This window comes from Enterococcus faecalis (assembly GCF_029024925.1).
Classification (GTDB): domain Bacteria; phylum Bacillota; class Bacilli; order Lactobacillales; family Enterococcaceae; genus Enterococcus; species Enterococcus faecalis.
Map to the genome: position 1 here is coordinate 1,822,745 of NZ_CP118962.1, position 115,343 is coordinate 1,938,087.

The window sequence follows — 115,343 nt, forward strand, 5'->3', positions numbered from 1 at the left end:
TTTTCATTTGTCATTTCTCCTTTTTCTAATGTGATGTTTTTTTGATTAATTGATTACTAATGGCTTGACTAATAAATACCATAATTAAAATAATTAACGTGGCCATAAATGTCACATCGGTTTGAAACCGATTGTAGCCTCGAGTAATCGCTAAGTTGCCCAGACCACCGGCTCCAATCGCTCCTGCCATGGCTGTTAATCCAATCAAATTAATAATTGTCACCGCTGAAACACGAATAATACTTGGTAACCCTTCAATTAGATAAACCCGAAAAATAATCCCTAAGGGACTCGTCCCCATGGCTTCTGCCGCTTCGATAACGCCAGGATCCACTTCTAATAACGCATTTTCAATTTGGCGCGCGAAGAACGGGATTACGCCAATAACTAATGGGACTAACGCTGCGGTTGTACCAATTGTCGTTCCTGCCAAAATTCGTGTTAATGGTTGAATCAGTGCGAGCATAATGATGAAAGGAATAGAGCGGCAAACATTAATAATTTTTTCTAAGACACTATACAGGGGTGGATTTTTCAAAACACCACTGGGGCCAGTACTGACAAGCACGACACCCAACAAGACTCCTAACACACCAGCAATCAAGGCTGTCCAAAAAACCATGTATAATGTTTCCCATGTACTTTGAAGAAACTCTTGTTTTAATTGGACAACATTCGGAAAATATTTCTCAAATAATTGATACATTCTCAGTTCACTCCTTTTTTAAATCACCTGTAAATTCTGCTTTTTCTTCGTTTGCTGATAGGTTTTCAAAACATTGGTTCGCACGCCTTGTTTCGCTAAATAAGCAAGGGCTTGTTGACGCTGGGCCTCATCACCAGAAAGCACCACAATTAAATGGCCAATAGGAACGTTTTGAACAATTTCGACATTGCCATAAAGGATATTTGTATATACCTGATATTGGCTATACAATTGTGCAATTAATGGCTCGTTCGTTTGATCTCCCACATAAGAAAATTCAATTAATTCTTGATTTTTATCTAAATCAGCTAATTTAGGATGTTCAAGAATCGTGGTTAATGCTTGGTCAATATGAGTTGCTGTCCGAATAAAATCTTTGGTTAAAGGTTGTTGGGGTTGACTAAAAATCGAAACAATATCGTTTGATTCGACAACGCAGCCATTTTCCATCACCGCGACTTTATTACAAATTTCTTTAACCACTTGCATTTCATGGGTGATTAAGACAATCGTCAAGTTCAGTTCTTGATTTAACTTTTTTAACAAAGCTAAAATCTGTCCTGTTGTTTTTGGATCTAACGCACTCGTCGCTTCATCACAAAGTAAAATTTCAGGATCATTTGCTAAAGCGCGGGCAATCGCAACCCGCTGTTTTTGCCCTCCTGATAGTTGACTGGGGTAAGCGTCCCGTTTTTCACTTAGTCCAACTAGCTCTAATAAATGGCTGATTTTTTGACGCCGCTCAGTTTTACTTAGCCCAGAATATTTTAATGAAAAATCGATATTACTAAATATGGTCCGCTCTTTCATCAAATTAAAATGTTGAAAAATCATTCCAATCTTTTTTCGTTGTTGTCGTAATTCCTTTTTAGAAAAAGTTAAAATATTTTCTTTGTTAATAATAACTGTGCCCGCTGTTGGTCGTTGCAATAAATTAATTACCCGTACTAGCGTACTTTTTCCAGCACCGGAATAACCAACAATTCCATAGATATCCCCTTTATCAATTGTCAAAGACACATCTTGGACAGCCTGAATTTCTTGTTTTTTTTGTTGAAATGTCACACTGATATTTTTTAGTTCAATCATTCTTTATCCCCCTTCATTCTTACCAACCTGCATTTTTTCACAAAAAAGAAAAAAGCATCCTCAACGACACAACTCGAGTTGTATCGTTGAGGACGCTTTTTTGCGTGTTACCACCTCATGTTCAGAATTTGCTCACACAAATTCCCTTTTCAAGTACGGAACAACATGTTCGATACCCTAGCTCGATAACGGGAGCACCCGTCGCCGCCTTGTGTTTAACACTCGGAGCGCTTGCTCAATAGCCATTTTCCAAAACGTCTTTGTCACCTATTCTCAGCTACCTAGGCTCTCTGTTAGACAAATCAAGTCTTGTACTTACTATATCACTGCTTTTTTATTTCTATTCATTCTAAACTGATTTTCGTTTATTTTCAAAATCAAACAGACTAGAGTTCCTACCCCTTCAAGCATCGAGTAATCGCAGATAATAGCTGCTCTCTCTCTTTGCATCAGTCGTAGTGCCCAACAGGATTTGACTGTGGCGAGAATCGTAGGAACACTTTCGTGCAAATGACACAACTTACCCTTCGGTCACCTTGTACTGTTCATCACTTACAAAGGCCATACTGCGTCGAGTAACCGCAGACAGCATCTACTTTGTCGCTTCGCGCCAGTCGTAGTGCTCAACAGGATTTGACTGTGACGAGAATCACAGCCTTGGCGAGAATCGTAGGAACACTTTCGTGCAAATGACACAACCTGCCCTCCGGTCATCTTGTACTGTTCATCACTTACAAAGGCCATACTGCGTCGAGTAATCGCAGACAGCATCTACTCTGTCGCTTCGCGCCAGTCGTAGTGATTCACAGCAAAAAGCCCTTCACTAGCGTTTTGCTAGTAAAGGGCGAATGATTCGCGGTACCACCTTTTTTCGAAATATAACTGATTCTTTATATCTCATCTCTTATCCAAGTCTTTATTAACTTGGTGCACATGGTAACGGGTGCTTAGCCGAAATTGCTTACTTATCAGCAATTTATTCTCAGAGGCCATCTTCAACTTTTCTGAACCTTGTCCCTTTTCACCAATCAGGACTCTCTTTTGAAGGTCATCAAAATTTACTCTTCTCTTCAACGAATGAATAGTTATCTGTGATGTTGATTTACACTTTACTAGAGAAAAAAGAGATTGTCAACAGTTTTTCTCAGAAAAAAAATCATTTTTCTTTTTTTACGAAAGAGCAATTGACAAACTTTCGTCTATACGTTATTCTATTTCTTGTGCACGAGATTTGTACGATTTTTCAAAAGGAACTTTGACGATTACTCGTCGCAGTGTAGCCTTTGAAAATGAACTCTATGGGTTTCACTTTGTTGCAATCCTCGAGTTAGTTTAGCCTTTGAAAGTGCCGCCTTAGCTCAGTTGGTAGAGCACCACCATGGTAAGGTGGGGGTCGCCGGTTCAAGCCCGGCAGGTGGCTTTTTGGTAAAATCCCAACTCTTTAATAAAGAGTTGGGATTTTTTTGTTTTGCCTACCCTTAGTGTTCTGTCAAGATGAGAAAATAACAAAAGCAATTTCTTCATTCCACTCGTTATGGTATATTTTAATTGTTAAATAATTATTGGAGTGGAGTACAATGATGAAACAATTACCTACAGAATCAAAAAAATTTGATTTAAAGAATTGGTGTATTGAAAATAAAGCCTATCTTCTATTGATCATTTTAATTTATCAAGTGGCAGTTTTATCCATCGGCATTATCAATTTCCCTTACTTAGATGATAATGCTCGCCAAGTCGCTGGAATGACAGATTTTGGTACGACTTACGCACGTTGGGGCAGTGAATTTCTCTCATGGTTTGTTCAAGGAAGTCGTCATTTGACAGATCTGGGCTTGACCACACCGATTCTAACAGGTCTTATCTTATCTCTCACAAGCATACTGGCTATTTATATCATCAATGACCAAAAAATTAGCTGGGGTTCCTCTTTAGTAGCTACTTTAATTGGCCTCAATCCTTGGTTCCTTCAATGTCTTAGTTTCAGGTTTGATAGTCCCTATATGGCATTGAGTATTTTTTGTTCGTTTCTTCCTTTTTATTGGTGGCAGCGTAATTCTTTTACGTTTTTCTTGGTTTCTGTTTTTTCACTGTTTGTTATGTTTAATACTTACCAAGCCTCGTCAGGAATTTATATAGTTATCGTCTTATTCCTTACTTTCAAGCAGTTACTTGCTGGAGAAAATTTCATTGCTCTTTGTAAAAAAGTCGCACTTGCTGCTATCGCTTATCTACTTTCTATAGTCAGCTACCTTATCGAGTTAAAATTTGTACCTTCCGCAACAAACAACATTGGAGGCAGTCAGGCCTTACCAAGTTTGCACGATATTCCCAGTGTGGCTTATCAAAATAGTTACCATTATTTTTCAGAGCTATTGAACCAGAGTAATCGTTTATGGCTCTTATTACTGCTCCTACTGCTTGTTTTATTTTTTATTAGTCATCTATCAAATAGTAAAATCAACTTGGGCTTAAGTTTCCTTTATTGTATCTTGTATTTAGGACTTGCTTCTCTCTTAAGTTTTGGTATTTTTATTGTCTATTCAAGAAATATCGCTGGTGATGCGCCTCGCTATATTTACGGATTTGCTGTTTTTGTTACAATCAGCATGTTAAGTTTATTTAACAATCGACAAGTGAAAGCAATTTATCTAACTTCGTTACTTGTGGCCAGCTTGTTATCTTATTATATTTTATCGTTTGTTTTGGTGTATTCTTCCACATTAAACTATCAAAAAGAAGCATTCAATCGCCAAGCAGCTATTTTAACAGATGATTTAAAAAATGTTGTAACAAACGAACGAAAAAAAGTTTATTTAAATACGTTTTTCAAAAATTCAACTGTTTATGCTAATACAAGTCGAAACTACCCAATTCTTTCAAAAATTGTGCCACCAAATGACGGTCTATACTTCCCTAATTATGTTTGGTTCAATACTTCATCGAATTTAGGAGTAGAGATGGCACCACTGACCGATACGGATATGTCTAAAAATCAAAAAGTAGTAAGTAATCACTTTTATGACATTTATACAAACAACAAAGAAATATTTGTATTTATGAAATAATTTGTTCCATCCAAAAACACTTCTTTTGCAATAAACGTGACTGTATGGTTTGATTAAGATGGATTAAGTATTCTTTTCGGGTACATTTATTACTTCCTGAAACTTGTTTATTTCCCATTTTTCTTATAAAGTAACAAAATTTTTGAGAAAAAACAGCTCGTTTTCTATGTTATGATAGAGAAGTGAAAATCACCAGAAAGGTTGTTGCGGACTATGAGAACTCATCAGAAAAAATTATTTTTATTTTCAATGATTTTATGGTTAGTTGAATTTTTAATTACACGGATTTCTGATTCTTTTCCAGGAGCAACGCCATTGTTCGTTGTGATTTGCTTGATTCAAGGAATCCTTTTTACTTATTTCTGTCTTGCTTTTTTCTATTATCCGCAATAATCAGTCAAGAAAAGCAATTAGAGCAGATTCAGCAAATTTCTGAAACCGAAAAAATGGCACGTCCTCGTTTTTAGGACGTGCCATTTTTTAAAGCATTATTTGTGTAAAAGCCGTTCGTATCGCCTGTTGAACTTTTTGAACAGCAGCGATTTGATGGCTTTTTGCTTCAGTCAATTCTTTTTCAATATATTCAGGATAGTAGGTTGCCAAATAACCCAAGACCCAGATAGTTGGATCTGAAATAACCGTCTCTGCTAATGGATACAAATAGGCAAGATGCAACCGAATTTCTTCTTCCAAATGCTGCAACATAATTGGATCATCATTTTCTAAACGATTCCTAAGTTCAGTACAAATTTCGGAATAGATCGGCGTATTTAACGGTCCAGTTTTTCCTTCTAGTAAGACTGTCTGAGGCTGATTGTCATACCAAAGAAAAGTCAGTGGTTCTGAAAATTGCAACAGTGCTAATTCTTCAATGAACCATTCCCGAGCAAAATAACTAAGTGCTTGGTTCATAACTAAATCTTTTGCGACTTCCACAAATACTGGTTTAGGCAAATATAAACTGGTTTTAATGTTCGCTAATTGTTGATAAACGGGCAATTGATCGCTTACTAACAAGTTCCTTTTAATTGCTTGAATTTGCTGCGTTTCTAATTGTTGATACGCCTCTTCCACTTGCATTAATTGCTGTTCTAACGTTTTTTGTTGTGCTAGCGTTATTTTTTTAGTTTGAAGTAATTGCTTCAATAAAATATACCCTTCAATAAAGCGACGACTTTGACTATAAATTTGCATATAAATTGCCGCTGTTTCAAGGTTCTCAAAATAAGACTCTTGGAACGCTTCTGCCAATGCTAGTGCTTCGTCAGCTTCACCCATTTCCAACAATAATTGGACAATTTTTTGGTTTACTGGCGGCGTTTGTTGTAGCTGATAGGCTTGTTGAAAATTTTCTAAAGCGGCGATCTGATTATGTTCTACAAGTGCTTCTTCTCCTTGTGCAATAAAACGTTCATAGTTTTTTGGAAATTCATGAATGGTACTCATATCTAACCTCCTTTATTTCTTATTTAAAGCAGATGAGCCTGGGACAAAAATCACTTTGGATTTTTGCTCCAGGCTCAAAACCTGATAACCGGCGGGAACAGAACCAACACTACGCGTTGCTCGGAGCTAAACGGTTCTGTCCCGACCTCGATTTTAACTATTCAAACGGACTTTTTTAGTAAAGATTACGAATAATAATTGCCGTTTCTAGGTCGCCCTCAGCGTTCATCTTCTCCGCCTTTTCCTCTAAACTATACCCAGCAAAACTTTCGTTTGTTAAAACATCTGCTACTGTGAATTTAGCAACTTTTTCAATACTGACTGCATCTGGTGCTACTTCTTGCACGCTATCCCAGCCTGTATCAATAAAGACCTTTGTATCTTCTGTAATCGCTTCGTTTGCTTCTAACGCCTGCATAATTTCTTTTAACTGTGCATACGTCATAACCTCAACTTGATTTTCCATTTAAACGCCTCACTTTGCCATTCCTTTTTAAGGATTGGGTTTTAATTTTAGACTTTTTCTTTAATTGTTTTTAATGCGTGATATAAGGCATATTTCATTGGTTTGGCTTTCCATTGGAAATTGCCCATTAATTCTTCGACATGACCGCCAAAGGATTGTTTGAATTTAAGAACCCCATCACTTCCATCAAAGACACCGTCAACGCCATAAAAATTATATTTGGGAATGTTATTTTCTACTGTGTAAGTTAACATTTTATGTTGAATTAAATACGGTGCATAGTATTGTTTATATTTTTCATACGTACCACTAAACAAGTAAACAACTTCTTGTGGATGAACAATGAATAAGGCACCTGCTAAAATTTCAGGTTCATCTGATGTTTTCATTTCTTTAGCCTCGTCAATCCGTTTGCGCACGGTACGAACTTCATCTTCAAATTCACGTTTCTGGTTATTTTTTTTACGGCTTTTAGGATTGGCAATTAACGCTTCATTGACTTCGTTGAGCGTCTCTTGTAATTTGCGTAATTTCTCATGAAGATTTTCTAAATAAGTAGCAAAGTTTAGTTCCGCCACCATAAATTTCGCTCGTTCGCCAAACTCTTCATAAACAGCTTGGTAATAAGCTAAATCCTTATCTTCAAAATTACGCCGTGCACTTGTTTCTTCCGTTAATTTCTTAAAGAGAGGTAACTCTTCGTAACGAAGTTCTCGGGTTGTTACGCCATATTCCCATGTTTTCTTGATGTCATATTTAGCATCTTTTCCATAAGATTTCCAAAGCTCTTCTTCTGTTAATCCAGCCATATCTTTGACAAACAGCCAACGTGGCGCGCCATCAAAATTGTGCACATCAAATCCTTGGTGTTCAAAACCAATTGATGTGAAATAGTCAAATGTTTCTTGATTGACCTTTTCAACTTCACCGCCATTAAAATCACGTAAACAAATTTGTTTATTTGGAGTAAAGGTTAAATAAAGGCCATCATTTTTTTTCACATATTTTTTTAAGCCTGTGAAAAAGGCTTCTACACATTTTTTATCTGTATAATCCATCAAAATTCCGCCGTCAATGTCGAAAGCATAACCAATTTTGACTTTTTTCTTGCTTAGGATACACGCAGCAATTAGTTGCCCTTCTCGTTTGACGCCAACGTATTCACAATGCCAGCCACGTCGTTCCAATAAATGTTTCATTTCGGGTGTTTCTAAAAAGTTACCTGCAGGATGTGTCATTGCAAAGGTAGTAAATTCTTGTTCAGTTAATGTACTAAACTGATCCATATCAAACAACTCACAATCTTTTTTTGTTAAATAAATTAGCACTTTTCAGCTTAACCTACTTTTTGCTTTCTTTCAAACAAAGTTACCTCACTGGCTAATTCTTATTTTTCGGTTCTTATTAATTATATCTAATTTTGCTAAAATGCAAACAGTTTTCAACGGAAAAAAAGAATTTCTTTGGAATCTTTCATTTTTGACTGAATATCTTTCTTTTATAAAAAATATCTGAGACAAAAATCTAAAGTGATTTTTGTCTCAGATATTAAAACTCATGAAAACCCGTTGAACATCTTTCTCTCAGGTTCTTGATTTACTCAACAGTTACACTTTTGGCTAAGTTCCTTGGTTTATCAACATCGTAGCCTCTTTGTAAGGTTGCATAGTACGCTAATAATTGACCTGGAACAATGCTAACTAAGGCAGAAAGTAACGGATGAACATCCGGAATAATCAGTTGGTCCTGTGGTTTTGCCAAGGATTCCAAGGCAATCACAATATTTCTTGCTCCACGACTTTCGACTTCCTTTAAATTGCCTCTTGTATGGGCTGCGACTTTGGCATCTGTCACAATCCCAATCACAGGTGTTCCTTCTTCAATTAAGGCAATCGTTCCATGCTTCAATTCTCCTGCCGCAAAGCCTTCTGCTTGAATGTAGGAAATTTCTTTCAACTTCAAGGCCGCTTCCATCGACACATAATAGTCGACTCCTCGCCCGATATAGAAGGCATTTCGAGTATACGTCAGATAATCTTCCACCAAGGCTTTCATTTGTTGTTTTTCATCAATCAAGGTTTCCATGACAGCTGCTACCACGCTCAATTCGTGAGCCACATCAAATGAGACGGCCGCTAATGTTTGGCGTTCTTCACCAATTGCTTTTGCTAAAATAGCTAAGACAGCGATTTGAGCAGTATAAGCTTTGGTGGAAGCAACAGCAATTTCTGGTCCTGCGTGTAATAACAAGGTATCGTCCGCTTCACGTGATAATGTTGAGCCAGCAACATTTGTTAATGTAAGTGATGGATGCCCTAATTCATTAACCTGTACAAGTACTTGGCGGCTATCTGCCGTTTCACCACTTTGACTTAAGAAAATGAAGAACGGTTTTTCAGATAAAATAGGCATGTTGTAGCCAAATTCGCTTGATAAATGAACTTCCACAGGAATACTGGCAATCGTTTCAATTAAAGATTTTCCGACCCAACCTGCATTATAACTTGTCCCACAAGCAATAATGTAAATTCGGTCACATTGATTAATTTTTTCAAGTAACGCCTCATCTAAAGTCACTTTTTCACCTTGAGTATACGCTTGAACAATTTTGCGCATCACTGCAGGTTGTTCATCAATTTCTTTGAGCATATAAAACGGATATGTTCCTTTTTCAATGTCATTTAAATCTAATTGCGCTTCAAAAGGTTCTCGGTTGATTACTTGTCCTTCTGGCGTTTCGATTACTACTTTGTCCGCTGTAACAGTTACAATTTCACCATCAACAATCTCAACAAATTGATTGGTTTCTTTAATCATCGCCATCGCGTCACTACAAATAACATTAAAGCCTTCACCTAGACCGATAAGTAACGGGCTTTTATTTTTCGCTACGTAGATAGTATTGGGGTCCATTTTATCCATTAATGCAAAAGCGTATGAACCTTTAATTTCGGCTAAAGCCGCTTTAAAAGCATCTTTTGTTGAAAAACCATTTTCAGCAAAATGAGCAATTAATTGAACGACGATTTCAGTATCTGTATCACCAATTAAGTGAGCACCACTTAAAAATTGTTCTTTTAATTCTTCAAAGTTTTCAATGACACCATTATGCACTAATGCAAAGCGTTGATCGCTTGAAACATGGGGATGTGCATTGGCGACAGTTGGTTCGCCATGAGTGGCCCAACGAGTATGACCAATACCAACTGTTCCATCAATTTCTGGCGTTAATTTTGCTGCTAAATCGGCAATGCCTCCAACTGCCTTAACTACATGGGGCTGTTGGCTTTGATCATTCACACAAATCCCAGCAGAATCATAACCTCTATATTCCAATTTTGTTAATCCTTGAATCAAACTTTCCGTGACATTTTCTTTTCCAATCATTCCGACAATTCCACACATAATGCTAATTCCTACTTTCCAATTGAAATTCTGTATTTACTAGGTCCTGTTTAACTAGCAAATCCCATTATATGTTTCTACCTGCGTGATAACCGCTTTGTTCTAACTTCACAATTAGTTTTTCTTTGTTATCTGTAGAGTGCAGTCCCTAGAGCCACCCGCCGAATCTTCGATAAGCTCTCTCCTCGTCACCTGAACGTTCAGGTCTGGCGCTATCCGATATTGGTCTATATACCTCCTTTGTAAATATATTCCGTAGAAACATAAATAATCATACAATTAAAAGTAGGTACTTGTCAACAAAAATCTAAAAACCAAAAATTGGTCTAGTTCTTTAAAGTTGTAAAAAAAGAATCTAGTACACTCATAGTAAGAGAAAGTACTAGATTCTTAATAATAAAAAAATATCCGTTCTATTTATAGAACCTTATCAATTTGTTATTTATTGGAATGGATTATAAAACCGGCCACCATTCACATGGAACAACCAGAAACTGATTCCTAATAAGCATAAGGCAAGTATCATTACCGAAAAATCACGCAGATGAAAAGGTTGTTGCGCATACCACGTTCTATTTTTCTTTTGACCAAAACGCCTTAATTCCATAGCGGTACTCACAGTTTCAATTCGATCTAAACTAGATAGAATTAAGGGTAAAACGATTTGTGCTACGCCTTTGATTCGTTGGCCTAACCGTCCCTTTTTAGACATCTCATAGCCTCGCGCTTGTTGTGCTAAAGAAATATTAAAAAAATCTTCTTGGATATCGGGAATATAACGAATAGCCAGCGCTACTGCATAACTAATCCGATAACTCACACCAATTCGATTCAAGCTGGAGGCAAATTCACTAGGATTTGTTGTTAATAAAAAGATTAATGCCAACGGAATCGTACAGAAATATTTTAAAACTAAATTAAATTCATAAAATAATTCTTCTTGTGTCAAAGTAAACCGTCCGATTCCTTCCCAAATCACGGTACGTGATTGATATAAATCAACCCCATATTCAGGTGCAAAAAGGTAAACCGTTAAGATATTTAACAAAGAAAAAATAGCAATAAATTTAATAACAAAAGATATTTGATGCCATTTAATATTTGATAATTTTAACAAAACAAGCGAAACCACAGACATTCCTAACAGATAACGAGTATCATACGTGGTCATACAAGCCACAGAGACAACGATTAAAAAGACTAATTTGCTTGTGCCGTTTAAGCGATGAATCCAGGTTGAATCAGGATGATAGCCTAACATTTGTCGTTCACTCATCCAAAACGCACCTCACGATCGTAAGCAACAAATTTTTCCGTAAATAGCAAGGGATTTTCCAAGCCTAACGCTTTAGCAAAGGTAAACAAGCTCGTTTCTTTTAAAGAAGCCGCTTGAATTAATTTTTCATCTGTTAAAACAGCAACTGGAGTCGCATCTGCTAGTAAACGTCCATCACAAACTACTAACGCACGTGTTGTATATTCCAACATTAAATGCATATCGTGAGTGATCATTAAAATAGTCACACCTAAGCGGTTCAATTCTTCTAAAAATGTCATCATTTCTGTATAATGTTTAAAATCTTGCCCAGCTGTTGGTTCATCTAAAATTAATAATTCAGGTTCTAAAACTAAGATCGATGCAATAGTTACCCGTTTTTTCTGCCCAAAACTCAATGCGGAAATCGGCCAGTTCCGGAAGGGATACAGCCCACAAATATGTAAAATATTCGTCACACGTTCCTCAATTTCTGCTTGTGGCACATCTCGTAAAACTAATCCTAAAGCTACTTCTTCAAAAATCATTTTTTTAGAAATCATTTGATTGGGATTTTGCATCACATAACCAATTTTATCTGCACGTTCTTTGATTGAATAATTGGAAAAATCCTGTCCTTCCCATAAAATCTTGCCCGATTGAGGCGTGATGAACCCGCAAATTATTTTAGAAAGTGTAGACTTCCCGGCACCATTTTTTCCTACAATGCTAATCATTTCTCCATGATGAATAGTTACTGAGAAGTCATCTAACACTTTTTCACCGTGACGATCATATTGATAGGACACTTGTTCCAAACGTAATAGTTCAGCTCCTTTGACCGCACTAACTGAACTAGGTTGGACAGACCACTGTGTCATTTTGGGCAAAACCGTTTCGCCTGATACTTCGGCTAATTTGTCTAAATGACTAACTTGTGTTAAATCAATCCCAGCATATTTCATGGCTGTAACGTACAAAGGTTCACGAATCCCTTGCTGGGTCAACGTATCTTGACGTAACAATTCATCTGGCGTTGTATCAGAAATAATTGCGCCCTCATTCATGACAATAATTCGATCAACTGATTCGCAAAGAACGTCCTCTAAGCGATGTTCTATTATTAAAACAGTTGCTTTTGTTTCTTGTTGAATGGTGTCAATCAAAGTCATTGTTTCTTGTCCCGCTCGTGGGTCAAGATTAGCCAAAGGTTCATCAAAAAGTAAAATTTTTGATTGGTTAATTAGAACGCCCGCCATAGATACACGTTGTTTTTGACCACCTGACAAATCTTGTGGACGGTGTTGCAATAACTGATTCAGCTCAACAATCTCGGACCATTTGTGGACCGCTTTTTTCATTTCTGCTTGTTCAACTGCATCGTTTTCTAAAGCAAAAGCAATATCCTCAGCAACCGTTAAACCGATAAACTGCCCATCGGTATCTTGCAAAACAGTTCCTACATCAAAAGACAAATCAAATAGACTTGTTTCTTGGATATTTTTACCAGCAACCGTAGCTGTTCCTTGAATCTCACCTTCATAAATATTGGGAATTAACCCGTTGATACATTGCGCCAATGTTGATTTACCACTACCACTAGGCCCAACGATTAAAACCTTTTCTCCTTCATAGATGGTTAATTGAATCCCCTTTAATGTTGGTTCAGATTGGCTATGATATTGAAAGGAAAAATTATTAAAAGTAATGATTGGTTTTTTCATTCGGCCTCACCTCAGTTTCTCCATAAAAGAAAGGGTCTGAGCATTAGCAAAGTAATTACTAGGGCAGACCCTTAACCATTTAAATTATTTCGACAGTTTCTTAATCTTTTGATAAACTGCCTTTCTTTGTTCTTGTTGATGCATAAGCTTTCATCAACAATGTTCCAATAATCCCCACAGCGACAATATTTGAAACAGTCGCGAATACGCCTTGTGTAAATACTTTACTTGCGGGTTCACTATAAATCAAAATATCCAAACTAGGCGCGATTAAGCCCCAAACGACGATATTGCCAAAGGCTTGGAAAATATTGAAACGCACCATGTCATTTGTTGTAAATTCACCATGTTGAAGATCCATTTTACGACCAGCGAAGCCAAAAATAATACCAATAATTCCTGAACAAATAATCCAGCTCCACCAAGCGCTACCATACGTGGTAAAATCTTTTAACGTGTGACCGATCAAACCAATTAGCCCTCCAGCTACTGGTCCAAAAACAACTGACATTAAAGCAAGAAATGGATACGACGTTTCTAAGTTCGTATTAGGAATCCCAGTTGGAATTACAACGAATCGACCTAAAATAACAAAAACTGCAGAGCCAATTCCAATTGCTACAATTGTCTTGACGGACATTTTTTCTTTCATTTCGCTCCTCCATTCTATAACTCCATTGATTTACAGCCGCTCCCTTCTTGATTTTATCAAATAAAAAAAGAAGATACGCGGTGCATCTTACTTCTAAAATAGTACCCTTTTAACCGCTCTATGTCAATGATAGACGGAGCTTATTAGCTATTTTCTTTTTTTGATTTCCAACAAAGAAACCAGACACTTAACGCAAGCTAGCATTAAGTGTCTGGTTTCTAATTGGTTCTTATTCAACGCCGATTTCTGCACGTACTACTTCGGCAATTTTATCAACGTAATAATCAACTTTTTCTTGTGTCGGCGCTTCAGCCATCACACGTAACAATGGTTCTGTTCCAGAAGGACGAACTAAAATACGACCTTCGCCATTCATTTCTGCTTCTGCTTGTTCGACAACTGCTTTGATTGCTGGAACTTCCATTGCACCATTTTTATCTGTGACACGAATATTGACTAATTTTTGTGGATAAATCGTCACTTCATCCGCTAATTCAGATAATTTTTTTCCCGTTTGCTTCATAACATTCAACAATTGAATCCCTGAAAGCATACCATCACCTGTTGTGTTGTAATCTAAAAAGATCATGTGACCAGATTGTTCGCCACCAAAATTGTAATCATTTTTACGCATTTCTTCTACAACATAACGATCACCCACTTGCGTTACCACATCTTTTAAGCCAATTTCTTCTACAGCTTTATGGAAACCTAGATTACTCATCACTGTTGTAACGATTGTATCTTTTTTCAAACGTTTTTTCTCAGCTAAATATTTAGCACAAATATACATGATTTTATCACCATCGATAATTCGTCCTAATTCATCGACTGCAATAATTCTATCACCGTCGCCATCGAAAGCCAAACCAGCATCCGCGCCTTTTTCAACAACCATTTCTGCTAAAGCTTCAGGATGAGTGGAACCCACACCATCATTGATATTCAAGCCATTAGGACTTGTTCCCATTGTATAGAAATCTGTCTCTAAATCTGCGAAGACACGATTGACTGCTGTTGCGGTTGCTCCGTTGGCAGCATCTAAACAAACAGTCATATCCGCTAAATCGCCAGGAATACTTTGAACTAAAAATTGCGAATATTTTAGTAAGCCTTCTGGAAATTCATCTAACGAGCCTAAGCCTTCTGCAGAAGGTCTTGGTAAGGTGTCTTCTTCTGCATCTAACAATGCTTCAATTTCTGCTTCCTGATCGTCTACTAATTTGAAGCCATCTGCCCCAAAAAACTTAATCCCATTGTCTTCCGCAGGATTATGTGAAGCTGAAATCATTACGCCAGCGGATGCTTTTTGTAAACGAGTAAGATATGCTACACCAGGTGTTGAAATCACCCCTAATTGGAAAACTTCAATTCCGACTGATAATAATCCAGCAATCAATGCTTGTTCCAACATCTCACCTGAAATACGTGTATCGCGGCCTACTAGAACACGAGGTTTTCTTGAACTATCTTCATGTTGACTCAACACATAACCACCGTAACGTCCTAATTTAAAAGCTAATTCAGGTGTTAACTCCTTATTTGCAATTCCTCTTACACCATCTGTTCCAAAATATTTACCCATTTTGATTCTCCTTAGTCACTTGATTCTCTGTATTTTCAGTTGAACCAGCAGTTGTACTTTCTACTGTTGATCCCTCACTTGTTGTTTCAGAAGTATTTGATTCTACTTGACTGGATGTACTTGGTTGTACTGCTTGGCTACCTGAGCCAACCGTTGTTGAACTTGCAGGTTCCCCTGAAGTTTCATTTGTATTTGATGACTGTTGTTGATTGTACACGGGGCTCAAAGAAACGTCAACCTCATCTGGTGTAACTACGTATTCTCCATTAACGGGAATAGTCACTGATTGTTTTGTTTCTTTGCGAATATCAGAAATATCTACCGGTACCTCAATTGATTCTAGCGTATCTAAAATTGATTGCGGGCCACTGACCCTAACTTGGTACGTTGATAAACTATAATTGTAATGAGCGATCCCAGCTGGTGGCGTACCTGTCATACTAACATTCAGTGGTACATCTTTTGTTGGCGCAGTTAAGCCTACTGTTACTTTGACTTGTGGTGCTGGATTTTCGATACTTAGGACTTGACCTTTGGCATCTAGCGCTTGGACATTTACCGTTTGTTTAATCGTATCAATTGTTTGTTTGGCACTTGAGACTGGCGCAATCACTTTGTCAATTGCTTTCGCTGTTTCTTCTCCAGTTGTTACTTCTACAGTTTTTGGATCTACAGAAATATTTTTTACTTTGTAGCCTTCTTTTTCAATGTTATCAGAAAGTTGTGCTTCTACATCGAATTTTTTTGTTACTCTCTTTTCAATCGTTACAGTCACTGTTTTCGGTTCAATTTCAGCTGTAACAGCTGAACTTAGTCCCCGAACTGTCAAAGGCACTTCCGAAGTCCCTAATGGCAATTTGGTTAAGTCTGCGACCACTTGGAAATTTCGTGTGTCAGCATTTGATTCCATATTTAATTGAATGCGGTTCGCACTACGTAAATGAACATTTACACTCTCTTCAAATCCAGAGACATAATATTTGTCTTTATCGTATTGGACTTGGACCGGAATATTATTCAGTGTTTCACTATACGTTTGGCTTGAACCTGAATTGGAGGGATTATTGCCTGTTGCATTGGCATTAAAAAATAACAACAATGCAAACAGCAATGAAAGCAAACCATTAAACCAGCTTTTTTGGGAGGCTTTTCTCATTTGCGTTTAACCCCCTTTGTTACATCATCGATAAAATGCTGCAAAGCACTTTTTTTATCTTCCGATGATTCCGAAATTAACTCCTTACGCAAAATTGTTAAATACTCTTCTTGCGTTAGACCAGGAATTAATTCATTGTTCAACGTCAAACTAACGTCACCAGTTTCTTCAGAAACAACAATCGTAATGGCATCACTGACTTCACTGATACCGACTGCGGCTCTATGGCGCGTTCCAAATTCTTTTGGAATTAAATTGCTTTCTGATAGCGGTAAATACGCACTAGCAACAGCAATTTTTTCATTTTTGATAATCACTGCACCATCATGTAGTGGTGTATTTGGAATGAAAATATTAATCAGTAATTCACCAGTAATATCGGCATCCAAATCAATACCTGTCTCAATGTATTCATCTAAACCAGTATTGCGTTCAATGGTTATCAAAGCACCAATTTTCCGTTTTGACATGTACTGAATGGCTTTGTCAAAGGCCTGAATAATACGCTCATCTTCTTGTTGCGCACCTTTATTCGGGCGGAAAAACGAACTTCTCCCTAGATGTTCCAGCCCTCTTCGCACTTCTGGTTGAAAAATAACAACCGCGGCGATTACACCATACATGATGACTTGATTCATTAACCAAGATAATGTATGTAGACCAATTATCTCACTTAGAATGCGGATAATGATAAAAACAGCGACACCTTTTAATAGTTGGACTGCTTTTGTTCCACGAACAAGCATGATTAATTTGTAAACGAGGTACCATACGACTAGGATATCTATGATATTGATAACAAAATCCTTAGATAAGAAATCCGTTGAGATGACTTGCTGCCAATAATTCAAATCTAATAATTGATTCAATTGAAACGACATCATACCCCTCACTTCTCTCTCAAGATTTCCTAACAAGTATACCACATTATTTTCTTTCATCACAGAACGCAAGCGGAAACATCAAAAAAATTTAGGAACTTTTTCAAATAACTTGAAATTTTTCATCAAAAAATCGCATTTCTAACTAAAAAACGTGTCCAAGCAAAAAGCTCAGACACGTTTTTTTGATTTCTATTTAATCTTGCTCACGTTGTTTTCTCTTGGCTGCTCGTTCTGCGCGGCGGGCAGCCCTTCTTGCTTCCGCTTCCGGATCAACTACGCGTTCTTTTTTCACTCGTGGCTTCTCGTTCTCTAGCGCAGTTATTTCTGGTTCACTTTGTTTTTCTAGTTTTGCTCGAATTTTTTCTTCTTGACCAGCTAAACGAGCATAATTATAGAACCGTCTCTTAGCATCATTAATTGTTTTATTAAATAACAATTCCGCTGTATCTGGTTGACTAGATTCTAAGGATGCAAAGCGAACTTGTTGGCGCATAAACTCTTTCATTAATGAAAAATCTGGTTTTTTGAAATCCAATGTCATTGGTTCTTTGCCCTTTTCTCGCAATAATGGATTATAGCGATATAAAGACCAGTAACCTGAATGAACCGCGTCTTTCGCTTCTTTCAACGTTTGACTCATCCCACCTGCTAAACCATGTGTAATACATGGTGTATAAGCAATAATAATCGATGGTCCAGGGAATTTTTCTGCTTCTTCAAAAGCTTTAATCGTCTGCATTTGGTTTGCACCTGAGGCAATTTGAGCGACATAGACATTTTCATAAGTCATTGCCATCATCCCTAAATCTTTTTTAGAGGCATACTTCCCACTGGCAGCAAATTTCGCAATCGCTGATGCAGGAGTTGCTTTGGAAGTTTGGCCACCTGTATTGGAATAGACTTCATTATCTAAAACTAACATATTTACATCCGCGCCACTAGCTAACACGTGGTCAATACCGCCGTAGCCAATATCGTAAGCCCAGCCGTCCCCACCAATCATCCACTGACTTGGTTTGACAAAAAGATCTTGATCGTCATAAATTGCTTCCAATAAAGGTTGATTCGTTTTTTCTTCAAGCAAAGCTGCACGTAATTTAGCTGCACGTTGTTGCGTACCTTCACTTTCGGACAGATGTGCTATCCAATCTTCCATCAATAAACGTAAAGAATCACTGGCTACAGAAAAAGCTTTGGTCATTTTACTAGCTAAACGTTCGCGACGCGCTTGCGTTGCTAACAACATGCCGTAACCAAACTCGGCATTATCCTCTAAAAGAGAATTTGACCAAGCTGGACCTTGTCCTTGTTCATTAGTAGTGTAAGGTGTCACACCCGCTGCAGCACCCCAAATCGATGAGCAACCTGTTGCATTAGCAATCAGCATTCGGTCACCAAACATTTGCGTCAATAATTTAACATAAGGCGTTTCGCCGCAACCAGAACAAGCACCAGAAAACTCTAATAAAGGTTTATTAAATTGCGAACCTAAAACAGTATTCGGTTTTGCTGGGTTTTCCTTTTGACGTAACGTCATAGCAAACGCCCAATTCATAGCCTGCTCTTTTTCTTCTTCATAAGGTTTCATTACTAAAGCTTTGCCTTTAGCTGGACAGGCTTCAACACAAAGTCCACAGCCAGTACAATCTTTGACTGAGACTTGGATACGATATTTCAAGCCGTCGGCACCACGTAGATCACGCACAATGAATCCTTCTGGAGCTTCAGTCATTTCTTCTTCATCGGCTAAGAATGGTCTTATCGCCGCATGGGGACATACAAAGGCACACTCATTACACATGGTACACCGATCGCTAATCCATTCAGGTACTTCTAATGCCACCCCACGTTTTTCAACTGCCGCAGTTCCCAAAGGCATCCGCCCATCTGTCATCCCATTTTTCGCTAGTGTCGCAACAGATAACGCATTGCCTTCTTGACGATTAATCGGTTCAACAATTTCATGAACAAAATCACTAACATTTTCTGAACGTTTTCGCGGTTGAACTTCAAGCGTTTTCCACTCTGCTGGAACAGGTACCTGATGCAACAATTCAACGGTCTTATCGATTGCTTGAATATTTTTTTCGACAACTTTCATGGACTTATGACCATAACTTTTCAGTGCTTCTTCTTTTAAAATTGGCAACACTTGCTCAAAAGGCATAATTTCCGCTAATTTGAAGAAAGCTGTTTCCATCGCGGTATTAATTCGCCCGCCTAGTCCGACTTCACTAGCTAATTTTACTGCATTGATTGTATAAAACTGAATCTCATTTTCAGCTAGATACCGTTTTAATTGATTGGGTAAAAATCGTGCTAGTTGTTCATCATTCCAAATGGTATTTAAGAGGAAAGTACCGCCCTTTTTTAACCCTTTTACTAAATCATAGGTATGCAAATAAGCGGCTGTATGACAAGCCACAAAATCAGAATGTTCAATGAGGTACGTTGAACGAATAGGCGTCTCGCCAAAACGTAAATGAGAAACGGTCAACCCGCCTGATTTTTTTGAATCATAATAGAAAAATCCTTGTGCATACTTGTCTGTATGATCACCGATAATCTTAATTGCTGACTTGTTCGCCCCTACTGTCCCATCAGAACCAAAGCCCCAAAATTTAGCTTGATAGGTTTTCGGATTCGTCAAATCAAGTGGTTTGCCAACTTCTAATGAAGTATAAGTTAAATCATCATCAATCCCAATTGTAAAACGCTTCTTCATGGCAGAACGTTCTTTCATTAATTCATCAAAAACCGCAACAATTTGATTTGGCAGCACATCTTTAGAACCTAAACCATAGCGCCCACCAATAATTGTTGGGCGAATGTCCGCTTCATACATCGCACTTTGGACATCCAATAATAACGGTTCGCCACCAGCACCGGGCTCTTTCGTCCGATCCAAGACAGCAATTGCTTTAACTGATTGTGGTATTTTTTCAAGAAATGTTTCAACTGGAAATGGCCGATAAAGATGGACATTAAGAAAACCAACTTTTCTTCCTTGTTCTTGTAAATAATCAACCGTCTGTTCAATTGTTTGTGCAACTGAACCCATTGTGACAATCACTTCTTCTGCATCTTCTGCGCCATAATACGTCACCAAATCATAATTGGTTCCCCGTAACCGGTTAATTTCTGTCATATATTTTTGAACAATACCAGGTAATTTTTCATAATAAGGATTTATTGTTTCTCGTTGTTGAAAGTGAATATCTGGATTTTGGTTCATTCCACTAACGGAAGGGTGATTCGGGTTCATGCTCCGACGACGAAATTCGGCTAATTTCTCTTGGTTTACTAAGGGTGCTAATTCTTCATAGTCAAGAACTGCCACTTTTTGAATTTCATGACTTGTTCTAAAGCCATCAAAAAAGTTCATAAATGGAACACTCGCTTCAATCGAAGCCAAGTGAGCCACTGGTGCCAAATCCATCACTTCTTGCACACTGCTTTCTGACAACATAGCAAAGCCTGTTTGGCGTGCGGCCATTACGTCTCCTTGATCACCAAAAATATTTAAAGCATTCGTGGTTATAGCTCGGCTCGCCACATGAAAAACAGATGGTAATAGTTCTCCAGCTATTTTGTACATATTAGGAATCATTAAAAGTAACCCTTGTGAAGCCGTATAGGTCGTGGTAAGCGCGCCTGTTTTTAAAGAGCCATGGACCACGCCGGCAGCACCAGCTTCCGATTGCATTTCGACTACTTTCACAGGTTGACCAAAGATATTTTTCTTACCTTCGGCCGACCACTGATCAACAAGTTCAGCCATCGTTGAACTTGGTGTTATTGGATAAATGGCTGCTAATTCTGTAAAAGCATAGGAAATATAAGCTGCTGCAGCATTCCCATCCATTGTTTTCATTTTCCGCATGTTTTTCTCATCCTTTATATCTAAAAAATAGAATAGTTGCACGCATATTCTTGTTTATTATAGCGGAATTTCACAAATTATGAAAGATTTTGTCAATTTTTTTGCTTAAAAATAAAAGAGAAATTGAGAAAAACCCCTTTTCTCCCCTATAAACAAACTATTTCACTGAATTAAAATTACTTTATTTTGTGAAATAAAAATTATCTATTCATTCACAAACTAAAGAACGAAAGAGGAAGATAAGCGTTTCGACTTATCTTCCTCTTTCTAAACATTAAGATTATTAAAAGTAACGGCTTTTAGTACAACTCCAAATATTGTTCTCTTTCCCATTCAGAAACGGTTTGACGGAAGGCTGCCCATTCCATTCGTTTCGCTTCTACAAAATTGGCAAAAATATGACGACCTAATGCATCAATCATTACTTGATCTTTACGTAATTCTTTGATGGCATTGTGTAAGGTTGATGGCAAATCTTCAATTTGTGCATGTTGACGTTCTTCCTCATTCATCACATAAATATTACGATCAACTGCTGGCGGTGGCGTAAGTTCATTACGAATACCATCCAAACCTGCTTGTAATAAGACTGCCATTGTTAAATACGGATTCGCTGAAGGATCGACAGAACGTAATTCTAAACGAGTCGATAAACCACGAGATTCAGGAACTCGAATGAGTGGTGAACGATTTCTGCCGCTCCAAGCTACATAAACAGGTGCTTCATAACCTGGTACCAAGCGTTTATAAGAGTTCACTGTTGGGTTACATACCGCAGTATAGGCACGGGCATGTTTTAATAAACCACCTAAGAAATGATACGCAGTTTGGCTTAAGCCCATCTCTCCTGACTCGTCATAAAAAACATTACCTTCTTCATTAAATAATGACATATTGCAGTGCATGCCAGAACCATTAATTCCAAATAAAGGTTTTGGCATGAATGTTGCATGCAAACCATGTTTGCGTGCAATAGTTTTCACAACTAACTTAAACGTTTGAATATTGTCACAAGCATCAACTACATCAGCATATTTAAAGTCAATTTCATGTTGACCAGGTGCTACTTCATGATGCGAAGCTTCCACTTCAAAGCCTAAACTTTCTAACTCTAAAACAATATCACGGCGACAATTTTCACCTAAATCGGTTGGCGCAAAATCAAAATAGCCACCTTTATCATTCAAGTCAGTGGTAATTTCACCATTCTCATCTAATTTAAATAGGAAAAATTCTGGTTCTGGTCCTAAGTTAAACGAAGTAAAGCCTAATTCTTTCATATCTGCTAAGGCACGTTTTAAATTACCGCGGGGATCTCCGGCAAAAGGGGTACCATCAGGATTGTAAATATCACAAATTAAGCGCGCAACTTTTCCATGGTCGCTTTCCCACGGAAAAATTATCCATGTAGATAGATCAGGGTATAAATACATGTCACTTTCTTCGATACGAACGAATCCTTCAATGGATGACCCATCAAACATCATTTTATTATCTAATACTTTATCTAGCTGACTCACAGGAACTTCAACATTTTTAATTGTTCCCATAATGTCGGTAAACATTAGTCGTAAAAAACGTACGTTTTCTTCTTCTGCAATATGTTTAATCTCTTCTGCCGTTTTGGCTTTTCTTGTCATCGGTCTGATCCCCATCCTTCATTTTTATTGGCTGCTGAAACGTTAAAGCCTTGGTACATTCGATTGGAACGGATTTTGCTGAGTAAGTCCTCCTTGCGAAAGAATTTCGTCGTATAAAATCTGACGAACATCTGCATCGGTTAATGGACGAGTTGCCTCGGCGGTGTTTTTTTGTTCCTCTAATTTCATTTCATACACACGCTTAATCCCTGCCATGTTCAATCCATCAGATAAATAATCTTTAATTTCTAACAAAACATCAATATCATTTAAAGAATACATGCGTCGGTTGCCCTCACTACGTTCTGGATGAATCAATCCCTGTTCTTCATAGTAGCGAATTTGTCGAGCGGTCAAATCCGTTAGTTTCATAACTGTACCAATTGGAAAAACTGACATGGAACGGCGTAACTCTTTTTCTCTCATCTCCATCCTCCTCTCTTAGTTATTTCTTAGAATAACAATAGAATGACAAATTGTCAAGAACTTATGTTAGATTTTCTAACATAAAACAAAAAACCTGATAAATATGGACTTTCCCATCTTTTCACGGCTGATTTTCTCCTACTAATCAAAAAAATAGAAATGATTTGTTTTTACAAATCATTTCTAATCAACTTACCATTTTTTATTCTTTTTCGGATTCAGCCAACCATTTAGACTCTTTTTTCGCAAATCCTTTCACGATATACCGATTTTCATTTTCAGCATATTCTTCTGAAACCATTAGTGTCATCCGGCGAAGTTCACTTAATAGTTGTCCGTCAGTTGGGCTAATTTCTAATTGATAAGGCTCGAGTAATTCCATCATTTGGGCACGGATAGCTTGAACCAGTCGTTCTTTATCTTCAGAAATTTTAGTTGAGATCAATACATTGGGAAATAAGGTTGGGACAAATTCTTTGCTGTCCACTTGATCTCTTTTATTATAAACCGTCAAGCATGGAATATTTTCCAACGCTAATTCTTTAATCAATGTTTGAACTGTGCGTTCATGTTGTAAACGATCTGGCGCACTTGCATCCACCACATGGAGCAGTAAATCCATCGTCCGACTTTCTTCCAATGTCGACTGAAAGGCTTCAATCAGTTGTGTTGGTAAATCTTGAATGAAGCCAACCGTATCGGTCAGAGTAACTTCCATGCCTTGAGGCAATTGCCATTTTTTAGTTAAAGGATCTAACGTTGCAAACAATTGATCCTCTGAATAAGTTCCTGCTGTTGTCAACATGTTGAGAATGGTTGATTTGCCAGCATTGGTATAACCAATCAAGCCAATTTGAAATAGTTCTGAATTTTGTCTTTTCTGGCGGCTTCGTTCACGATGAGCAGTGACTTCTTTTAACTCACGACGGATGCCTAAGATTTTATTCCGAATGTGTCGGCGGTCCGACTCTAATTTCGTTTCACCAGGCCCGCGCGTCCCAATACCTCCTCCAAGTCGGGACAACTGTTTTCCTTGCCCAGCCAAGCGAGGCAATAAATAATCCAATTGTGCTAATTCAACTTGTAACTTTCCTTCTTTGGAGCGCGCACGCAAAGCAAAGATATCCAAAATTAATTGTACACGATCAATTACTCGCACAGCTAACGCTTCAGATAACAGTTGATTTTGACGCGGTGTGAGCTCATGATTAAAAATCACAAGATCCGCTTCATAGGCATCTGTTAATTGAATTAATTCTTCCAATTTCCCCTTACCAATTACGGTTTGTCGATCGACTTGTGGTCGTTTTTGTGTTAAAACAAACACCACTTCTCCATTAGCGGTTTCCGTTAAATTCGCCAGTTCTTCCATTGATGCAGAAAATGTCTGATAATTTTTTTCCGTCTCAACTCCTACTAGAATCACTTTTTCATGAGTGGTCATCGCCTACTCACTCTCCTTCTGTTGTAGCCATTCCGCTACTTCTTTTTCCAACTTGGGCAAATCTGTTGGCTGCTGAACCAAATCCCACCAATGCGCAGCCATTCGATTTCTAAACCAAGTCAATTGACGTTTGGCATATCGCCGCGATTGCTGTTTGACTGTTTCAACCGCCATCTCTAATGATTGTTCACCGGAAAAATACGGGAAAAATTCTTTATAGCCAATACCTTGAGCTGCTTGTGCATGTGGTTGCTGAAACATCTGTTTTGCTTCTTCCAACAGTCCTTCTGTCATCATTTGATCCACCCGCTGATTAATACGCTCATACAATAAAGCGCGATCTGTTTCCAAACCTAATAAATAATAATCATAGAGACGAGCTGGTTTTTCCTTCGGAGTCAAAATACTATAACCGGTTTTATCAAAGACCTCTAACGCACGAATGACTTTTTTGCGATTATTAAAATGGATACTGTCAGCCGCTAGAGGATCCTTTTGTTGTAATAACTGCCATAAGGCTTGATTCCCTTTTTCTTCCGCAAATAAATTGTACGTTTCTCTAATTTCAGGCGAGTCATCTATCTCACGACTTCCTAGTTGAAAATCATAAAGGAGTGATTGAATATACAAACCTGTTCCTCCAACGATAATTGGTAGTTTCCCTTTTTCAGTAATTTCTTTGATTTTTTGACGACCCTCTTTCTGAAAATCAGCAGCAGAATATGTTTCGCTGACTTCACGGCAATCAATTAAATGGTGAGGAATCTCTTCTTTTTCTGTTTCTGTGACTTTAGCGGTGCCAATGTCTAACGAGCGATAAACTTGCATGGAGTCACCGCTAATAATTTCACCATTAAATTTTTTTGCTAAAGCAATACTTAATGCTGTTTTCCCCACCGCAGTGGGTCCTACAATAACTAATACTTTCTCCAATTATGTTTCTCCTTCTTCTTGCCAATTTTGACGAGCAAATTTTGCTTCTTCAGGAAAATCCGTATGAACACCCGCCAATTTTAGCTGAAAACAATTTTCCATTTCTTCCATCCGATTAACAGTCCACGGCCGCAGCGGTTTGCCAATTGTGATAAGTTCTTTTTCATGAGCCAACATCCAAGACATTTTTGGATGTAAACTATCGACAAGCGCGAATGCCGGTCCTGCTTGACTTAAATCCTCTGCAGATTCATAAATAAAGGCAATTTCTGTCTTAGGATCAGCTTTTTTTAATTTAACTAAACTTGGAAAATAAAAACTGGAATATAAATAACGAAACGGCCAGTTTTTTTGATTCATTTGTTGGACGACTTTTTTCTCAATTCCTTCATAATGGATAATATCCGTTTTAAGTTCAATATTCAAAAAACCATTGAATTGTTCTTCTACAAGACAATTTAAAACATCTTCCAATGTTGGAACACATTGAACAGAAGGATTTTTCTGAAACCAGCTTCCAGCGTCTAGTTGTTTTAATTCGTTTAATGTTAACTGTTGGATTTCACCATGACCATCTGTCGTACGATCCACCGTTTCATCATGCATAACGATTAAATAACCATCTTTAGATAGGTGAACGTCTAATTCAATTCCTTCAGCACCAATACGAACAGCCTCTCTGAAAGCAATACACGTATTTTCAGGATGGGTGCCTTTACTTCCTCGATGTGCAATAATATCTGTCATGCTCTCACTCCAATCTTGTTTATTGTACCATTGGAGTGAGGTGGGTTCAAATATAGGAAAAACGAAAAGAAAGAGTAGGACATCAATCAAAGCGACTGATGTCCTACTCTCTAAGTCTTATAAACAATTTAGTCTCAAATCCGTCTTTTTATTCTCTTAATCTTTTAATTCATAATTAACGTATTTATCTAAACCAGATTGAATACTATATTTCGGTTTATAACCAATGGCACGTAATTTAGATATATCCGCTAAGGAATCTTTGATGTCCCCAGCTCGTGCTTCTTTGTATTCAACTGGCAAAGTGACTTTCATAATATCATTTAAAGAAGAAATTAACTCATTTAAATCGGTTGCTTTCCCTGTTCCGACATTATACACTTCCCCAAGTGATTGGTCAGAATGAGCGACAAGATTCAACGCTTGAACCACGTCCTCAACAAAGACAAAATCACGGGATTGTTTTCCATCGCCAAAGATATTGAATGTCACTTCTTGATTGGCTAATAAGCGTTTGTAAGAGTCCATCACAATCGAAATAACGCCAGAATAAGGCGAATTAGGATTTTGGTTTGGCCCATAAACGTTAAAGAAGCGAACAGCGCTTGTTGGAACATCATATAAATGACAATAGTTTAAAACATATTTTTCAGAAGCAAATTTATCCACTGCATAAGGCGTTAATGGACGAATTACTGATTCTTCCTGTTTTGGTAAAGTTGGCTCATCACCATAAACCGCTGCAGAAGAAGCAAACACCAAACGTTTTAAATCTTTCTGGTATTTCCGAATTAATTCCAGTAATTGTAACACACTCTCAAAATTCACTTGGTGTGTTTCCACTGGACGTGCTACTGAGTCTGCTACACTAGCAATCGCGGCTAAGTGAAAAATGTAATCGAACTGATACTCTCGCAGTACTTTTTCCATTAATTGTTGATCAGTCACGCTACCTTCAATGAACGTGATATTTTCAGATACATTTAAATTTTCAGTTTGGCCCATTGATAAATCATCAATGACCACAACTTGATTGTCTTTACTATAATAATTTGCTAAGGTTGAGCCGATAAAGCCGGCACCGCCTGTGATTAGGAATGATTCCACTTTTGTCCCTACTTTCTAAAATGATTAATTTATTGTATTTTATCATATTTTTAACCATAAAACATCGTTCCTTAACGAATAACAATTATTAATATATTACGAAAAAATCTCTTAGAGAATTGATATTCTTTCTTCATTAAGTTATGATTGCAACTGAATAAAGTTTTTATTTATCTTAGTAGAACCATTTTAATAAGGAGAACAGAACATTATGCAAAAAAAATCACGTTTAGAATATTCTATTATTAATTCTAGCATCTCAACAATAATATTTATTTTGACCATAGGAATTCAGTTTATTTCTAGAACGATATTCATTCGCTTTTTAGGAATTGAATACTTAGGACTAAACGGCTTATTTACAAATATACTTAGTATGTTGTCATTAGCCGAATTAGGTGTTGGAACCTCAATCATTTTCTCATTATACAAACCATTGCAACAAGAGGATACTGCAACAATTAAAGCTTTAATGCATCTATATAAAAAAATATACAATATAATCGGTATAGCAATAGGTATCATAGGTTGTTTACTCATTCCTTTTTTACCTGTGATAGTCGGTAAAGATGTAGGTATCCCGAATATTCAGCTTTTATATTTATTATTTTTAGCCAACTCCGTTTTCAGCTATTTCTTTACTTATAACCGCTCATTGCTTAATGCAGATCAGCTTGGATACCTCAATGTGATTAACACGTTTGCTTATTTAGTTGTCGCTACAGTTATTCAGGTGTTCGTATTATACACAACGGGCAATTACGCACTTTATTTACTTATTCAAATTATTTGTACAGTAATTTCAAACATTGATATTTCTCTGCGAGTAAAAAAAAGATACAAACACGTATTTCAATATCAAGAAATAAAAAAATTGGATAGAGAAACTATTAAGATTTTAAAACAAAATACCATTGGAAATCTTTCTAATAAAATTGGTTCTGTCGTTGTTTTGAGTACAGATAATATCTTAATTTCCATATTTGTTAATTTAGCTGCAGTAGGACGTTACTCCAACTATGTGTTAATTGTAAATAGTATTAAAGGTATTTTCAACCAGTTTACTAATTCTATAACAGCCAGCATTGGAAGCGTAGCCGTCTCAGATGACAGAGAAAATGGTCGTGAAATATTTTTTAGACACTATTTTATAAATTTTATTCTGATTTATTTTGCAACGATTGTTATGTTCTTATCTATACAACCATTCATATCTTGGTGGGTAGGCTCTTCTTACCAACTAGATAATTTCATTTTCACTTTAATCATCTTAAACTTTGTTATTGGCGTTTTTAGAAATTCTGCGCAAGTATTCATAGCTGCATATGGTTTAGCTTGGATTCAAAGATGGAAATCTGTTGTGGAGTCCATTTTAAACATCGTATTTTCTTTAATTTTCTTATTAATTTTCGATATGGGTATCGCTGGAGTTATTTTAGCCACTATCTTATCTTCTCTAACCTCAGTTTCTTGGTATGAACCTTATGTAGTCTTAAAATATGGTATTCATGATAGATTTGGCAAGTATTTGTTTGTCACTTTAAAGTATTGCATAGCCTTAGGATTAGGTATTCTAGCTACTTATCCATTATTTAGTTTGATATCTGCTACAACTCTTTTAAGTATTATATTGAGATCTTTAGCTGGAATTGTTATTGGAGCAATAGTCTTCGTTATTTTATTTTATCGCACAGCTGAATTTAAATTTGTAATAAGTATTTTTAACAGCCTTATCACTAAGCTCAAAAAAAGGCATTAATACGTTTTATTTATTATATGATGAAAAAAAGCTTTTTATTAAATGTTAGTAAATAAATATTGTAGAATCGTATCAAGAGGTCGGGACAGAAGTGTTTAACTGCGAGAAATAAGAAGGAATTTTCGAAAATTGTTCTTTAATTTTTGGAGAATTTCGGCTTATTTCCGAAAGAGTTGCTTCTGCTCCCGCTCTTTATCAATTTTTAAGCCTGGGACAAAAATCACTTTGGATTTTTGTCCCAGGCTCATTTTTACAACTCATCAACCCTTATTAACAAAGAGCAAAAAAACACCCCTATATTCGTTTGTGTTACAGGAGTGTCTTTTTATTTTAAATAATTTCTTAGATTTTAAACATGATAATAATGTGTACAAAATTCAATAGATTTTTGCTAAATTATCCTCTTTCTGAATCTTCTTCATCCTTGTCTAAACTAAAAGTTTTATCTATTAATAAGCTTTGAATGGCAAGCATACTTTTGCCGCGTTCAATACTTGTTAATTCTGGATCCGAAACTAATATTAAAAATTTTTCTTTATCTCTATACGTCCATAAAAAACGATTATTATCAAAAAAATCAATTTGTTTAATCATTTTTTCTTCCGCTGAATCGATAAAATTAGGTTCGTATAAAAAATTTACAGATGAATCTTTATCTAAATCATTATAATTTTTATTTAATGAATTGGATACTTTTTTATTCCACCAATCTAAAATCGATAAATTAGCCTTATTCCAAGACTCTGGGTCTTCAAATAAATAAACTCCTTCTTTTATTGAAGTCCCATCCATTCTTGTTCCTACATTAAAAACTACAGAACTAGTTAAACCAGATAGCTCTGCAACGTTGTTCTCATTATAGTCTAAAAATTTTATATCATATTTATTAAAATAACTAATGATATCACTTGTTCTTATAACTTCAAAATCGTTTTGGACAGCTTCTACTTCAGAAGAATCAATTTTAGTTGTCCCCACAGCAATACGATTCTTTTCATCCTTAATTCCTAAATAAAAATCTGTATCTTTAATGGAATCCATTTGGTATCGAATATGAAAATTCTGATCTTTATCGACTTTAACTTTGCCTGCTTTCCTGTTTATGTTAGCTTCTAAAGTACCTGGTTCACCATTCAAAAATTGTCCTTTGATCTCTACAACACCGTTGCCATCTGCTACAAATTCCTTTTGAGTGAAATGAATAATTGGATATTTTGCTTTACTACATCCACTCAATAAAATACTTACTGTAATAACTGTTAGAATTGTCCCAATTGTTTTTTTCATTTACGACTTACCTTCCTTAACCTCTCCAACTTAGCAAGTAAAAATGAACTGCCAAAACATATAATCATTGGTGCAATAAATGTTGGTTTCATAATAAATTGTAACCAGCTAGTAGCATCACTACGTGGAATAAACAAAATATTAGAAATACAAATCAATGCAATCGTAGATAAAAGTAAATTGTTTCTTTTAAAACTTACTACAAGAAAAATCAAAATAATTCCTAATAAAATACTAGCTATAAAAACCCCTATATATCCGTAATCTGCAAATATTTCTAACAGATAAGAAGAACCATTTCCATTTCCAGCTAAATACTCATCTTTACGATAAACATATGCCAAATTATGTGCCAAACTATTACTAATCATGCCTTTTTCCGGACTATTAGTGCTAGGCAATCCGATACCATTGAATAGCTTTTGACCAATAAATCCATACTTAAAAGAATCAATAAAACTTCCAAATGTATAATTTTTTACATCAATAAATGGTAGTTTGTCCAAAAAATCATGCCCAAATATAATTGTATCAAAAGAGGTTCCTTGTTTGAAGAAAAAATCAACAATTAATGAAAAAAATCCGTTTGTTTCAATTGAAGAATTTGCTCTAATATAGTTAAAAGCCCCCATCAATACAATCATTAAAGGTGTCGCTAGAATAATTACAATTTTTTCAAATTTACTTATCCATTTTTGAGAATCTTGTAAATAGTCTCTAATAATAAAATAAAGTAACGCAAAGATAATTTTTAAAATTAACGGGCCTCGCTGTCCCATTAAAAAAGTTGGAAAAGAGCTTATCACATAACTTCCTAATACCACGTAACTAATGCCTTTTTTGGGCATACAAGCTAAATAAATGCACACAACATAAGGCATCATTAAACCTAATACTTGCACATATGTTGGCAAGTTCGAAGAAAAAGATGCATAGAACTCTTCATATGACGTACTACGTACAAATATTAGTTTTTCCATATCACCATAAACACTTACAATCAATGTTATGAAATAAAAGACTAAACTAAATTTCATTAAATATATTCGATAAGTAGGATACTTTTGTTTTTCCAGCTTAGAATCAAAATCTTTAAGTCCAAACCTTTGAAATAACATCGCACCTATTAAGATGCCAATTAAAGTTAGATACAGAACATTCATCGCAAAATTTGATCCTGAATACCCCCAATGCCACCAAATTCTATTACGAAAGAAACTAATAAATGGACGACTTAATAAGAAGACAAAAATAGTAATATTAAAAAAGAAAAAAACTGATTTTTGTCCGAAATTTTTAAATGAATAAACCAAATTGCCTGTCCAAAAAAACATTACACCAAATAGTTGCCAATTGTACAACATCTTAGCTTTACCATAGAAAAAAAGAATAATCGATACAATTATACAGATGGTTTGAGTAATTGTATATATATCCAGTTTAAGCTTTTTTTTCATAATATTCTCCTAACAACTTTTTAAATTTTAACTATTCTTTTTATTATTTGCTTCTTGTAATTTAGGGAAACAAGAATACGCACACTTACTAAATTGTAGAGCACACATGGCTATCTTTCTAGCCTTAGTAAAATATTTATTTTTCATAATGAACAGAAAATTCTTCCTCAAAAAAGAAATAACCTCTTTTTGAATTATTTTTTCTTCTTCCGTTAACTGACTAGTAACCATTTTATCTAAAACAATAAAATTTGCCCAACATACACGTGTATGAACAACATTAGATAATTCAGGATACCGGTCTAAGATATATTTTTCATTTTCTTTCCAAACATTGATTGTATCTAAATCTTTCTTAGAAAAAAGATTGGTTGAAATACTATTGGCACGGTGAAAATAATAATATTTTTGTTGCGTATCAATAACAATTTTCTCTGTATGCTCTAGAATAGATAAAATAACTGCACCGTCTTCTGTAATCATGCCTACAGGGTATCGGATATCTTCAAAAATTTCTTTTTTATATAACTTATTCACGGCATGAACAGATACAACTTTAGCTTCTAAAATCATTTTCATTGCTGCTACTTTATCTAGTACTATATATTGCTGTTGTTTTTCTACAGGCTCTTTCCCCTCATAGACATCATAAATACCACATATTGATAAATCGGCATCTTCTTTTACGATATTTGTATATAATAATTCATACATATCATCTGCAATGTAATCATCACTGTCTATGAAACCTAAATACTCACCTGTCGCTATTTCAATTCCAGCATTACGAGCATCGCTCAGTCCTCCATTTTCTTTATGGATAACTTTTACCCGTTCATCTTGTTTAGCAAACTGATCACACATTGCTCCAGAACTGTCTGGAGAGCCATCGTCTACAAGAATCAATTCAAAGTCAGTAAATGTTTGAGCTAAAATAGAGCGTACACATTTTTCTAAATATTTTTCTACATTGTATACAGGAACAATAATACTAATTTTGGGCATATCAATTTCCGCTACTTTCTAAAATTTTAATTGTATGTTTTAATGGTTCTTCCATACTGTCGTACAATGGACGCCAACCTAATGCGTAGATTTTTTGATTGTCTAGTAGTGCTTTTGTTGCTTTAGAAAATCCTTGTTTTTCTTGGGCGGTGGCTTCTCCATGAATCACTTTTGTTCCAGCCACATTGGCTAATGTTTCCGCAAAAGTACGTAACGTAATATCGCAATGTTCGTTTGAAACATTGTAAGCTTCCCCTTTTTGCCCTTTAACTAATAAAAACAGAAGAGCAGATACAATATCTGCAACATATGCATAAGAATATAGTTGGGTCCCTGCACTTTTTAACACAATGTTTTCTTTATGGACTGCATTCATAATAAATTGAGAAGAAGCTTTACTATCCGAAAGTAACATCGTAGGCCCGAAAGTACGACTAATTCTTGGAATAACAACATCAATACCATATTTCTGAATATAGGCTTGACATAATGATTCACTTGCTCGTTTTCCTTCTGGATAACCGGCCCGTAGCGTGTTACAGTCAATATAGCCGCAATAGTCTTCCGTAAATTTATCAAGATCTCCACGATTTTCTCCATAGATTTCAACAGTTGATAAAAATAACACTTTTTCACTATTCGCTTTGACCGCATAATCTAAAATATGCTGCGTACCAGCAATATTGGTCATAATCGTTCCAATTGGATCACTGGCATATGATTTAGGATGTGTATTACTAGCACAATGCAACACATAGTCACAAGCTTCTGCTACCTGAATTTCTTCTATGACATCTCCGATAACTATATGGAATAACGGATCTTCTAGATAACTAGTAAATCGCTCTTCTAAACGCGACAATGTTCGTCCCATCGCCCAGATCGAAATATTCGCATTTCTCGTTTTATTTTGGTACATAAGCACATCAATTAAAAAGGTCCCAATCATGCCTGAAGCACCAGTTATAAAAACAGATTTATTAGTTACTTTCGTCCAATCTGGTGTCTTCTCTAAAACTCGTTCAACGTCTGATAAATAATTATCGTCTGTAAATAACATGGTATCCCTCCACTACTCTTCTTTCATTTTCAAGAAGCCTTTAAATAACTGTAAGTCATCTTGTGTAGTTAACTTAATGTTTTTATCTGAGCCTAAAGCAAAATACAATGTTTCGCCTAAATCCACCATCATAGTATTCGTGTATGACGATTCAGAAATACCAATATTCTCACGGAATGCTTTTTCGTAAGCCCAAGTTAATTTTTCAAATTTATAGGCTTGTGGTGTTGACACGCGACGTAATGTTTCACGATTAATATATTGTCGAGTTGTTTCCTCAGTTTCTTTTACAAAAATTTGTTCATTATATGGCAACGAAGTCACTGCATTACCGTATTCTTGACACTTAACAATTACATCAGATAAAACTAATTCATCAACTAATGGACGAATTCCGTCATGGATAACAATAGTATCTTCTGGGTTTGAATGTTCTTTTAAGAAATTAACCCCATTATTAATTGATTCTTGACCAGAATTTCCTCCTGGAATAATCCATTGTAATTTGTCAATATGGTACTCTTTTGCATAGGCATCTAGTGTTTGTTCCCAACCTTTTTTACACACAACTAAGATTCGATCAATGAGTGGATGCTTTTGAAAAGATTCCAATGTGTAGATAATTATCGGTTTTTCCTCTACCATAATAAATTGTTTAGGAATCTCCTGCCCCATTCGTTTGCCGACCCCACCGGCAATAATTAAAGCTGTAATCATTTGATACAAAATCCTTTCTCTAACTAGTCAACCACTAGTTTTATTTCAATTTTGTTTAACTTATATATTCATCAACACAGCCAAAACTGCATTCAATCTTTTATATTTTCTCATAACTAACAGTAAGTTTCAATAATTTATCGTAGACCTTAATCGAACTGTAAATATTTTTGTTCGTTATTTTAATACAAAAATTACGGACAAACGATAAAAACTCTATACTTTTTGATTTACAAAAAACATCTCAAAACTCTGTAGAATTCAAATAGTAGAACTCAAGCCGTATTTAGAAGTGAGTAAAAATAGGCTTAAATGCCATTTGTCACGGATACAAGTATTTCAGAAAATACTATTTTTTATTCAAATACGTTAAATAGACCATAACCATATGTTTGATAAAAAAATAATTTCATAATAAGAATCACTTAATAAAAAATGAAGAAGCCAGAGGGTTTTCTCCTCTGACTTTTACGATGTTCACTATTTTTATTTACCAATACTATTTGACAAAGAACCTCGATAGATTGTTTGTTCGTTACCTTTATAAACTTATTCTATATTTTAAAGGCGCGGCTATCCAACCAACCGATTGTTTGTCCATTTATTTGAAATTGATAAGCCGTAACACCTGTTGATAGTTTAGCGGATTGAATGATCTGCACATTTTGATTTGCATATAGAGAGCCTAAACCTATTTTTTCTCCATCTTCTGCTGTATTATTTGGTTTTGTATATAATCCATGCTTCGATGAAACTGCTACATCGCCTATTTTGGCTCCACGACTCATTTTACTATACGTGGCTTTATCTAGTGTAGCTGTGAATGCTCGTTTGTCCATCCAGCCTGCATCTTTTCCACCTACTGTAAAATGGAGTAACTCTGTCCGGCTTGTTTTGGCATATCCTATGATATGAACGCTTTGGTTCGCATATTTATCTCCCATACCGATATTAACGATTCCAGGAGCTGTATTCATAATCCCATTAAACACGCCATGTTTTCCTGATTCAGCTGCTGGTTTTACTTTTGCCATGTAATCATAGCTTTTTTCATCTAGCAGCTCATCATACACATTGCTGAAGGCACGGCTGTCCAACCAGCCAATTGTTTGTCCATTTATTTGAAATTGATAAGCCGTAACACCTGTTGATAGTTTAGCGGATTGAATAATCTGCACGTTTTGATTCGCATATAGAGAGCCTAAACCTATTTTTTCTCCATCTTCTGCTGTATTATTTGGTTTTGTATATAATCCATGCTTCGATGAAGCTACTGCATCGCCTATTTTGGCTTTGCGACTCGTTTTACTATACGTGGCTTTATCTAATGTAGCTGTAAATGCTCGTTTGTCCATCCAGCCTGCATCTTTTCCACCTACTGTAAAATGGAGTAACTCTGTCCGGCTTGTTTTGGCATATCCTATGATATGAACACTTTGGTTCGCATATTTATCTCCCATACCGATATTAACGATCCCAGGAGCTGTATTCATAATTCCATTAAACACACCATGTTTTCCTGATTCAGCTGTTGGTTTTACTTTTGCCATGTAATCATAGCTTTTTTCATCTAGCAGCTCATCATACACATTGCTGAAGGCACGGCTGTCCAACCAGCCAATTGTTTGTCCATTTATTTGAAATTGATAAGCCGTAACACCTGTTGATAGTTTAGCGGATTGAATAATCTGCACGTTTTGATTCGCATATAGAGAGCCTAAACCTATTTTTTCTCCATCTTCTGCTGTATTATTTGGTTTTGTATATAATCCATGCTTCGATGAAACTGCTACATCGCCTATTTTGGCTCCACGACTCATTTTACTATACGTGGCTTTATCTAGTGTAGCTGTGAATGCTCGTTTGTCCATCCAGCCTGCATCTTTTCCACCTACTGTAAAATGGAGTAACTCTGTCCGGCTTGTTTTGGCATATCCTATGATATGAACGCTTTGGTTCGCATATTTATCTCCCATACCGATATTAACGATTCCAGGAGCTGTATTCATAATCCCATTAAACACGCCGTGTTTTCCTGATTCAGCTGCTGGTTTTACCCTTGCCGTGTAATCATATTGTTTTTCATCTAAAATTACATCATACTGTTTTCCACCACTAGATGTAAATCGTCCAGTGTAATCAGCATTAATATCAAACACACCTACGCCGATATCAACACCTGGAATCGTTAATAAAGAAGACCATTGCCATGCCGCATAACCTTCATTTTTGTGCCATAACTGATCTGCAGTCGGTTCAAAAGGATACTGAGCAATCCAAATATTTTCAGTCCCTAGTTGTGTAGGCGATAAAACTCCTTCTGTAAACCAGGCTGCCATTGAATAATGTAATACATTCGTAAAGCCTCTTGCTTTTAATTGATTGGCAAAAGCAATTGAATTAGCTGTCAATTGTCCATTATTCATGCTACCTTCTTCTGCATCATTAATCATTAAAGTGTCTTTTGATAATCCAGTATTAATTGCTGTATCGGCAAAGTAGTTTGCTTCTTTTATTGCCTGATCTTTTGTTGTAAAGTGACTATAGTGATAGGCGGATACTTTTATTCCCACTGCATTTGCATTTTGAACTTGTGCAAATCTTTCTGGATTTTGATAAGTTGTCGCTTCGGTCATTTTAACGACCACTCCGCCTATCCCATAACTTTTCATAGTTTGATAATTTGCTACACTTAAACTACCATTCCAAGAAGATACATCGATAAAGTTTTTAGGCGGACGATTTGCCTCTGTTATGCTAATAGGATCACCGTAGGCATATGCGGCTCTTTTTCTTCTCGTTCCTTTCATTCCTGATCCCATAGGTTTGTTCATATCCTCTGTTATTACGATTTCGTCTTCATCTTTCTTATTAGCTTCTGAAGAACTAGTCGTTTCCGAAGTTTCTTCAGCATCTGTTGATTGCCTAGTGTCTGTAGCACCACTCGTGTCCAAACTATTTTTTGTTTCCGAAGGAACTGATGATAAGGTGCTAGAAGAACTTTCTGTCGAAGTTTCCTCACTAGATGACGTAGAGTTTAGTGTTTCTGCTGTATCCGCAGAAATTACTTCTTCTGCACTTTCACTACTTGATGCATCGATTGCATACACTATTGATGAACTAGGAACCAATGTTGTCAGCATTAGCATTGTAATAACAGATATTTTATTTATTCTCTTCATTATTTATTTAACCCTTCTTTTTACGTATTCTTTACAATTAATCCTCATTTAATTATAGTATGTAAATTTTACTTGAAACCAACAATTTTTTACTTTTCAAATTGAAATTTCTCAAAACTGATTAGAATGAGCACTAGTTTCAAATAATTTTCTAATAAATTTTAGCTTACGTCAAGAAAATCTTGCTAACTTTTTTTTACTATTTTATTTCTAAACTTTATCTTTTTATTACATTGATTGTGTTATTTATTTTTTTACAACAAAATGCTGAACGCTATTTATAGATAACGTTCAGCATTAGTATAAATAATTGAAGTTTTTAAATATATTCTGTATACGATTTTTTAGTATCAACAATTAGCGCTTCATGATGAGGTTGACGATCTTCCTCTGGTGGCAATTGCATATAATCTCCAAAAACTTGTGTCAAATAGCGATTGTATCCCACTGGTATTGGCATTTTTGTATCTTCAAATGGAACAAAAATAGCAGATTTAAAATCTTCTAAATGATAAATATTGCCCATGTAGCGTGGTCCGACACATAATTCAGTGACATAAGGAGTTGAACCAAAGGAATACTTGGTCATTCTTTTTTCAGCGAAGCGCCAAATATGATAGCGAATTTTGCTTGAAGAAAAAATCCCTAATAAAACCTTGCTTCCTGTAGCCATCAGACCACCATGTTTTTCTGGAACAACTTGCGAACAAAATAACGCATAAATCAGTGCCCAAAACTTTTGAATTTTTCTTCGCAATTTCCCTTCTGGCGCACCATCTAATGGAAAAATATCAATTGGTAAACCATGAGGGATATCTAAATCCTCTTGATAGGGTTTAATAAAAGTAGTGGCAGTATCCCTAATAGTTATAAATGAATTATGATCATTATATGTTTTAGAAGCAACTAATAATGGATATCTATTTATGTCTGCTTTCTGCGGCCATAGCTTTTTTAATTTTTCATAGTCTGGTCGTGGCATAAAAAAATCCAAATCATCATCCCACGGAATAAATCCTTGACTGCGTACAGCACCAATACAACCACCGCCACAGAAATAACATAATAAATTATTTTCTTGACAAAATTGAACAAAATATTTGGACATAGTTAATGTTACAGCTTGTATTTCTTTTAAATCTGTCTGGGTCATCTCTTGCATAATTTTACCTCAATCTTAATCATTATCTTTCCTTAAAAACTTCTCATAAAATTTACCTCGTAAATTATTCGGCATCAAACTTACGACAACATGTGCACTGGAACTCACAAAAAAATCTTTAAAACTACCAAGTCCTGCTTGATAGATTGCTTTGCGTCCTTTTAGTCCTGACTTAAAATACTGCCAACCACCACGCCGTGCGTACATATCACTGCCTGTTCGAGCATAGACTAAATGTTCAGAAAGGTTCTGAGCTTCCTTTCCTTTTTTCAATAACCGCACCCACAAATAATAATCTTCAAATCCTGACATTGGCAGATAGTTACCGACCTCTAAAATGTCTGACTTCTTATACATGACAGTCATATGATTAAACGGGTTTCTTCTTTTGGAAAATTCACGAATATCCTCATTAGAACTGGGAAGGTTACGATAACCCAAAACATTTTCTATGTTCCCTTCAAATTCGATAATGTTAGAACCAGCAATGACCAAGTTAGGATTTTTTTGAAATAATTGCCACTGCTTTTCAATCCGATCCGTCTTCATAATATCATCTGCATCCATTCGTGCAATCAGTTCATTACGACAAACTTTAACCCCTTCTGCCAACGCTTTACCTAAACCAACATTTTTTTCTAGAGGTAAAACATGAAGCACTTCTGGATACGTTTCTTTATATTTATCTACAATGACTGTCATTTCTTCAGTTACAGGACCATCTTCTACTAATACTATTTCATCGACTTTTACAGTTTGATTAAAAATACTGTCTAAACATGCAATAACATATTCAGGACGCTCTTTTATATAAATGGAAAGTAAGACACTTACTGGTACCTTTTCCATTTCTTCACCCCTATTTCTTTTTTCATCCACGCTTGTATATTTTTACATAGAATACCTAATTTTTCAAGCTTTGTTAGAAGTCTCTCTTTTTTTTCAAAAAAAGAGGAGCTACTGCTCCTCTTAACGGTAAATTCTAATAGCATTCTCTTTACAATAATCCATCGTCAATTCTTCACGTTCTTCAGACTCATCCAATCCTCTTGATGATACTTTATCAAAGAGAATTTTGATGGTTTGAAGCAGAATTTTCATATCCAACAGTAATGAATAATTCTTGATGTACAGTAAATCAAAGTTCAATTTACTATTGTAGTCAGAAGCATACTTCCCATAAACTTGGGCATAGCCAGTAATCCCCGCACGTACATTGTGACGTAAATAGTAATTCGGGTTTTCCTGATTAAATTGATCAACAAAGAATGGTCGTTCAGGACGTGGTCCGACAATGGACATATCCCCGCGAATAACATTGATTAGTTGTGGCAACTCATCAATACGTAAAGCGCGCAAGTATTTACCAACTGTAGTGACGCGACTGTCGTTACTTGTAGATAAGACTGGACCTGATTTTGCTTCCGCTGTTGCCGACATCGTTCTAAATTTTAAAATCGAGAACTCACGTTGATCTAATGTAATCCGAGTTTGTTTGTAAATCACTGGTCCCGGTGAGGTTGCTTTGACTAAAATTGCTGCAATAAGCATTAAGGGGGAGGTAATCACAAATAGGCAAACAGAGACTAAAATATCGAATAAACGTTTAATAAAATTCTCTTCTGGTTGAATTTCAAAATTTGAGACTTCGATAATACTTTCATCTTCAAAGTTCATCATGTTTGGTTTTAACATAATTAGATTTTCAAAACTTGTATCTAAAAAGATTTTTTTCTTGTGTTTGACAATTAATTGATACAATTTTACTTTTTCGTTCTCATCAACATTACTTGAAATATAAACAATATCGATTTCATCGATAATTTTTTTTAAGTTTTCATAGTAATTACTGACAACAACACTCGTTACTTTATGCTTGTTATTTTTATCAGACATAAAGTTTTGAATTGACCGCATGACTTGATTTTCTTTACCTAGTAAAACAACTTTTCGCTCATTGCTGACCTTTAAGTAAAGATAATAAACAAGAATTCGCCAAAAACTTAGAACAATAATTCCGATTATAAAAGAATATCCTAAAACAGAACGCGGGAACGTAAACCAACGTCCGGCAAATGTCACAATCATAATCGTTAAAGTCATTAAAATTTGACCAATCACCGTGACAAAAATGATGTCACTAATTTTGCGATTATAAAAAATATACGCACCTAACAACAAATTCAAAAAGATAAAAAAGATTGAAATATAAATTGCAGATTTTTCATAAGCCACAAAGTTAAATGATGGTATTGCTCGGCCAAATTTCATTATAAATCCTAAGATGATTGATAAATTATAGAGCAAAACGTCTGCTAAAATAATTACAATCCGTCTTGCATTACTCCATTCACTTTTTGATGTCATTAAAAACTTCCTCTCTTCACTTCCAGTAATTACATTATTTGTAATAACATGCAACCCCTATATTACCATAATGTCAGCGGACAAGAAAGTTCTATAGGATGAAAATTATCTGCGATGTCTTTGGACACGACTTAATTCTTCAGGTTGGTCCCAGCCCTCTTCGTCAACAGGTGCTATCGGGCGCTCTTCATTGCTAACAGGACTTGTTTGTTTCACTCGTTTTCTTCTTTTAGGTGTCGTTGGTCTTTCATGTCTTCCTCGTTTTTTCTCTGGCCGGAAGTAGAAGGCTAGCCCAAGGAAACTATAAACAATCGGCATCCAATGAGGCGCTAATAAAATATCTTCCATAAATGAATGAATCCAGATTAAAAGGAAGCCTAAAAGTAAACTAACTTGCAAACGATCCAATGTTTTTTTGCGGAAACCAATCAATAAAATCATACTGACTAAAAAACCAAATAAAATCAGATAGCCAATGACACCAAAATTACTTAACGTAAATAGAAAAGCATTATGTGTCCCCAGCGGTTTCCATGAGGCCACAAAAGGCTCCATACCGACTTTAATATGTTGAGGATCAGATAACCATTTAGCAAAAAACTCATGCCAAATTCGTTCTCTTCCTGTAAATAAATCCACAGTATCCGATTCCGCACATAAGTAAAATAACAATGGTCCCAATGCAGCTACTCCGACAAAACCAAACAGCCAAACTTTCGAACGTTGCAAGAAACGTTTTGGTAAAAGATTATCCACCAGAATAAAACCAACTAAAATGGCAAAAGAGGTTTTTGATTGACTGACCCATGTACCTAAAACACCACCAATGTATACAGGTAAAAGCAGCAGGTTAAAAACCTTATTTCTATATGCTTTGATCAAACTACTGGCCATCATTGTTGAAAACATCAATGTTGCACCAATCGTATTGGTATTAATCCAAATACTTTCTAGTTTATTTGATTCTTTAAAAATTTCGTCTGCTGGAATCAACTGTGGCAACTCCACGGACATCCGATACAAAGTCGCACTCAAAGCAACTAAAGAGACAATTAATAAAAGCGTTTGATCCATACGGTCAAAGACACAAACTTTAAAACAAAGGACCAACAAAATAATTAAAGGAATCATTGTATCTGTTTGCATCGTGCTATGACGGATTGATTCCGTAAAGTGAAACAAGAGCCAGGTGGCTAGCGCCAACGCTACGGTCAGCCAGTCAATAAATTTTAATTTCGTACAATTTAATAGCAGTACAAGTATTACTGCTATTAATAATAAAATTGAACTATTGGCATACATATATTTTGTGACTGGCGCATCAATTCCTACGACCCACATCGTATACGAGCCGATCATTGTAACTAATAAAATAAGTCGACCGATTCTATTCAATACTTTTCCCATATTCAAACCTCATTCCATGAATGAATCACTAGTCGTTTATTCGATAAATATATGCCCCGTTCTGATCAGGTCCATATAATTTTTCAAAATGAATCGTTGGTGTGTCTAACGGTTCTAATGGTTTATAAACGACCGCATATTTAATCCCATATTCTTTTAATTTTTCTGGAGATAAACGAGCAATAATCGCATCTTTTTGCATCAACTCTAAAACAGGGGTCTGATTTCCTACTTCAACATTGATGTGCGCATAGCGATTATAAATAAATGTGTCTTTTCCTTTTGGATCTAATGGTTTCCAAGCCTCTAAGTCAGGTGTAAAAGCAACACCGTTAAATGTATGCACACCTAACATTGGCAAATAGCCATACATCAAGCGTTCGCCCACCCACAATTGGTTGGGGTCTTTTTTGTTAATTTCTTCCACTTCTACCGCTAATTTTTTTCCATAGACAGCAGAAACGCCTCGAGAAATTGGATTAACAAAGGCACCAGAAACCATAATGATTCCTAATAAGACAAGGACAAATAACGTGCGCCAACGTTTAAATAAAGCAACAATTAAAACGGTAGCGACAACTAAGACACCAATGATGTCCATTCGTGTAACGTATAACCGTAAATTGCCCGTATATAAAACAAAGAAATACAGAACAACATTTAATCCTAGCGCCCCTAACCAGGCCATCATTGGAATTTTTGCTTGGCGATTCCATAAATAATCGATGAACCATAAACTCAACAACACAGCGGCAAACCCGAAGGATAACATCGCCCGTTGTTCTGGCACATAAGACCACAATGTCAACTTAGCAAAAATTGTTGGAAATTGCACGCTCATCCAAACTAAGTTAAATAAACAATACACGAATAAGACAAAACCGTAAATGTTTTCTTTGATTTTTTTATAAAAAATAAATGGTGAGAGCGGCAAAATAACAAAAAATAATTGATAAAAACTACTGATTTCCGAATTATTTGAATATGGAACATCTTGAAACGGCATTTTCCAATTTGTTAAAAATAACAAAATATCGCGTTTAGGCATATCGCCACCTAAACTTACCCGTTTTCCTGGATAAGCGGTATCCATTACTGCTTTTAAGGAATCCAATGAGCCATATAGCGATCCGCCAACAATAATCGCCGTCATCAAGAGTGCCCCACCTATCAGGACCCCATCCCACTTATCCAACTTAATTTTTTTACGAAATTCTAAAAAGAATAAAATTAAAAATAATAAAATCAAATAACCAAGTGGTACTTGTAGCGCAGGATAAATAACTAAAACAAATCCTGAGGCCATAATAACAGCCGTTATCGCACAAATGACACGACGTCGAACACTACTATGATAATAGAAATAATTATAAATTCCCACTAAAAAACCTAAGCCAAAAAATACTAAATCTCCAACTGGCGAGACAAACCACCATTGAAGGGCCGAAGAAAACGGAATCCAAACACTTGCTAACAAAGCTAAATATTTATTCCGCCGTGTGACGATCAAACCAATTTCAAAAGAGAATAAAATCAAACCAATTAATTTAAGATTCCAATACCAAGATAAGCCATATTCTTTACCTAGTAGCACGTAGCCCCAAGTAAAAGGTTTCGCTAACGTGGCCAAATTCCACGCTGGCGAATTATAGCCTACCACCATGTCTTGACCATTTAACGTAATCACATCATTATGTGTTTTCAAACCCGTTTGTGTTTGCGACAGACTAAATGGGGTTTGAACGAGCCATTCATCCGAACGAACACCTCTTGGTTCACCAGCAATTAATGAACTTTTTTGGCCATCCGCATATTCAGAAACATACGCATCCCACATGTTTAATGAACTACCATGGACTTTAAAGGCGACCAGTAAAATAAAAATGACTGCCGCTAGCAGATAGCGCCAGCGTAACAAATGATCAACCAAGCGAGCGCTCTGCTCAGCTTGGTTGCGTAATGGTTGTTTTTCTTTTCTTGTAGTTAGTTGTTGTTCCATCTTTTCGCTCCATTTCGTCATCCGCAATTGCATCTAGTCAATTCGTAATGAAAAGTTGGGAATATCCCTTGTCAGATTAGGATTATAAAATGGATCATTTTCAATTAAAGGTCCCCATTTTTCTTCCATCATCACTTTTTCTTGTTCAAAACGTTTTTTCTTTTTGCCTTTATCATCATATCCACGAGTTTGAGATTCAAAATGATAAAGCTCTGCTTCATGAAGCCAAACATTGTCACGTCCTAAAGCTTGGACTTTCAGGCATAAATCAACATCATTGAAAGCTACGGTAAACGCTTTTTCAAAACCACCAACTGCATCAAAATCTGCTTTTTTCATAAGTAAGCACGCGGCAGTTACTGCTGAATAATTAACATTAATAGCTAACCGACCAAAATAGCCTAAGTCACCATGGGGATAACCATAATGACCATGTCCAGCAACACCACCTAATCCTAAAATAACGCCTGCGTGTTGGACCGTATTATTTGGATACAATAATTTCGCACCTACACAGCCAATCCGTTCTTGCTGAGCAAATGAAACCATCAAAGTTAACCAATTCTCTGTAATCACTTCGGTATCATTATTTAAAAATAATAAATACTCTCCGTGCGCTTTTTTCGCTGCACGATTGTTAATAGTTGAGAAATTGAATGGAATATCGATTGATTCAACGAAAAAGCGGCCAGGTAATTGTTGTTCAAATTCTGCATACAATTCGTGCATTTTTGGATCTGTACTTCCATTATCAGCCATAATAATCTCGTAATTTTGGTAGGTTGTTTTTTCAATAATCGATGAAACACAACGTTGTACGTCTTTATAGCCATTTTTAGTTGGAATAATAATTGAGACTAACTTGTCGGATTTAATGTCATAATAAACATCGTATAAGCCATTCGCCGCCCCATGCGTTGCACGACCATTAATACCTCGACGAACGAGCGCATCTTGCACGGCTCTTAGCCCCGCTTCAAAAGCATAACCTTTTGAGCCCTGATCCACCGCTGTTGAGGTTGGTAGCATCCGCCAATAGTAAAGAACTTTTGGAATATGTTTGATGCGTTCTTTTGTCGTTTTTTCAGTGAATCTTAAGACTAAATCGTAGTCTTGAGAACCTTCGTAACCTTTTCGAAAGCCACCAATTTCTTCTAGAATACTCCGACGATACACGCCTAAATGCGAAATGTAATTGGTTCCTAAAAGTAAATCAGGTGACCAATCTGGTTTAAAGGCTGGATCAGAACGATTTCCATCCATGTCAATCTTATCTTCATCACTATAAATTAAATCCAGTTCTGGGTTTTCATTAAGCACTTTAACCACTTCATAAAAAGCATTGATCGCTAATTCATCATCGTTGTCTAGTAAGGCGACAAATTCTCCGGTAGCAATCGCTAAAGCAGAGTTGGTTGCTTCGGAAATATGACCATTTTGTTCACGAAAGACGACCCGAATTCGCTCATCCAATTGCTGGTACTCTGTTAAAATCTTTTTGACATTGGGATCTGTTGAGGCGTCATCGGCCATACATAATTCCCAATTAGTATAGACTTGATTCAAAATAGAATCAATGCACAACCGAAGCCATTTTTCTTCAACATTATACACTGGCATCGCAATGGAAATTTTAGGTTGATAATGAAATGTTGCGATTTCTTGCGTCATCGCTTCTATGTCTAGTACTTCATTTCTAGCTAACCAGTTAGGATACGAAGCTTGATTTCTTAGTTTCTCAATTTTCGCTCGTTGAATGGTATGAGAAATACCATTTTTAGCCATATACTTAAATCCTTTTTTGGCTTTTATCCAGAGACGAGTCACTTTATCTTCTGTCCCTGGAATCACTGGATATTTTTTATTCAAGGGAAAATCCACCGTTACAACATGTGCTGATGATTGAAAATGAAAAGGGAGTACTTTTTTTTGTTTAATTCCTTCAAGTGTAACAACAAAGCCAGCTTCAATCGCAGGCTCTGTTTGATAAATTTGATTAACATCTTCACGTAAAACGCGCTGAATGTTATAAGCGGACACTTGGTTTTCATTATTAATTGTGAAAGTTGGGCTTTCTTTAGTGATTGTATCTAACGCCCAACCTGTAATGGTCAAATTATTTGTTGCTTTGTCGCGATAGATACTATCAAAGATCACCTTAATGTCTTCATTCATGTGCATTCTCCTTATAGATGTTTCGGATTTCGGTAGGGATCAACTAAAGCTTCCGCGGTCCATTTTTCCGCAAGTTCTTTATAAGATCCTTTTTTATCATGGTTTTGCATTTTTTCGTCTGCTTTCAAAATTGCATAGGACACATATACATTTCGTTTACCAGCGCTAGCAAATTGTAACGATAAATCGACACCCATCCATTCTTTTCCTAAGTTTTCGTTAATTCCTTCTAAATTTAGGTAAAGTTGTTTGTTGAATAGTAAGCAGTCTTCAGTTGCTGCTTGAATATTTCTTGGTAAAGCAATTCTGTAATAGTAACCTAAGCTTTTACCAGGGGTGCCTTTTTCGGGATAAAGTAATCGACCTTTGTCTGTATCAACTGATACTCCTACTGTTTCCACGCGATAGCGTGCGTCAACTACGCGGCCAGTCACTAAACCAGAGGTCTCTTGTTGACCAATGTTCATTAACTCTTTTAACCAATCATTTTTCGTTGGTACCAATCCAGCATTTAATAAAGCTACATATTCTCCCTTAGCAGCTTGAATCATGCCATGACGAGTTTCTGTTGAAACATAACGAAGACGGTCATTTTGGATATTTATTTGATTCTCGAAGCGTGCAGGCAATAGAATTTCATAATTTGTATAGGCAGTTTTTTCTAATAATTGACGTAAGTAGCTACTCATATTCTCTGTATCATTCGTAATAATCAATGATACCATCGGCACATGATCATAAAGATAGTTAATTTTATAGGAACCATAAAATTCGGCAATCTCTACTTGTGCTTTTAAGCCACGGCGTTCCGTTGCCGCTTGGACCGCTTTTTGACCAGCTACATAGGCGTAACCTTTGCTTTCAGGGTTTAGAGCAGTCGATGATTCAATGGCACGCCAATGATACATCATACCAGGAATATGCTTGATTTTCGTTGCTTGTTCCGTTGCTCGTAATACGAAATCATAGTCTTGAGCGCCGTTATATGCTGAGTTCAATCCGCCTACTTTTTCTAATAAATCACGTTTCACAACAACAAAGTGTGTAATGTAATTATGGTTTAAAATCAGTTCTGGATTCCAGTCCGATTTGTAAAACGCGTTGAAGCGACGACCATTTTCTGTAATTTTATCTTCATCAGTATAAAGAAAATCAATCGTTGGGTCTGTATTTAAAGCTTTGACCACTTCATATAATGCTTGTGGCGCTAATTCATCATCGTTATCCATGAAACCAACAAAATCGCCAGTAGCAATCGACAAAGCTGAGTTAGTTGCTTCTGAAATATGTCCGTTTTCTTCGCGATAAATAACTTTGATTCGTTGATCTAGTTCTTTATATTTTTCTAGCATGGGCTTAATATGTTCGCTTGGCGATGCATCATCTGCTAAACATAACTCCCAATTTTCATAGTACTGATTTTGTAAAGAAGAAACGCACGCTGCAAGCCATTTTTCTTCGACATTATAAACAGGCACAGCGACAGAAATTTTAGGCTGAAATTGGAACGTTTTAATTTCCGCTAAAACTGCCTCCACGTCAACAGGGGATTCTGCTTTTTCTTGTCGTTTAAAGTACCACTTCACTGAGCCCATCAAACCACGTGTCTGAATCGAACGCCATGCTCGATCAAATTTCGTGCCCGGTTGAACCATGTTTGGACGCTCCACCACGTATTGAACCTTCTGGCCTGATTTGGTATCAATGTTTAACGTGTAGGCTGGTAAATCTTCTGGATCTTTAATCGTAATGACAAAACCATAATCTTGATCGCCTTCTAATTCAAACATATCAATAACATCCCGACGATATTCTGTTTCCACCGTATAAGTGACTGATTCACTAGCTTCTGCAATGCTGAATCTTAGCGGATAATTTGTTTGTTTGTCATACGCCCACCCTCTGATAACAGAAACGTTATTTTCTACATCGCGAGCAATATCATCAATGGTTAAATTAATCATTTTATCAAATTTAGTTAACGTGATTCGTTTATATTTTCCAGTAGGCATAGGGGCTGTCTCCGTCTGTTTATTCATTTCTTCTAAAAATTGATTTCTTTCATCTAACAGTGCATGAATAAAGGTATTTTCACGTTCTGAATAGTTGCCTTCAAAGAAATAATCAATGTCTACTGTCAGGTCTTTGCCTGCCATTTGTGCATCGGTTACTTCGATTACAGGTACTTGCGTATCTAAGAAATAATAGACATTCTCTTGTACCAGAAAAGCATTCGTGGCTGCGACTGGGACTGTCTGGCCGTCTATCGTCATGGATAATTTGACAATTGCCCCCGTTAAACTTGGGAATAATTTTATCAGTTGGACGTCTTCTGGTATCTTCAGTTGGAACTGTTTTGTTTCAGGTTTTTGTAAATCAACTGGTTGATCCAACTCAGTCTCTTTTTCTTCGCCGCAATTAATTAAAATATGAACGTTTTTTTCATTGTATGAATTTACAGGTGTCACTCGCTCTGGCTGTTCTACTGGTTCAGCAGTCAAGGCAAAAAAGTACTGATACACTTCGCCAAAGGGACGCGCTTTAAAAGCTGCTTGTACTTCTACAGGTAACGCTTCATACGTCGTAGGAATTTCGTTGTAGCCAACTTGATTAAATGTAAAATCTTCTTTGGCAATGTATAAACCAACTTCTGCAAAAACTTTTTCAAATCCTTCTTGTAAATAGAATGATTTATGCGTAGCATCCAACAGCCCAGTTTCATTCCATGTTAAACGATTATTAAATAAATCAATTAAGACCGAATTATGCGCCAAATTAGGGAAAGTGATTAAGATTTGACCACCTGGTTTTAAAAATGGTTTGACTTTTGCTAAGGCGCTTTGAGGATTCATTAAATGTTCCAACACATCTGCAAAAACGATATAATCAAACGTCTTACCAGCAAAGTATTCGACCCAATCATTTTCATCAATATTGCCATAAAAGGCATCTGTTGAAAATTGACTGACATGATCATAAAGTTCTTTGTCTAATTCAACAATTGAGACCTGGCACTTTTTTTCTTCCATCAAATAGCTAGTCATTCGCCCATTACCTGGACCAAATTCCAAGACATCACTATTTTCTTTGATTTGTGCTACGATTTTCCCAACACTGGTACTCTCGTCTGTTTCCATTTCAAAATCATACTTCATCTTTTGTCGTATCCTTCCATTTATGATCTAAGATGACAATTCCTTCTCCGGCATAACGACCGGTAATAAACATCGTCACGTATTTTGTTTTGTAGACTAATGGGACTGTTGCATGTTCCTCAAAGAAAGCAATATCAAAATAATATTCACCTGTTAATAATGACATTTTTTCATATTCTAAATAAAAAACATTCCGTCCTTTTTTCCAAGGAATTTGCACGCCATCTAACAACGTATTTAAGCCACAGACATAATGATTGTCCACTGTTCGAATAGCGACCCCACAAACAGGCTTCTTAATTTGGTCATTTTTGACAGTATATTCAATTTTTACAATCACTTTTTCATCTTGCGTTACCATTTCTAATGGTTCATAATCCGCATTTAAAAGTTCCGCATGATCCACTTCAATAATATCTGGTGTTGGGGTTTCATCTTTCATGGTCGCTTCGCGGTCAACCGTTTTAATTGATTTCTTTTTCAAAAAGTTTTCGTAGTTGGTCGTCACGTCCATCGTATCTCCATATTCAACGACTTTCCCGTGTTGCAACCAAAAAGTTCTGTCACAAAAACGACGAATGGAGTTTACATCGTGAGAAACAAATAAAATTGTTTTACCAGAATTTTTAATTTCCGTAAATTTTTCCATACATTTTAATTGAAACTCTAAATCCCCGACAGCCAACGCTTCATCGACAATTAAAATATCGGGATCCACGTTAATAGCTACCGCAAAAGCCAAGCGGACAAACATACCACTAGAGTATGTCTTAACTGGTTGATACAAATGATCGCCGATGTCAGCAAAATCAATGACATCTTGGACACGCTCTTCCATCTCTTCTCGGGAAAAACCCAAGACCATTCCATTTAAGAAAATATTTTCATATCCTGAATATTCAGGGTTAAAACCTGAACCTAATTCAAGCAACGCTGAAATTTTCCCATTAATCACCATGGACCCGGAGGTTGGCGTTAATACTCCTGTAATAATTTTTAACATGGTTGATTTTCCAGAACCATTTTCGCCGACAAAGCCAATCATCTCGCCTTTTTTAATTTGCATCGTGACATCGTCTAACGCATAAAACAAATCGTGGTAGGATTTTTTGGTTGGACTAAGCGCTTCTTTAAACCGATCGGACGGCTTTTTATACATGTTGTATGTTTTGGTAATATGTTGGATATCGATTGCATATTCTGACATGTCGTTCTCTCCTTATAGTACATCTGAAAAATGTGGTTTTAAGCGTCTAAACACGGTTGAGCCAATTAATAGTAAAACAATAGTAACTCCCCAGAAATATAAGCTATATTGCCAATGTTCCCAGAACCATGCACCGCCTAAATAAGATTCGCGGTATCCTTGAACAATATAATATAATGGATTGATTTTTAAGATTGTCGCAATCATTCCAGTTGGTTGCCATAAAATTGGTAATGTCCACATAACTGTTTGCATAATGATATTGATAAATTGCATAATATCAGGTAAAAATGGTTGTGTTGAAGCAGTAATCCACGTAATTGCTGTTAAAAAGACTAATAAACAAGCTAAGTAGTAAATTAATTGCAAACTGTACAGACTTGGGTAATAACCGTTAGCTGTAGTAATTACAAAACCAATTAGAATGAAAAACAAGTGGGTGTACAAGTTCGATAAAATTTTAGATGTTGGTAAAATTTGTACATTAAACACGACTTTTTTAACTAAATAACTATATTCACGAAACACATTCGTGGCTGATAATAACGAATCTGAAAAGAAGAACCAAGGTACCATCCCTGTTACTAAATAGACAATGAATGGCATATTGTCGCCAGCTCTAGAACGAAGGCCTACAGAAAAGACAAACCAATACGTCAAAACAGTTACTAATGGCGTTAAAAACGCCCAGACAATTCCTAGTGCTGAACCAGCATACTTGGCCTTAAAATCATTAAATGAAAATTGTAATAACAATTTTTTGTTCTGAAAAATATTCTTGAAAATTGAAAATGTTTCTTTAAACATATACTTATTCCTTCCGTAATAAACTATTTTTATCTAAAATTTTTGGATACAAAAATGCCATTTTAAACAACATTTCTATTTTATCGATAAACGCCTAGCTTTTCAATAGTAGACCCCTTTTTATAAAGAAAAATTTAACTGATTTAGCTATATTAAAAAATCTTGTCCAATTTTTAGGAGATTATGCTACAATAATGGAGGTCTTGCATTTTTTTGCACGGAAACTATTTTTGAGAGAAGGGAAATTATGGTTCTTTTTATTATTTACGTATTTCTGTCTTCTGCTGGTCTGGTCTTATTTAAACTAGGTTCTAGCAGTTTGAACATCCAACTCCAACAAACAATTTTTTCAATGAATATCTCACTTATATCTTTATTAGGTTTATTTTGTTATTTAATTAGTTTTATTTTATGGATGTTAATTATTAGTCGTTCCGATGTTTCTTACATTGTTCCTTTAGGCGTTGCCTGTACAAACATCGCTATTTTAATTGCTTCAAATCTTATTCTAAAAGAGACAATCACAACGAATGCCCTTATTGGTGCTGTGGTTATTATTGTCGGCATTGTGATTATGAATCTTAAATAAAAAAGATCGCTATTCATTGAGCTGACCCTTAAAAATTAGACTTTCAGGTCCAACTTTTAAGGGTCACTACACATTAGCGATCTTTTTTATTTTCTTCAGATTTCATGATAGATAATTCTTGCAATAATGTTTTAATGCGATTTTCGTGTTTTGAAATCAACACAGAATTTTTAATTTCCATGATTAAAAGGACAATCACCGCAGCTGATAATAAGAAGTTTGATGTTGTTTCAAACCCAAAGGCCATTGCTAACCATTCTGCCACATGCGGGAAAATAGCAAAAATAATTAAGACAATTGAGATTAATAACCAAATCAAAGCATTTTTTAGGAGAAAAATATTTTTATTAATCCCTCGAATAATGTATAAGAAAAAGCCAATTGCAAATAAAAATAAAGCTAGCCATAACACGGTTGGTAGCATTAATCTCCCTCCTTCATAAAGGCAGCAATCAGAATTGCTGAGCCGACTTCCAGCATATACTTCACAGAAGCCAAGGCACGAATCGAAGAAACACCACCAAGCCGTTCCATCATATTGACAGGTCTTTCAACAATCACAAAGCGTTTTTTAATTAAGTGAACAATCGATTCTGGCTCGGGATAATTTGTCGGATAACGCTTTGCAAAAAAAGCAATCACTTTCCGATTTCCCGCTCGATAACCAGAAGTCACATCATAAATTGTTTTACCAGAAGCCATTCGAATGCAAAAAGATAACAAACGAATACCAAAACGGCGCATTTTCGTACTTTGAAAAGCCGCTTCGTTTCCAGGAATGAAACGAGAGCCAATCGAAAAATCACATTTACCCTCTGCTAATGGTTCCAGTAAAATAGGTAAACTATTGATATCATGTTGACCATCACCATCAAACTGAACCGCCACATCATACTCATTTTCTAAGGCATATTTATAGCCGGTCTGTACCGCCCCGCCAATACCTAAATTCAACACTAAATGAATGGCATTAATTTGGTTGACTTCTAAAATTTGTTTGGTTCCATCTGTCGAGCCATCATTAATTACCACATAATCCAATTCATGTTGAAAATGCGTAACTTCCTGTTTAAATGTTTCAATGGAAGCAATCGTCCGCAAAATGTTTTCTTCCTCATTGTAAGCAGGAATGATTAAAAGTACCTTCATAAAGAGAAACACCTTTCCACTTTTTCTCTAACAAAACCCCTCACTTACACAAAACAATTTATTGTTGAACATTTTCTAACATTTGTGCTAAGGCTTCTTGCCAAGTAGGAATTTTAAAGCCTAACGCTTCTGTTTTACTTAAATCCATGACAGAATATTGTGGTCTTTGCGCCTTTTGTGGAAATTGAGTTGAATCCACTGGCAGTACTTCCACTTCAGTATCTTTTAAAATTTCTTTAGCAAACTGATACCAGCTACAGCTGTTTTCATTAGACAAATGATAAACACCAAATGGCGCTTTTTCTGCAATAACAAATGCCATAAATTCGGCTAACGTTCTTGTCCAAGTTGGGCGGCCAAACTGATCGTCCACTACCGTTAGTTGGTCTCTTGTTTCCGCTAATTTTTGCATGGTAAAGACAAAGTTATGACCGTATTGACCAAATACCCATGATGTTCGAATAATATAATAGTCGTCCAGGATTTCTTGTACCGCTTGTTCACCTAATAACTTCGTCCGACCATACTCATTTAAAGGATTCGGTTGATCATCAATCGCATAGACGCCTTCTTTTTTAGTTCCATCAAAAATATAATCTGTACTTACATAAACAAGTGTCGCCCCCACTGCTTTAGCAGCTTCTGCAACATGACGTGTGCCATCTACATTCACTTTTTCATCTAATTCCTTGCCTTCGTCTTCTGCTTTATCAACAGCTGTATAAGCAGCACAATGATAAATGACGCTTGGTTGAATTTCTTTCACTTTTGCCAACGTACTATCCGCATCAGTAATATCTAATTCTGTGGAATCCGTTGAAACATACTCAATTCCTTGTTCGTCTAATAGGTGACGTAATTCTGTGCCCAATTGGCCATTTCCACCAGTAATTAAAATCATTTTTTTCGCTCCTTCTTGAAAAAAAGGCAGGGCAAAGTAGCTTTTGTACTTTGCCATCGCCTTTCGACTGTTATCTCACATGTCAGAAAAAATTACTGACCATTTTGTGCATATTTTGCTTCAACAGCTTCTTTATCTGCACGCCACCAGTCTTCATTTTCTGTATACCACTTGATGGTTTCTGCCAAGCCTTCACGGAAATTCGTGAATTCTGGTTCCCAACCTAATTCTTCGCGTAATCTGGTTGAATCAATCGCATAACGTAAGTCATGTCCTGCACGATCGTTGACATGCTCATAGGCATCAACAGGTTGTCCCATTAATTCTAAAATTAATTCCATCACTGTTTTATTGTCTTCTTCACCATCGGCTCCGATTAAATATGTTTCGCCAATTTGACCTTTTGTTAAAATTGCCCAAACAGCCGAAGAATGGTCGTTTGTATGAATCCAGTCACGAACATTTTTACCAGCACCATAAAGTTTTGGTGTAATGCCACTTAAGACATTGGTAATTTGACGGGGAATAAATTTTTCAATATGTTGATATGGACCATAGTTATTTGAACAATTTGAAATTGTTGCTTGTAAGTTAAAAGAACGAACCCATGCTTTGACTAACAAGTCAGATCCTGCTTTTGTTGAAGAATAAGGACTTGAAGGATTGTAAGGCGTTTCGGCAGTGAATTTTTCCCCTTCGCCTTCTCCATGTCCTGGTAAATCTTCTCTTAAAGGTAAATCGCCATAAACTTCATCAGTCGATACATGGTGGTAACGAACATTGTTTTTACGGCAAGCTTCGATCAATGTGTACGTCCCAATCAGATTGGTTTGTACAAATGGGAATGGGTCGTTTAATGAGTTGTCGTTATGCGATTCAGCAGCATAGTGAACAACCGCATCTGTTTCAGCGACTAAACGATTAACTAATTCAGCATCAGCGATATCTCCTACGACTAATTCCACGCGATCACTTGGTAGACCTTCAAGATTTTTTTCATTTCCTGCATACGTTAATTTATCTAATACAGTTACATGAACTTCTGGATGATTCTTTACAACATAATGAACAAAATTTGAGCCGATAAAACCAGCTCCACCTGTTACGATGATTTTTTTCATAATTGAAACTCTCCTACTTTTTTCTTAAATTTCGCCATAGATAAACGGATTTTCCGCTTCAAATTCTTTTAAGGTTGGATGTTTTTGATCCTTTTCTGACGTAATCGCTTTTTCTGGCGCAATTGGCCAATCAATAGCTAACGCTGGATCGTTAAAAGCAATACCGCCGTCTGCTGCCGCATTGTAGTAATTATCACACTTGTACATAAAGTTCACGTTCGGTGTCAAAGTGACAAAACCATGGGCAAAACCTTTTGGTACTAAAAGTTGACGGTGATTATGTTCTGATAAAATGTAGCCTTCCCATTGGCCATAGGTTGGACTCCCTTTACGAATATCAACAATCACATCTAATACCGCACCTGTTACAACACGAATTAGTTTTGTTTGCGCAGCTTCGCCTTTTTGAAAATGCAATCCACGCAAGACACCTGCTTCTGTTGATAATGAATGATTATCTTGGACAAAGTCAAAGTCTAATCCATGTTCTGCAAATTTAGCTTTGGAATAACTTTCTGTAAAAAAGCCACGATGATCACCGAAAACATCCATTTCGATAATTTTGACATCTTGTAATTTTGTATCAATAACTTTCACGTTTCTTCGCTCCTATTCTGCTGCTAAACGTAGCAAGTATTGGCCGTAGCCATTTTTCTTCAATGGTTGTGCCAATTCTACCAATTGTTCTTTTGTAATATAGCCCATTCGATAAGCAATTTCTTCCAAACAAGCGACTTTTAAATTTTGACGTTTTTCAATTGTTTCAATAAATGTTGACGCTTCTAATAAGGATTCGTGTGTGCCTGTATCTAACCAAGCAAAGCCACGGCCCATTACCTCAACAGAAAGTTTATTTTTTTCAAGGTAGACTTTATTAACGTCTGTTATTTCTAATTCCCCACGTTCTGAAGGTTTGATCCCCTTCGCAATTTCAACCACTTCATTGTCGTAAAAATACAAACCTGTCACTGCGTAATTTGACTTCGGTTGTGCTGGTTTTTCTTCAATAGAAAGCGCCCGCATCTCTTCATCAAATTCTACCACGCCGAAACGCTCTGGATCATTTACATGGTAACCAAAGACTGTTGCCCCTGACTCTTTAGAAGCCGCTCGTTGCAACATTTTTGATAAGCCACCACCATAATAAATATTGTCCCCTAAAACTAAGCAGACACTATCATCACCAATAAATTCTTCACCAATAATAAATGCTTGCGCCAAACCATCTGGGCTTTCTTGCACCGCGTATTCGATATGAATGCCTAAATCATGGCCATCGCCGAATAAGCTTTCAAAACGTGGTGTATCTTCTGGTGTAGAGATAATCAAAATTTCATTAATTCCCGCCAACATTAACGTTGACATTGGGTAATAAATCATTGGTTTGTCGTAAATTGGCATTAATTGTTTTGATGTTGCTTTTGTTAACGGATATAAGCGTGTCCCGCTTCCGCCTGCTAAAATAATTCCTTTCATGAACAATCTCCTTAAATAACTTCTATTTTTAGTTTCTATAAAACCAAATATCCTTCCCTATTATCGCATTAAGCATAGGGTTTGTCATGTTTTTTACGTAAATTTTACAAATCTGTAAAAGTTTAGCGCTGTTCCTTTAAACGCTGATGTAAAGCTTTTAATAAATTCACACGCCAATTTAATTTTTGTTGGAAACTTGTTTTGGTAATAATGGGGCTGACATTCGCTCCATGTCTTCGGTAAAGCACTAATGGTTCTTTAATGAGACCCGTTTGCTTCTTCCGTGCAGCTAATAAGCCAATCCACATATCATGCATAGGAACTTCTGGCGGAATGGGTAAAATGACGTTTTTCATTTCTTGACGAAAGGCCATACCTGCCCCAATATAGCCACTTTTTATCGCATTTCGCCAAAACCCTGGTTTGACTTTTCGAAACTTAAAATAAGAGGGATTGGTAACTTGTAAATCCGCATCAACAATTTTCAAGTCACTAATAACCACTTGGATGTCAGGGTGCGCTTCAAAATATTCTGTCACCGTCGTTACTTTATTTGGCAACCAAACATCATCTTGATCTGCTAAAAATATTACTTCGCCTTTCGTATGCGTAAGCGCAAATGCAAAATTAGCAATCACTCCTTGCCCTGGACCTTGTAACAATTGAATTTGGGGATAATTCGCTGCATACGTCCTCAAAATTTCCAACGTATGATCAGTAGAACCATCATCTGAAATAATTAGTTCATCTTCTTCACTGACTTGTAAAAGAATACTATCTAATTGTTCCGCGAGATATTTTTCTCCATTATATGTCGCAATACAAACTGAGATCATAGATTATCCTTTCATTAACTTGAGAAATTCTGCCAATGTTTGCCGCCAAATTTGGCGATTTTTGACAGTTAAAAATTGCTTACTACTGCGTAAAAATAAATGGCGTCGATGATGGGAAAACTTTTCTTGATCATATCGACGATAAAATAACGTTTCTGCTTCAATAATAGAGCGATAACGTTGAGGACTCATTGTACGATAATCTAAAACAGACAATTCTTGTTTTAGGTGGATTGGTAAGACTTCAATCTTTTTATTGGCTTGATTTAATTGATAAAAGAACCAATGGTCTAAATAGTCCAAAGGAAATTCTTCCGAAAATCCTTCCAACCAGCGTAGCGTTTCTGCCGTAATAACTGTACCAGAATTGATAGCCATCAACGGTTGGTTGGCTATCCCTGCTGTTGGCTTTGCTCCTTTAAGCCCAACGTATTGATCACTATATACTGGCGAAATTTGTTGTCCATTTGCTTCTACAATTGGAACATAGACTGCCACAGTCGGATCTAATGGCATGATGATCAACGTATCAAAATAAGAGGCTGGCACTTCTGTGTCTTGGTCAAGGAGCAACAATAATTCACATTGATTCGCTTGACTAAAAGCAATCGCTTCATTATAAGCGGTCGCTAGTCCTGGATTATCAGGATTATGTCGATAAGTAACATTTGGTTGTAAAAATAATGCATCTTCTTGAGGAAGTGGACTGTTGTCATAAATAAATAAGTGCAATTGGGGGTGGTCTACCACTTCTTTTAATAACAAATAATTCGGCGTATCAGCCATTTTCATTTGATATAAGACGATGACTACCGCTAATCTTTGACTCATTAAAAGAACCTCCAGCCCCATTTGTTAAAAAATTTCCCCATTGATTGCATAAAGATTTTAAACAATTTTCGACTTTTATGGGCGCCCTTTTCATACATGTGAACAACCGTTTCAAAAGGCGTATAGAGAATCCGATAGCCTGCTTTGCCAAAGCGTAAACATAAATCGTTGTCTTCAAAGTACATGAAGAAACGTTCATCGAACCCACCAATTTCAACGAATTTTTCACGATCAATCAACATAAAACAGCCTGAGCCCATTTTAATATCCGTTGTTTCTGTATCCGACAAATCGCGACATTCATAAATACTCAAACGTTTATCAAAAATTTTCTTTACAAATTGAAAGGGAATAAAACGTAACATATAATCGAAGACATCTAATTTTTGACGAACTAAATATTGCGTCGTGCCATCTTCATTTAACACTTTAGGGCTAACGACTGCAATGTTCTTATCTATTTTGATACGGTCTAATAAACGATCAAGCACGTCTTTAGTAACCAACACATCGGGATTAAAAATAATTGCATACTTTGTCGAAGCATTGAATAACACTTGATTATGACCATGACCAAACCCTTGATTTTCTTCAGCGCGATGGATAGTAATAAATGGTTCATATGTTGTTAATTTTTCAAGATACGCTGTTTCAGAATGATTGTCATAGATATGAATATCATAGATACTATCAGTACCTAGTTCGGCTTTTAATTGGTCTAGTACATTAAAAATGTAACGACTATTATAAGTGACAATCGAGATTGTTACCATTTCTTGCATGCTCATTTCTCCTTACTACTGAAACATCGTCTTAAAAAAAAAGCATATGTTTCACACATATACTTTTTTAAGTTTAATGGAATTATATCATAGGTTTACGCTCTCGCAAAGCAACCTAAAGATTTCTTTACTTTCTCTTAGAATGCTTGCCAAGTCGCTTTTTCATTTGCTCCTGACGATATTCACGATTCCCTAAAATCCGTAACAAATACATCAACGGTTGATGCCCTTCGCCAACTAGACCGATTAGTTCAATGAATAGTTCTAAGCCAATTAAACAAAAGACAATTAATAAAATTGATGCTACTGTACTTGAATAGCTGAACAATAAAGAGACAAAGGAAAAAACTAACGCTAATGCATAAATAGTCATGACCGCCCCTTTATGGGTAAAACCTAAAGATAACAAGCGGTGATGTAAATGCATTTTATCTGCTGAGGAAATGGGCTTCTTGTTCAATAGCCGTCGAATAATTGCATAAACCGTATCCGTAATTGGCACACCTAAAATCACCATTGGCGTAATTACCGTAATAAACGTAGCATTTTTCAAGCCCTGTAACGACATTACTGCAATCATAAACCCGAGGAATAACGCCCCGGTATCTCCTAGAAATATTTTAGCCGGATAAAAATTGTATGGGAAAAATCCCGCAATGCTCGCAACTAAAATAAAAATAACAATTGGGATATAGACCGTTTTAGCATGTAGGAAAAAATACCCTGTAATACCAATCGTGGTTAATCCAATAATGGATACGCCTGATGCTAAACCATCCAAACCATCAATTAAATTTACTGCATTCGTAATCGCTAAAATCCACAATAAAGTTAGTGGTAAACTAAACCAGCGCAAATCAATCATTCCAACAACTGGCAACGTCACAAAATCTATCCGAATTCCAGCAACAAAATAAATAACTAATGCTGCTAACAAAATACCGATTGTTTTTTTCATTGGAGTAATCTCTTTAATATCATCAATGAGGCCTGTCAAAACAACCATTCCACCAGCCAAAATAATCGGCCAAATATAATCTTGTGGGATAATCGAACGAAAAATCAATAAACATGAACTAGCAAAAGCAATGTAGATTGCAAGTCCTCCTGCTGTAGGCATATTTTTGGTATTGATTCGTCGCTCTCCTGGTGCATCATAGGCGCCAATCCGAAACGCTAGAAGCTTAACAAGTGGTGTTAATAGCAAAGATAAGATAAATGTCATAAATAAACGTATCAAAACTTCATAAATAAATAGTGACATAGTCGAACCCACTTTCTTCTCGTTCAGGGTATATTATACCGTAAACTGAAGCATTTACAAGCTGAAACATGTGTTCTGGCAACGGTTTAGACTTTTTTAAAGAAATCCATTTATTTTTTCTTTTTAAACCATCTAAACAAGCGTTGTTCAAAACTTGGTTGTTTTTTTTCTTTATCTCCAGATAAGTATTCATCGACAACAGCGTTGACAATTGCTCCTAAAATAATAATCGTGGCAGCAAAATTCAGCCATAACATTAAGATGATAAAACTCCCGATGATTTGATAACTTGCGATTCTAGAACTAAAATATTTTACGTACAAACCAAAAATTTGTGATAATAACATCCAACCGACTGTCGAAAAAATAGCCCCTGGCAAAATGGAACGTAACGATAATTTCCGATTAGGAACGACCGCATAAATCAAACACATAATCACTAATAAAACAACGGTCGTTAACGGCCATTTTAACGCTTGGAAAGTATCGATCACAGATGTTGAGTAGTGGAAAATTGGTTGCAGTAATTCAATAATGTACTGACCCAAACCTAAAATTACTACTACACCAACAATCGCTACCATAAATAACAAAATAACTAAAAATGAGACCACTCTTACGAGAATAAAATTTTTCCTTTGTTCGACACCAAAAGCTTTATTCATCGCGTTTTGTAGTGCATTAATACTTTGACTGGCACTCCAAAATGCTGCTAAAGCGGAAACAGAAAGCAACCCCCCTGAACGTTGAGTCAATAGTGAACGAATCGCTGGTTCTAAGTTCTTATAAACATCTTTCGGAATGGCCTCTGCAATATAAGGCAACACAGAATTAGGGTCGATTCTTAAATAAGGTAAGACATTGCCCACCGCAATCAGTAATGGAAACAGCGAGAGTAATAAATAATAGGCAACAACCACTGAGCTGTTGCCTATTTCGGCTGTGACCATGTGACTTTGCGTTGTCTCAATAAAACGCATCAAAGATTGATTCTTTTTGATGTTGTCGAGAAACTTCATCACACACTCTCCTTATTAATAAGTCAATTCTTCGCCTTGTGACGTTAAGATTCTTGGACCTTCTTTCGTAATCGCTAATGAATGTTCATATTGACAACTTAGACCGCCATCTTCAGTATAAGCAGTCCAACCATTTGGGTCCATTTTCATGCGCCAAGTTCCTGTGTTAACCATTGGCTCAATGGTAATAACCATTCCCTCTTTTAAACGTAGTCCTTTACCTGCTTCACCATAGTGAGGAATCATTGGACTTTCATGAATAGTTGGGCCAATGCCATGACCTACAAAGTCGCGAACTACGCCATAGCCTTCCCCTTCTACATACGTTTGAATTGCATGACCAATGTCGCCAATTCTATTTCCTACTTGTGCTTGGTCAATCCCAAGATATAGCGCTTTTTTGGTTACTTCCATCAAGCGGTCAATTTCAGGTGTTGATTCACCCACGACATAAGACCAGCATGAATCAGAGATTGCGCCTTTTAAGTCGACACACATATCTACTTTGATTAGGTCGCCATCTTTTAATACTTTTTTACGAGGAAATCCGTGGCAGATTTCGTCGTTGATACTACAACAAGTAGCATATTTGTAACCTTCATAGCCAATTTGAGCCGCCACGCCACCATGACTTTCAATAAAGTCTCTCACAAATACTTCAATATCCCAGCTTGTAATGCCAGGTTTAATAAACGTCCGTAAATGACGGTGAACATCCGCTAATAATTCCCCTGATTCATCCATCATTTCAATTTCTCGTGGTGATTTTAATGTAATCATACTATCTCTCCTAAACTTGTTTCATTCAAATTATTTTATCACATTTTTTGCAAAAAAGATTGTTCAAACACCAATTTTCAAAAAGTCCCTTAATAAAAGCACTCGCTAGTCTTTTATAAGAAATGCGCATCTGCTATAATAAGTGACAGAATTGTATGAGGGGGAAGAAAGTTTATGACGTTAGCTAAAATTGTGTATGCAAGCATGACTGGGAATACAGAAGAAATTGCCGACATTGTTGCAGAAGCATTTGAAGATTTAGAATTAGAGGTCGAAATTGATGAGTGTACGCAAGTCGATGCCGCTGATTTTGAAGAGGCCGATATCTGTGTAGTAGCTACATATACGTATGGCGATGGCGATTTACCTGATGAAATTGTCGACTTTTATGAAGACTTACAAGAGATTGATTTATCAGGAAAAATCTTCGGCGTTTGTGGTTCAGGAGACACGTTTTATGATGATTTTTGTAAATCGGTGGACGACTTCGAAGCAGTCTTTACTCAAATTGGGGCAAAAAAAGGCGCCGACAGCGTTAAAGTTGATTTAGCCGCTGAAGAAGACGACATCCAACGTTTAGAAGAATTTGCGAAAAAATTAGCAACTGCCGCAGAATAACTACGTTGAAATAAATAAAAAAAACACCAGAAAAAAATGGCTAGTTCCCATTTTTCTCTGGTGTTTTGATATTCCTAATTTAAAAATAAAATACTGTAATTTAATGCTGCCGCAAAAGTAACCCAAAGAATATAAGGAATCATCAACCAGCCACGCGTTATTAATTTATAACGCAAGTAGTCCCACTGTTGAACTATTAATAATAGCCATAACAATGAGATATCAATCACAGATAATAAATTATTTTGTAAAGAAAAAAAGAAAAATGTCCAGAAAAAGTTCGCAATAAATTGTAAAATAAATAGCGTAATCATCCGTTTTTTCTGTTGTTTATTTGGATGAACTAAGATGAAATAAAAAGTAATGCCCATAAAAATATACAACACCAACCACACTGGTCCAAATAACCAGCCTGGCGGAGCAAAACTTGGTAATCTCAACGCTTGATAATATTCTCTCGCATTTACTGAAAATAAGCCCGACAAGAGCCCTAGTCCGGTAATTCCTACAATACTTAGCCATAAACGCTTATCTTTCACTCGGTTCATGTTTTTTGCCCCTTTCTATTTCTCTTCTTTACTGTAGCATGGTTGCGAATAATCTACCATTAATACACTTAACAAAAAAAGACCGTTCTTTTAAGAAACAGTCTTTTGCTGTAACCTCACAGAAGTTATCAGCATGAGGTTACACTTTTTTTAATTTTTATAGGTCAATATCAATTGGTTCATCTCGTTCAAGAATTGCTTCAATACTATCTTTCATTAAATGAATGATTTGTTCTTCTGAAGGATGGATAATTCCAGAAGTCATCAACGCAGCCACACCAGTAGCGACCACCCATGTTCCCATGTGTAAAGAGTCAATTTGAACATCGTTTAAATTAGCATACTCAGGATCAGCTTTTACCGCTTCAGTAAAATAGTGATAAGAGAATTCTTGCATTTTTTTGCCGCCACCATATTCTTCTAAATAAAGCGCACGGTATAGCTTACTTTCACTTGTCGCAAAATGAATATAGTTTAAAGCCAAATCAACAATTGTATTCCCAGTATGTTTTACTGGAAAGACTTCTTTCGCTAAGTATTTATGAATTTTTTGGAATAAAGCATCGCGTAAATCATCCATGTTTTTAAATTCCAAATAAATCGGTTGGGTGGAACATTTCATTTTATTAGCAATATTACGTGCAGTGAACTTCGAAAATCCTTCAGTGGCGACTACTTCATAGGCAGCTGTTAAAATCTGCTCTTTCGTAATGGTTTTTTTTCTTGCCATAATTCCCTATCCCCTTTATTCATTCATATACAACGCTTCCAAATAAATGCTTATGGTTATTGTAACACGATTTTTCTATTATGCAAAATTAGAACAACTCTTTGTACAAAAGTTCACTGAGCGGGAGCACGACAACTTTTACCCCAACTTAAAATAACAGTTGATAAAGGCTTTATTTCGTTGAGTTCCCCGCTCTTCCGTGTTATGATATGAGCAGTCATTACCCATCAAATTGAAGGAGGAATCACGAATGACCTTAGAGAATTTTAATGAAAATCTAAAGAAATATGCACGTTTAATTGCTGAAACGGGTGTCAATGTTCAGGACAATCATACGGTTGTTTTACAAATCAGTGTCAATCAAGCGCCCCTTGCCCGCTTAATTACGGAAGAAGCTTATCGCTTAGGCGCGGCCGAAGTAATTGTTCAATGGAGCGACGAAACCATTCAACGTGAATTTTTAGCTCATGCTGCAACTGATCGTATTGAAAATGTTCCTCAATATAAAATTGATCAAACCGATGATTGGATTGCCAAAGGCGCAAGCCGAATTAGCGTGGTTTCTTCTAATCCTGATGCATTAGCTGGCGTGGATGCACAACGTGTAGCAGCTTTCCAAGCGGCTAATGGGAAAGCATTGGTCAACCTACGAAAAGCAACGCAAGCCAACAAAGTAAGTTGGACTGTTGTAGCTGCTGCTAGTGAAGGCTGGGCAGCTAAAGTCTTTCCAGAATTAGCAACAAGTGAAGAACAAGTTGATGCACTTTGGAATGAAATTTTCAAAACAACACGAATTTATGAAGAAAACCCAGTCATTGCTTGGGATATCCATGATAAAAAATTACAAGAAAAAGCGGCTGAATTAAACGAACAACAATTTACTGCTTTACACTACACAGCTCCTGGGACAGATTTAACGATTGGTTTGCCTAAAAACCATTTATGGGAAGGCGCTGGTAGTTATAACGCGCGTGGGGAAGAATTCATGGCTAATATGCCAACAGAAGAAGTTTTCACCGCCCCAGATAGTCGCCGCGTTGATGGTTATGTTTCTAGTACAAAACCACTAAGTTATGCTGGCACAATCATTTCGGGAATGAAATTTACATTTAAAGATGGAAAAGTTGTTGACTTCTCAGCTGAACAAGGCGAAGAAGCATTGAAAAATCTCTTAGCTATTGATGAAGGTGCCAAACACCTAGGGGAAGTTGCTTTAGTACCTGACCCTTCACCAATTTCACAATCCGGTTTGATTTTTTATAATACATTGTTCGATGAAAACGCCTCTAATCATTTAGCCTTTGGTTCGGCCTATGCCTTCAACTTACAAGGCGGCACGGAGATGAGCGAAGAAGAATTAGCTGAAGCTGGTTTAAATCGTAGCCAAACACATGTGGACTTTATGGTAGGATCTGACAAAATGAATATTGACGGCATTAAGGAAGACGGGACGATTGTTCCAGTTTTTAGAAATGGCGATTGGGCATAGTCCTACCAAATGTTGAAACCAAAGTTTTTAGCTCCAAGAAATAAGAAGAAACTGCTTTTATTCAGTAGGTTCTTTTAAAATTTAGAAAGTGAGGCCTAAGTTGCAGCGATTTAGGCCTCACTTTCTTATGCTAAAAAATCAATTGCATTCGAAGGACCTTTAACGTTATAATCAAATTGAAAGCGGATTCTTTTACACGATATAAGTTTACTTTTAAATAAAAGAATTTTTTTCAAAAAAGGAGAATTGGAGAATTAACATGGGATTATTTGATGGATTATTAGGGAATGCAACACAAAATAACAATGAAACAGCTGAAAAAGAATTACGGGATGTTTTAATCCCTAACGAAAAAGTAGATATGGCCTTCACTTTAGTAAGAGATTTAATTGTCTTTACAGATAAACGCTTAATTTTAGTCGATAAACAAGGAATTACAGGTAAAAAAGTTGATTATAAATCGATTCCCTACAAATCTATTTCACGCTTTTCTGTTGAAACTAGTGGACATTTCGACCTAGATGCAGAACTAAAGATATGGATTTCAAGTGCTGAGTTACCTTCAGTAAGTCTTCAATTTAGAAAAGATAAAGATATTGTTGCTATTCAACAAGCTTTAGCAGCTGCTGTATTATCTTGAATCCACAAAAAAAGACAGGAAAGCGACCAACTTTCCTGTCTTTTTAATTTTAGATAAAATAAAAAAGGCTTCTCAGCCTTGATACGTTCCTTATTCAATCAGACACATGGCGGCACTTGCTTAGTCTTTCAAGCGTATTTTACGACTATTTATAGCCTTGTAAAAACACTGTTAAATCAAGAATATTATAATTTAATACTATATATTTTTTTACAACCTTTTACAATTTTTGCCCCTTTTTTGCCCCTTTATTAATAGCCTTAGCTTTTTGACTCTTTTTTTTTATTATATTTTTATAGTATGGTATAGTTTTTTACAGCAGTTATTTACATTACTAAATTTATGAATAGATTGAAAGGAATGATTACAAATGAAGAAATCTCTTTCGCTGGTCTTTGCATTATTATTACTAACAGCTTGTACTAATGAAAATACGAAAACAGAAAATACAAAAGGGTCATCTACTACTGTCACCTCTACAGTAAAGGAATCATCTAATAATAGTATAAATGAAAAAAACATACTGTCCACTAACACAACAACTACTTCAACTGCTGACAGAAAATCATCCCAAACTGAAGAAGAACAATCACATACTGAGGATCCAGCTAGTTTGTCTTCTTTTGTTGGTGGCTGGGGTATTCCGCAAAGTGGTAATTTCTTTTTCATTAATCCTGATGGAAAAATGTCTGGATCTGGCCAGCCAAACGGAGTCATTCAGAGTCCTAATTTTCTAAGTAATGCTGACGGAAGCATTACAATGAATTTTATAATTAATAATACCTCTCTCTCATTTACAAAAAACTTAGATGGCACTTTATCTACTGAAAATCAAATCTATAGTTATCTTGGAAACATTACGCTAGAGCAATGGCTTGAACTTAAAAATAAAGGACAAATGTCATCTGAACAACAAACTGGAATCCTAGAAGCATCTTCTCAGACACCTTAAAAATATCCATCATGTTAATTTTTTAAGTCATCTTAGCTGACTCTATCTATTTTTATAATTATATATAGTATATATAGTTTTTTCATACAACTAGCTGTTGATATTAATAAGTGATTTGTCGAAACAAGAACTATCTAATTACTTGTTTTTAATTAAAACTGGAATTTGAGGTGCTCTTATTTTATAATTAATGTACTGTATAAATATATTTTTGGTAATTTATAGGTTATTTTATTTAACTAGTAAGACTTTTTTCAAAAAAGTTTTTTTCTATTTAGCAAATATGTGTTTGTTAGTATGATTTATGAAAAATTCAAAACTAAGTAAATTTATATGGTTAAGAAATAAAACGATAGGAGAAAAAAATGAAATATTTTTTTAAAGAAAACAAAGGCTTAGCCATCTACAGCTTTTTGATGGTCTTTGCTACTTATGGTATTAAACTATTTAACAATACTTACGCTATTGATACTATGCACTTAATGACTAACTACAGAGGCTACTTAAAACATTGGGTTTCAATTGGTAGACCAGGATTAGTAGCTTTAAAGCTTTTAACATACAACTATGTAAATGTTTATTTTTTAAATTTGTTAGCTATTATTTTCTTTGCTATCGCCACTATCTTGTTATGCTATTATGTTGATCTTTCAACTAAGCAGATTTATAACAAAAAGTATTTATATGTTATCCCAAGTATTTTTCCAACCAGTCAATTATTTAGCGAACAATTTTACTTCGTCCTACAAAATTTTGAATTTTCATTAGGTATCTGTTTGGTTATACTTTCTCTCATTGCTATTTACCATATTCCCAATAAAATTTTTAAATTATTTGGCTTTTTGTTACTGACGTTTACACTTACTATGTATCAATCATTCTTTGTATTTGCGTGTACCTTAATTTTATTCAAGATTTTAATGGCATTGTATTTTGCTCAGTTAAATGATCTTAAAATTTCTTTTAAAGACTATGCCTTCAAAATCGGCCATTTTATTCTACTAGCTATTTCATCTCTCGTTCTATCTCAACTAATGGCGATGTTAGCGAAAAAAGTTTTAAACGTTGAAAGCTCCTATCTAGATAATATGATTCTTTGGGGTAAACGCCCCTTGATAGATTCTATCAACGATATTAAAGATTACGCCAAAGAACTATTCTTCCCTCCAGTCGGAGACACTTTTTTTACACCGCTGTTTTTGATATGTGTTCTTTTACTGGTCATTGTATTAATTAATATGTCCTATCTGAAACGCAAAAATGTTTTTTTCATCTTTATTACCTTGTTAGGTATTCTAATCACTCCACTCATGTTTACAGTTTTAGGTGGAAAACGTCCGGCAATTAGAGGTGAAGTACCTAACTTCCCTGCTGTTTTAGCGTTATTACTCATCTTTATTATGATTTACTGGGGATACAACTTTGTGCTTAAACATTTATTAGTTGGCATAGTAATTATCTTTACTTTTATTCAAGTTCGGGAAACAACCAACCTAGAATATTCTGAGTATCTAACAGCGGAAGAAGATTTACGTACTGCGGAAATGATTACAAATAATATTTATTCAATGGAAATTGAGAATCCAGAATCCTATAAACTTTTAATGTATGGAAATCGTTCTCCTCGGAATGTTTCGAATATAAAAGGTGAAACAAACGGTGTTTCATTATTTGAATTCATGCCTAACTCGGTGCACACTAGTTTAAATACTCTAGTTTATATGAAAACATTTGGATTAAATTTTAATGATCCTACACCAGAAGATTTTGAAAAACACAAAGCTTTACAAGCGGAAATGAACGTCTGGCCTAGTAAAGATTCCATCAGAGTGGTAGATGATTGTATAATTGTTAATTTATCAAAATAAATTTCAAACTTCTGTTAATAAAAATAACCCTATTCTATTAGGAATAGGGTTATTTACATAAAATCATTTCACTACTGGAAACATTGCCTCTAGTCGAATATACCATGGCGAAGTTTTAGGCCAATCTTTTTTATAATATACCGGGATTTCTTTTCCATTGTTTTTACGATATAGCTCTTTAACAATATTAACTTCATCATTATGATATACTCTTCGTGTATTGACCCCATTACAAAACATCATTGTAGTTGCTGAGCCATTTATATCTAAAGCTCCAGTATTCGGATTAATTGGTCGTTCATATAAACATTGCATAGTTGTCAGTCCTCCATTATTAGTAATTTCTTCAGTACTTGCATCAATTTGTGCAAGTTTACCAGGATTTTGTTTGTTTATTGAATTATAAGTTGGTATTAACATATTAAAATAATTTTGATAGCCTGTCGCGGCATAGTCTGAATTTGCTCCACCTATGCGAAATAAGCCTTTACAGTATTCTTCAATTGAATTTGCACCTTCAACATTATATAAGCCATTTCTTTTTGATAATACAAATGCATATGCTTTAAAAAAATCGTTCATGGTTGCAAAATGAATATAATAACCACCTTCACCAACTGGTCTTGCTGATCCACGACTCATATTAATTCCTAAATCAGCTGGAACGCTAAAAGGTTCTGAAATTCCTGCCCAATTATTGTCTTTACTTCCAACAATTGAAATGCTTGGATCTCCCCAATGACTTTCAATAAACATTTGTGCAATCATAAAACTTGGCTTGATATTATATTTTTTTCCAGCAGAAATGATTAGACGAATATTTGATTCTGAAATGCTTTTTCCTGCATTTAATAAAGCTCCGCCTGTATAAATTCCACCATTGCCACCGTTATTACTAGAGTCTCTGCCAGATCCATCTAAATTAATTACTTCTCGTGGATTGATTCTCTGCCATTTACCACCACGCCATACTTCAAAATGAAGATGGATACCTGTGGCACCCCCAGTTGCTCCACATAATCCAAGAACCGTTTGATTTGTTACTTGTTGTCCTACTGATACATTTATAGTTGCTAAATGCCCATAATAGGTCCAGTAGTTATCCATATGTCTGATAACAATGTAATTACCACCAATTGGATGATTTGGTACTACCTCTTCTACTGTCCCAGATTTAGCTGAATAAACAGGTGGATTAGTACCTGCTTTTGGAGCTAAGTCAATGCCTCCGTGAATTCCTGCTTGCCCTCCGCTCAAATAATCAGGTTCATCCCATTCTTGAGTTGCTTGATAAGAAACAGCAAGAGGACTTAACCATGTGTCTGCCATAATTCCCCTCCTTAATATTCTGTCCATGCGTCCATGGAGAACATATGTCCTTATCTAAAGTCTACAACTAAATACACTTTTTTTTTGCTCAAACTTCTAGCCAACCTAATTGTCGTGCTAATTCCTCTAAGAATTCACTATCCCTTCTTTTAATCGTTGATAAACTTAAATAAGTTTCATAGGCCACAATTTCATTCTTTTTACGTGGATAGCCATTTTTATACTTAGAAATAAAAATATCACGTACATCCGATGTTGCATCTGATAAAACCTCTTCAACTGTATTTAAAAAAAACTTATGAAAAACTATTTGGTTCAAACTTATTTTTTCATTTGACTTTTCTTCAAAGTATAAAGAAAAAGAAGATTGGGGATAAACTAATGCATCTTCATACTTTTTCAATTGTTTTTCTATTTTTTTATAATCACATAATAATTGACGAATATGTTTTTTTATTTCTGATTTCATACTGCCACTCTCCTAATAAATTAATGTTTGCCCTGGATAAATCAAGTTAAGATTAGTTAACCTGTTTCGTTGTGCTAAAGCTTGGTATGTCGTACCAAGCTTAGATGCAATACTTGATAAATTATCACCGTATTGAACTGTGTAAACATTGCTTACTACTGATCGATTTACTTTCAAAGTTTGTCCAGGGTAAATAAGATTTGGATTAGCCAATCCATTTAGCGAAGCTAAGGTTTGATAGTCAGTACCGTATTGGTAAGCAATGCTGGATAATGTTTCACCATATTGAACTACGTGAATAGATTCTGGTTGCTTATCGGGAACAATTGTTGCATCTGGCAATAATTCAATATCGCCTTTGCTAATCCATGACAGGATACCTTCTAACAATACTCTGCTTCCAGTTACTTCTTGCACTTTGTAGTTGTTTCCTTTTACCCAATCTGGAATAGCTTCACCAGTTGCCCATGCATCTACATTAAATTTCACTTTAACTGTGTCGCCGACTTTAACATCAGAATTCGGTGTTTTTTCAATTTCTTCACCTGCATCTGTTGCTGGAGTGTCCGTTTCTGGTTTATTGTTATCTGTATAACCACTATCCGTAATTCCTGTTAAATCTACGTTACCATCTAAGCCGCCTGCAATATAAGTGGACGTAAATTGCCAAATTCCAATGCCCTCCATACTTGGGAAATAAGCATATAGTGGTTCTGGCGTTACCTCATAGCTAGGATAGGCAGCAATCCATAAAGAGTTAGGAAACTCTTTAATAATTCTCTGATAGTCCACGTATTGTAACGTAAAAGGCTTGTAGCTATAATACATTGGCGTGTAACCTGCTTGTTTGATGCGACGCATACCATACAAAATCGTTTCTGTATTTGCGTTTACATCAGAACTAGCGCCATGCTCAAAGTCTAAAGCAACAATGGAATTTTTAGGCGTTTGAATACGTAATAAGAAGTAATCCATCGTTGTTTTCGCAATGTCCATGTTTCCCCAAGTGTCATACCAAATATAGGTGTGTGCTCGTTTTCCTTGAGCAATGGCACTTGCTACTTGCGTTTTATAGGTATACTGCTCGTAAATACCACTGGCATTGTAGCCGCCAATTTGAGCAATAGCGAATTTATCATGCGCATAACCAAAACGACCTTGTTCACCTTGATAAACGGCCCAATCAACACCTTGATCGCCTTTAGCAGCAAATACATTTAAAGGCATAAAAAATAGAGCGATTAACGCTCCGACTAAAATTTTCTTTTTCATTCGTTTACTCCTTGTCTTTTAAATTATATGCTGACACACCTGTTACTACTCCTAAAAAAGTTGCAATGGCATTGATAGTTAAAACAGCCATATCTGTTTGCTGCCATCCATAACCTTTGCCTAACGTTGCTACTAAAACAGATATGGCTGGAAGCACAGTAAGTACTCCCCATTTGATAATTTTGTAGTACTTATCTGGTAGAATCATTTTTTTGCTCCTTTCAATTCTATTATGTCGTGTTCCGCTTCTTGCATTCGACCTTCTAATTTAAAGGTTCTTTCAATTACACCATTATGTTTTTCTACTTTTTTTTCTAACTGTTCTATTCTGTAAGCTGTCAAATTGGCACTAGCTACCACTCCAATAAACGCACCAAATGTACTGCCCACTAATCCTATTACAGCAACAACTATTTCATTTGACAAAATCATTCCTCCAATTTAAAAGCCGCTTAGCTTTTTGCTAAACGGTTATTTCATTTAAATAAATTTATAAAAATCATTATCACGTTAAGTATCTTAAAAATCCTCTCAAATATAAAACCGTATATGAAGATTGATTAGAATTACTTTGAAATGCAATAGTATCGCCAGCTTTTACATCAAATACATCTGTCAAACCAGCAGCGTGTAATCCTCCTGTACCTTGATTGCTCCTGTTCATAACCGCATTATTCTTAGTAAGCTCAATATTACACCAACCTGCTGGAACGTTGGTTGTATAGCTAGTAACGACACTAATTATTCCATCTTTCAACACTTTGATTTTGTTTGCTGATAACTCAAAAAATTCATTATTAGTGATGACCTTTTGAGAAATTGGAATGACCTTAACCCCTGTACCACTAACTGATACTGTATTAGGGGCAGAAAAGGCTATTACTTTTTCAGAAATAACAGTTTGTCCAGCGATTTTCGGAGGATTCATAAAATCTTTTGTTCCTGCTATTTCTTGATCTCCAGTTTGAGTCACCGCTTGCCCTTTAATAGCATCTGCAACATTTTTAGGGCTCATATATTTGGTCGTTGATGTTCCAGCAGATGCTTCGCTATCAGTAGCAAATCCATAATTTTTAACATTTCCCAATCCAACTTGACTTGCGGTCACTTTATGTGGATTGTCTTGACTTTCCGTATGCTCCTTTAGTTGTTCCTCTCTTACAAAGCCACTTTTTGCTAATACATCTTGTGCATTAATACTAATTTCTAATTGAATAGCTGAATAGTCAACATCCAAATTAGCAGTTGTCACTCCATTTGATGGATCTGTATAGCTAATTAGATAGATAAGACCATCGCTAGTAATGAAATTTTTATCAGTTACTTGGACTGATAAATCTTTGTATTCGCCAGCATTTTCTTGAATTTGAGTAGTCCACGAGTCAGTTGACTCAATATAAGTGGAAACTTTAATTGTTTTGTTGTTAGGCGAAGTTGCTTTAACACGTTCACTAATAGTAAAAGCGACAAAGCTATCTTTTAATAAAACCACCGCTTCTTCTTGACTTAATCCTTCAAAATTTTGAGGAATTAATTTTTTGGCAGCTTCTAAAGCATTGAACACTCCTAACTGTTGTGGTATAACTCCGTTTTGCGTCGAACCACTACTTACTCCAGAATCATCACGACTTACTAATTTGTTGTAATCAGATTGAGAAATCTCATTCCATGTATCTTTTGGTTTTTTTAGTACTTTAGCTGTTACATCGGTAAAATATTGATTTGCATTTGTTGCCGTATTACCCGCTGTTTTTCCAGTGAAATCCATAGGTATTTTTACGTTTGTTGTTCCAGAAAGTAACGATACACCTTCAGATTTTGTCATGCGGTCATTAAAGTCAACCTGTAAGCGAGTAGCTAATGTTGATTGTGTTACTCCTTGGGTATCTGTTCTCGCCTGTACGATTTCGGGGTTACTGTCACCAGCTTCTCCAACAAGTTTTTCAAAGTCATTACGCAAAGCATCAAATTCTTGTTTATTGTTGTTTGCTGTAGATACTGCTTGATTTGAAGTATTAATAGCAGTTTGAGAATTAGTTAAAGCTTGGTTTGCTGTTTCATTCGCTTGATTCCCTGCTTGTTCTGCAATTTGTACGGCTTCTTTTCCGGCGTCGTCAGCAATTTTTTTGGCATCATTAATTCCTTCTGTCAACTGACTTTGATAATCATTTATTTTTTCAACAGCAGTATTAGATTGATCCAAAATTGCATTAATTTTAATTCGACCTTGATTCAGCGTGTCGGTTTCTTTAATTTGCTCGATAGCCATTTTCTCACTCCTACTCTGCATTAATGTATTCAATTGTAGCTTTTTGTAAAATACGATTTCCTATTTTGATGAATGGCGAACTATTATCAATCAGCTCTGCAAAATAATCATCTAACGTTTTACCTGATTCATCATTAATTATAAATTCTTCTTGTTTGCTAATTAGTTTTACTGTTAATCTCATTTAAAATTGTCCTCCTAGTTGTGATTGTATAAAAACACGACAAATAACTTGCGCTTCGATTCGTGCAAGTTTGTTAGGTATTATCTTGATTGTATGATTACCTCTAGAGATTTTACCTCCACTAGTTTTCCTAAGATAATTAACAATGTTTAATCTTTGTTGGCTAGTATCGTGTACTGGAATGGTGGTACCATCTACAACTATATCAACACTAGTTGCGCTACTTGGTGCCTCATAAATCCCCCATTCTAATGGATGGCTATGATCAGGTAAAGTAATTTGGTGTGTATGTGCTGGTATTCTTACTTGGTGGCTATGGCTAGGAACCGATATGCTGTGTGTATGGTTTGGTATGCTAACGACATGAGAATGTGCGGGTATATCAATATTGAATCTATGTGAGTGACTAGGCACATTGACTGTATGCGTATGATTATCTGCAGCACTTGCTGTTCTGAACGTTCCGCCACGTGCTTCCGTATATATTTCTCCACCGCCACCGGCTCTTAATGTTATTTTAGGAAGGGTTTGAGGTGGCCCTTGAATTACATTAAACATTAAATGGTCATGACTGCCATTAGCACTACTTGTCTGTGCACTTCCTCCATCAGTGTTTGTAGATCCCCCTTGATAAGATCCTCCTCCTGATCCAGAAGTTGTAGAACCTCCTCCGCCAGCTGAACTTGAAACGACACTTCCGCCACCAGCAGAGCTCGTTTGTGTTGAAGCTCCACCAGCTGACGTACTTTTTACTGTAGCTCCTCCGCCTTTTACGGCTTTTGTATAACCACGATAGCGCTTAGTTTTAAAAGTCAGTTCCACAGTATTTACATGAAATACATCATCATCTAAGAAGAATTCAATTTCTGCTGGGTATGCCTTTTCACAGTTATCTTGATAACTATAGTTCAAAATATTCGTTGCGCCTTGCGAATACGTCTCATTTATTTCCTGTTTACGTTTCAAATCAGACATTGTCGTAGTAAAATCGTCAGATAAATTACCAAGCTCTAGCTGAATATCTTGTGGTGCGCCGAATACATCCTGTTTTGTCTCTTTTTTAATACGCAAATTTATACTTCCAAAGTCATCTGTGTTAATCATAATTACAGTTCCTTGTCTTAACTTATCAATGCTTAAAGGTTCATCTGTTAATTTCAATAAGTCAGCCGCAGTCACATCCCAAGAAATTTTAGGTTGCGCCCATTTTTTTAACATGTTGATTGCATTGTCTTTTAAAGCTTGTGGAACTGTGAATCGTTGGTCGACCCAAACATATTCAACTAAACCATGTTCTTTTATAGACTTTGCATCTTCTACATAAGGAATATTTTTATTTACCGATTTAATATTTATCTGATTGACGCCTTCACCAGCACCTAAAGGATAAACTCGATTAACTAAATTGTTAGGATCTCTTTCAATCTCAAAGCCTTGCATGTTATATCCTTCTTGAATACGAGCAATAGGTTCTTTTGGTGGCTTCACTAAAGATAATTCGAATGGATAAACTTTGGTATTCCATTGCCACATATAGTCTTCATCAAATGCTTGAGGAATACTAAACAAAGCATCAGCGAGACCATTTTCATTTTCCCATGCATAACTAAAATATCGAGTGAATTCACATTTTTTTAAAACCCAGTGTTTTGTCCTTTGTTTATTCAAAAGATAGTTAATAACATCAACCGTTTTTCGATTCACTAGTTCATGATAACCAAAAAGAACCGTGTCTAGCAAAGTACACAGGGCTTCATTTGCCGTATACGTAATTGAATTGTTACTAGCATCTTTGCGAACCGTTGAAGGCATAACACGGTATAACCCTATATATTCATTCTCATTATCTGTTAGTTCAACCCATAACATTTCTTGCAAAAATTCATTTTTAGGATCATCCAACGGCATTGAAAATTCAAGATTCCCTATTTGGTTTTCAATTTTTTCATAACTGACTTGATAGGCATTGTCCAAAACTGCCGTATATTCCCTTTTTAAATCCATTGCCATCAACATATTTTAGCAACACCTCCTATAAAAAACGATTTGGATATCGAATAGTTAGATTAAAAGTACTATCTTTCGCTTGGATGTATAGTGGCTCATTTGGATAAATATAAAAATCGTTCATAGGACGAATCATTGGCTTCCCATTTTTCGTAATATTAAACTGTTCTGTATCGATTACTATTTCTGACTTATCAAAATCACCAATATCAATAGTATCGCTTCTAGTTTTTATCCACACGCCTCTACCAGTACCTTCTATAGTAATAATCGGTTTTACTTTTAACCCTTCGACAGTTGGATATATTTCAATTGGTTTCACTTCTTGACCGTTATCTCCCATTAAATAGGAACGATTTTGAAAAGTAATCATGGTAGAACCCCAATAAGCCCCACCTTCGATAACAATAGGTAAGTCAACTGCACCTGAGCCTGTATTCCCCATTAAGTAATTTGCTTGAAATGTAATGGTTGGCGAACCCCACATAACACTAGTAGCATCGCTTCGAGTATATTTATATGGATTGTTCAACAAAATTGTAAATGTACCAACGACTCGATTCAATCCCTCAGGAACTGCATCAATGTCTGATTTACTACCCGACCAAAGCATTTCTGGTTCATCATTAAACCAAATCTGTACATCTTTTTCTGTAAACAAGGCAACGTTTAGTCTATTAAAAGAATCCCTAAACGCTTCGTTAGAGTTAGCCTCAACTTTGAATTTAACTGTTAATTCTCTTTCCGGAATACGAGCATAAACATGTCGCATTCCATCACGAATTCCCAACTGGTAGCTTTGTATCTCAGTAGGAGCTAACTCTCTTCCAACAACAGATAATGTTCTATAACCTGGAACTAAATCTTCTAAAAAGGAACCATTAAAATTCATGGCTTCCGAAGGCAAAGAGGCTTTTGTTTGTTGTTCATTTACATCAATAAAGTTGTATAACATTTAGCGCCTCCTTCCTAAAGAAACATTCTTTTTATCTTGTTGATTCTGCAATTCTTTACTCATTGGTTTAGCAATAACCCTTGCAACCTCTGAACTATCGAAAATAACAGGTACCTCTACAGTGAATTTTGAAGATACATCTCCGGCAAATGCTAAGCTTTGTGATCCTCCACTAAATGACAGATTTGAATTTAAATTATCCAGCGCTGGCATGGCTACCTTTTTACTTAGTCGTTGCATAGATTTTTCTACAAAGTTTGAATATTTATCAATACCAACCGCTACTCCTGCTGGAATCATTTTACCTACTTCATCACGCATTACACGTGAGGGAGAATGAATATCCATAGCACTTTTCATTGTACTTACAATTTGATCTGCCACACCTCTTGCTGCAGCTAAAGCACTATTAGCATTAGCATTAATGCCATTAGTCAATCCATCAATTGCATTTGCACCAATAGAATTCATTTCTGATGGCAATTTATCCATTGCAGAAATTATTTTATCAACAATCGCCTCCACAGCTCTTACTGGATTCATTGCGTTTTGTTCGATACCGTTTGATAATCCAGAATCAACATCTTCGCCAATTGAGTGAAATACACGAGAAGGAGAGTGAGAATCTAAACCTTTTCTGGCACCAGAAACAATATCATCAATCATTTGATTAGATGTTTTTACAGGAACTCCTTTGCCGTCGTCAACACCTTTTTCTAAGCCTTGAGGAATGGACTTACCTATACCTCTAAAATCAGCTTTTTGAACTTCGCCTTTCATGTCTTCCCCGACTTTAGGAACAATTCCCTTGGTCATTTCTTCGACTGCTGTACGCCCGTTTTCAATACCTGCTTTAAAATCATCAGTTACACTTAGGCCCACGCTGTTAAAGTCTGTATTCTTAATTTGAGTCATCAAAGTTTCTTTTTGAGTTGGTATAAGAGCTTGAATTTCCTCGTTCAAACCATTTTTGCCTAATTGATAACCTTCTTTCATTGCATTCATAGAAGTTTCACCAGTGTTACGATAGACATCATTTAAGCGTTGTAATTGTTCGTCTGATGCATTAACAAGCTCTGCTGCTTGTGCTGCACCCTCTGGCCCCATTTTTCTTAGTTGTTCCAATAACCCTTGGTCAACATGTCGTTCTGCAAGTGTTGAAATATTTTGTCCCCACTGTGCGACAGCTTCTTGATTTTTCTGTAAGTTAGCAGCCATCTGATCAACCGAAATAGCTTGCTTTTGTTCAATAACATCAAAGGCACTCCCTACTTTTTCTTCAAGTGATGAATATTCTGAACGCATTGCATCCATTGTTTCTTTCGTCTTACCACTTAAAGCATTGTATGAAACTGTTTGATTTAACACACCATTTTCCACAGCTTGGCTTGCACGCTGCATTGATTGTTCATGGGCATTAGCTGTATTTATAATTTCATTCGTTAATTCCTGTTGAACGCCCTTTAACACTTGCTCTTGCTCGCCCAACTTTTCAATATTTTCACGAGCTTCTTTTGTATTCCCGCCAGATTCTTTTAATGTCTGATTCCATTTTTCTCTAGCGGCATTGATTTCCATCAGCTTCGCTTCATTATCATTTCGTTCTTTTAACATTTGATTAATGTTTTCTTGAGCTTGAGAAGCTTCATCTAAAGCATTATAGGCATCAACTTGTTGTTGAATTGTTCCAGGCATTTCAGATAAAATATTTTTTTGATCGTCATAAACTAAGTTTAAACCTGTCATTTTACCGTTCAATTCCTCAACAATTTCCACCATACGTTTTTTCTCGCTGTTGCTTAATTTTTCTTTAGCAGAGAGCATTTCCATTTCAGAAATCATAGATTGGAATTTTTCTTTAGTATTATCCAATTCAATAGCTTCATCTTTTCGTGATTGTGCATGTTCTTGATTCTTTTTAATCAAATCATCTGTGGTTTTCATAAGGCTTTCTTGTTCTTTTTTTACTGCCTTAGTTGATTCAGTTTCCTTATTTAACCATTTCCACAAGTTTACCCCTACAGCTACTAGTCCTCCTATTGCGGCTGTTACCCAACCAATAGGGCCCAATAACAATTTCATAGCGGTACTAAAAACAGTTGTAGCTACTGTAGCTAAACTAATTGTTCCCGTCAAAACACCAACGATTGTATTTTGCGCCACTAAAAGACCAGTTTTTATTGCTATTGCTGCAGAATTGGCTTTATCGGCTGCTAAGTTTAACATCCATGCTCTTCCGAGTGCTGTGGTAGACAACGTTGCCAGTTTTGATATTCCATTGTATAAACTTATTGCGGTTGTATAAGCTTTGATTGCCAATTCAGATTGTTTTATATAACCTGTCACTTGCTGAATTACTTTCAATGCTGTAAAAGTGGCAGCAAAACTGGCAATTGTTGGTAGTAATGGTGTTAAGGCTGTACCTATCGACGTAATAGCTTTTCCGAATAGTTTCATCAACGGAATAGTTGATTGAATCGCTGCATCAATTGCCTTAAAAGTTATATTAACTACATTTTTTAAAGAGTCTAAGTTTTCGGCAATATTTTTTCCTGTCACTGCTTTGGATAATTCATCAAATGATTTAATAACTGTAGTCACACCTTTAACGGTGGCTGTTTTAATATTTGCCCATGAGGTTTTGATACCTTTTGAGTTTTTCTTGGCTAAATCCGCAAAACCACCTACGCCTTTGTCCAACTCAATCAAACGATTATTGAACTCATTAAATGTAATATCTCCTTCTTTTAAGGCATCATATAATTGGTTAACTGAGTTTACACCTTGTTCTTTGAAAGACTTAGCAACTTTATCCATAGCTATTGGCATTGTTTCTTGTAAAGTTCGCCAAGATTGCATATCAACTTCACCCTTACCAAGCATTTGAATATATTGTTGCATACCACGAGTTGCATCAGCAGTTGAAGCTCCAGAAGCAAGAAAGGCATCATTTAATGCAATAGCTGTGTCAGTACCTTTACTCAAGCTACCAGTTGAAATTGATAGTTGTTGCGTACTAGCTACAATTTCATCGAGGGATGTAGGTAATCCATCAATCCCATCAGATAGTTTATTCATGGACCGATCAACATCTTCTGTTGAGTAACCTAGAGCCTTCATAACTACAGGATACTTATTCAACGTATCAAAACGGTTAATCGCTCCTTCAACAGAGTCCTTAACCATATTTACGGCCGTAGATACTAATTTTACAGCGCCCACGCCTGCCCCAATGCTAAGAATTGACTTACCCAATTGATTCCCTTTAGTGGTGCTTTTATCCAATCCATCACCTAGTTCGCCAGATTGCTTATTTACACCAGCCATAGAGCGTTCAGCGCTACTCATTGTGCTACTAAACGTTCTATCAGTAGCAGTAAGTATTGCTTCGACTGAATATGATTCCATCATTTTCCTCCTTTCCTACTTATTTGCTTTTCTTAATAAATCAATTGCCCCTATATCAATCTTTTCATCAATTAATGACTTACCCAAAATTAACTTTTCTTGTTCTTCATAATTAAAAAACTTATTGAATTCCTTGAAATAAGGTTCAGATTTTTTACCTTTAGTCGCCTTAATTTGGTTATTTAGCCAAGCTTGGAGATAGAGGTCTCTTTCATGGTCAAGTCTTTTTAACTGGAACGCCAATAGCCTAACTTCATATTCATACAAAGTCATTCGTTCAATTTCTGATAAATCAGTAATTTCTAGGTAACGAAAACAATTAATAAGAATATTTTCATAAGCTTCAGCTGAGCTTAGTTCCTCTCTTACTTGTTCTCCATCAGAGCTTTCTTGAAATTTCTGACCGTTAACTTTCCCGCATTGCTTTCTTCTAAGTATTTCAACGTTTCATCAAATAACGCCTCAATATCATCAACAGTTTCAACAAACTCATCCACTTCATCCTTAGAAGGTCTACTTTTTTCTGTAATAGTAGCTGTGTAAAGTACATCAGATAGAACAACGATATTTCCACTTACTAGCTGCGGTAATAATGTTGTTAGTCCCATCCCAAGATTCACATCATTACGCACTACCCCATGCTGCTTATCCAATTCACGAATAAACTTGACTCCAAAAATACAGTTATATTTTTTCCCTTTAATTTCGATTTGCATGTCTTTTCCTCCATAAGAAAAGGACAGCCGCTAAGCTGCCCTCTAAATTTTATTTTAAGCTTGATTATTCAATGTTAAGGTGTGTTGAGCTGTTTTTTTACCATCCTCTGTTGTTCCTGTTGTGGTATAAACACCAGCTGGTACCGATTCTGTCCAAGTAATATTTCCTGTTTCAGAGACAGCAAGACCTTCTGTTACAGGTGAAATATCATAGGTTACTTTTTTGGTGGTTGCATTTTCAGGCAAGACAGTTGCTGTGATTTGTCGGCTACCTGCAGTACCAGCATCTGCTGTGGACGTTTTAGGAGAAAAATCTAAGCCAGTTACAGCAATAGACAATGTTTTAAAAGCTGGAATATCTACTCGCTCTGATTCTTTTCCATTAACAACACGAGTTACTTGATATTCACCAGCCGACACTGATGTGTTAGGTTCCATTCCTGTGATAGTTAAAGGTGATGTGCCAGAAACAACTTCGGTTTGGCCTTTATAAATCTTAAAAGTATCCACCATTATAATTTTCCTTTCTTAACTTAATTCAGTAGATGCCCCATCGAATGTAGGAGTTACACTTTCCACAGAAGGGCTATCTACTTTTTCTGGATCATCTTTCTCAATAGTCGTATCTTTGAATACATATTGAACTACTTCTTCTTGATCAGCAGTTAATGTTGCAAATCCTTTTGCGCCTTTACCATTGATACCAAATTCTAATGAAACCTCTACGGTATCTTCAGCATTAGGTGATTTACCAAATGATGTTACGTATCCTTGGTAGTAGGTTGCCTTGTATTTGTCAACATTATCTCCTGTGCCTTTTTCTGCTTTGTTGATTTCCCAGATTTCAATAATATCGTCATTGTCTAAAGCTTCTTCTAGCTGGTCAACATATGGATCACCGACTGATAAAATAGATGTTGCCGAAAAATCAATTTCCAATGATCCTGGGATACGAATCGGACCATCTTTAGTGGCCACGGAGTCACTATCTTTTGTTTTTGTATTTTCATGTTCTGTCTGGAAAGCTAATTTCCATGCTGCTTCCTCTTTTGATTTTTTTAACAAACGGAAAAGTAAAATAATATCAATACCTTTAGCCGCTACTTTTGCTTCATTAGCCATTTATATTCCTTCTCTCTATAGTATTTTGAATTCTAAAGATATCATTGCCCGCTTCAATGGTGTGTTAGTCGAAATGTCATCTACTAACCGAATACCGCTTGATTGGATATTTAGCGACCAATAATAACCTTCCGTTTCAGAAATAGATAGAGCCTCAGCAAAAATTGCTGAAGCCATATCCGATATTTGTTTACGTTTTTTTGCCAATCCCCATACAGATAGATTCAATGTAACCGAACCTTTAATATCAGTTTTGTTGGCTTGGTGCAGTGTCTGAGTATCTTCTAATTCGACAAATGGATAACCTACATCATTCATAGGTTTATAATCGTAAATTTCATAACCCAGTGATTGACACTTCTTATACACTTCATCGAAGATTGATTGATCTCTTGTTTTAATCATTTCATCAACCTTTCCAAGTCCGTTCTAAATTTCACTTTTTGTTGTTTCAGCGGTGGTAAAAAGAAATCACGTTTCACCATGAATCTTGTTCCGTGTATTAAGTATGGTGCGTATTCTGTTCCTGGTCCTGTATGCCCAGAAAAACCATTGTTCGAAAGCCTCATAACGATACTTCTTTTTGTTGCCCCAGTTGGTTTAACAAACTTTTTACCTTCCCGATGTCCAGTTAACACCTTTCCTGCTTCAGCTTGCATATTGGCGGTTAATTCTGCTGTGTTATTTCTAACAACTTTTTTCACATCATCAAGTTGAGCATTTCTCTTTAGTTTTTTAGAAATTCCAGCTAATCCATTAATTCTTACTTGACTTATTGCCATCAATAATCACTTCCTGAATAATCAAGCTATTTCTTAATGCAGGAACTCTACTTGTAATAACTTCCCAAGCTTTACCCTCAAACTCAATGTAATCAAATTCTGGAATAACAAAAAGGGGCTGTGTCCTAATGACTTTAGCCCCTTCTTTAATGCTTCCGAAAATAGTAATAGAACGATCTGTACCAATATCAGTTACATTGACATCAGTAGTTTTTCTAAACGGTTCTTCTTCAATCCATTCCCCTGAGTTTGGATCATAATGCGATTCTGAAGATTTTTTTACAAAGGTAATTTCATCTGTATATCTCATACGAATCGGGCCTTTCCACGAAGTTTTTTATATTGCACTTCTTTTTCTTCATTCAAATAATCGTTAATTTGTTTTTCATATTCAGAGAAATCAGAATCAGGAAAGGCCATTGTTAAACCTTCTTGAGAATATGAAATCATACCCTCTTGACCAATCCGGTTAAATCTTTTTAAAACGACCTCGTATATAATCGAATCAAATTTGCTTGGCGTTTCCGATACATTTAACAAACTATTGAGACGTTCTCTAGTTCGTCGCTCAATCACTTCTAACTTTTCATTAGCTGGACTATTTAACAGTTTTGTTATGTCATCTGTAATGCTAGGCATTTAAACACCACCTAACTTAATACAATTGAGGCCCCGTCAGTTGTTGGTATTACACTTTCAACTTTCGGGGCTTCTATTTTTTTGAATCAGGTAAGACAGTAGCTTGGAATACATTGTCAGCTTCTGGGAAACTTGGTAGAGCTGTTCCTGATGCTTTAGTCCATGTTCCAACTGGGTCTAAATTAGATTCGTATACCATTGCGAAAATATTGCCTACTGTGTAGTTATTTGATCCATTTGATAACAAACGAGATTCTTCTGGTGTTACACCGAAAATAGACTCTCCTGGGTTTTCATCCCCAAACATGACTAGCTTGTTTTCTGGGAAATAACGTTCTTTTACTAGTACACCTTCAGCGTTTTCTTTATTATATTTTGCATCATATGTCACAATTGTCGGTAAATTAAATTGTTGTAACATTTGGTTTAACGAGCCAATATTTGGTAACAAACCAGAAGTTTTAAAGAATGCCTTGATTCCGTCGTTTTTCAAGATTGCGTTACGTACTTTAGTAGATGTCAAAATGCGTGTTGGCATTACATCCAACTTGCTTGCCCATTCTGTTAATAACCCAATGATGTCTGTATCAGGAGCAGAAAAATCAGCAGTATCTTTATGATCTGCTGGCACGCCATAATCAACTACTAAATCTAACCCATTTTCATCTAACGTTACTTTACCATTTGCTAGAACTTCCATACGCATTTTTTCAACACGAGCGTTAACGGAAGATACCATTGAGTAAACATCATTATATACTTCTTGTTCTAAATAACGCTGTTCTTCAGCCGTACGAGGATTACGCAAAGCAATTAAATCTTTTTCTTTTAATTGAATCTTACGTTTGATGAACGCTAGCTCTTGAGCTGTCTTTGATCCAACACGTGAAGCAATCTCAGCTTCTGTATCGAATGCATGAACGCTTGCAATTGTTGGGATTTTAGATCCCGCTTTTAAAACATCAAACTCTAACCCCTGTACCTTACGTGCTGGAAACAATGTTTCTCCTAATAAAACTGGTGCTTGACGATTATTTACATAATCTAATACATTTTTCTGTGAAAATAATTCTGCAATATTTGCCATTTGAAATCCTCCTAATTATTAATTAAGCAGTTGGAACTGCTAGCATTTTACCGTTTGCATCATAAAATTTAAGTTCACGCATTGCTTTTTGAGCTTCCGATGATGGCTCAGCTGGTAATCGTTTAATAAGAACATGCCCTTCAACAATTACTCCTACCGGTTGTGGTCCATTCGACACATCAACATCGTTAATTGTAATACCTTCTGCTGTAGCATCATTTTTAGGGAACACTGACCCTGCGGGTAATACTCCTTTTACTACCCCTTCAGTTGTTTCATCAACTTGCTTTGTAAATGAAATAAATTTTTCGCTCTTTAAAAAATTAATATCTTGATATGTTTGAGTTTTCTTTACATAAACCATTCAAAATTCCTCCTAATTTGTCGCCCAAAGATTATTTTCAGGCGCTTTATTTTGATTATTTGCTTGTTTAGCCATTTGTGCACCACGAGATAAGCTAGCATCAGCATTTCCATCAAGTGGGAGTTTAGAACCAATTCGTTTCTCAAAATCTGCTTTAATCGTTTCACGTTCAGTTTCGATAAGTTTTACAACAGCTTTAACATTTTCAGATGTCTCCTCTGCTGTTTCCTTTACTACTAACGAAAGTAATCCCTCAGTCGCTTGAATACCTTTATCAGAAAACATTTTAGTAGCAGTCTTAGACATTTCAGCTAAGTTTTGCGCACTTTCCAGCTCTTTGATTTTTTCAAGTAACTTCTGCTTTTCATGATCATTTTTCTCCTGATCATTCATTTTGGCTAATTTATCAGCTTCTTCTTGTTTCTCTTGAAGCTCTTTTTCCCAAGCTTCTTTTGTTTTTGATACTTCAGCAGCAATCATTTTTGCTACTTCATCACGAGAAAACGTTTTTCCATTACCTTTATCTTTGCCGCCATCTCCTGGCGGTGTTTGCTCTTGACCTCCGGCCGGTTGGTCCGTACCCCCAGTGCCAGTATCTAGATTATCAGCAAAGAATTGTAAATGCATTGGCAATAATAGTTTTTTTGTTTTCATGATTATCCTCCACGGTTACGCCGCTACCCGATATATTTGATAAGTTACGCCTATCAATCGAAACAGCTTTCTCTTTAATGCCTGCAAGCAGTAAGAAGGCAATATAAAAAGTCTAACGTTTGTTAGACTCTACTCAATAATCTCATAAGTTTTTTCAAATATGTCCGGCTTGCACGGATAAAGTTCGCCATTAACGCCTTTTATGATGTAATCACCAGGAATTGCATAAATTGGTCCTTCAATAGTATGGATAGTTAATTTTTCAGGAACATCAAAAAATTCAATTTTTTTATCAACATAGATTGCTCTCTCCAGCCACTTAGGTCTTTCACTGAAATTGCGATCCTTCCCATAAAAACCTAAAAAAATTACAGTTTCAATCACTACTGGTTTCTTTCGTGCTTTCATTTACTTCTTCCTTTCTTAAATATTCTTCATAATCAGCATCTAGGTAATCGTATGGATCGTCGTTCATAGAATCACGCCTTTCTGTCATGTTTTCAAAGTGATTCCTCAACTTCTTTTCTTAATTCAGAAATTAATCTGTTTAGCTTTTCCGTCAATTTACCTTTCTTTTTTGTGCCAAAGTTTGTTTTTCTTTGTTCATGCATTAATAACTTAATTTCGGTATTCATATACATAATTGTCGCTTTATACCCACAGTTGGCACATTCAGCATAATGGTGTTCAATATCCTTCGTGATATTTTCAGATTTTCTAACTAACGGAGTGTATTTATGACATTGATTGCATTTATATAGATTATCCATTTACAAACATCTTTCTTTCAGCGACTTATCATAATCCTCACTAACTTTAGGGACAGTAGAGCATTTACAATGAGGATGCATATAAGGAGCATTAATACCTTTTTTCATCTTTAATACTCTATAAGGGCTTCCTTTAGCCACTTTTTTACATATTTCACAGGCAAACGGTTCTGCAATGTAATCATATTCTTCGATATCTGCATCCAAGTAACTTTGCTTTTGAATATCTGTTTGAATACCAGATATTTCAGTCATCATTAGCCTATTTAGCTTGTATCTTATATTTAATTGGTTAGGCTTTAAAAATTTAGCTATCTCTTTTGCTACGGCTCTTGGATTTTTACCTTGAGTGATTGCCTGAGTGATTATTTTTTCTAAATCAGCTTTCATTTCAACAAAATTTTGCCAAATGTTATCACTAAACGAAGGGAAGTCACTTGATTTGAATGAGGCATTAACAATTTTTCTAACCTTAGACGAATAATTTTCTTGAACGGTTTCGCCTAGTATTCCCGCCTGTCTTAAATATTCCTCTTTTGCCGCTTCAGTTAACTGAGAATATCCCCACTTATCTAGCTCATCAAACAACGTGATTAATTCTAAACCAATCTGAGACTTTAATAGCTCTAATCTAGACACTCGCATTACTAAGTTATAGATTTTCAATTCTTTATTGGCTTGCGGGCTAAAGTCCTTATTTTTTACATATTCCTTCGCTTTTCTCTCAAAGCGTTTTACGTCCATCTTATTAGCCATTTTTCTTGCTTCGCTAATCGTAATCTTTTGACCATTGGAAAATCTATCCCAGTTAGCTTCAATTTCAGTTTGAATCGCATCAATAGCATTTTGAAGCTGTTTAACAATTTCTTTTTCTCTATTACGATCTAGCTTCATCTGCTCTTTGATCCAAGCATCTTCACGATCTTTCAAATAGGACATCTAAATCAGTCCTCCTCTGTTTCCGACTGATTCGCCAAAAACTCTGCCTGTTTTTCTTTAAGCTTCGCTGCTTCTTCATCGGATAATGTATCTGGCTGATTTTCCTTTTTCAACCTATTTAGTTCTGTTTGAACAGGAACACCAGTCAATTTAGCCGCCATTTCGCAAAGTGTTTCGTCTGAAACAATTCCAACCATTCCGGCAATAACTTCCATAATTTCTTTATCCGATTGAGGAACGTTTGGTGTAAATAATATCTCTATAGCATTCACCTTTTCAAAAAGCAGCTCTTTATCATTATCTCTAGATACAAAAAAAGACTTAACTTTCTCAGCAAGCCCTGTTGGTTTATTTAAGTTATCTTTCAATGACCAAGAATAAGTTAATAATCTTAGTCTTCTCATGATTGCTTTTTTGACCATTCTTTCTTTGTTCTTTCTATCATTGTCACTTCCCCAACCTTTAAATCTAAATCCAATACCAGACTGATTACTACCAATGTTTTCGTCAGTAAAATCAATTAAAGAAGTGAAGCGCAACATGTCAGAAACCAAACGGTCATTATATGCCTCTGTTCCTTGTGTATCATACTCTTTTTTCAAATAGTATGCATCAGGATCGCTACCTGTTTGACCATCACCATAATATTTCTTATCCCCTAATATTAACAATCTAGCTTTTATCATGTCGTTTAAAACGTCTACTGCAGAATTACCTTCTTCATCACCTATAGCAGTTTCGGGGTTTCCTTTAATAACTAAATAAGCTTCAGATGAATCTTGTTGGAAATTAGCCATTGAAGATTGTGATAAATCATATGCATCTATATTATCTAAAACTGTTTCAAAGTCTCCTAAACGCTCTTCATTGTTAATCCATTCATTTACTTGAATAGAATCAAAGAAAGTTTGATATTTATCAATTAATTTAGATTGTTCATAGTCTTGATTTTTTGATTCATGTTGATAAAAATAGCCATCATTGGCATAAATATCGATATAACTAAATGTTTCATCGTTAAACTCCAGATCATAACAGTGAATAGCACATACAGAATTCTTGTTTGTCGTTGTATCATAAATAACGAACGTCTCTTCTGCACTGAATTTAGCTAACATTTCTTTACCGTATTCATCTCTACCAATATATTCAAACGCTCTTCCATAAACGAGTAAGTCGTCTAACATTAACTGATTATGATAATCTTCATTTGATTTGCTAGAAAAATCATTAATTTTGTCAGCTATAGTTTTATCGCCATTGTACTTCAAAGGATTACCTAATAACACGCCTTTTTTAAAATTGACAATAAATCTAGCCCAATCATTTGCAATCTTGTTGTCTGCTCGATTTTCACTTTTATCTTCAGTAAACTTAATATTATTTTGCGCTAAAGAATAACGCTTTAATTCTTTAAGGCGAGGAACTTGTTTTTCTTTATGGTGTCGAACAAATTTTACAATCATATTAAAAACATCTTGATGCTCAAAATCTACGACTTCTTCTTTTTCTCCGTTCGAATATTGCATTATTCGAGTAGGCAGTTTGCTTACTGGCACTTTATAAACTAGATTTGCTTCTTTATCAAATCTAGAACCGTTCAATAATTTATTATTCACTCTATCACCTACTTAATCCTAATTTTTTGAACGTATTAATAGCTTTTTTAACGTTTATAGGTTCTGGTCTAAATGGCTCGTAAAACGCTAACGTTAACGCATCAGCAATATCTGGACTGCCAACATTACGCTTTTTCATATCTTCTTTACTTTCTAAACGGATTTTTCCATTGCTAGTCATTTTAAATTTACGTGTGCTCAATTCTTTGATTAGATTTGCATTATCAGGAAGTTCTATCGTCGGCCCTTGACCATTAATCGAATTGGAAATGTTTTGTTCTAACAGTTCTTTAACATCTCCCCATATTTGTGTTCCTTTATTTGCATAATAATCGTCTGTAGAAGATTCTCCATTATTTACCGGAATTACTTCATAGGGAAGTTTTTCATCGCTAATTACTTCTTTAAGTCTATCAGTAACACCTCCACCAACACCTGTATCATCTACTTTGATGAACACTTTTTTTATTGTAGGATAGTCATCCATCATCCTTTTCGCCGCTTTTAAAACTCGACCAGTGGTCTGCATGGTATCTTGCTTACTATATTTTTCAAATGGCAATGCTTTAGCTCCGATTCTAGGAAATACTATCGTTGAATCATCACCAAAACGAGCCACATCGACACCTATGTGTCCTTCTCTAACATGTTTTAATTCTGAATCAGAAATATTAATATCTTTGGCAAACTCAACAATTTCAAGGCTGATAAATGAATCAAGTGCGCCTTTGGGAAATTCACCATAAATACGAACACGAGCTACATCGCTATTCTCACCATACTTATCGATGAGCATTTGAATATTTTCTTTGTTAGTACGTTTGCTATCGTAACTAGAAACTTTGTGCGTTCTATACTTGTCTCTATCTGTATTATGCGAATCATAAAAAACCCCTTCAATATTGTTGGGGTTCCCACACATTAGTAATTTATTGTCAAATCCTGAAAGAGTACCTAATATTGCTTCCATAATGGGATCAGCAACACCTGATGCTTCATCAACCACTATTAACATATGGTCTTCGTGAAATCCTTGCATATTTTCTGGTTTAGTTGCTGTTCGAGCTGTAGCAAACCATCGTTCTGAATCGCCAACCATATAAATTTTCGTCTTGGTCCATTTAAGTAAGTCTTTAATCAAGCTGTTATTCAGCCACTTAGCCACTTCTGCCCATAGAACATCGTATAATTGTTTCATCGTCGGAGCAGTTGCTATTACTTTTGCATATGGCCGGCATGTTAGAAACCAAAGAATAGCACCAGCCTCCAACGCCGTTTTTCCAACACCCTGCCCTGATCTAACTGAGACTTTTGGGAATTTAGCCAAATCATCCAAGACCTTATCCTGCCATTCATCTGGATCAAGATGCAAAATATCCTGACAAAAAGCAACTGGTTTATCGTAGTAGTAATCAATTGCTGCACCAATATCGGCAAACGGAATAAACTCTTTATTCATTTTCTTCCACCGCCCGCTTATTTGCTGCATTTATAACTGCTTGTTTCCAAGAGTCAGCTTCATCGTTAGATGATCCGCCACTTAATTTGTCTGTCTCAAGCTTTATCTTCTCAATTTGAGCCTCCATTAAAAGAGATTTTTTATCTGTCGACAATAATTCTTTTTGTTGCTTAATCGCCTTTATTAATTGATTGCTAACGCGAGTCAACGCATCTTCAATAGCCAGGATGTCATCTAACTTTCTAAATGTTTTACGAGTGACTTGTACATCTTTTAAAACTTCTCTCTTAACAGTAACCATTTTCCCATCAATTACCGATGGCTCTTTAACTTTGCGAAGCTGCTGCAAACGTTCAACTTCTTCATCATTTAAGCCAGCCTCTGCATCTTTTATGCGTTTAAGCATTCTATATTGGCGAATTTTCAGGATTCTTATTTCTTCATCCAAAATAAAAAAAGGATCATCATTCATAGTAGAATAGATGTCCTTTTCTTCGTCAGATAACATATCGGCAAATATTGTTTCGTATTCGCCAGTTTTAACAGCATTCTTATTTCTTTTTGGTGGCGAGGCTCGACTATTACCTTTATTGCCTATAGCATTTTGATTACCTTTAGGTGCACCCCTATTTGTAGGTTGCACCTCTTTGGTTGCACCCCCTCTTTCCCATTTATCACGTTTTCTCCATGACTTCAATGTGTTGAGAGGTACAGAAAGCTTTTCGGAAATATCCTTGTATTTCCAACCTTTTTCATAATATTTCTTTGCTTGTTCCTTTTTATCCATCTGACATATAACACCACCTCACAATACTTGTTGAATTGAGTTTTGTTTTACGGAAAAACTTTGACAGAAATATCAACCATTCCTAGTTTTCCTAGTGTAATCTCAATATCTTTGAATATCTTTGCTGGAGAATACAAAGAATTTACTATTATGACTTTCATCACTTCACTATTTCTATCTTCATACCTATTTCCTGATGTTACCGAAACGATTTGTACAGTGTCTCTATATTTTTCAAATAAATAGCCTTCAAGTTCATCAATAACATTGATATTTCCTTCATTTTTGTAATATATTTTTGCACGAATCCTTTCAATATTTCCAGTATTTATTTTTTTCTTTTCTATTATGTTACTATCTTCGTACATGCTTAATCGTTTATCCATATCAAGAAGTAGTCCCAGAATCCTTGAATCATTGTCTGTTTCACCCTTCAAATCATCTTCGAGAGCCTTTCTGCGAATTACTCTCGTAACTGGATTATCAGCCGTAGAGTCTTCACTAATTTTAGGAATCTTTTTATCCAACTCTTCTATTAAGGCTCCAGTTCCTTCGATAGTATCCTCGAAAAATATTGTTCTATCATTTATTAAATCAAATGGAAGTTCTGTTCCACTCTCGCAAATCATTATAGTAGGTTTCCCAAAAGAATGAGCTACTGCCGTTTCATACATTACATTAGCGTTCCACCCAGATAAGTTAGATATAACTAAATCAGCTCCAATTATATTTGTGAATACTTGATCTCCAATCGAACCCATAGAATGTATTTCATGGGCTATTATTAACTCGTAATCATATTTTTCCAACACTTTATTTAATACATTTTCTACTATAGCTTTTAGCTTCTTAAATTCATTAGAATTCTTTTCTCCAATTGGCGTTATAAAAAAACATTTTTTTAAATTCGTTTCTTTGATTTCACCCTTATCGGAATTAGCTTTCTTTTCATTCTTTTCTTTTGCCATATTAATCTCCTTTAATACATTTTTATTAAAGTATACGACAAAACCTATAGCTCTTTCAAATGACTTTCAATTTCAATTAAGTCTTTTAGGTCCTTAACTGTATTCAATTTGATATGACCTGCTTTAAAGTTACTTATCCATTGAGCCTTTGCAGCCCTGATAATCTTGTTGTTTTCTTCCGCAATCTTTTGCTTTTCTAAAGCTTGCTGAACTTCATAATCAAATGTTTCCATTGTAGAATACCTCGCACTATTATATAATGCTAAAAGACACGGAGGGTGTCGAAAATCCACGCGTGGGAATTCTCTGTGTCTTCGGGGTATTCGTATCTCGTTGAATTGAGGCAAGTGTTAGCGCACTTGTCTCTTTTTATTTAGCTTTTGGATAAGGTTTTGATAATTTAATGATTTTTTTACGTATCTTTTTATTTAGTGGCATTAAATACTTATGTTTACCTTTTGATTCATAAATGGAAGCTTTTGGATCCACATGTTTATGCAAAAATTCTAACCTTTGAGATCCTGTCCCATACTTAGCATGGATAGACTTAGGATGTGTCTTTTTTCCATTAACAATGAAATAGCGTTCCCCATCTGTCTTTCCAGTATATATCCAGTTTGTTGCTTGATAGATACCTCCATGATGGTTTTGGTCCGTATCTGCATAGCTTACTATTAATTGCATGCTTGGATTAAATTCTTTTAGGAACTTAATTGCTTTGGCCAAAATTTCAGATACAAACGTCTTGTGATTGGTTAAAGCAACCCTAGTTAGTTCACAGCATTCTGTTTGTTCCAATCCATATGGGCTTCCTATGCTCTTATTTGCACCTCTACTAAAAATTACTACTCCTATAAATTGGCCATCTTCCCATGCTCCTATTTTAATGAGCTTTCCGACAGGCACACTTTTGCTGTAATGAAAGTGCGTGCAAGCATACTTTGTAGCTTCATGAGTAGCCCAATCAACTTTCAACATCTCTTAAATCGAACTCCTCTCCACAACATGGGCATTTAACAAATTTCGGTTCAAGTTTCGTCAAATCTCCTTGGTCATCAATACTACCTGGTTCAAAATTTGGAATGTCAGCATCTTCAATTAAAATTTCTAATTCTTCGTTGTCAAACCCTGTTAACTCCAAATTATCTGCAGTTAGTTCATTAAGTAATTCTGTTAGTTTATCTTCATCCCAATTTCCAGAAATCTTATTTAAAGCTATGCTTAGAGCTTTCTCTTTATCCAATGGTAAATCAACCACAGAAACCTCTATCTCATCAAATAGCCCCAATTCTTTTGCAACAGTAACGCGTTGATGTCCACCAACCAAGTTTCCTGTATTTTTATTAAAAATGGGAGGATCAACAAAGCCAAATTCTAAAATTGATTGTTTAAGTTTTTCATATTCTGCCATACCTGGATTCAATTTTACTCTTGGATTATATTCCGCCGGCCTTAAATCTGATAATTTCATTTTTTCAATATGCATTATTTTACTCCTTTACTTATGTATAAAAAAAGACCTCATAATTTGAGGTCCAAGTTATATTATTGTAGAAACAAATGTATATATGCCAAGCAATAAAGAAGTTAAATTAGCTATATTTCCAGCAGCTTCTCCAGAATCATTTATGACTTGAATTGCTTGAGAAAACAAACTATCAGCCTCTTGCTTATTCTCAGCCTTAGAAACTTTGTAAATTGATTTCATAACGTAAGTTAATTCTTCTGTATTTAATTGCGTTTCTCTATTTATCATGACTAAGTCTTTAATATAAGATGTATTTTCAGCAATCTGTTTTAAAAGTTCTTCACTTTTTAATGTAGATTCATTTGCTAACTTCTGCAGTTCTTGTAGCTGCTTCTTTTCTCTATTAATGTCTCCAAGCCAATTACTACCAGTCTCTAGTTTTTCCGCATATTTCATAGATGGTTCGATTCTAGGATAGTCGAAATTTTTTAATAGATTCGAAAATGTATTGTTAGTCTCCATAATAAACCTCCTTTTACATTCATAATATCAATTTTATTAAATAAAAGGAAGACTACACTTTTTGTGTAGTCTCAGATAGGAGGGAAATCTTAACCGTCATTCGATCGTAAAGGTAGTTACACTGAATTATTGACGATATTTTTATTTAAGCAGCTTATGCCACTTACTGGAATAACGAGACTCGAACTCATGACCCTACGATTAACAGTCGTATGCTCTACCAACTGAGCTATATTCCATTAACGTGTCACTTGCAAACTTGTAGAAAAAAGAGGAGGTTATTCACCTCACTTCATTTTATTGAGAACGTATGTCTGCAAGTGACCATCGAAAGTCAAATCAAACGGTGACTAAACCAGAAAGTGTTGTGTAATGTGTCCATTTCTTTGACTTTCGATATTACTATATTAGCACTCAAATTCGTATAAAAACCGCCAACTTTCCGCCAAAAAACCGCCAAAAATTATTTATATGCAATTATTTTGCCATTGCGGTAAGCTTCTGCGAATTCAATCAAAGCTTCTGATTTCATTCTTTGAATACTTCTTTCAGAATAGCCAACTTCTCTTGCGATTTTATAATTAGAGTAATGGTCCTGCACACAGAAACTGTAGTGAAGAATTTGACGACTTATTATGCTTAAGGACATCAAAGCTGTTAAAATTGCATCACGTTCTGCTTCAACATCCATCATCTGGATCAACGCATCCTCTGCTTTGTTCCCATGCTTTATACCTTTGGGCATGTCTGTAATGATTGGTGATCGAACATCTACTAAGGAACGACCAGCTATTCGGTCCAAACGTCTAAAATTTTTCAACACGGCTCTCGCATTGGCTCTAGTCTGACTGAAATCAACTTCTTTTAACAATTGAATCAAGTTAAATCGCTCCTTTTATGTTATAATATCAATGTGGTTGGTCGGAGCGATTCCGACTTTTTTTATTTTTTAGAATTTTGAGTGCCGTTTGCAATCGCCTTTTCTTGCAAGCGACGCTTTTTCTTTTTAATTTTTGATTTTTTCTTACCCATGTTGCACCTCCAGTGTAATTGGTCTGCCATACTTTAAAATTTTCCAAGAGCCAGCATCATGTGACATTGATTGGCCAATTTCATAGTGATGCTTATCAAGTTCAGCTTCTATTTTTGAAAGATATGGCTCTGAATACTCAACGTACACTCCATCAACTTGCCTTCCTAAGATATAAACTTCTGGATAACTCATACACTTGAACCCCCTAAATATAGCCCTAACCCCAAAATAAACGAGCATGAAAGGAAATAAACGAGGTCACTGCTTGTTATGTCATTGCTATACACGAAATAACTCACGGCTGCTTTTGCTACAAGAATCATTATTGCAATGCCACTAACTTTATTTATTACTCTTTTCCAATTGCGTTTCATTTATTCACCATCTTTCCACAGCACGGACATACTTTCGTTTAGTATTGCTTCTGTTAGTCCCAATTCCTTGCTGTATCCAATTAAAGCAGCAGCTAACGTGAAGACAATTTCATTATCATCCATTCCTGTAGCATTTATACCGATTTCGTTTTCACCAGTTTTTGTTAATAAGAGTTGTTCCATTTATTTGACCTCCTCACTTAATCCCCAAAAAGGATTTACCTTGTAAAATTTCTCAACTTCTCGATTCAAAGATCGCACCATACTTTCTAAAACTGTTGCTCGCGTTCCTAATGTGACATTTTGCTTTTTCGCTTTTTTGACACTTGTAATGCCTAAGTTGTGTCTTAATTCAGAAAAAATTAGTATTCCCTGATTACTATATTTCCATTTTAAATCTGGATTGGCTTGAATCTTTTCCCATAATTCGTTAGTGACAACTAAATAGTTATAATCACCTAAAAACGTTTGTTTTGCGGAACTTTTTAAGTCTGCCAACGTTACTTTTATTTCATAACATCTAATAGTGTTGTCAGTAGAATAAGTCATAAAGTCGACTCTTTCCTTGCCAAACCAGCCAATGGTTACCTCAAAACAGCCGAATACTCCCATTTTGTTGGTATAGTGCCACAAGCATTTCTCAGCTTGTCTGGTTAAATCAGTTTTCATTAGTTACCCACTTTCACTTAATTCCTAAGACGACATAACCATCTTGTTGGGCATAATCTGTAATGTACGTTATTTCTGAGACATGGACATCACCTGTATATTGTCCCTCTTGATATTCGTTTAAGCGTAAGATATCACCTTTTTTATAGTTACGGTCATTTTTACGGATTTCAAAACGTTTATTCCCTGAAACAACCGCTTCAAAGTATTCTGGTAAAATTTTAAGCTCGTGAATGGTTGGCTCTTTCTCGACTTCGTAGCCATACCTCATAGCGTCGCACAACGTAAACTGTATATCTGCACTATTACTCAACCAATCATAAAATTCTCCGCTGTAATCCCATTTTTCAGCAACAAACCCATCTGAATCAGTTGCGTACTCAACGCTTAAAAAGAGATCAATTATATCAGTGGAATACTTATGTTTATCAAGCCATTCCGCAACAAACTTCGGTACCACGACTTTTTCTGGTTCGTCTATCTGTTTTGCTAAGCCAATCGCGTTGTTATATGCGTCTTTTTTACCTCGCGAAAAATCAGTATAATCACTAATTTCTGCGTTGCGATTTATATTTGCTCTAATTTCTTCTAACGTTTCAATAAATTCTTGTTTATTCATCGCTAATCCCCCTTGAAACTGTTAAAACAGTAGACAGATGTCCGTTATTACGCAAATATTTCAATAAGTCATCAATATCAGATACATCTTCATCTTCTCCGTAATAGATGCTTTCAATTATTACAGCTAAATCTATATAGCTTATTTTTAATCGTTTCATTCTGTTCTCTCCAATAGTTTTAAGTTATCCCATACATTTCCGATGACTAATAGTTCAAAAAGTGGATATGTCTTATTTGGATCTCCTGAAAATGCCCCTAAAAAAGAGTCATAGTAATCTACACCCTCACTTTTAAACACGAATGAACAGTCTTCCCAAATAACATCAGTGATGTATTCTGAAATACCTTCATTTGTTACTTCTATTATTTTCAAAATATCACCCTCAAAAATTTCAACGCCGTTCTTGTCTTTCAACCCTGTTGATTGTCCGACTGTTTCCTTATCAATCAGATAAACCGAATTTTCATCTGATTCATTTACGATGGCATACTGGCCAAACATAAAAGTTAGAAGTCCAATATGCCAGTTACCTCTTTGATCTCTTGCTCTAAATTTTGGGATCATCTTCTTTACTCTCTTTCCGCTTAAAAATATAAATTTATATGTTCAAAGACATCTCTTTTTTTACTAGTGGTGTAGTTGTCAAAACGAACGAACAGCTCTTTCTTTACATTATTTGTTAAAAACCTGACAGAATATCCATACTTAATTCTGCTTATTTCAATGGCATCTCTGCATATTTTTCTCAGCTCATTTTTCGATAGTTTAACTCTAAAACCTAGCACTATGTCAGTAACACCATTCACGGTCTCTGTCTTAGCGGACCAATCGTCATTACAATAATGCCCATAAAATTGCCAAAGTTTATCATTATCTAACTCAAGCAAATTTATTTGCTCATTCATCTTATTCACCCGCTTTCATAAATACTAACCAATGTGTTTTTGCTCTTTTATTGCCGTACAATGGCTCACAATCAATTGTGCTTAATATTTCAGATAACTTGATTTGTTCCTCGTTCCATTTAAAAACTAACGTCCCATTGGGCTTCAAAACCCTCATACACTCATGAAAACCTTTTTGTATATCTTCTTTCCAAGTTTTCTCGTTTAGCTTGCCATATTTTTTAGCCAACCAGCTGTTATTACCACACCTCAATAAATGCGGAGGATCAAATACAACATGATAAAACGAGTTATCTTCAAAAGGCATCTTTCTAAAATCTGCAACTAGATTAGGATTAACATCGATAACATGCCCACTGTCTAATTTTTCGTAATGTTCTCTGTTGTCCATAAACAAAACTTGTTCGTTTTGCTTATCAAACCAAAACATTCTGCTACCACAGCAAGCATCAAGTATTCTTTTCATAATTTCAAAGGAGAAAAAGCTTTTTAATGCGGCCGCAAATCTCCGCTCCTTTCTGATTATTTAACTAATACATAAAATCCATTTTTCTTTGCAACGTCTCCTCGAATTCCCAAATGGCCTTCCAACTCTTCAAAGGTCCTTTTTGTAATTTTAGAAAGTTGCGTGTCATACCCCAAATTTCTAAGTGTCACGTATTCATCTGGTGTTAATTGGTCTAAATCTATTGCCACAATTGGTGGAAACCGTTCAGCAGACGGTTTAAATGTCACACTAGTTAATTTCATATTTTTTTACCTCACAATTTTACCGCTTTATTTTTCGATTTAAGGCGTTTTAAATCATTTATGATTAATTACCCTAAACTAATTATTGAATTTAACTGTCGTTAAATTACGCCGTAAAAACAACAAATTATTTCTTATTCATCCACGACTGATTACTTTTTGTTTTCTTCTTAGTTTTTTCTTGAAATGATTCTTCTTTCGCTTTTTCACGTAATTGTTTTGGCTTTTCTGGTGGAATTACAACGTTTACGACCTTTCCACCTGCCACTTCTGCAGCAAGATTCGCTAATTCATCGTCTGTAAAATGCATCGCCTGCTTAATTTGATTAGTGATATTACCCTCTTTATCAAGATACCCACTACATTTCACTACTTTTACTTTTTCCACGTAATCACCTACTCTTTTTTTAATGTACTGCTTCATTTTTCGTATACCCTTACCTCTATCTTGTCCTTTGCGAACAACCCAAGTGCCTGAGATAGCGAAATAATCAATAACCCCTAACGGTGAGTGAATCGCAAACTGGTGACTTGCTTCATAAAATTCGAAAGGATAACCAAGTTCAAAAATATTCTTCATTACCTCTGTACTCATAAATAAGACATGAGCTTTTCTTTTGTTTTTTAATTCTTGTGTTGGGTACTTTGTCATTCACTATTTCCCCTCCATGTACTCTTTTATTTGTCTATCAAGTTCCAATTGTTCTTCTGGCGATAGCTTTTCTTCTTGCTGTTTATTTGGTTCTTTTGCCCATTCTGGTAAATTTTCAGTCCTAACATTTTGACGTTGGTAAGTCGTTCGTTGTTGGCCACGTTCTTTTTCATTCTTGATTTCAAATTTTAGTTTTTCAAACTGCGTTCTTAGCTTAGAAGCACTTCTAATGTTTCCAAACCAAAATGAATTTGTCGGTAACCAATCAAGAACATAGTCAATTGCTGCAATAGTTTGTTGATCTCGTTCTTCGATTAATCTGAAAACATCTGCCCATTTTTCAATCTTCACTTTTTTCATTTCACTTGGAAAATCATTGATTAAATTATTTTGTAATTTTTGAGCAAGACGTAAATGTTCGTCAGAATATTTACAAGGAGGTTTCTTTGACTCTTCTTTATTATCTTTATCTATTTCTTTATCTATTTCTTTATCTATATCTTTATCTGTTCCGTTACTCAGCGTTACATCAGCGTTACGTGTAACGTTACTAGTAACGTTACTTAATGACAGTTGCTTTTGTTTTTCTCGGTATTTCGCTTGTCTAATGCGATTTTGCTCTTTGACTTTTTCCATACCATCAATGGCCTGGTATTCTTCCCAATTCTTAATGAAAATTACATCTTCATAGGTTGTTACCATGCTGTATTTTTCTAAAGTTAAAATGGCAAATTTTACAAACTCAACTGTGAAATCAAAATCAGCTGCTAAATCTTCATCTGAATAGGGCAAAGTATCAGTTAAAAACAATCCGCCTTTTTGGTTGCTTTCACCAGCACGAGCTAGTAAAAATACCCAAAACAAAATTACTCGATCGCCATCTGGCAATTTGCGTATTCGTTTGATTTTCTTATTATCAGGTAAACTAGTACTTAATTTTATCCAGCTAATTTCAGCCACTTATCTAGCCTCCTATGTGTAATTTTTTGATAGTTTCTTGGTTCAATTTGATACCTTTAACATGATATTTTTTCTTAAATGCTGTAATACCAATGTTATGTTTTTCGGTGTGATGGCATCGACACAAACCAGCGTAAGTGTATTCTGTATGGTCTACGCTTTTTCTTTTGCGACGACCTAGAGCTTTATCGAAATGGTCAATATCTGCACCAGTTTTTCCACATATGCAACAAACTCGTTTAGTGATACATTTGTAAAAGTAATACTCTTGATTTGCTGGCAAAATGTCATAGCCTTTTCTAAATGGAATGTTATTTTCAAAGATGAAATTTAAAATAATGTTCGCTAAAATTGTTGCGTCGTCCATTGTGTTTTCTGAATCGTTCCTGAGGCTAATTTCATAGCCCTGGAGCGCTTCAAAACGGAGATAGAACATTTCCTTTAACACTTCCGTTTCTTGCCCTGTGAAAGAGAATATATCCTCTAGCATTGCAAAGATAAATCGACGTTGGGCAACACTAAATTTTCTCGGATCAATAAATCTTATTTCAACTTCTCTTGGCCCTGTATAATCAAAATACATGGTTTTTAATCGTTCAATATTTATTGCTTCGTTTATTACTGCTGTTATTGAGTTGTTTTTCAAACTCTTAATAACAGCAGAATAAACATTGTTTAGGTTCATTCAATCACTTCCACTTGAATCCCGTTATTAATAATAAAATTGTTTAGAGCAACTAACTTTTGATGTTCTGCTGTTAGTCTTAACGTAACTGTTTTCTCTTGTTGTTTTTTGCAGGTTTTTGGCGCTTCTTCTGTGATGATTTCGCCTGTAGCAGTGTCAACTGTTTTATTGTTGATTGTTTCAGTTTTCAAAGCAGCAATGGCTTCGTCGTGTTCTTTTTTTGCTCTTTCACGTTCTTCTTGTTCTTTTTTTAAAGCAACGGCGGAATCAATTTCTTTTATCAGCTCTGGTGCAGTAGACCCTTTATCAATTAATGCGACCCAAGAAAACGAGTCAAGGCCAACTGCCTTAGCATAATTTTCAACAATGAGCTTATCGTTTTTTATACGTTCTTTTTCAGATGCAACTGCTACCATCGATGCCGCTATTTCCTCAATAGTTTTCTTATTTGGTTCACCTTTAACTGTGAAAGCTGTTTTATTAGTCCACGAACTAGGAATTTCAATTTCGTCAATGGATACATTGTAGTTTTCAGACATTTCAGCAATCACTTTTTGAAGCTTTTTGCTTCGTTTCTGCTTCTCTGCTTCTTCGTATGATTTGATGCTTTCGTTAATTTCTGAACTAACTTCACTTATTTTTTCAGTATATTTTTTTATTTTTTCCTCAAAATCTTTTAACGGCTTATCATATTGATTTTTAACTTCTTTACGTTGATCATCTAGCAACGTTACAACTTTATTTAAGTCTGCTCTTGCTTTTTTAGCTTCAGGAATGTTTTCATCTGTGAAAATCATTGTTGAATAGTGCTTAACTGCGCTCTCAACCATCTCAGCCAACTGTGCTTCATTTTGGATAGTGATTTTACTAGCTTTAAAATCAACATTAAACTGCAATTCTGTTGTTAATTCGTTTGTCATTAGCTTTGCCCCCATGTAATGTTTTCTTCTGGTTGTGGCTGGAATTGTTGTATCCATTGTTTCAGAACTTCAACAGCTTTATTGAACATACTAGACGGCATGTTTTCATTGACATCAACATTCAATTCTTTACTTAGTTCATTCCGCACATAGTCAAGTTCAGAATTCGATAACTCAGAAAGTTGTCTGATATGATCGTTTAACGTGGCTAACTGTTTACCGCTAATCAAATTAACTTTCGATGTATCATTGTTCTTTTCAGCTGCCGTTTGGCCATCGTCGTCTTTATCTGCTGCAATTCCAAACGCTGCCGAAAGCGAGTAACGTCTTGCATATGTCGTTAAACTTCCTAATCCTTGAGGATTTGTCCCGCTGTTTGGAAATTCAAAAGGTCCATGAACTATATATTGACCACTAACATGAGTAATAATTGTTGTGACTTTTAAAGCATTATTCTCATTGACGACATTTTGTTGGAAATCAATTCCGCTTTCTGATTCTTGTGCAGCTTTTCTAATTGCTTCTTCAATCGCTTTTAGAGTTGCATATTGGAAATTCATTGGACCTTTTTTCGTTGTATAGGCAACTTCTGCGTCAAATCTTGGTTGAATTAATTTGCTTTTTAGCTTATACATCCCATCAAACAATTCTTTTAAATTTTCGCTGTTCTCGTTCATTTATTCCCCTTCTTTCAGTAATGAAATAACTTTTTGAAGTCCTTCGATTAATTCAACTTGATTAAAATAAGCACTTTCATCTAAACTCTCGAATACTGTTCTAACTTCTTCATCTTCGCTATCTTGGTAAACAGCAACATGATTATTAATAGCATCCTTTTCAAAAATCAGTGATCCATAAGGTGAATGATTATCAATTAAGACAATTCTTTGCATTGAATCCACTTCCACTCTCATGCTATAATTCTCCTATCAATTAATTTTGTTTGTGACTTTTTGCTTGCCGGCGGAAGTCACTTTTTTGTTTCTTGGATAAATAACGCTTCTGGAAATACAGCCTTATTTATCGCAGTGTCTGGATATTTTTCTTTAAGCTTTTGAAATACCAGGGCTTTCGTATCCTCAACCACGTAAATTTTCAAACTATCTTTTCCTACTGCTTTAAACATCTAAATTCCCTTCTCTCTTTTTGTTGCATAATGTATATTTGATTTTTTTGTTGCTGGTACCATAAATCAGCAAGTTTTTTCGTTTGCTGTAGTTTTTCTTTCCTTGTCATTTATTTACCTCTCTATCTTCAAGAGCTAAGTCATAAAATAATGTCCAAATAATGAACAATCCAATATACACATTTTGGATGATTGGATTAAAGTTTCCACCCACTAGCAGACCCAATCCGAAAACAATAAGCAGTACTGCAATTCTTCTTAAGTTATAAATTTTTCTCATATTATTTACCTCCTATAACGTCTATTTATTTCGCTTATACTTGTTTTTTTCCCGCCAAACCAAAAATTCATCAAATTTCTGAATGTGGATAATTGGCATGCATGATGTAACGAGTCTATATCCATCTTTAAATTCTTTATGTTCCTTAAACTCTCTCAGAAGTTTTTGAAATGTTGGTTTGTGATGCTGATAGCCAAAATAAACAATTGCTTCATCTTTTGCCATCCAAGCTTGCTGTAAATCGATAGTCTTTGCTAGTGTGATTTGCATGTAGACATCTCCTTTCTATGCTGTCTTGTCATGTAAGAACTTGTTAACAAAATATATTTGCCCTTTACCAGTAATTTTCGGCGTTCGACTAATTCGAATACTTCCATCTGGATTGTTATGGGTTCGTTCCTTGATTTCCGCAATTCCCAAATCAAGTGACCGCTGGGTTGGCATATTGTAGCTTTCACCTTTTCGAGCAATTAGATACCCATTGTCTCGCAGCCATTGGAATAAACGATTCTGCCCAATGTCGATGCCGTTTTGCTTGATTAGCTTAGCTAGGTCACCGATTAAAATGGAAGTCTTACTTGCATCAACGGCATCTGCAAATAATGCTTTAGGTTTTAATGATTCATTTTCTAGTTGTAATACTTCTATTTTTTTCTGTTGAAATTCAAGAGCTCGTTTAGTCAGCATTTCTGGGCTATTCCAAAACTTTTCTAGTTGAATAAAATATCTACGAGCTTGCTTTCCTCTTTCGGTACGTTGTAGCATTGAAATTTCCTTAGCCATGTCTAGTTTCACATAATGATTTACTTGTGGGCGACCACCAAAAGGTTTATCGGATTTTTCCGAGAAACTGATAAAATCAACGTTTTCATCAAACCCGTATTTAATCATTCGTTTAAACCAATCAGTATAATTATCTTTAACTCCCAGAAATTCATATAACTCTCTACCGTTAACTAACTGTTCATCATTTTCATTTGTTGTAACTTTAATTAGTTCGTTCATACGGTTTCATCCCTTCTATTCTGGTTGTCTTTCGTTCCATTAATGGAACACTTTTCCTTTTTCATTTGTATACTTCCAAAACTACCTTTGTTCACAAACATGAACTTTCTCTTTAAAAAAATATAAATGAATAAAATTTGTTTCCAAGTCTAGCAATTTGCAAGCTTTCGTAATTTCAGTGTCTTTCCAAGAGACTTTCCCGTTCATTTTCAATGATATTGTTCTCTCCGACAATCCCATTGCGATAGCAAAATTATATTGAGTTCCAAACTTTTCAACAATTCTTCCTGCTAATTTTGAGTAATCATAGCACATTTATAAACACCTCCTTCAAGTTCATGAACATGAACTTTATAACCATATAATACATTGTTCATTTCTTATTGTCAACGAAAAAGTTCATGATTCATGAATTTTTTCGTTGAAGATATATTCAATATCTTGTATACTTAAATCTATAAGGAGGTGTACCAATGGATAGAGTTAAAACATCTGCTCGTCTAAAGCAACTTATGAGTGAGCGCAATTTAAAACAAGTTGATATTCTGCGTTTGTCAGAACCATATCAAAAAGAATTAAATATAAAAATGAGTAAAAGTACTTTGTCACAATATGTAACTGGAAAGCAATCACCTGACCAAAATAGAATTTATCTTTTGTCAAAAACTTTAGATGTTAACGAAGCGTGGCTAATGGGGTTTGATGTCTCTAAAAAAAGAATCCCTGACGAACAAAGATCTAGTGAAAAAGATGACTTCGACATAGTACCTATATTCAACCAGTTAGAACCCAAGCTCCAACAGCTTATATATAACGAAGCTAAGTCTCATTTAGAAAAACAAAACAAAGCTTCTAATAACGTGGTTAACATTAACAAGAAAAAATATGATACTTTAGCTGCGCATTCACCAGACCCTGATAAAGTATTTACTGATGAAGAGAAACTTAAAATTAATCAATTTCTAGATAAAGTGGATGCTGATTATGATAGGAAGCAAAAAGAATGTAAACATCTTTTTGATGATGATTCAGATGATAAAGAATAATTTTCAGGAGTATTTTATGAACGAATATGAGCTGTTGGTGTCAGAGGTACAGAAAAAAGCACCAGTTATTGAAACAGATTTGTTTCAAAATACTGGATGCTATGGTTTGTACCGTGATGGTAGAATTTATATTGAAAAATCGTTGAGTCTAATAAAAAAAAGGAATGTGCTAGCTGAGGAACTTGGCCACCACGATACATCGTTTGGTGACATATTAAACCAAGATTGTTTAGAAAATCGTAAACAAGAACTAAAAGCTAGACAATATGCTTTAGAACAATTAGTCACTTTGGATGATCTAATTAAGTGTTCAGAATCAGGATTCAGTAATCATTACACGTGTGCTGAATTTTTAGGGGTAGACGTTGAAACGCTCAAAAATGTACTCGCCTATTATCGACAAAAATTTGGTGATACCCATTTTTATAAAGGAAGAATTTTCGAGTTTAATGATTTATCAGTCATGATTTTAAATACAAATTTACAATAAAAAAGCCCGTGCTACAACACGGAACTCTTTCCTCATTATGAGAATTATTCAATAAATACATTATATCAGAAATGGGGAGCTTTAAAAATGAAAAAAATATTTGCATCTATGGCTTTTTTATTATTTGTCGTAGTAATATTTGTTGGTTGTTCTAAAAATGTGAACCCTGATTCTTCGAAATCTTCTACACAAGAATCTTCAAAGACCTATAAAATTTTAGTTGATCAAGATTCCACTGAACAAAAGGAAAAATTAGAAAAGATATCTGAGTATTATAAAACCGCAGATCCAAAAAGCTATAATTCTAACGTTAGAGTTAATTCGATGTTAAGAGATGAAAAGGCACATAAAGGCGAGAAGGTATATTCATTAGCTAAAATAATTCAAATTGTAGATGAACCAAGTGATGAATATATTTATTACATGGGCTATGTTACTTATGCAAAAAACGATAGAGAGTATGTTATGTTAGCGGTATTAAAAGATAATGTTTATTCCAAAGTTTTACAAGATGATGAAATTTTATTTTGGGCTTCATTTGCTGGTTCTTATGACTATACTACAAACTTAGGTGATAACAATACACTTCCTTTGCTTAAAGTAGATATGTATAAAAATGTAACTGCCTCAGAAGAAAAATAATAAAAATGCGTAGTTTTGTTATTTAAAGAAAGGATACAACCATGAAAGTAGGAATGCGTAAACCAAGTATAAAAAAATCAATAAGTGCTCGTACTACTGGAAAAGCTAAACGTAAGTTTAAAAAAGCAGTAATTCCTGGTTATGGGCAAAAAGGAACTGGTTTCATTAAGAACCCCAAGAAAGCTATGTATAATAAAGTATATAATAAAACAACTTTTAGCTTTTGGGATTTGTTCAAATAATCACCCTAAATTTTACAGTTTTAATTTAGTTTATAAAAATAATTGAATGGAGTCTTAAAAATGAAAAAAATAACTATCAGTATTTTACTACTATCTTCATTGACTTTAGGTGCTTGCGATTCTTCTAGTACTGCACCTGAAAAAAACAAAAAAGAAACTAGCACAACAAAAATAACTGAAAAAACATCTGCTACAAAAACCAGTACCAGTACTGAATCAACTAGCGATAATAAAAAGACAGTTTATAATTTAGGTGAATGGTGGGAAGTTCCCAATCAATGGAAACTCAAAATTGACAGCGTGACTTCTACAGATGAAAGAAACCCCTATTCAGATAAATCACCACAGCAAGTAGTTATAATTTCTTATACTTATGAAAATCTAGGATATGAAGATGACATTCAAGATTTATTTATTATGCCAGAAAATGTGGTAGATAGTGCCGGAATAATGGGTGAAACTTATCCCGTCTCTACCACAGGAGCAAAGCCAACACCTGTTGGAGCAACAATGAGTGGGGCTCAGGCCGCATATGGCGTTCAAAATCCTGGTGGAAACATCAAAATATTATTCAAAAAATATGATTCAAATCGTACTGGTCAAGCTGCTACATTTGAAATACCTGTACAATAAAAGAAATAGCCTTAGGGCTTTTCTTTTTCAAAAATTAAGAACATACATTCGAAAGGAGTTTTAAAATTGTGGATTGAGGAACTTCCTAATGGAAAATATAAATACTTTGAGCGATATAAAGATCCGTACACAGAAAAATATCGACGTGTTTCAGTTACACTTAATTCGAAGTCTAACCAAGCGAAAAAACAAGCGATGATGGAGTTACAGGATAAGATTAATAATCGAATGGAGAAAAAAGATCAAAAAAAAGTATCATTAGAGAATCTCTTAAATAGCTGGTGGCAACAACATCAATTATCTATTAGGAAAACATCAGTTAAAGCTTACGGAAAAATTTTAAAATATATATTTTCCAATATGAATGTTGATGTACTCATAAGAAACACAGATACAAAATTTTTCCAAGACTTTATTAATGATTTACCGCATTCGTGGGAGTATAAGAAAAAATTCAAAAGTGTGCTTAACATGTCCTTCACTTATGCACAAGACATGGGAATGATTGATGAAAATCCTATCAATAGAGTGAAAGTTGTTAAACCCCCACTAACAAAAGAAAATTTTGAAAATATAGAAAGTAAATACCTCGAAGAGAGAGAGGTTTATCAATTATTAAGCTATTATTATTCTACATTTCAAAGTGTCCATCATGGTCGTTTAGCAGAGTTTATGTATTTAACTGGATTAAGAGCTGGTGAAGCAATTAGTCTTACTATAAATGATTATGTAAAAAATGAACATGCTATTTTAGTTAATGGGACTTTGGATTATTCTAACGGTTATAAAAACGCTACAAAAGAATTACCTAAAACTCTAGCATCATTCAGGAAAGTAGAATTATCAAATAGAGCTGTAGAAATAATCGAAGAGTTAATTTTAGAAAGAGAAATAAAATTCAAAGAGCAAACAAATTATCTATTTGTTGGCAAAACGGGCAACCCAATTCAAGTTAATTCATTCAATGCCTCTCTAAAGAAAGCTAATGAAAGTCTAGGTAAAAATAAAATAAACAAAACTATATCAAGTCATATTTTTAGACATTCTCATATTTCACTACTTGCAGAATTAAATGTACCAGTAAAAGCAATAATGGAACGTGTAGGCCACGTTGACACGGAAACAACTTTAAAAATTTATACTCATGTTACAAAAAAAGCTAAAACAAATCTGGTAGAAGCTCTAAATAAATATGGCAAGTAATTGCCCCTTTCGTGCCCCTTTTTTAATTCAAAACAAATAAAAAAAGGCTTAAAGCCTTTGATATCAACTATAATTCAGACACATGGCGGCACTTGCTTAGTGCTGCTTCCTTCCGGATCTGACACAATTCACTAGCCCGCCATTGTCCTAGCCTTTCGGCAAAACCTAGTATAACGTATTTTTATTCTTTTGACTAGTCTTTCTTTTGATTTTTTAAAAGTTTCTCTTCTTTTCTCTTTGCCCGTAACTTTTTAAAGAACTGAACTAGCAATAAGCGACACTCTTCTTCTAAAACGCCTGCTTCGACATAGGCCACATGATTGAAGCGTTCATCTTCTAATAAATTCATCAATGTGCCAGCAGTGCCTGCTTTAGGATCGGTTGCGCCATAATAAACTTCTGGAATTCGTGCTAAAAGCATCGCCCCACTACACATTGGACAAGGCTCTAAAGTTACAAATAATTGGGTTTCTTCTAGACGCCAATTTTCTATCCCGCGACACGCTTCTTGGATTGCATACATTTCTGCATGCGCCGTTGCTTCTTGCCGTGCTTCTCTCAGATTATGCCCGCGGCCAATAATTTCCCCTTGCCGAACAATTACAGCTCCAATAGGCACCTCAGCCAAACCTTCTGCTTTTTTCGCTTCTGCAATGGCTTCTCGCATAAAAAATTCTTTTTCTTCTTGTGTTAACGTTGTTTCTTTTTTTCCCAATTAATTTCCACCTTTCGGCTTTTTCCCACTAAACTTCTGTCTTGCTTCATGGTACAATAAATCAGTGAGGTGTGTCTATGATTATTGAAAATTTATCTCAGCTTTATCCCAAAGGCTATTTATCAAAAACAATTGGTTCCGAAGCCACCTATTCAATTCCTGTTGACGACCAATTTTTCATTGTGAATAAAGCTTTCTTAAGTATTAAAGAACAGCATTTGTTGGAAGCGCTTTTCCCAATTTCTGAAAACCCAACAATTACTGGTAACCATCCTTGGTTCAGTTACTTATTTCAACAGGCAAAATTACCTGCCGAAGGGACCTTTCGTATGTTGCAAATTCAAACGAATGTCACAAAAGAATTACAAGCTGAATGGCAATTTAATTTAACAAAGATGTTTCCAGATACAGTTGATTGTTTCAGTCCAAGTAATAATATGTATATTTTAGTTGAAGAACAGTCAAAAAATACCTTTCAACAAGAAGAAATTCAAGGAATCTTTTTAACATTAGATACAGACTTTGATTGCACTAGTGCTGTATTTGTTGGCAATTTTTATTCCTCTGAAGACATTCTCCGGCGTTGTTTCCATGAAGAACAACGTATTTTTTCAGAAGAACTTAATTCCTCTAGTCGGACGACTGTTTTTAGTTTAACCGATGTTGCCCTCCACTATTTTACCAAGGAAGCCATGAGCCAAAATGTACTTGTTGAGTATTATCGTCGTTTATTAAATAAAGACACCGATATTCAGCCAATCATCAGCGCTTTGTGGAAAAATCAAGGCAATATCAGCTCCACTGCAAAAGATTTATTTATGCATCGAAATACTTTACACTATCGGTTGGAAAAGTTTTTTGAACAAACTGGCTTATCTTTAAAAAAAATGGATGATTTAATCTTTTGTTATTTGTTATTAAGAAAGTAGTACGTCCATTTTTTACTCGTATGTTTTTTATTCCCAATTAGAAAGTAGGCGTTCCAATGAAAATTACCGCATATGTCGCTAGTGCATTTAGTAAAAACCACGAAGGTGGCAACAAAGCAGGCGTTGTTTTTATGACACAGCCCTTAACGAGAACCCAAAAAATGGCCATCGCCAAAGAACTAGGATTTGCAGAAACTGCTTTTATTTCAGACTCAAAGATTGCTGATTTCCGCCTTGAATATTTTACACCAAAAGAAGAAGTCGACTTATGTGGCCACGCGACAATTGGCGCTTTCACCATTATGAAGCACTTAAATAAATTATTGCAAACAGAATATACAATCGAAACGAACAGCGGTTTGCTCGCAATCACGGCTAACGGTGAACAACTATTTATGGAACAAACTGTCCCAACTTTTTATGATACGCTCACTTTAGAAGAATTGAGCGGCTGCTTTGATTTAAACGCAGTGGCAACTGCTTTTCCTATCCAGATTGTGTCAACGGGCCTAAAAGATATTTTGGTTCCCATTAAAAATGCGCAATTATTACAGGATTTACAACCAAACTTTGAAAAAATTAAGTTACTTAGTCAAAAGTATAGAGTTATCGGGATGCATCTTTTTGCTTTGTCTGAAGAAAATATCATTTGTAGGAATTTTGCACCCCTTTATGACATCGATGAAGAAGCCGCTACTGGTACATCAAACGGTGCGTTAGCTTGTTATCTGCACCATCACCAAATTTTACAAAAAACCAATTACACTTTCGTCCAAGGTTATACCTTAAACGCTCCTTCAGAAGTCTTAGTGTGTTTGAACACTACACCTCAAAAGACAATTGATCAAGTTCTAGTTGGTGGCAGAGGCTATTATGTTGAAACAAAAGAATTATTTTTATAAAAAAAAAGATGGCCTAGGCCATCTTTTTTACTTCATTGCATCTTCAATAAATGTGAAAAAGCGTTCTTTTAAAGAATCTGTATTGTCTTTAACTTTTTCGCCATATTCAGCTAATTTTGAACCGCCATCTTTCACACGATCAACAACATTTAAAACAGAATCTAATTCATCATCGGATAAATCATCGACAATCGATAATAATTTTTGGTTTCCATCAAATTTATCGTCTACAAACTTTTTAACTTTATAACGATTGGAAACATGAGATACCTTCTTAATAATTTTTTCAGAAGCGATGACTGCAACAGAGACACTTGCAACTGCAGCAATGCTTAAACCGATACCAATTTTTGTTGATGCTTTCATTTCCTTCAGCTCCTCTGTTATTTTCTACTTTAATCATAACATATTATTACTTTTATGCGTAATAGAAAGACCTTTACTAGCACTTAGTCCCGTCGGTTATTGCCACCAAATAAAATAACCAAACGTAAAAGTTGTAAAAAGGTCGAAAGCGCCGCTGCTACGTAGGTAAGTGCAGCTGCAAAAAGAACTTTTCTGGCCATTGGGACTTCTTCTTCTGTTAATAACCCACCTTCAGAAAGAATACTTAATGCACGTCTAGACGCATTAAACTCCACCGGTAAAGTCACCAATTGAAAAATCAAGGCTAATGAAAAAGCCAAAATTCCAATGTTGATTAATGTTTGATTCCAACTAAATAAAACACCAATCAAAATTAGTGGAAAGGAAATGGTTGAACCGATGTTGGCAACTGGAACAATAGCTGCACGAAGACGTAAAGGCACATAGTTCGTATGATCTTGTACCGCATGTCCGCATTCATGAGCCGCCACGCCAATAGCCGCAACCGATGTCGATTGAGCAGTGGCTTCGGATAAGCTCAACATTTTGTTTCCAGAATTATAATTGTCAGTTAAATCACCAGCAATTTGCTGAACTCCAACATCATTAATTTGTTCTTTTTGTAAAATATATTGTGCTGCCTGCGTGCCTGTAACATGTTTACTGCTTCGTACTTGATCATATTTACGAAAGGTACTGTTAACATATGCGGAGGCCGCACCAGAAATCGCAATTCCGATAATTACCAATATATAGGTTGGATCGATTCCAAAATAAAAGGGCATCATTGTCCTCTACCTCCATCTTTTTTTCTTTATTGTAGCATGATAGTGAAAAAAAGGGAGCGACAAACGTTGTCTTTTGTTTAAAAAAATGATGAATTTTTCAAGAAAGTGCCGAAACTAACAAAATTGTCACTCAATTAACGGAAAAAAATATGGCAAATTTCCTAAAAAAAAGGCATACTATTCCTTGAGGTGAGGAAAATGAAAACATTACTAAAAATATTAATTCCCATAGTCATTTTAGCCGGTGGTAGCTGGGGCGTTTATAATTACTATTACGGTGGAGAAGCCTATTATACACAAATCACAACATCTGGTGAAAAGAAAGATGAAAAAACAAATTCTGGTGAAGCAATGACCATTTATTACTATCAACAACCTGCGTTTAATAAAAACGGTGAAGAAAAAACCGTGGAATTAAACGAATCCCGTGATCAACCATTGCGTATGAAAGCCTATCTAAAATTGAAAGTTAATCCCCGTAAAGGCGTGATCAGCTGGAATGAAGTGACAGAAAAAGAAGTCCCTGAAAAAGCTTTAGAAAAATTAAAATAAAGAAAAAACCGTTGGCAAGCGACCAACGGTTTTTTCTTTATAATTGATTACTAATTTTTTCGATATTTTTTAGCATAATGGACACTGTGCCATCTGGATTATTAACAAATTCAATTAAATCGCCATTGCGGTAAACATCTAACGGAACAATTAATTCAATACCGTTATCCATTTTTAACTTCTGTTTGCCAAATTTCTTTTCAGAAATTTCGCGAGATTCTCTGACTGGCGGTGTTTTGTCGACAAACTTCGATTCATTCACTTCTTCTTGGTAAGCTAATTTAGCTGATACATTTTCTTTAAACACTTGCTCAGCAATTTGCTCATTGTCAATCGTTCCCGTTTCCTCAATACTATCATATACCGCTTCTTTTACAGAAGCCATTAGTTCAAACTCATCTTCGTTAAATTTCTTTCCAATGCGTTTGACTGCCTTTTTAATTTCTTTGATATTTTCTTCCATGGAAGGTGCCGCTTGCGTCTCAATCACTTTTTCAGAGAAATACCAGATTTTTTCTCCTGAAAATTCATATCTTTTCTCTAGTAATTCAAACGCTAATGTATCTAAGTCAACCGTAATCCCTTCATCTGGTTTTTGTGATTTTGAAGACAAAATTGCTCGATTGATAATCAGTTTGTTATAAACGGATTCTTCTTCATAGTCGACGTAATGCGTGTAACTTTCTTTATAGTTTAATTTAATCATTGCGACATGTAACACCGTATCTAATTCATATAAAATGAACAAAATATCAGCACTAGGCGCATCTTCGCTTCCTGAATAAACATCATACCAATGTTGGGTAACTTCTTGGCTTTTCTTCACAAAATCACTAGGAATCCCACGTAACGTGTCAACAAAGGAACTATTTTCCGCCAATGTTCCAGTCTTTGTTTGTGCAGTCGAAAGTTTTGAAATTTTTGCAGTTAAATACGTTCGAATATACTCAGTGGTTAAATCTAGTTCCTTTTCAGAAAAAACCGGCGTCCCAGTTTCTCGATCAATAATGTGTAAAATTGCTTTTTTTAAATAAATATCCATTTTTACGCTCTCCTTTTCTCAACCTTTTTAGTCTAACTGAAAGAGAGAAAAAAGCCAATAGTTTCTAT

124 protein-coding genes, 2 tRNA genes, 1 other RNA gene, 1 pseudogene and 2 other annotated features (1 of these 130 cut by a window edge) are annotated in these 115,343 nt (G+C 35.5%); of the genes and pseudogenes, 19 read left to right on the top strand and 109 right to left on the bottom strand.

Going from position 1 to position 115,343, the window contains the following annotated elements; genetic code table 11:
• The 3 genes in view from PYW42_RS09015 to PYW42_RS09025 are tightly spaced (at most 18 nt apart) and all read right to left on the bottom strand, a layout consistent with a single transcriptional unit that may run on beyond the window.
• Positions 1–7, bottom strand: the 5' portion of a protein-coding gene (locus PYW42_RS09015; RefSeq protein ID WP_002411403.1) for a MetQ/NlpA family ABC transporter substrate-binding protein. The gene continues 827 nt to the left of window position 1, outside the view; the window shows 7 of its 834 coding nt (coding positions 1–7); it begins with the start codon at positions 5–7; its stop codon lies off the left edge, out of view.
• Between the two features lie 18 nt (positions 8–25).
• Positions 26–706: a methionine ABC transporter permease gene (locus PYW42_RS09020; protein ID WP_002359998.1), complete on the bottom strand. Its 681-nt coding sequence runs from the start codon at positions 704–706 to the stop codon at positions 26–28.
• 18 nt (positions 707–724) lie between these two features.
• Positions 725–1,795: a methionine ABC transporter ATP-binding protein gene (locus PYW42_RS09025; RefSeq protein ID WP_002411404.1), complete on the bottom strand. Its 1,071-nt coding sequence runs from the start codon at positions 1,793–1,795 to the stop codon at positions 725–727.
• A gap of 85 nt (positions 1,796–1,880) precedes the next feature.
• Positions 1,881–2,131 (bottom strand) — a binding site (T-box leader).
• A 501-nt stretch (positions 2,132–2,632) separates the two neighbouring features.
• Positions 2,633–2,878, bottom strand: a binding site (T-box leader).
• A gap of 264 nt (positions 2,879–3,142) precedes the next feature.
• On the opposite strand from PYW42_RS09025, the gene PYW42_RS09030 reads away from it, so the two are divergent.
• The 3 genes from PYW42_RS09030 (at position 3,143) to PYW42_RS09040 (ending at position 5,256) form a co-directional block, all read left to right on the top strand.
• A tRNA-Thr gene (locus PYW42_RS09030) sits at positions 3,143–3,215 on the top strand.
• A gap of 157 nt (positions 3,216–3,372) precedes the next feature.
• Positions 3,373–4,863: a glucosyltransferase domain-containing protein gene (locus tag PYW42_RS09035; RefSeq protein WP_002411406.1), complete on the top strand. Its 1,491-nt coding sequence runs from the start codon at positions 3,373–3,375 to the stop codon at positions 4,861–4,863.
• Positions 4,864–5,076: 213 nt separating this feature from the next.
• Complete coding sequence (locus PYW42_RS09040) at positions 5,077–5,256, top strand: hypothetical protein (RefSeq protein ID WP_002384325.1); 180 nt, start codon at positions 5,077–5,079, stop codon at positions 5,254–5,256.
• Between the two features lie 87 nt (positions 5,257–5,343).
• On the opposite strand, the gene PYW42_RS09045 is transcribed toward PYW42_RS09040, so the two are convergent.
• The 17 genes from PYW42_RS09045 to PYW42_RS09125 all read right to left on the bottom strand — a co-directional run bounded on the left by PYW42_RS09045 (position 5,344) and on the right by PYW42_RS09125 (position 27,616).
• A complete protein-coding gene (locus PYW42_RS09045) occupies positions 5,344–6,309 on the bottom strand; it encodes a hypothetical protein (protein WP_002411407.1) in 966 nt (321 codons plus the stop codon).
• A 175-nt stretch (positions 6,310–6,484) separates the two neighbouring features.
• Positions 6,485–6,775 (bottom strand): hypothetical protein, encoded by a 291-nt coding sequence (locus PYW42_RS09050; RefSeq protein WP_002359936.1) that lies wholly within the window; start codon positions 6,773–6,775, stop codon positions 6,485–6,487.
• A 47-nt stretch (positions 6,776–6,822) separates the two neighbouring features.
• The gene (locus PYW42_RS09055) at positions 6,823–8,061 is read right to left on the bottom strand and encodes an aminoacyltransferase (RefSeq protein ID WP_002362084.1); all 1,239 of its coding nucleotides are present in this window, start codon (positions 8,059–8,061) and stop codon (positions 6,823–6,825) included.
• A gap of 310 nt (positions 8,062–8,371) precedes the next feature.
• On the bottom strand, positions 8,372–10,180 hold the full coding sequence (gene glmS / locus PYW42_RS09060; RefSeq protein WP_002356940.1) for a glutamine--fructose-6-phosphate transaminase (isomerizing): 1,809 nt from the start codon (positions 10,178–10,180) through the stop codon (positions 8,372–8,374).
• A 442-nt stretch (positions 10,181–10,622) separates the two neighbouring features.
• Positions 10,623–11,456, bottom strand: a complete 834-nt coding sequence (locus tag PYW42_RS09065) for an energy-coupling factor transporter transmembrane component T family protein (protein WP_002356939.1) — start codon at positions 11,454–11,456, stop codon at positions 10,623–10,625.
• Positions 11,453–13,159 (bottom strand): ABC transporter ATP-binding protein, encoded by a 1,707-nt coding sequence (locus PYW42_RS09070; RefSeq protein WP_002356938.1) that lies wholly within the window; start codon positions 13,157–13,159, stop codon positions 11,453–11,455. The genes PYW42_RS09065 and PYW42_RS09070 overlap by 4 nt, the downstream gene beginning before the upstream one ends.
• A gap of 100 nt (positions 13,160–13,259) precedes the next feature.
• Positions 13,260–13,811: an ECF-type riboflavin transporter substrate-binding protein gene (locus PYW42_RS09075; RefSeq protein ID WP_002356937.1), complete on the bottom strand. Its 552-nt coding sequence runs from the start codon at positions 13,809–13,811 to the stop codon at positions 13,260–13,262.
• Positions 13,812–14,040: 229 nt separating this feature from the next.
• The gene (glmM, locus tag PYW42_RS09080; RefSeq protein WP_002356936.1) at positions 14,041–15,396 is read right to left on the bottom strand and encodes a phosphoglucosamine mutase; all 1,356 of its coding nucleotides are present in this window, start codon (positions 15,394–15,396) and stop codon (positions 14,041–14,043) included.
• Positions 15,389–16,552 carry a CdaR family protein gene (locus tag PYW42_RS09085; RefSeq protein WP_002374494.1) on the bottom strand — a complete coding sequence of 388 codons (1,164 nt, stop codon included), beginning with the start codon at positions 16,550–16,552 and terminating at the stop codon, positions 15,389–15,391. The genes glmM and PYW42_RS09085 overlap by 8 nt, the downstream gene beginning before the upstream one ends.
• The gene (gene cdaA, locus PYW42_RS09090; RefSeq protein WP_002389035.1) at positions 16,549–17,433 is read right to left on the bottom strand and encodes a diadenylate cyclase CdaA; all 885 of its coding nucleotides are present in this window, start codon (positions 17,431–17,433) and stop codon (positions 16,549–16,551) included. The genes PYW42_RS09085 and cdaA overlap by 4 nt, the downstream gene beginning before the upstream one ends.
• A 196-nt stretch (positions 17,434–17,629) precedes the next feature.
• Positions 17,630–21,361: a pyruvate:ferredoxin (flavodoxin) oxidoreductase gene (gene nifJ, locus PYW42_RS09095; protein WP_002411408.1), complete on the bottom strand. Its 3,732-nt coding sequence runs from the start codon at positions 21,359–21,361 to the stop codon at positions 17,630–17,632.
• 257 nt (positions 21,362–21,618) lie between these two features.
• Positions 21,619–22,959, bottom strand: coding sequence for a type I glutamate--ammonia ligase (glnA, locus tag PYW42_RS09100; protein ID WP_010816139.1), 1,341 nt, complete (start codon positions 22,957–22,959; stop codon positions 21,619–21,621).
• Between the two features lie 42 nt (positions 22,960–23,001).
• Positions 23,002–23,385, bottom strand: a complete 384-nt coding sequence (locus PYW42_RS09105; protein WP_002388239.1) for a MerR family transcriptional regulator — start codon at positions 23,383–23,385, stop codon at positions 23,002–23,004.
• A 202-nt stretch (positions 23,386–23,587) separates the two neighbouring features.
• Positions 23,588–24,829, bottom strand: a complete 1,242-nt coding sequence (hflX, locus tag PYW42_RS09110; RefSeq protein WP_002411409.1) for a GTPase HflX — start codon at positions 24,827–24,829, stop codon at positions 23,588–23,590.
• A 3-nt stretch (positions 24,830–24,832) separates the two neighbouring features.
• Positions 24,833–25,762 (bottom strand): tRNA (adenosine(37)-N6)-dimethylallyltransferase MiaA, encoded by a 930-nt coding sequence (gene miaA / locus PYW42_RS09115; RefSeq protein WP_002411411.1) that lies wholly within the window; start codon positions 25,760–25,762, stop codon positions 24,833–24,835.
• The gene (locus tag PYW42_RS09120; RefSeq protein WP_010816140.1) at positions 25,763–26,509 is read right to left on the bottom strand and encodes a glycerophosphodiester phosphodiesterase; all 747 of its coding nucleotides are present in this window, start codon (positions 26,507–26,509) and stop codon (positions 25,763–25,765) included.
• Positions 26,510–26,665: 156 nt separating this feature from the next.
• The gene (locus tag PYW42_RS09125) at positions 26,666–27,616 is read right to left on the bottom strand and encodes a GDP-mannose 4,6-dehydratase (RefSeq protein WP_002411413.1); all 951 of its coding nucleotides are present in this window, start codon (positions 27,614–27,616) and stop codon (positions 26,666–26,668) included.
• 211 nt (positions 27,617–27,827) lie between these two features.
• Here PYW42_RS09125 and PYW42_RS09130 point away from each other — a divergent pair, with 211 nt between their 5' ends.
• Positions 27,828–29,375 (top strand): oligosaccharide flippase family protein, encoded by a 1,548-nt coding sequence (locus tag PYW42_RS09130; RefSeq protein WP_002411414.1) that lies wholly within the window; start codon positions 27,828–27,830, stop codon positions 29,373–29,375.
• A 396-nt stretch (positions 29,376–29,771) separates the two neighbouring features.
• Here PYW42_RS09130 and PYW42_RS09135 read toward each other — a convergent pair whose 3' ends face one another.
• The 15 genes from PYW42_RS09135 to PYW42_RS09205 form a co-directional block, all read right to left on the bottom strand.
• Positions 29,772–30,662, bottom strand: coding sequence for a hypothetical protein (locus PYW42_RS09135; RefSeq protein WP_002411415.1), 891 nt, complete (start codon positions 30,660–30,662; stop codon positions 29,772–29,774).
• Complete coding sequence (locus tag PYW42_RS09140; protein WP_002411416.1) at positions 30,659–32,119, bottom strand: O-antigen polysaccharide polymerase Wzy family protein; 1,461 nt, start codon at positions 32,117–32,119, stop codon at positions 30,659–30,661. The genes PYW42_RS09135 and PYW42_RS09140 overlap by 4 nt, the downstream gene beginning before the upstream one ends.
• A gap of 27 nt (positions 32,120–32,146) precedes the next feature.
• Complete coding sequence (locus tag PYW42_RS09145; protein ID WP_002411417.1) at positions 32,147–33,124, bottom strand: glycosyltransferase family 2 protein; 978 nt, start codon at positions 33,122–33,124, stop codon at positions 32,147–32,149.
• 1 nt (position 33,125) lies between these two features.
• Entirely contained in the window at positions 33,126–34,184 is a 1,059-nt protein-coding gene (locus tag PYW42_RS09150; RefSeq protein ID WP_002411418.1) for an NAD-dependent epimerase/dehydratase family protein, read from the bottom strand.
• Positions 34,185–34,196: 12 nt separating this feature from the next.
• Positions 34,197–34,901, bottom strand: coding sequence for an IspD/TarI family cytidylyltransferase (locus PYW42_RS09155; protein ID WP_002378508.1), 705 nt, complete (start codon positions 34,899–34,901; stop codon positions 34,197–34,199).
• Between the two features lie 554 nt (positions 34,902–35,455).
• Positions 35,456–38,083 (bottom strand): GW domain-containing glycosaminoglycan-binding protein, encoded by a 2,628-nt coding sequence (locus tag PYW42_RS09160; protein ID WP_080453272.1) that lies wholly within the window; start codon positions 38,081–38,083, stop codon positions 35,456–35,458.
• Between the two features lie 319 nt (positions 38,084–38,402).
• A complete protein-coding gene (locus tag PYW42_RS09165) occupies positions 38,403–39,245 on the bottom strand; it encodes a LicD family protein (protein WP_002410863.1) in 843 nt (280 codons plus the stop codon).
• A gap of 15 nt (positions 39,246–39,260) precedes the next feature.
• Positions 39,261–40,094, bottom strand: coding sequence for a glycosyltransferase (locus tag PYW42_RS09170; RefSeq protein WP_002410862.1), 834 nt, complete (start codon positions 40,092–40,094; stop codon positions 39,261–39,263).
• Positions 40,095–40,214: 120 nt separating this feature from the next.
• On the bottom strand, positions 40,215–41,612 hold the full coding sequence (locus tag PYW42_RS09175) for a sugar transferase (RefSeq protein ID WP_002410860.1): 1,398 nt from the start codon (positions 41,610–41,612) through the stop codon (positions 40,215–40,217).
• 105 nt (positions 41,613–41,717) lie between these two features.
• A complete protein-coding gene (locus PYW42_RS09180; RefSeq protein ID WP_002410859.1) occupies positions 41,718–43,019 on the bottom strand; it encodes an EpaQ family protein in 1,302 nt (433 codons plus the stop codon).
• 28 nt (positions 43,020–43,047) lie between these two features.
• Complete coding sequence (locus PYW42_RS09185; protein WP_002383759.1) at positions 43,048–45,051, bottom strand: DUF7657 domain-containing protein; 2,004 nt, start codon at positions 45,049–45,051, stop codon at positions 43,048–43,050.
• Complete coding sequence (locus tag PYW42_RS09190; protein WP_010816143.1) at positions 45,052–47,193, bottom strand: glycosyltransferase family 2 protein; 2,142 nt, start codon at positions 47,191–47,193, stop codon at positions 45,052–45,054. It abuts the gene before it with no gap.
• A gap of 11 nt (positions 47,194–47,204) precedes the next feature.
• The gene (locus tag PYW42_RS09195; protein WP_002410856.1) at positions 47,205–50,348 is read right to left on the bottom strand and encodes a glycosyltransferase; all 3,144 of its coding nucleotides are present in this window, start codon (positions 50,346–50,348) and stop codon (positions 47,205–47,207) included.
• Positions 50,338–51,555 (bottom strand): ABC transporter ATP-binding protein, encoded by a 1,218-nt coding sequence (locus PYW42_RS09200; RefSeq protein WP_002356901.1) that lies wholly within the window; start codon positions 51,553–51,555, stop codon positions 50,338–50,340. Before PYW42_RS09200 ends, PYW42_RS09195 begins: the two co-directional genes overlap by 11 nt.
• 12 nt (positions 51,556–51,567) lie before the next feature.
• Positions 51,568–52,362: an ABC transporter permease gene (locus PYW42_RS09205; RefSeq protein WP_002356900.1), complete on the bottom strand. Its 795-nt coding sequence runs from the start codon at positions 52,360–52,362 to the stop codon at positions 51,568–51,570.
• Positions 52,363–52,609: 247 nt separating this feature from the next.
• On the opposite strand from PYW42_RS09205, the gene PYW42_RS09210 reads away from it, so the two are divergent.
• Positions 52,610–52,951, top strand: a complete 342-nt coding sequence (locus PYW42_RS09210; RefSeq protein ID WP_002356899.1) for an EamA family transporter — start codon at positions 52,610–52,612, stop codon at positions 52,949–52,951.
• Positions 52,952–53,024: 73 nt separating this feature from the next.
• On the opposite strand, the gene PYW42_RS09215 is transcribed toward PYW42_RS09210, so the two are convergent.
• From PYW42_RS09215 to map, 12 genes are all read right to left on the bottom strand, one after another.
• Positions 53,025–53,375, bottom strand: a complete 351-nt coding sequence (locus PYW42_RS09215) for a DUF2304 domain-containing protein (protein ID WP_002356898.1) — start codon at positions 53,373–53,375, stop codon at positions 53,025–53,027.
• Entirely contained in the window at positions 53,375–54,100 is a 726-nt protein-coding gene (locus tag PYW42_RS09220; RefSeq protein WP_002359897.1) for a glycosyltransferase family 2 protein, read from the bottom strand. The genes PYW42_RS09215 and PYW42_RS09220 overlap by 1 nt, the downstream gene beginning before the upstream one ends.
• 58 nt (positions 54,101–54,158) lie before the next feature.
• Complete coding sequence (gene rfbD, locus PYW42_RS09225) at positions 54,159–55,001, bottom strand: dTDP-4-dehydrorhamnose reductase (protein WP_002356895.1); 843 nt, start codon at positions 54,999–55,001, stop codon at positions 54,159–54,161.
• Positions 55,002–55,093: 92 nt separating this feature from the next.
• On the bottom strand, positions 55,094–56,122 hold the full coding sequence (gene rfbB / locus PYW42_RS09230; RefSeq protein ID WP_002359895.1) for a dTDP-glucose 4,6-dehydratase: 1,029 nt from the start codon (positions 56,120–56,122) through the stop codon (positions 55,094–55,096).
• A gap of 24 nt (positions 56,123–56,146) precedes the next feature.
• Entirely contained in the window at positions 56,147–56,719 is a 573-nt protein-coding gene (gene rfbC / locus PYW42_RS09235) for a dTDP-4-dehydrorhamnose 3,5-epimerase (protein WP_002356893.1), read from the bottom strand.
• A gap of 12 nt (positions 56,720–56,731) precedes the next feature.
• Positions 56,732–57,598: a glucose-1-phosphate thymidylyltransferase RfbA gene (gene rfbA / locus PYW42_RS09240; RefSeq protein ID WP_002364387.1), complete on the bottom strand. Its 867-nt coding sequence runs from the start codon at positions 57,596–57,598 to the stop codon at positions 56,732–56,734.
• Between the two features lie 122 nt (positions 57,599–57,720).
• Positions 57,721–58,434: a glycosyltransferase family 2 protein gene (locus tag PYW42_RS09245; protein ID WP_002384299.1), complete on the bottom strand. Its 714-nt coding sequence runs from the start codon at positions 58,432–58,434 to the stop codon at positions 57,721–57,723.
• A gap of 3 nt (positions 58,435–58,437) precedes the next feature.
• The gene (locus PYW42_RS09250; RefSeq protein ID WP_002389137.1) at positions 58,438–59,265 is read right to left on the bottom strand and encodes a glycosyltransferase family protein; all 828 of its coding nucleotides are present in this window, start codon (positions 59,263–59,265) and stop codon (positions 58,438–58,440) included.
• Entirely contained in the window at positions 59,265–60,053 is a 789-nt protein-coding gene (locus PYW42_RS09255) for a glycosyltransferase family 2 protein (protein ID WP_002359892.1), read from the bottom strand. The genes PYW42_RS09250 and PYW42_RS09255 overlap by 1 nt, the downstream gene beginning before the upstream one ends.
• Before the next feature lie 121 nt (positions 60,054–60,174).
• The gene (locus PYW42_RS09260; protein WP_002366956.1) at positions 60,175–61,311 is read right to left on the bottom strand and encodes an MraY family glycosyltransferase; all 1,137 of its coding nucleotides are present in this window, start codon (positions 61,309–61,311) and stop codon (positions 60,175–60,177) included.
• A 110-nt stretch (positions 61,312–61,421) separates the two neighbouring features.
• A complete protein-coding gene (locus tag PYW42_RS09265; protein WP_002383768.1) occupies positions 61,422–62,330 on the bottom strand; it encodes a YihY/virulence factor BrkB family protein in 909 nt (302 codons plus the stop codon).
• A gap of 15 nt (positions 62,331–62,345) precedes the next feature.
• A complete protein-coding gene (map, locus tag PYW42_RS09270) occupies positions 62,346–63,110 on the bottom strand; it encodes a type I methionyl aminopeptidase (RefSeq protein WP_002389095.1) in 765 nt (254 codons plus the stop codon).
• A gap of 174 nt (positions 63,111–63,284) precedes the next feature.
• Between map and PYW42_RS09275 the strand changes: the two genes are divergently transcribed.
• The gene (locus tag PYW42_RS09275) at positions 63,285–63,728 is read left to right on the top strand and encodes a flavodoxin (RefSeq protein WP_002356885.1); all 444 of its coding nucleotides are present in this window, start codon (positions 63,285–63,287) and stop codon (positions 63,726–63,728) included.
• Between the two features lie 74 nt (positions 63,729–63,802).
• Here PYW42_RS09275 and PYW42_RS09280 read toward each other — a convergent pair whose 3' ends face one another.
• On the bottom strand, positions 63,803–64,276 hold the full coding sequence (locus PYW42_RS09280) for a TspO/MBR family protein (RefSeq protein ID WP_002356884.1): 474 nt from the start codon (positions 64,274–64,276) through the stop codon (positions 63,803–63,805).
• Positions 64,277–64,433: 157 nt separating this feature from the next.
• The gene (locus PYW42_RS09285; protein ID WP_002356883.1) at positions 64,434–65,006 is read right to left on the bottom strand and encodes a TetR/AcrR family transcriptional regulator; all 573 of its coding nucleotides are present in this window, start codon (positions 65,004–65,006) and stop codon (positions 64,434–64,436) included.
• A gap of 250 nt (positions 65,007–65,256) precedes the next feature.
• Here PYW42_RS09285 and PYW42_RS09290 point away from each other — a divergent pair, with 250 nt between their 5' ends.
• The 4 genes from PYW42_RS09290 (at position 65,257) to PYW42_RS09305 (ending at position 69,955) form a co-directional block, all read left to right on the top strand.
• Entirely contained in the window at positions 65,257–66,495 is a 1,239-nt protein-coding gene (locus PYW42_RS09290; protein ID WP_002389310.1) for an aminopeptidase, read from the top strand.
• A 259-nt stretch (positions 66,496–66,754) separates the two neighbouring features.
• Positions 66,755–67,135 (top strand): PH domain-containing protein, encoded by a 381-nt coding sequence (locus PYW42_RS09295; protein ID WP_002356881.1) that lies wholly within the window; start codon positions 66,755–66,757, stop codon positions 67,133–67,135.
• Between the two features lie 370 nt (positions 67,136–67,505).
• Positions 67,506–68,087, top strand: a complete 582-nt coding sequence (locus PYW42_RS09300; protein ID WP_002389108.1) for a DUF4950 domain-containing protein — start codon at positions 67,506–67,508, stop codon at positions 68,085–68,087.
• Between the two features lie 365 nt (positions 68,088–68,452).
• Positions 68,453–69,955, top strand: a complete 1,503-nt coding sequence (locus PYW42_RS09305) for a glucosyltransferase domain-containing protein (RefSeq protein WP_002389311.1) — start codon at positions 68,453–68,455, stop codon at positions 69,953–69,955.
• Between the two features lie 63 nt (positions 69,956–70,018).
• Here the strand turns inward: PYW42_RS09305 and PYW42_RS09310 are convergent, their stop codons facing one another.
• The 55 genes and pseudogenes from PYW42_RS09310 to PYW42_RS09580 all read right to left on the bottom strand — a co-directional run bounded on the left by PYW42_RS09310 (position 70,019) and on the right by PYW42_RS09580 (position 106,040).
• Positions 70,019–71,284 (bottom strand): peptidoglycan DD-metalloendopeptidase family protein, encoded by a 1,266-nt coding sequence (locus PYW42_RS09310; protein WP_002388981.1) that lies wholly within the window; start codon positions 71,282–71,284, stop codon positions 70,019–70,021.
• 88 nt (positions 71,285–71,372) lie between these two features.
• Complete coding sequence (locus PYW42_RS09315; protein WP_002369082.1) at positions 71,373–71,753, bottom strand: hypothetical protein; 381 nt, start codon at positions 71,751–71,753, stop codon at positions 71,373–71,375.
• A gap of 12 nt (positions 71,754–71,765) precedes the next feature.
• Positions 71,766–73,025, bottom strand: a complete 1,260-nt coding sequence (locus PYW42_RS09320; RefSeq protein WP_002389028.1) for a LysM peptidoglycan-binding domain-containing protein — start codon at positions 73,023–73,025, stop codon at positions 71,766–71,768.
• 4 nt (positions 73,026–73,029) lie between these two features.
• Positions 73,030–73,233, bottom strand: a complete 204-nt coding sequence (locus PYW42_RS09325) for a phage holin (RefSeq protein ID WP_002381666.1) — start codon at positions 73,231–73,233, stop codon at positions 73,030–73,032.
• Positions 73,230–73,457, bottom strand: a complete 228-nt coding sequence (locus tag PYW42_RS09330) for a hypothetical protein (RefSeq protein ID WP_002381665.1) — start codon at positions 73,455–73,457, stop codon at positions 73,230–73,232. Before PYW42_RS09330 ends, PYW42_RS09325 begins: the two co-directional genes overlap by 4 nt.
• Before the next feature lie 73 nt (positions 73,458–73,530).
• A complete protein-coding gene (locus tag PYW42_RS09335) occupies positions 73,531–75,294 on the bottom strand; it encodes a hypothetical protein (protein ID WP_002389099.1) in 1,764 nt (587 codons plus the stop codon).
• A 10-nt stretch (positions 75,295–75,304) separates the two neighbouring features.
• Complete coding sequence (locus tag PYW42_RS09340; RefSeq protein WP_002369077.1) at positions 75,305–75,478, bottom strand: hypothetical protein; 174 nt, start codon at positions 75,476–75,478, stop codon at positions 75,305–75,307.
• Positions 75,479–77,494, bottom strand: coding sequence for a phage tail protein (locus tag PYW42_RS09345; RefSeq protein WP_002389090.1), 2,016 nt, complete (start codon positions 77,492–77,494; stop codon positions 75,479–75,481).
• A gap of 16 nt (positions 77,495–77,510) precedes the next feature.
• The gene (locus PYW42_RS09350; protein ID WP_002389194.1) at positions 77,511–78,440 is read right to left on the bottom strand and encodes a distal tail protein Dit; all 930 of its coding nucleotides are present in this window, start codon (positions 78,438–78,440) and stop codon (positions 77,511–77,513) included.
• Positions 78,441–81,848: a tape measure protein gene (locus PYW42_RS09355; RefSeq protein ID WP_010816144.1), complete on the bottom strand. Its 3,408-nt coding sequence runs from the start codon at positions 81,846–81,848 to the stop codon at positions 78,441–78,443. It abuts the gene before it with no gap.
• A 15-nt stretch (positions 81,849–81,863) separates the two neighbouring features.
• A complete protein-coding gene (locus PYW42_RS09360) occupies positions 81,864–82,121 on the bottom strand; it encodes a hypothetical protein (RefSeq protein ID WP_002406573.1) in 258 nt (85 codons plus the stop codon).
• Between the two features lie 92 nt (positions 82,122–82,213).
• Complete coding sequence (locus tag PYW42_RS09365) at positions 82,214–82,564, bottom strand: tail assembly chaperone (RefSeq protein WP_002389328.1); 351 nt, start codon at positions 82,562–82,564, stop codon at positions 82,214–82,216.
• 54 nt (positions 82,565–82,618) lie between these two features.
• Positions 82,619–83,077, bottom strand: coding sequence for a hypothetical protein (locus PYW42_RS09370; protein ID WP_002389144.1), 459 nt, complete (start codon positions 83,075–83,077; stop codon positions 82,619–82,621).
• A 15-nt stretch (positions 83,078–83,092) separates the two neighbouring features.
• The gene (locus PYW42_RS09375; RefSeq protein ID WP_002389268.1) at positions 83,093–83,686 is read right to left on the bottom strand and encodes a phage major tail protein, TP901-1 family; all 594 of its coding nucleotides are present in this window, start codon (positions 83,684–83,686) and stop codon (positions 83,093–83,095) included.
• Between the two features lie 15 nt (positions 83,687–83,701).
• Positions 83,702–84,091: a hypothetical protein gene (locus tag PYW42_RS09380; RefSeq protein WP_002406570.1), complete on the bottom strand. Its 390-nt coding sequence runs from the start codon at positions 84,089–84,091 to the stop codon at positions 83,702–83,704.
• Positions 84,088–84,468 (bottom strand): HK97-gp10 family putative phage morphogenesis protein, encoded by a 381-nt coding sequence (locus PYW42_RS09385; RefSeq protein WP_002389229.1) that lies wholly within the window; start codon positions 84,466–84,468, stop codon positions 84,088–84,090. Before PYW42_RS09385 ends, PYW42_RS09380 begins: the two co-directional genes overlap by 4 nt.
• Positions 84,443–84,778: a hypothetical protein gene (locus PYW42_RS09390; RefSeq protein ID WP_002388983.1), complete on the bottom strand. Its 336-nt coding sequence runs from the start codon at positions 84,776–84,778 to the stop codon at positions 84,443–84,445. The genes PYW42_RS09385 and PYW42_RS09390 overlap by 26 nt, the downstream gene beginning before the upstream one ends.
• On the bottom strand, positions 84,775–85,107 hold the full coding sequence (locus PYW42_RS09395; protein WP_002406569.1) for a phage head-tail connector protein: 333 nt from the start codon (positions 85,105–85,107) through the stop codon (positions 84,775–84,777). Before PYW42_RS09395 ends, PYW42_RS09390 begins: the two co-directional genes overlap by 4 nt.
• 73 nt (positions 85,108–85,180) lie before the next feature.
• Entirely contained in the window at positions 85,181–86,194 is a 1,014-nt protein-coding gene (locus PYW42_RS09400) for a major capsid protein (protein WP_010816145.1), read from the bottom strand.
• A 22-nt stretch (positions 86,195–86,216) separates the two neighbouring features.
• Entirely contained in the window at positions 86,217–86,558 is a 342-nt protein-coding gene (locus tag PYW42_RS09405) for a hypothetical protein (protein ID WP_002389211.1), read from the bottom strand.
• 12 nt (positions 86,559–86,570) lie between these two features.
• Complete coding sequence (locus PYW42_RS09410) at positions 86,571–87,212, bottom strand: DUF4355 domain-containing protein (RefSeq protein WP_002389050.1); 642 nt, start codon at positions 87,210–87,212, stop codon at positions 86,571–86,573.
• A gap of 129 nt (positions 87,213–87,341) precedes the next feature.
• Positions 87,342–87,620, bottom strand: a complete 279-nt coding sequence (locus PYW42_RS09415; RefSeq protein WP_002389065.1) for a hypothetical protein — start codon at positions 87,618–87,620, stop codon at positions 87,342–87,344.
• 92 nt (positions 87,621–87,712) lie between these two features.
• A complete protein-coding gene (locus tag PYW42_RS09420) occupies positions 87,713–87,982 on the bottom strand; it encodes a hypothetical protein (protein WP_002406568.1) in 270 nt (89 codons plus the stop codon).
• Positions 87,983–88,921 (bottom strand): minor capsid protein, encoded by a 939-nt coding sequence (locus tag PYW42_RS09425; RefSeq protein ID WP_002406567.1) that lies wholly within the window; start codon positions 88,919–88,921, stop codon positions 87,983–87,985.
• A gap of 5 nt (positions 88,922–88,926) precedes the next feature.
• On the bottom strand, positions 88,927–90,540 hold the full coding sequence (locus PYW42_RS09430; RefSeq protein ID WP_002389154.1) for a phage portal protein: 1,614 nt from the start codon (positions 90,538–90,540) through the stop codon (positions 88,927–88,929).
• A gap of 4 nt (positions 90,541–90,544) precedes the next feature.
• Entirely contained in the window at positions 90,545–91,999 is a 1,455-nt protein-coding gene (locus PYW42_RS09435; RefSeq protein ID WP_002389107.1) for a DEAD/DEAH box helicase family protein, read from the bottom strand.
• Positions 91,992–92,786 (bottom strand): phage terminase small subunit, encoded by a 795-nt coding sequence (gene terS, locus PYW42_RS09440; RefSeq protein ID WP_002389091.1) that lies wholly within the window; start codon positions 92,784–92,786, stop codon positions 91,992–91,994. Before terS ends, PYW42_RS09435 begins: the two co-directional genes overlap by 8 nt.
• Positions 92,787–92,833: 47 nt before the next feature.
• Positions 92,834–93,754, bottom strand: coding sequence for a hypothetical protein (locus PYW42_RS09445; protein ID WP_002389113.1), 921 nt, complete (start codon positions 93,752–93,754; stop codon positions 92,834–92,836).
• 44 nt (positions 93,755–93,798) lie between these two features.
• Positions 93,799–93,987 (bottom strand): hypothetical protein, encoded by a 189-nt coding sequence (locus tag PYW42_RS09450; protein WP_002389167.1) that lies wholly within the window; start codon positions 93,985–93,987, stop codon positions 93,799–93,801.
• Positions 93,988–94,123: 136 nt separating this feature from the next.
• The gene (locus PYW42_RS09455) at positions 94,124–94,732 is read right to left on the bottom strand and encodes a Mom family adenine methylcarbamoylation protein (RefSeq protein WP_002389006.1); all 609 of its coding nucleotides are present in this window, start codon (positions 94,730–94,732) and stop codon (positions 94,124–94,126) included.
• Positions 94,733–94,817: 85 nt separating this feature from the next.
• Positions 94,818–95,240: pseudogene (locus PYW42_RS09460) on the bottom strand (ParB N-terminal domain-containing protein); the annotation flags it as partial.
• 54 nt (positions 95,241–95,294) lie between these two features.
• The gene (locus tag PYW42_RS09465) at positions 95,295–95,744 is read right to left on the bottom strand and encodes a hypothetical protein (RefSeq protein ID WP_002389057.1); all 450 of its coding nucleotides are present in this window, start codon (positions 95,742–95,744) and stop codon (positions 95,295–95,297) included.
• A 166-nt stretch (positions 95,745–95,910) separates the two neighbouring features.
• Positions 95,911–95,983 (bottom strand) — tRNA-Asn (locus PYW42_RS09470).
• Between the two features lie 224 nt (positions 95,984–96,207).
• Positions 96,208–96,624, bottom strand: a complete 417-nt coding sequence (locus PYW42_RS09475; protein WP_002389074.1) for an ArpU family phage packaging/lysis transcriptional regulator — start codon at positions 96,622–96,624, stop codon at positions 96,208–96,210.
• A 144-nt stretch (positions 96,625–96,768) separates the two neighbouring features.
• Positions 96,769–96,969 (bottom strand): hypothetical protein, encoded by a 201-nt coding sequence (locus PYW42_RS09480; RefSeq protein WP_002389002.1) that lies wholly within the window; start codon positions 96,967–96,969, stop codon positions 96,769–96,771.
• 182 nt (positions 96,970–97,151) lie between these two features.
• The gene (locus tag PYW42_RS09485) at positions 97,152–97,334 is read right to left on the bottom strand and encodes a hypothetical protein (protein WP_002389222.1); all 183 of its coding nucleotides are present in this window, start codon (positions 97,332–97,334) and stop codon (positions 97,152–97,154) included.
• Complete coding sequence (locus tag PYW42_RS09490) at positions 97,335–97,820, bottom strand: hypothetical protein (protein WP_002389003.1); 486 nt, start codon at positions 97,818–97,820, stop codon at positions 97,335–97,337. It abuts the gene before it with no gap.
• A gap of 13 nt (positions 97,821–97,833) precedes the next feature.
• Positions 97,834–98,439, bottom strand: coding sequence for a DUF3850 domain-containing protein (locus PYW42_RS09495; protein ID WP_002389116.1), 606 nt, complete (start codon positions 98,437–98,439; stop codon positions 97,834–97,836).
• Positions 98,432–98,599 (bottom strand): hypothetical protein, encoded by a 168-nt coding sequence (locus tag PYW42_RS09500; protein WP_002389257.1) that lies wholly within the window; start codon positions 98,597–98,599, stop codon positions 98,432–98,434. Before PYW42_RS09500 ends, PYW42_RS09495 begins: the two co-directional genes overlap by 8 nt.
• On the bottom strand, positions 98,596–99,006 hold the full coding sequence (locus PYW42_RS09505; protein WP_002406561.1) for a YopX family protein: 411 nt from the start codon (positions 99,004–99,006) through the stop codon (positions 98,596–98,598). Before PYW42_RS09505 ends, PYW42_RS09500 begins: the two co-directional genes overlap by 4 nt.
• 20 nt (positions 99,007–99,026) lie before the next feature.
• Complete coding sequence (locus PYW42_RS09510; RefSeq protein WP_016024806.1) at positions 99,027–99,347, bottom strand: hypothetical protein; 321 nt, start codon at positions 99,345–99,347, stop codon at positions 99,027–99,029.
• A gap of 1 nt (position 99,348) precedes the next feature.
• Positions 99,349–99,813: a class I SAM-dependent methyltransferase gene (locus tag PYW42_RS09515; RefSeq protein WP_002389342.1), complete on the bottom strand. Its 465-nt coding sequence runs from the start codon at positions 99,811–99,813 to the stop codon at positions 99,349–99,351.
• 56 nt (positions 99,814–99,869) lie between these two features.
• Complete coding sequence (locus tag PYW42_RS09520; RefSeq protein WP_002389214.1) at positions 99,870–100,097, bottom strand: hypothetical protein; 228 nt, start codon at positions 100,095–100,097, stop codon at positions 99,870–99,872.
• A 127-nt stretch (positions 100,098–100,224) separates the two neighbouring features.
• Positions 100,225–100,749, bottom strand: coding sequence for a hypothetical protein (locus tag PYW42_RS09525; protein ID WP_002389023.1), 525 nt, complete (start codon positions 100,747–100,749; stop codon positions 100,225–100,227).
• A 3-nt stretch (positions 100,750–100,752) separates the two neighbouring features.
• A complete protein-coding gene (locus PYW42_RS09530) occupies positions 100,753–101,709 on the bottom strand; it encodes a phage replisome organizer N-terminal domain-containing protein (RefSeq protein ID WP_002389312.1) in 957 nt (318 codons plus the stop codon).
• A 4-nt stretch (positions 101,710–101,713) separates the two neighbouring features.
• Positions 101,714–102,394, bottom strand: coding sequence for a putative HNHc nuclease (locus PYW42_RS09535; protein WP_002389197.1), 681 nt, complete (start codon positions 102,392–102,394; stop codon positions 101,714–101,716).
• On the bottom strand, positions 102,391–103,329 hold the full coding sequence (locus PYW42_RS09540; RefSeq protein WP_002410850.1) for a DUF1351 domain-containing protein: 939 nt from the start codon (positions 103,327–103,329) through the stop codon (positions 102,391–102,393). The genes PYW42_RS09535 and PYW42_RS09540 overlap by 4 nt, the downstream gene beginning before the upstream one ends.
• Positions 103,314–103,991, bottom strand: a complete 678-nt coding sequence (locus tag PYW42_RS09545; protein ID WP_002389124.1) for an ERF family protein — start codon at positions 103,989–103,991, stop codon at positions 103,314–103,316. The genes PYW42_RS09540 and PYW42_RS09545 overlap by 16 nt, the downstream gene beginning before the upstream one ends.
• A complete protein-coding gene (locus PYW42_RS09550) occupies positions 103,992–104,228 on the bottom strand; it encodes a hypothetical protein (protein WP_002389004.1) in 237 nt (78 codons plus the stop codon).
• 56 nt (positions 104,229–104,284) lie between these two features.
• Positions 104,285–104,440, bottom strand: a complete 156-nt coding sequence (locus PYW42_RS09555) for a hypothetical protein (protein WP_002389151.1) — start codon at positions 104,438–104,440, stop codon at positions 104,285–104,287.
• Entirely contained in the window at positions 104,425–104,550 is a 126-nt protein-coding gene (locus PYW42_RS09560) for a hypothetical protein (protein ID WP_002389306.1), read from the bottom strand. The genes PYW42_RS09555 and PYW42_RS09560 overlap by 16 nt, the downstream gene beginning before the upstream one ends.
• Entirely contained in the window at positions 104,547–104,720 is a 174-nt protein-coding gene (locus PYW42_RS09565) for a hypothetical protein (protein ID WP_002369040.1), read from the bottom strand. The genes PYW42_RS09560 and PYW42_RS09565 overlap by 4 nt, the downstream gene beginning before the upstream one ends.
• 21 nt (positions 104,721–104,741) lie before the next feature.
• Positions 104,742–104,990 (bottom strand): hypothetical protein, encoded by a 249-nt coding sequence (locus tag PYW42_RS09570; RefSeq protein ID WP_002389279.1) that lies wholly within the window; start codon positions 104,988–104,990, stop codon positions 104,742–104,744.
• A 15-nt stretch (positions 104,991–105,005) separates the two neighbouring features.
• A complete protein-coding gene (locus PYW42_RS09575) occupies positions 105,006–105,725 on the bottom strand; it encodes a phage antirepressor KilAC domain-containing protein (protein ID WP_002389123.1) in 720 nt (239 codons plus the stop codon).
• An 81-nt stretch (positions 105,726–105,806) separates the two neighbouring features.
• Positions 105,807–106,040, bottom strand: coding sequence for a DUF739 family protein (locus PYW42_RS09580; RefSeq protein WP_002389146.1), 234 nt, complete (start codon positions 106,038–106,040; stop codon positions 105,807–105,809).
• A gap of 158 nt (positions 106,041–106,198) precedes the next feature.
• Here PYW42_RS09580 and PYW42_RS09585 point away from each other — a divergent pair, with 158 nt between their 5' ends.
• The 6 genes from PYW42_RS09585 to PYW42_RS09610 all read left to right on the top strand — a co-directional run bounded on the left by PYW42_RS09585 (position 106,199) and on the right by PYW42_RS09610 (position 109,981).
• On the top strand, positions 106,199–106,771 hold the full coding sequence (locus tag PYW42_RS09585; RefSeq protein ID WP_002389244.1) for a helix-turn-helix domain-containing protein: 573 nt from the start codon (positions 106,199–106,201) through the stop codon (positions 106,769–106,771).
• Positions 106,746–107,261 carry an ImmA/IrrE family metallo-endopeptidase gene (locus tag PYW42_RS09590; protein WP_002406281.1) on the top strand — a complete coding sequence of 172 codons (516 nt, stop codon included), beginning with the start codon at positions 106,746–106,748 and terminating at the stop codon, positions 107,259–107,261. The genes PYW42_RS09585 and PYW42_RS09590 overlap by 26 nt, the downstream gene beginning before the upstream one ends.
• Before the next feature lie 87 nt (positions 107,262–107,348).
• Positions 107,349–107,903, top strand: a complete 555-nt coding sequence (locus PYW42_RS09595) for a hypothetical protein (RefSeq protein ID WP_002389038.1) — start codon at positions 107,349–107,351, stop codon at positions 107,901–107,903.
• A gap of 41 nt (positions 107,904–107,944) precedes the next feature.
• Positions 107,945–108,145, top strand: coding sequence for a hypothetical protein (locus tag PYW42_RS09600; protein WP_002389192.1), 201 nt, complete (start codon positions 107,945–107,947; stop codon positions 108,143–108,145).
• Positions 108,146–108,205: 60 nt separating this feature from the next.
• On the top strand, positions 108,206–108,778 hold the full coding sequence (locus tag PYW42_RS09605; protein ID WP_002388998.1) for a hypothetical protein: 573 nt from the start codon (positions 108,206–108,208) through the stop codon (positions 108,776–108,778).
• 66 nt (positions 108,779–108,844) lie between these two features.
• On the top strand, positions 108,845–109,981 hold the full coding sequence (locus PYW42_RS09610) for a tyrosine-type recombinase/integrase (RefSeq protein ID WP_002389338.1): 1,137 nt from the start codon (positions 108,845–108,847) through the stop codon (positions 109,979–109,981).
• A gap of 59 nt (positions 109,982–110,040) precedes the next feature.
• Here the strand turns inward: PYW42_RS09610 and ffs are convergent.
• An RNA gene (gene ffs, locus PYW42_RS09615) (signal recognition particle sRNA small type) lies at positions 110,041–110,137 on the bottom strand.
• A 37-nt stretch (positions 110,138–110,174) separates the two neighbouring features.
• Positions 110,175–110,696, bottom strand: a complete 522-nt coding sequence (gene tadA, locus PYW42_RS09620; RefSeq protein WP_002389160.1) for a tRNA adenosine(34) deaminase TadA — start codon at positions 110,694–110,696, stop codon at positions 110,175–110,177.
• Positions 110,697–110,773: 77 nt separating this feature from the next.
• Here tadA and PYW42_RS09625 point away from each other — a divergent pair, with 77 nt between their 5' ends.
• Both PYW42_RS09625 and PYW42_RS09630 read left to right on the top strand, forming a co-directional pair.
• The gene (locus PYW42_RS09625; RefSeq protein WP_002383772.1) at positions 110,774–111,625 is read left to right on the top strand and encodes a PucR family transcriptional regulator; all 852 of its coding nucleotides are present in this window, start codon (positions 110,774–110,776) and stop codon (positions 111,623–111,625) included.
• 56 nt (positions 111,626–111,681) lie between these two features.
• A complete protein-coding gene (locus tag PYW42_RS09630; RefSeq protein WP_002389263.1) occupies positions 111,682–112,527 on the top strand; it encodes a PhzF family phenazine biosynthesis protein in 846 nt (281 codons plus the stop codon).
• 27 nt (positions 112,528–112,554) lie between these two features.
• Here the strand turns inward: PYW42_RS09630 and PYW42_RS09635 are convergent, their stop codons facing one another.
• Both PYW42_RS09635 and PYW42_RS09640 read right to left on the bottom strand, forming a co-directional pair.
• Entirely contained in the window at positions 112,555–112,893 is a 339-nt protein-coding gene (locus tag PYW42_RS09635; RefSeq protein WP_002356871.1) for a hypothetical protein, read from the bottom strand.
• An 83-nt stretch (positions 112,894–112,976) separates the two neighbouring features.
• On the bottom strand, positions 112,977–113,681 hold the full coding sequence (locus PYW42_RS09640; RefSeq protein ID WP_002384290.1) for a zinc metallopeptidase: 705 nt from the start codon (positions 113,679–113,681) through the stop codon (positions 112,977–112,979).
• A 198-nt stretch (positions 113,682–113,879) separates the two neighbouring features.
• On the opposite strand from PYW42_RS09640, the gene PYW42_RS09645 reads away from it, so the two are divergent.
• A complete protein-coding gene (locus PYW42_RS09645; RefSeq protein WP_002387247.1) occupies positions 113,880–114,233 on the top strand; it encodes a YxeA family protein in 354 nt (117 codons plus the stop codon).
• A 37-nt stretch (positions 114,234–114,270) separates the two neighbouring features.
• On the opposite strand, the gene PYW42_RS09650 is transcribed toward PYW42_RS09645, so the two are convergent.
• Complete coding sequence (locus PYW42_RS09650) at positions 114,271–115,275, bottom strand: nucleoid-associated protein (protein ID WP_002356866.1); 1,005 nt, start codon at positions 115,273–115,275, stop codon at positions 114,271–114,273.
• Positions 115,276–115,343: the final 68 nt, after the last annotated feature.

Coding starts and splice junctions, on each gene's coding strand:
- PYW42_RS09545 (WP_002389124.1), bottom strand. CDS start 103,991: ATGAACGAGAACAGCGAAAATTTAAAAGAATTGTTTGATGGGATGTAT.
- PYW42_RS09045 (WP_002411407.1), bottom strand. CDS start 6,309: ATGAGTACCATTCATGAATTTCCAAAAAACTATGAACGTTTTATTGCA.
- PYW42_RS09345 (WP_002389090.1), bottom strand. CDS start 77,494: ATGTTGATGGCAATGGATTTAAAAAGGGAATATACGGCAGTTTTGGAC.
- PYW42_RS09450 (WP_002389167.1), bottom strand. CDS start 93,987: ATGGAAACATTTGATTATGAAGTTCAGCAAGCTTTAGAAAAGCAAAAG.
- PYW42_RS09275 (WP_002356885.1), top strand. CDS start 63,285: ATGACGTTAGCTAAAATTGTGTATGCAAGCATGACTGGGAATACAGAA.
- PYW42_RS09630 (WP_002389263.1), top strand. CDS start 111,682: ATGAAAATTACCGCATATGTCGCTAGTGCATTTAGTAAAAACCACGAA.
- PYW42_RS09385 (WP_002389229.1), bottom strand. CDS start 84,468: ATGGCAATAAGTCAAGTAAGAATTAATGGATTAGCTGGAATTTCTAAA.
- PYW42_RS09340 (WP_002369077.1), bottom strand. CDS start 75,478: ATGAGATTAACAGTAAAACTAATTAGCAAACAAGAAGAATTTATAATT.
- PYW42_RS09395 (WP_002406569.1), bottom strand. CDS start 85,107: ATGCCTAGCATTACAGATGACATAACAAAACTGTTAAATAGTCCAGCT.
- PYW42_RS09295 (WP_002356881.1), top strand. CDS start 66,755: ATGGGATTATTTGATGGATTATTAGGGAATGCAACACAAAATAACAAT.
- PYW42_RS09190 (WP_010816143.1), bottom strand. CDS start 47,193: ATGAATGAAGACATTAAGGTGATCTTTGATAGTATCTATCGCGACAAA.
- PYW42_RS09170 (WP_002410862.1), bottom strand. CDS start 40,094: ATGGAAAAGGTACCAGTAAGTGTCTTACTTTCCATTTATATAAAAGAG.
- PYW42_RS09625 (WP_002383772.1), top strand. CDS start 110,774: ATGATTATTGAAAATTTATCTCAGCTTTATCCCAAAGGCTATTTATCA.
- PYW42_RS09075 (WP_002356937.1), bottom strand. CDS start 13,811: ATGAAAGAAAAAATGTCCGTCAAGACAATTGTAGCAATTGGAATTGGC.
- PYW42_RS09600 (WP_002389192.1), top strand. CDS start 107,945: ATGAAAGTAGGAATGCGTAAACCAAGTATAAAAAAATCAATAAGTGCT.
- PYW42_RS09185 (WP_002383759.1), bottom strand. CDS start 45,051: ATGCAATTGCGGATGACGAAATGGAGCGAAAAGATGGAACAACAACTA.
- PYW42_RS09195 (WP_002410856.1), bottom strand. CDS start 50,348: ATGAAGTATGATTTTGAAATGGAAACAGACGAGAGTACCAGTGTTGGG.
- PYW42_RS09035 (WP_002411406.1), top strand. CDS start 3,373: ATGATGAAACAATTACCTACAGAATCAAAAAAATTTGATTTAAAGAAT.
- PYW42_RS09500 (WP_002389257.1), bottom strand. CDS start 98,599: ATGAAACGATTAAAAATAAGCTATATAGATTTAGCTGTAATAATTGAA.
- PYW42_RS09025 (WP_002411404.1), bottom strand. CDS start 1,795: ATGATTGAACTAAAAAATATCAGTGTGACATTTCAACAAAAAAAACAA.
- PYW42_RS09555 (WP_002389151.1), bottom strand. CDS start 104,440: ATGTTTAAAGCAGTAGGAAAAGATAGTTTGAAAATTTACGTGGTTGAG.
- PYW42_RS09595 (WP_002389038.1), top strand. CDS start 107,349: ATGAAAAAAATATTTGCATCTATGGCTTTTTTATTATTTGTCGTAGTA.
- PYW42_RS09280 (WP_002356884.1), bottom strand. CDS start 64,276: ATGAACCGAGTGAAAGATAAGCGTTTATGGCTAAGTATTGTAGGAATT.
- PYW42_RS09550 (WP_002389004.1), bottom strand. CDS start 104,228: ATGAGAGTGGAAGTGGATTCAATGCAAAGAATTGTCTTAATTGATAAT.
- PYW42_RS09570 (WP_002389279.1), bottom strand. CDS start 104,990: ATGCAAATCACACTAGCAAAGACTATCGATTTACAGCAAGCTTGGATG.
- PYW42_RS09565 (WP_002369040.1), bottom strand. CDS start 104,720: ATGAGAAAAATTTATAACTTAAGAAGAATTGCAGTACTGCTTATTGTT.
- PYW42_RS09160 (WP_080453272.1), bottom strand. CDS start 38,083: ATGAAGAGAATAAATAAAATATCTGTTATTACAATGCTAATGCTGACA.
- PYW42_RS09465 (WP_002389057.1), bottom strand. CDS start 95,744: ATGGAGACTAACAATACATTTTCGAATCTATTAAAAAATTTCGACTAT.
- PYW42_RS09485 (WP_002389222.1), bottom strand. CDS start 97,334: ATGGAACAACTCTTATTAACAAAAACTGGTGAAAACGAAATCGGTATA.
- PYW42_RS09120 (WP_010816140.1), bottom strand. CDS start 26,509: ATGACAGATATTATTGCACATCGAGGAAGTAAAGGCACCCATCCTGAA.
- PYW42_RS09455 (WP_002389006.1), bottom strand. CDS start 94,732: ATGTTGAAAGTTGATTGGGCTACTCATGAAGCTACAAAGTATGCTTGC.
- PYW42_RS09220 (WP_002359897.1), bottom strand. CDS start 54,100: ATGAAGGTACTTTTAATCATTCCTGCTTACAATGAGGAAGAAAACATT.
- PYW42_RS09425 (WP_002406567.1), bottom strand. CDS start 88,921: ATGTCCTATTTGAAAGATCGTGAAGATGCTTGGATCAAAGAGCAGATG.
- PYW42_RS09330 (WP_002381665.1), bottom strand. CDS start 73,457: ATGATTTTGTCAAATGAAATAGTTGTTGCTGTAATAGGATTAGTGGGC.
- PYW42_RS09640 (WP_002384290.1), bottom strand. CDS start 113,681: ATGATGCCCTTTTATTTTGGAATCGATCCAACCTATATATTGGTAATT.
- PYW42_RS09645 (WP_002387247.1), top strand. CDS start 113,880: ATGAAAACATTACTAAAAATATTAATTCCCATAGTCATTTTAGCCGGT.
- PYW42_RS09510 (WP_016024806.1), bottom strand. CDS start 99,347: ATGAATGAGCAAATAAATTTGCTTGAGTTAGATAATGATAAACTTTGG.
- PYW42_RS09250 (WP_002389137.1), bottom strand. CDS start 59,265: ATGAGTCAAAGATTAGCGGTAGTCATCGTCTTATATCAAATGAAAATG.
- PYW42_RS09070 (WP_002356938.1), bottom strand. CDS start 13,159: ATGAAAAAACCAATCATTACTTTTAATAATTTTTCCTTTCAATATCAT.
- PYW42_RS09210 (WP_002356899.1), top strand. CDS start 52,610: ATGGTTCTTTTTATTATTTACGTATTTCTGTCTTCTGCTGGTCTGGTC.
- PYW42_RS09400 (WP_010816145.1), bottom strand. CDS start 86,194: ATGGCAAATATTGCAGAATTATTTTCACAGAAAAATGTATTAGATTAT.
- PYW42_RS09315 (WP_002369082.1), bottom strand. CDS start 71,753: ATGAAATCAGAAATAAAAAAACATATTCGTCAATTATTATGTGATTAT.
- PYW42_RS09065 (WP_002356939.1), bottom strand. CDS start 11,456: ATGAGTGAACGACAAATGTTAGGCTATCATCCTGATTCAACCTGGATT.
- PYW42_RS09580 (WP_002389146.1), bottom strand. CDS start 106,040: ATGTGCTATGATTACTCAAAATTAGCAGGAAGAATTGTTGAAAAGTTT.
- PYW42_RS09495 (WP_002389116.1), bottom strand. CDS start 98,439: ATGAATAAACAAGAATTTATTGAAACGTTAGAAGAAATTAGAGCAAAT.
- PYW42_RS09480 (WP_002389002.1), bottom strand. CDS start 96,969: ATGAGTTATCCAGAAGTTTATATCTTAGGAAGGCAAGTTGATGGAGTG.
- PYW42_RS09370 (WP_002389144.1), bottom strand. CDS start 83,077: ATGGTGGATACTTTTAAGATTTATAAAGGCCAAACCGAAGTTGTTTCT.
- cdaA (WP_002389035.1), bottom strand. CDS start 17,433: ATGTCGTTTCAATTGAATCAATTATTAGATTTGAATTATTGGCAGCAA.
- PYW42_RS09420 (WP_002406568.1), bottom strand. CDS start 87,982: ATGGATAATCTATATAAATGCAATCAATGTCATAAATACACTCCGTTA.
- PYW42_RS09260 (WP_002366956.1), bottom strand. CDS start 61,311: ATGTCACTATTTATTTATGAAGTTTTGATACGTTTATTTATGACATTT.
- terS (WP_002389091.1), bottom strand. CDS start 92,786: ATGGATAAAAAGGAACAAGCAAAGAAATATTATGAAAAAGGTTGGAAA.
- PYW42_RS09445 (WP_002389113.1), bottom strand. CDS start 93,754: ATGGCAAAAGAAAAGAATGAAAAGAAAGCTAATTCCGATAAGGGTGAA.
- PYW42_RS09585 (WP_002389244.1), top strand. CDS start 106,199: ATGGATAGAGTTAAAACATCTGCTCGTCTAAAGCAACTTATGAGTGAG.
- PYW42_RS09290 (WP_002389310.1), top strand. CDS start 65,257: ATGACCTTAGAGAATTTTAATGAAAATCTAAAGAAATATGCACGTTTA.
- PYW42_RS09540 (WP_002410850.1), bottom strand. CDS start 103,329: ATGGGGGCAAAGCTAATGACAAACGAATTAACAACAGAATTGCAGTTT.
- PYW42_RS09305 (WP_002389311.1), top strand. CDS start 68,453: ATGAAATATTTTTTTAAAGAAAACAAAGGCTTAGCCATCTACAGCTTT.
- PYW42_RS09560 (WP_002389306.1), bottom strand. CDS start 104,550: ATGACAAGGAAAGAAAAACTACAGCAAACGAAAAAACTTGCTGATTTA.
- PYW42_RS09515 (WP_002389342.1), bottom strand. CDS start 99,813: ATGAAAAGAATACTTGATGCTTGCTGTGGTAGCAGAATGTTTTGGTTT.
- PYW42_RS09335 (WP_002389099.1), bottom strand. CDS start 75,294: ATGGCTATCGAGCAAATTAAAGAAACCGACACGCTGAATCAAGGTCGA.
- PYW42_RS09405 (WP_002389211.1), bottom strand. CDS start 86,558: ATGGTTTATGTAAAGAAAACTCAAACATATCAAGATATTAATTTTTTA.
- PYW42_RS09180 (WP_002410859.1), bottom strand. CDS start 43,019: ATGGGAAAAGTATTGAATAGAATCGGTCGACTTATTTTATTAGTTACA.
- PYW42_RS09635 (WP_002356871.1), bottom strand. CDS start 112,893: ATGAAAGCATCAACAAAAATTGGTATCGGTTTAAGCATTGCTGCAGTT.
- PYW42_RS09135 (WP_002411415.1), bottom strand. CDS start 30,662: ATGAAAAAAACAATTGGGACAATTCTAACAGTTATTACAGTAAGTATT.
- PYW42_RS09590 (WP_002406281.1), top strand. CDS start 106,746: ATGATGATTCAGATGATAAAGAATAATTTTCAGGAGTATTTTATGAAC.
- rfbB (WP_002359895.1), bottom strand. CDS start 56,122: ATGAAAAAAATCATCGTAACAGGTGGAGCTGGTTTTATCGGCTCAAAT.
- PYW42_RS09085 (WP_002374494.1), bottom strand. CDS start 16,552: ATGAGAAAAGCCTCCCAAAAAAGCTGGTTTAATGGTTTGCTTTCATTG.
- PYW42_RS09200 (WP_002356901.1), bottom strand. CDS start 51,555: ATGTCAGAATATGCAATCGATATCCAACATATTACCAAAACATACAAC.
- rfbD (WP_002356895.1), bottom strand. CDS start 55,001: ATGATTTTAATTACTGGTGGAAATGGCCAATTGGGCACAGAATTACGT.
- PYW42_RS09650 (WP_002356866.1), bottom strand. CDS start 115,275: ATGGATATTTATTTAAAAAAAGCAATTTTACACATTATTGATCGAGAA.
- PYW42_RS09155 (WP_002378508.1), bottom strand. CDS start 34,901: ATGATTACAGCTTTAATTATTGCCGGTGGGGTCGGCAAACGAATGGGG.
- PYW42_RS09300 (WP_002389108.1), top strand. CDS start 67,506: ATGAAGAAATCTCTTTCGCTGGTCTTTGCATTATTATTACTAACAGCT.
- PYW42_RS09140 (WP_002411416.1), bottom strand. CDS start 32,119: ATGAAAAAAAAGCTTAAACTGGATATATATACAATTACTCAAACCATC.
- PYW42_RS09265 (WP_002383768.1), bottom strand. CDS start 62,330: ATGAAGTTTCTCGACAACATCAAAAAGAATCAATCTTTGATGCGTTTT.
- PYW42_RS09535 (WP_002389197.1), bottom strand. CDS start 102,394: ATGAACCTAAACAATGTTTATTCTGCTGTTATTAAGAGTTTGAAAAAC.
- PYW42_RS09355 (WP_010816144.1), bottom strand. CDS start 81,848: ATGGAATCATATTCAGTCGAAGCAATACTTACTGCTACTGATAGAACG.
- PYW42_RS09490 (WP_002389003.1), bottom strand. CDS start 97,820: ATGAAAACTGATTTAACCAGACAAGCTGAGAAATGCTTGTGGCACTAT.
- PYW42_RS09050 (WP_002359936.1), bottom strand. CDS start 6,775: ATGGAAAATCAAGTTGAGGTTATGACGTATGCACAGTTAAAAGAAATT.
- PYW42_RS09205 (WP_002356900.1), bottom strand. CDS start 52,362: ATGTTTAAAGAAACATTTTCAATTTTCAAGAATATTTTTCAGAACAAA.
- PYW42_RS09165 (WP_002410863.1), bottom strand. CDS start 39,245: ATGCAAGAGATGACCCAGACAGATTTAAAAGAAATACAAGCTGTAACA.
- PYW42_RS09285 (WP_002356883.1), bottom strand. CDS start 65,006: ATGGCAAGAAAAAAAACCATTACGAAAGAGCAGATTTTAACAGCTGCC.
- PYW42_RS09040 (WP_002384325.1), top strand. CDS start 5,077: ATGAGAACTCATCAGAAAAAATTATTTTTATTTTCAATGATTTTATGG.
- PYW42_RS09525 (WP_002389023.1), bottom strand. CDS start 100,749: ATGACAAAGTACCCAACACAAGAATTAAAAAACAAAAGAAAAGCTCAT.
- PYW42_RS09245 (WP_002384299.1), bottom strand. CDS start 58,434: ATGATCTCAGTTTGTATTGCGACATATAATGGAGAAAAATATCTCGCG.
- glmM (WP_002356936.1), bottom strand. CDS start 15,396: ATGGGTAAATATTTTGGAACAGATGGTGTAAGAGGAATTGCAAATAAG.
- glnA (WP_010816139.1), bottom strand. CDS start 22,959: ATGACAAGAAAAGCCAAAACGGCAGAAGAGATTAAACATATTGCAGAA.
- PYW42_RS09575 (WP_002389123.1), bottom strand. CDS start 105,725: ATGAACGAACTAATTAAAGTTACAACAAATGAAAATGATGAACAGTTA.
- PYW42_RS09390 (WP_002388983.1), bottom strand. CDS start 84,778: ATGAGATATACAGATGAAATTACCTTTGTAAAAAAATCTTCAGAATCG.
- PYW42_RS09175 (WP_002410860.1), bottom strand. CDS start 41,612: ATGACATCAAAAAGTGAATGGAGTAATGCAAGACGGATTGTAATTATT.
- PYW42_RS09325 (WP_002381666.1), bottom strand. CDS start 73,233: ATGATTCTACCAGATAAGTACTACAAAATTATCAAATGGGGAGTACTT.
- PYW42_RS09055 (WP_002362084.1), bottom strand. CDS start 8,061: ATGGATCAGTTTAGTACATTAACTGAACAAGAATTTACTACCTTTGCA.
- PYW42_RS09130 (WP_002411414.1), top strand. CDS start 27,828: ATGCAAAAAAAATCACGTTTAGAATATTCTATTATTAATTCTAGCATC.
- PYW42_RS09520 (WP_002389214.1), bottom strand. CDS start 100,097: ATGAAATTAACTAGTGTGACATTTAAACCGTCTGCTGAACGGTTTCCA.
- PYW42_RS09365 (WP_002389328.1), bottom strand. CDS start 82,564: ATGCAAATCGAAATTAAAGGGAAAAAATATAACTGTATTTTTGGAGTC.
- PYW42_RS09105 (WP_002388239.1), bottom strand. CDS start 23,385: ATGAGAGAAAAAGAGTTACGCCGTTCCATGTCAGTTTTTCCAATTGGT.
- PYW42_RS09410 (WP_002389050.1), bottom strand. CDS start 87,212: ATGAAAACAAAAAAACTATTATTGCCAATGCATTTACAATTCTTTGCT.
- glmS (WP_002356940.1), bottom strand. CDS start 10,180: ATGTGTGGAATTGTCGGAATGATTGGAAAAGAAAATGTCACGGAAAGT.
- PYW42_RS09145 (WP_002411417.1), bottom strand. CDS start 33,124: ATGCCCAAAATTAGTATTATTGTTCCTGTATACAATGTAGAAAAATAT.
- PYW42_RS09255 (WP_002359892.1), bottom strand. CDS start 60,053: ATGAGCATGCAAGAAATGGTAACAATCTCGATTGTCACTTATAATAGT.
- PYW42_RS09380 (WP_002406570.1), bottom strand. CDS start 84,091: ATGATTAAAACAAGAGATCAATCAATCTTCGATGAAGTGTATAAGAAG.
- PYW42_RS09310 (WP_002388981.1), bottom strand. CDS start 71,284: ATGGCAGACACATGGTTAAGTCCTCTTGCTGTTTCTTATCAAGCAACT.
- PYW42_RS09320 (WP_002389028.1), bottom strand. CDS start 73,025: ATGAAAAAGAAAATTTTAGTCGGAGCGTTAATCGCTCTATTTTTTATG.
- hflX (WP_002411409.1), bottom strand. CDS start 24,829: ATGACCACTCATGAAAAAGTGATTCTAGTAGGAGTTGAGACGGAAAAA.
- PYW42_RS09020 (WP_002359998.1), bottom strand. CDS start 706: ATGTATCAATTATTTGAGAAATATTTTCCGAATGTTGTCCAATTAAAA.
- PYW42_RS09150 (WP_002411418.1), bottom strand. CDS start 34,184: ATGTTATTTACAGACGATAATTATTTATCAGACGTTGAACGAGTTTTA.
- PYW42_RS09605 (WP_002388998.1), top strand. CDS start 108,206: ATGAAAAAAATAACTATCAGTATTTTACTACTATCTTCATTGACTTTA.
- PYW42_RS09215 (WP_002356898.1), bottom strand. CDS start 53,375: ATGCTACCAACCGTGTTATGGCTAGCTTTATTTTTATTTGCAATTGGC.
- map (WP_002389095.1), bottom strand. CDS start 63,110: ATGATTACATTAAAATCACCACGAGAAATTGAAATGATGGATGAATCA.
- PYW42_RS09505 (WP_002406561.1), bottom strand. CDS start 99,006: ATGATCCCAAAATTTAGAGCAAGAGATCAAAGAGGTAACTGGCATATT.
- PYW42_RS09415 (WP_002389065.1), bottom strand. CDS start 87,620: ATGAAAGCACGAAAGAAACCAGTAGTGATTGAAACTGTAATTTTTTTA.
- rfbA (WP_002364387.1), bottom strand. CDS start 57,598: ATGAAAGGAATTATTTTAGCAGGCGGAAGCGGGACACGCTTATATCCG.
- PYW42_RS09350 (WP_002389194.1), bottom strand. CDS start 78,440: ATGTTATACAACTTTATTGATGTAAATGAACAACAAACAAAAGCCTCT.
- PYW42_RS09375 (WP_002389268.1), bottom strand. CDS start 83,686: ATGGCTAATGAAGCAAAAGTAGCGGCTAAAGGTATTGATATTATTTTA.
- PYW42_RS09435 (WP_002389107.1), bottom strand. CDS start 91,999: ATGAATAAAGAGTTTATTCCGTTTGCCGATATTGGTGCAGCAATTGAT.
- PYW42_RS09360 (WP_002406573.1), bottom strand. CDS start 82,121: ATGACTTTGTATGAATATGAAGTTAGGCTATTGGCGTTCCAGTTAAAA.